Source organism: Massilia sp. MP_M2, from assembly GCF_039123635.1.
In the GTDB taxonomy this organism is placed as follows: domain Bacteria; phylum Pseudomonadota; class Gammaproteobacteria; order Burkholderiales; family Burkholderiaceae_D; genus Telluria.
In genome coordinates this window covers 1-115,343 of the sequence record NZ_JBCHJF010000008.1, presented here as the reverse complement: position 1 = coordinate 115,343, position 115,343 = coordinate 1, and the positions used below count along the sequence as shown (strand labels likewise).

The window sequence follows — 115,343 nt, the reverse complement described above, 5'->3', positions numbered from 1 at the left end:
TGGGCGGCTGTAGCTCAGCTGGATAGAGTACTTGGCTACGAACCAAGGGGTCGTGGGTTCGATTCCTGCCAGCCGCACCAAACCTTTTCAAGATAAGGGCACTTCGCAAGAAGTGCCCTTATTGCTTTTGGGCGCGTGTTTGACACTACGCCCAACATCCTCCCCAACGATGACCACCTTCCATCCCCAACCCGATGAGCATGGTGCGCCGGTGCGTCTTGCGCACCCGTCGACGCCAACGGCCACCTCCGCCTGGCACGACCCGGCCAGCGTCGCCACCGTGATCCCGCTCGGCGCCCTGCCCGCCGCATTGAACGCCGTGCCGTTTGCGCCATGGGTCGATCTTCCGGTCGGCAACGCCGACTGGCAAACGGTCTGTGGCCAGGCCACCATCGACGAGCCACCCTTTGTCGTGCCGGCGGCGTTTGCGCCGGCTGCAGGCGCGGTGATCGTGGAAGACGATGGCCGCGTGTGGGCCGTGGCACCATCGAACCGCTTTGGCGGGTATGACGCCACCTTCCCGAAAGGCCGCGTCGATCCCGACATCAGCCTGCAGGCAACGGCGATCCGCGAAGCGTTCGAAGAGTCCGGCCTGCGCGTGCAGATCGTGCGGCACCTGGTCGATTGCCGGCGCACGCAAACGGTAACGCGCTACTACCTGGCGCGGCGCCTGGGCGGCAATCCTGCGCTGATGGGATGGGAAAGCCAGGCCGTGCACCTGGTACCGATCGCGCTGCTGGAAACGGTGCTGGGCAACCCGCACGATGCGGCGATCATCGACGTCCTGAGACGCGCACTTGCCGGCGAACCGGGCGTGGCGCCGATGCCGGCAACATAATCTCTTGAACCGGGTTTGCCAAGATTACCTCACTCCGCTATAATGCGTGCCTCGGGCGGCTGTAGCTCAGCTGGATAGAGTACTTGGCTACGAACCAAGGGGTCGTGGGTTCGATTCCTGCCAGCCGCACCAAAGTTTCAAAGAAAATGGCTCAGAAGAAATTCTGAGCCATTTTTCTTTTGCGTGTCCGTTTTTCCTGCTTGTAGATTAGCCGACGCATTTTCCTGCATGCGACCACCTTGCAACACGGCAGACTTTGCCAATCAGGTACATGCTGCTATAATGCGTGCTTCGGGCGGCTGTAGCTCAGCTGGATAGAGTACTTGGCTACGAACCAAGGGGTCGTGGGTTCGATTCCTGCCAGCCGCACCAAAGTTTCAAGAGAATGGCTCAGAAGAAATTCTGAGCCATTTTTCTTTGCGCAGTCAGCATTACCTGTTGATGACGCTGATGGCAATGCTAAGCAATTGCTCTGGCAAAATGACCCGCTCTCCATCCAGCGCCCAGCGCCAGCCCAGGTAATTGGGCAGGTAGCGCGACGCAACGCCATGAAAGCGCTGCAACCAGGCCTTGAAACGCGCGTGATAGGCGTTCACGTTCTGCACGTGGATCGCAAGGTTCCCCAGACGCCTCATACGCACACCGGCATGCACATTGACCGTCTCGTGCGCGATGCTGTGCTTGCGTGCAAAGGCGCGGTAGGCAGCATGGCTGTCACTGACCAGCAACGCCTTCCGATCCAGCCTGGGCAGCAAATCACGCTCGAGTTGTGCGGCCGTGAGGGCTCCACGGCCGGTCACGGCATCGATGGTGCGCCCCTCGCGGTCGCGCGCGACCAGGATGCAATCGAGTTCGCTGGAAATGCCCCGTTTGGCGGCGCGGCCGCCGCGGCGGCGCGGTGGCCGATCGAGCGTGCGCGAACCTTTTTGTGATTCGAGCAGACATGTTTCGTCAGCCTCGACGATGCCATTGAGGGCTGCGGGTCGGTCGAGCTTGACCCAATGGAGGAAACGGTGGCGCCAGCGAAAGGCCGTGTTACGGTGTACCCCGATACGATCTGCCGCCTTGCGCACGGGCAGTGAATCGAGCAGCACCTGCGAATACGCGAGCCATTTGGCCTTGAGCCTGAGCCGCGCCAGCGGCGTGCCGGTCAGGTCGTTAAAGGTGCGACCGCAGGCGCAGCAGCGGTAGCGCTGCAAGTCGTTGGCGAACCCGTGCCGGTAGCAGCGCTCGTTGCCGCATCTGGGGCAGCAGCGGCCTGGCGCTCTGACCTCGGTGATGAGCGCAACCACCTGATCGAGCCCGGCTGCAGGATGCAGGGCGTCAAGCACATGCCGACGCTGCGGCCCGTTCAGCGAAGGCAGTTTTGCGAACCAGCCCTTGAAACGTGGCGCTCTCATGGTCGACTCCTGACGCTGGGGACAGGGGTTGGACCACTGGAGTGCTCGTCAGTTCAAGGCTAGTCTCTATTTAACGTTGACTGCGCCTTTTTCTTTGCGTTTCCGATTCTCACGCTGGCCGTCCACGCAAGCGCCCAGAACGAGATCGCCGCCGTCATTCGCCACCCTTCGATGTCAACCAGGCCATCTGAGCACAGGCTTGCCCTGCCCTCCAGATGACCCGGCACTCAGGTACGCAGCTTCTTGATGATGCTGCGGCTGCCCAGGATTTCCTCGATCTGCTCGAAGCGCACCGGCTTGACCATGTGATGGTCGAATCCGGACTCGAACGCCAGCTGGCGGTCTTTCTCCTGGCCCCAGCCCGTGACGGCAATCAGCACGGTCAGGGCGCCGGTTGGCAGCTGGCGGATGCCGCGCGCCAGATCGTAACCGGACATATGCGGCAGGCCGATATCGAGGAAGGCGTAATCAGGGCAGAACCGCGCGGCGGCGGCCAGCGCATCGGGCCCGTTGTGCGTGATGACCACGCTGTGCCCCATGGCCGTGAGCAGCGCGCCGATGCTGTTGACGAAGTCGACGTTGTCGTCGGCCAGCAGGATGCGGTAGCTCTCGGCGCTGATGAATGCCGCCGGCGTCGGCTTGGTGGGCGGCTCCGGTTCAACAACGATCGGCAGGCGCACCACGAAGCGGCTGCCATGGCCGAGGCCTTCGCTGTGCGCGGTGATCGTGCCACCATGCAGTTCGACGAGCTTGCGCGCCAGCGACAGGCCCACGCCCAGGCCGGCATTGCTGCGCTCGAGCGTCGAGTCGACCTGCACGAACATGTCGAACACCGAGTCGAGCATCTCCGGCGCCAGGCCGATGCCGGTGTCGGCCACTTCGAGGATCAGGGTGTTCTCGTCCACTGCGCCCTTGAGCACCACGCGCCCGCCCCGGTTGGTGTACTTGGCCGCATTGTTGAGCAAGTTCGACAGCACCTGGGCCAGCCGCGTCGCGTCGCCGTGCAGGAACACGGGGCGGTCGGGCAGTTCAAGCACCAGCTCGTGACCGTGCAGCTCGATGTACGAGCGCACCACCTCGAGCGCATCGTTGACGACGGCCTTGAGTTCCACGCGGCCCATCTTGATCGTGAACTTGCCGGTATTGATGCGCGAGACGTCGAGCAGGTCGTCGACCAGACGCACCATCTGGCGCAGCTGGCGCTCCATGATGTCGGTGGCGCGCTGCGTGGCCTGGGCATCGCCGCTGCGAATGCGCAGGATATCCAGGCCGGTGCGAATTGGCGCCAGCGGATTGCGCAGTTCGTGCGCCAGCGTCGCGAGGAACTCGTCCTTGCGGCGGTCGGCCAGGATCAGCGCATCCTCGGCCTTCTGGCGCACGTCCATTTCGTGCCCGAGCGTGCGATTCGCCGTCTGCAGCGCGTCCGACCGGCGGCCGATCTCGGCCAGCATGTCGTTGAAGGCCTCGACCAGCACGCCGATCTCGCCCTTCTGGTGGCCCGGCACGCGCAGGCTGAAGTCGCGGCGCAGCATGACCTGGCGCGCGATATCGGTCACCGCTTCGAGCGGCCGCGTGATCGAGGCCTGCAGGCGCGAGGCCACGACGGCGGCAATCACGAGTGCGCCCAGCAGCACGCCCCCCAGGATCGCACCGTAGCTCAGGGCCCGGTCCAGTACGCCGTAACGCGAGCGCAGATAGACGGTGCCGACCCGGTCGCCATTTTCGACAATGTCGCGGTACAGGACGACCTCGCCGCGCTCGATGCGGTAACCGGCCGGCTCGGGCCGCTCGGGCAGGTTGGCCTTGACGCCGGCCCGCACGTAGGTAGCAAAGCGCGTCCCATTGACAGTAAACACCGCGGCGGCGACGATTTGCGGGCGTACCCGCAGCAGGGTCAGGCTCTGTGCGACGTCGGCCGGGTCATTGAACGACACCGCAGGCGCAGTGACGCTGGCGACAATATCGGCCTGGGTCGTGAGGTCGTCGATCCAGTAGCGCTGGAAGGTGCGCAGGTCGAGCAACAGCATGGCGATTCCCGCGCACAGCAACGCCACTGCGGTGGTGGACACCGCCATGAGGATCAATTTGCTGCGCACGGAGCCGGTATCGTGCATTGACATCATGAGGCTCCTTTTTGCACGCGGTTCGCCACCGTCAGCAGGCGCGAACTGAGCTTGACATTCTTCTTTTCCGCCGCATCGAGCGACACGTCAAAACGTACCCGATCGTCGACGATCGTAAAATTGATGATGCTGCCACTGCGCAGGCCGCCGTCGCATTCGGTCACGGTCAGGAGCGCATTGGCCGCGCGCAGCAGGCGCGCGGCGCGCGCGTCATCCTGGCCGGCGACGAACAACACGTGCAGCGGCTGCGCCAGATCCTGCTCGCGCAGCGCGCGCACCGTGATCATGCGACCGGCCACCATACGGCCGGCGGCGATCCGGGTCAGCTCGGCCGCCACGTTGTCGGCGCCGACCACGCCGATGCTCACCGGCGTGGTCGCGTCGGCAAACGAGCCGGCCGGAAAATCAGCATAGCCCAGGAACTTGTACAGGAAAGCTGCCTTGACGCGTCGCTCGAGTGCGGGCGCAGCGTCGGCATCGAGCGCGTGCGCAGGCCGGCCGACGCCGGCCAACAGGGGCAGCATCAAGGCCAGGCACGCCTTGCGGCGCTGCAGACAAGCTGGTTGATTGATAGTCATGAAATCCATTCGCACGTCAAAAACGCAGCGTGGCACTGGCAAACACCGTGCGTTCGCTCAACTGGCGGCTACCTGCCACGACGAATTCGACGTGCCGGGCATGCAACAGATTGCGCCCGGCAAGGGCCAGCTCGAGATCGGGATGCACTTGCCAGGCCATACGCGCGTCGAGCTCATGATAACTTGGCACGGCCACCTGCGGCAGCCGTGCGACATAACGAAGTGAAAAATCCGCCCAGATGCGCTCGCTCAAGTCGTGCGCGCTGCGCAAGGTCCAGGTCAGGTTGGGGTCGTTGCCACCCAGGCCGGACAGCCCTGTGGTGTCGCGACTGGCAGGCTCGCGCCCCATGTCCACGTCTTGCAGAACACCGCCGGCGTGCAGGCGCCAGCCACGCGCGGCCTGCCAGCTGGCCCAGAATTCGATGCCCCGCAAATTGACCTTGCCCAGGCTGCTGATGACGTATGGCAACTGCCCGCCGCGCGCTGCAGGCTCCAGGGAACGCAGCCGCTCGAAGTCGGTATAAAACAGCGTGGCCGAATACGACAGCGTCGGCATGGGTTGGCCGCGGTACCCCAGTTCGGCGACGCGCGCCGTTTCCGCCACCGTGTCGGCACCGCCGGCAATCAGGAACTGGCGCGGTGCGGCCGGATTGATGACGAACAAATCACGGTCGATGCGCGACGGCGCACGCACCGTGCGCGACAGCGCCGCCCACAGCGTCGCTTGATCCTTCGCGTCCCATGCCAGCCGCAGATTCGGCAGCAGCTCGCTGCCCGTATACACATTGTGTTCGACACGTACCCCGGCCACGGCCCGCAGCGTCGGCGTCAAGGCCAGTTCATCCTGGACGAACAGGTGCGACCAGCGCAGGTTGCGGCGCGCCGGTGTGAAACGCAACACGGGGCCGCCGTCGATCTGGTCGCGGCTGTGGCGATAGCCGCCGCCCCACGTGATGCCATGCGCACCCAGGCGCAACAGGTGCTGGGCCTCGAGATCAACCGTGTCGATCTGCTGCATGCCCACGCCCGGCTTGCTGCGCCGCGTGTGATCGAGCCAGGCATGCATGCGCAATTGGCCGGCAGCGGCAAGATCGCGCTGGACCTCTGCCCGCAGATTGGCGCCGGACATCGTCCCGCCCGCCAACAGGAAGATGTTGCGCAGTCGCCCGTCGTACACATCACCGCTGAGCGTTACATCGTGCTGAACGCCTTCCCAGTCGAGACGAAAACCGGCCTGCTCGCGCGCCATGCGATTGTCGGCGCCAGAGGCCGGCGCGCTGCGATCGGCCTCGATCCGGGTTTGCCTGGCATACACGCGCCAGTGCGGGCCGTTCCCGAACTGCCCGCCGTAGCGCACACCGGCGCCGTGCTCATCCGGCCCGGCATACGCCGTGACCACGCCGCCGTGGGTCTCGGCCGCGCTGCGTGTGATGATATTGATCACGCCATTGACCGCATTCGTGCCCCACACCGTGCCGCCCGGCCCGCTGACGACCTCGATGCGGGCGACGTCTTCCAGCCCGACATCCTGCATTTCCCAGATCACACCGGAAAACAGCGGCGAATACACGCTGCGTCCATCAATCATGACGAGTAGTTTGTTGGCCTGGGGCGACAGGAACCCGCGGGCGCTGATCGCGTATTCATGGGTATTGACCCGTGCGACCTGCAGATTCGGTGCCAGGCGCAGCACTTCAGGCAGCGTCGTGGCGCCCGAGCGGGCGATGTCCGCAGCGCTGATCACGAATACCGACGCCGCCGCGCGCGCCAGCGGCTCGCTCTGGCGCGATACGGAGGTCACGGCGATCTCGGATAATTGCTCGAGCGAGTAATCAGCCCACGGCAGCGCGCCCGCATCGTCCTGTCCGCGTGCATCGAGGCAAACCATGGTCGACAACAATGCGGCAACTGCGCAAACGTACAACGAAAAAGGTGGCATAGTTGCCATCGTAGAACATTTTCTCGCTTGCACCAAGTGCGCACACGCGACAGTGCAGTCCTTGACAAGAGTCAGGGATATTGATTAAAACAATGACTGTTATTGGAAATATAAATTGGACTGATTTGACGCAGTGCAGCATGATTGCACTGTCTCCTCTATTCTCTTCCCAGAAAATAGATTTAGCCCGATTCTCACGAAGCGGGCTTTTTTTTGCCCGCGTCGCGTGTGCTATACGGCGCACTTGGGCGACTCCCTTGTCAATTCGTGCTGTCGCTACGCGCCAATGTAGCCTGGGCAAGCGCGCACGCTTGCCCGAGCAGGTGTACCCCGTTTGGTGTAGGATGCCGCCCATCTTTTCGTTTTTACAACAATCCATGCCCGACCTCGACCTTTCCGCCCGGAGCACCGCTTCCTATGACTGGAGCGCTACTGCCCTGGGCGACGCCGCCCGCTGGCCGCTGCCACTGCGGCTGTGCAGCGACCTGTTGCTCAATTCCCCGCTCCCGACCCTGTTGGTATGGGGACCCGAAACGGTCCTGGTCTTCAACGAGGCATATGCCGCGCTGGCCGGCCCCGGCTATGGCCGTGTGCCCGGCGGCTCCGTGCCGCCGGTCATGCCACCACCAATGGCTGCGGCCGGCGCGGCGCTGGCTGCGGCATGGCGCGGTGAAGCCGGCGTGCTGGCCGACACCGCCCTGACCTTCCGTCGCCTCGACGGCGGCGCGGAGAATCGTTTCGACCTGCGCCTGTCTCCGGTGCGCGACGAAACCGGCGCCGTACGCGGCGTGCAGATCGCGCTCGCCCCGGCCACCGTACAGCCGGTGCAAGAGGCGGTAGACGCTGCTGGCCTGCGCATCCTGGTCGTCGAAGACAATATCGACTCGCAATATCTGGTGTGCGAAATGCTCAAGGCGTTCGGCCACGAAGCCGACGGCGTGGCGCATCCGGACGAGGCCCTGACACTGCTGGCACGCCAGCGCTATGACGTCCTGTTTTCCGACGTCAGCCTGCCAGGCATGTCAGGTGTCGAACTGGTGCAGCGCGCCATCAACGACGACCCGGCGCTGTCGATCATCTTCGCGTCCGGCTACGGCGATACGTTGCTGCGTCACCTCGAGTTCCCGTACCAGTCGCTGCAAAAACCGTACGAAATCGACCAGTTGCAAGATGCGCTGGCAAAGGTAGTGCGTCACCCGGGCCGACGCTGACGGACGGGCGCCACGGTCCGCGCTCACAAAGTGTGAGTCGGACCCGCCCGGCTGGTCTACAATGAAACGCATCCTGCCCGGCTTCGGGCGCATGGCATCCCCGGCATGAACCCTTCATCACAACACGTCAGTCGCATCGTGCGCCACCTCCGGAGGCCGGCATGAGCTTTGCCCGCGACGTGTCCGGCCAAGACCTGGTCGCCGCGCAAGAGGCGCTCCAGCGCGCCACCGAGCGCATGGAAAACATGCTCGAAAGCCTGACCGACGGCTTTTGCGCGGTCGACCGCGACTGGCACATCACCTACATCAATGGCCGCGCCCTGCAGATGGTCGAGCCGCTCAACAAGCGCCGTGGCGACCTCGTGGGGGCCAAACTGTGGGACGAGTTCGAGGATTTGCACGGCACGACGGTCGCCCTCGATTGCGTGCGCGCGATGGAGCAGCGCGTTACCGTCAATCGCGAGTTCTATTACCGCCGCCTGAACGCCTGGCTCGACATGCGGGTCTACCCTTCCCCCGAAGGCCTGACCCTGTATTTCCAGGACATCACGGCGCGCAAACTCGACCAGCAGGCGCTGATCGACAACAACAACCGCCTGCAACTGGCAATCGCGGCCGGGCGACTGGGCGACTGGCGCTGGGATGCCGCCACCGATCGCGTCACGTTCGGGCCGCGCGCCGCCGAGATCCTCGGCGTGCCGACCGGCGTCGCGCTGGCATGGCCACGCCTGCGCGAGCGCCTGCAACGCGAAGACCGCAAGGTTGTGCGGCGCGCCGTACTGGCCGCGTTTTCTCAGGGCACCGACCTTGATCTCGAATGCCGCCTGCTCGCGCCGGCCAATCTGCCCGGCGCCGCGGCGTGCTGCGTGGCACTCATTGGCCGCCCCGACTACGCGGCTGCCATCGACGGCGGCGGCGTCCTGGGCATGACGGGCATGGCCCAGGACATCAGCGCGCGGCGCGCGGCCGACGACCATCTGCGCCAGAGCGAAGAAGAATTGCGCGCGCTGGCCAACACCATTCCCCAACTGGCATGGATGGCCGATCCGGACGGCGCCATCGTCTGGTTCAACGAGCGCTGGTACGACTACACGGGTATCACGCCCGCAGAATCGACGGGCTGGGGCTGGAAAAAAGTATACGACCCGGCGGTCTTGCCGGCAGTGCTCGAACACTGGGATGAATCGGTGCGTACCGGTACCGCGTTCGAGATGGAATTTCCGATTCGCGGCGCCGACGGCAATTTCCGCTGGTTCCTGACACGGGTCGAAGCAGTGCACGACCGCGACGGCAACGTCGTGCGCTGGTTCGGCACAAACACCGACGTCGACCAGGTCAAGCGCGCCGAGCAGGCGCTGCGCGACGAATCGCACGTGCTCGAACTTCTCAACAATACTGGCAGCATGCTGGCCTCGACGCGCGATCTGCGCGCTCTCATGCAGGCTGCCACCGATGTCGCCGGCGGTGTCTGCGGCGCCCGTTACGCCGCCTTTGTCCATTACGGGCAAGATGGCGAAGGCACCCTGTTTTCGCTGTACACGCTGTCGGGCGCCACGTCGGCCCAGTTCCAGGACTTCGCCGAACCGGGCGCCAGCGCACTGTTCGGCCCGGGCCTGCGCGCCGGCGGCCTGCAGCGCGTAAGCGACCTGGCGGCCGATCCAGCCCGGGCCAGGGGCGCGCTGCAATTCGGCCTGTCGGGCGGTCACCCGTCGGTGCGCAGCTACCTGACCGTGCCGGTCATGGCGCGCTCGGGCGAGCTGCTCGGCACGATGTTCTTTGGCCACCCTGAACCGCATGTTTTTACCGAGCGCAGCGAGCGCATCGTCAGCGGCATTGCGGCCCAGGCCGCGATTGCGGTCGACAATATCCGCCTGTACGAAGTGGCCAGCCGCGCCGCCGAAGAACGCAAGGTGCTGCTTGAAAACGAACGCGAAGCGCGCGCCGAAGCCGAGCGCACCAGCCAGATGAAAGATGAATTCCTGGCCACGCTGTCGCATGAACTGCGCACACCGCTGTCGGCCATTCTCGGCTGGTCGCAGGTGCTGCGCCGCGGCAGCCGCGATGGCGCCGACCTGCAGCGCGGCCTGTCGACGATCGAGCGCAATGCGCGCGCCCAGGCGCAACTGATCGAAGACTTGCTCGACATGAGCCGCATCACGTCCGGGAAGGTGCTGCTCGATATGCAGACGCTGGCCCCGGGCAGCTTCATCGACGCCGCGATTGAAACGGTGCGCCCGGCAGCCGACGCCAAGGGTATCCACATCGAACGCCGCTATCCCGACGGCATTGCCATCCCTTCCGTTGCGGGCGACCCGGGGCGGCTGCAGCAGGTGGTCTGGAACCTGCTGTCGAACGCGATCAAGTTCACGCCCCGCGATGGGCTGGTCACGATCGAACTGGACTACCACGACGACCAGGTGGCGATCACGATCCGCGATACGGGCGTGGGCATCGCACCCGAATTCATCACGCACGTGTTCGAGCGCTTCCGCCAGGGCGATGCCTCGATGACGCGTAGCCATGGCGGTCTGGGGCTGGGCTTGTCGATCGTGAAACACCTGATCGAGCAGCATGGCGGAACAGTGCGCGTCGAGAGTGCCGGCCTCGGCAAGGGCGCCAGCTTCACGCTCGAGCTGCCGGCGGCGCTGTCGAGCATGCCGCGTGCGTCCCGTTCGGCCGACAGCGCCGCCGGCTCACTGCCGGACGCCGCGTCGGCCATCTTTCCCGCCGCCTCACAGGCAGCGCCCGAGCCAGTAGTGCGCGATATGCGCGGCATGTCGGTGCTGGTCGTGGACGATGACCGCGATGCGCGCGAACTGATTGCCCGCATCCTGTCCGATTGCCATGCCAACGTGCGCCTGGCCGGCAGTGCGCAGGACGCGATGGCGCAGTTGCGCGCGAGCCCGCCCGACCTCTTGATCAGCGATCTCGGGATGCCTGACGTGAACGGCCTCGAGTTTCTCGCCTGGGTCCGCGCCCTGCCGCGCGATGCCGGCGGCCTGATCCCGGCCATTGCGCTGACCGCGTTCGCGCGGTCCGAAGACCGATTACGGGCACTCGAGGCCGGCTTCTCGGCGCATGTGTCCAAACCGGTCGAACAGAGCGAATTGATGGCGGCAATCGGCATGGTCAGCATGCCCTCAGCGATCCCATTGCTCGCCGAAAGCGGCCGCGGCCATAGTCGATGATGTTCCTACCTTCCGACGCGGCGCTGTCCTACAAGAAATTTTATGGTCCTTGCTACACTAAATAGAGGTAAGGTATCGTTCGATTCCACCCCGAAATGGGGCGCCGCCCAGTTTCGATAAAGAGATAAGCATGCCGAGCAGACAAGACATTTTGAACGCCAGAATTCTGGTGGTAGACGATTCGCCCGACAATATCGAGCTGATGGAAGAGATATTGCGCGAAGAAGGCTATACCTGCGTCAGCTCGACCATGCTGCCGGAGCAGGTGTGCCCGCTCCATCGCGAACACAATTACGACATCATCCTGCTCGACCTGCAAATGCCTGGTCTGAATGGTTTTCAGGTCATGAAGGGCCTCAAGGAAATTGAACAGGGTGGCTATCTGCCCGTGCTGGCCTTGACCGCCCAGCCAAGTTTCAAGATTGCCGCTCTTGAAGCGGGCGCCCGCGATTTCATCAGCAAACCATTCGACCTGCTCGAGGTGCACAAGCGCATCCACAACATGCTCGAAGTTCGCCTGCTGTACAAGGAGCTGGCACAGTATTCCAAAGCCCAGCAGGAGCTTGCCCTGCACGACGCCCTGACCGGCTTGCCGAACCGCCGGCTGCTGGAAGACCGCATCGAAACAGCGCTGCAGCATGCAAACCGTACCCACGCCAAGGCCGCGATCATGTATCTCGACCTGGATGGTTTCAAGGCGATCAATGACACCTACGGCCACGCTTACGGTGACGAAATCCTGAAGGCCGTCTCGCAACGACTGCTGGCCAGCTCGCGCAAGGAAGACACGGTTGCCCGCCTGGGTGGTGACGAATTCATGGTCGTACTGGGCGATATTCAAGGTCTGGTCGACGCGCAGGGCCCGGCGGCCAAGCTGGTCGAATCGTTGTCCGAGCCATTCTTCATCAACGATCTGACGCTGCGCCTGTCGACGTCGATCGGCATCAGCATTTATCCCGATGATGCCGAATCGGTCGATGCCCTGATCAATATCGCCGACTACGCACTGTACGAAGCCAAGCGCGCCGGCAAGAACCGTTTCTGCTCACCAGCAGCGAACCGGCAGGCGGCGTCCAAAACCACTGGCGCGCCAATGGCGACGTCCGTTCCCGAGCTGGCAACGCCGCATCGCTGACACGTTACCTTCTTTCACCTGACGACCGACCGGGGCTCTCGCGCAAGCGAGAGTCCCGGTTTTTCTATAGGCTCAGTCAGCATTATCTGTTGATGACTCTGATGGCAACACTAAGCAACTGTTCTGGTGAAATAGCCCTCTGGCCATCCAGCGCCCAGCGCCCAGCGCCAGCCCAGGTAATTGGGCAGGTAGCGCGACGCCACGCCATGAAAGCGCTGCAACCAGGCCTTGAAACGCGCTTGATAAGCGTTCACGTTCTGCACGTGGATCGCGAGGTTCCCCAGACGCCTCATACGCACACCGGCATGCACATTGACCGTTTCGTGCGCGATGCTGTGCTTGCGCGCAAAGACGCGGTAGGCAGCATGGCTGTCACTGACCAGCAATGCCTGCGGATCCAGCCTGGGCAGTAAGTCACGCTCGAGTTGTGCGGCCGTGAGCGCCCCGCGGCCGGTCACGGCATCAATGGTGCGCCCCTCGCGGTCGCGCGCGACCAGGATGCAATCGAGTTCGCTGGAAATGCCCCGTTTGGCGGCGCGGCCGCCGCGACGGCGCGGTGGCCGATCGAGCGTACGCGAACCTTTTTGAGATTCGAGCAGACATGTTTCGTCAGCCTCGACGATGCCATTGAGGGCTGCGGGCCGGTCGAGCTTGACCCAATGCAGGAAGCGGTGGCGCCAGCGAAAGGCCGTGTTGCGGTGTACCCCGATACGATCTGCGGCCTTGCGCACGGGCAGTGAATCGAGCAGCACCTGCGAATAGGCGAGCCATTTGGCCTTGAGCCTGAGCCGCGCCAGCGGCGTGCCGGTCAGGTCGTTAAAGGTGCGACCGCAGGCACAGCAGCGGTAGCGCTGCAAGTCGTTGGCGAACCCGTGCCGGTAGCAGCGCTTGCTGTCGCATCTGGGGCAGCAGCGGCCTGGCTCCCTGACCTCGGTGATGAGCGCGACCACCTGATCGAGCCCGGCTGCAGGGTGCAGGGCGTCAAGCACTTGCCGACGCTGCGGCTGGTTGAGAGAAGGCAGTTTTGCGAACCAACCCTTGAAACGTGGCGCTTTCATGATCGACTCCTGACGCTGGGGACCGGGTTTGGACCACTGGAGTGCGCGTCAGTTCAAAGCCGGTCTCTATTTAACGTTGACTGCGCCAATAAAAACAGGCCACGGAACCTGGATTCCGTGGCCTGCTCAAGCTTGCCCTGCCGCGTGCTTAACGCTTTTCAGCTGGCGGGCAATCGCGAATCGTGCTGGTTTCTTCGATCGAACGCGCGTGCTGGTGATCACGACCTGCGTCGACCATCTCGGGCGGTACTTCGATGCGGGTAATGCCGGCATCAACCGAAATCGGATCGCTTGCCGGGAACGTCATTTCGACTGCGTCATCGAGCAAGGTCTGCTCGGCCTGCTCTTTGCTCGACTGCGTCTCGCTGCCGGCCAGCGCCTTGATCGCAACAGCAAAGTTGACCGCCTGCAGGCTTGCCAGGTCGCCAATCGTCTTCACGCCCAGCGCATCGGCCAGCGCACTGGCCTGCTGCTCGCCGATGCCGCGCAGTGCCGACAATGGCGCGTCGGCCAATTCGCGGAAAGTCTTGCCACGGAACTGCTCATTTACGATCGTATCGATATTCATGGTGTGTCCTCTCTTGTATCACGCTCCCGTCCTCGATGGAACCGGCTAGCTTTCAATATCGCATACCGGCAATAGCACGTATGTGCGGCAGCGAACGTCTTGGTCTTCTGCACAATTGATTTATTTGTAATATGGTATTGAGCTCGCGTCGGATGGATGACCCGTGATCCTGCGCGTGCCGGGCTCACAGGCGTAAAAAAGCCGGCCCCGGGAAGGCCGGCCAGTCGTGCCGCGTTACCTTAGACAGTGGCGAGAATCTCGTCGCGGCGGGCCGCCATCTCAGCGCCCATGGCGTTCAGGTCGAGATCCAGCTTGCGTACTTTGGGGAACATTTCATCCTCTTCTTCTTCGACGTGGTGCGAGACGTATTCGCCCAGCACCTTCACCTTGGCATCGTAGTAGTCGGCATCTGGCTCCATCTCTTGCACCTGTGCAATCAGACCCTTGGCCGACGCGTGTTCGACGAATGCTTCGTCGAGCATGTCTTCCATTTCCTTGGACGTTTTGCGCAGCGCTGGATAGAAGATTTCTTCCTCGATCGTCGTGTGCATGATCAAAGCTTCGCAGATCTCGTTGGCCAGCTTCTTTTTGCTGACGAGCGCGCGCTCGCCCAGTTCTTCGAACTTGTCGAACATGTCTTTCACTTCGTCGTGCTGACTTTTAAGAAGGTCCAGCGCATCCTGCGCACCGCTCGTCTTTTTGGTCGTTGCTTTGGTCATGGAATTTCCCCCGTATTGTTGGTCGAATGATGACGCCTTGGTCACATTGTCAGAGTGAGCTTGACGCGCCATTCACACTGTTCGCGACCTAACACTCGGCTTCAACACGGCGCACCGCACTTGCTGCACCCGATGCGCGCCGGATAAATGACAATTGTTGTATGATTTGGGAAACATTTAATTGAGACCCTGATGACTGAACCGGTCCTACCGCATCCCGACCCGGAGCTGGAACGCCTGGTCGCGGCGCGTACTGCTGAACTCTCCGACATGGTGTCCTGGCTGGCCAACAGCTGGGACCACGAGCGTCGTCAGCTTGCCCGCCAGCTGCACGACAGCCTGGGTTCGTCGATGACGGCCCTGACGATGCACCTTGCCCTGCTCACCCAACGCCTGCCGGCCGAGGACAAGGCGCTGCGTGACCGCGCGGCGCAAATGAAACTCCTGCTCGGTGGCGTCATCGAGACCAACCGCCAGATGCAGCTCGCGCTGTGGAATGACAAGCTCGAGTTTCTCGGGTTGCGCACGGCGCTGTCCGAGCTGGTGCCCGAATTCGGTGCCGAGCACGGCATCAAGGCGCAGGCCAGCCTGCCGGAGGAAGACGGCACCTGGTCGCGCGAGCATGCCGTGCTGCTGCTGCGCTGCGCCGAGGAAGGCTTGCGCAACGCAGCCACCCATGCGCAGGCCACGCGCGTTGACGTGATCCTGGACGACGATGGCGAGATGGCCATGCTGACGGTGCGCGACGATGGCGTCGGCCCTGCCGCTAACGCGCTGGCCGCCAGCGAGCGCCATGGCCTGCGCCTGCTGCGCGAACGCGCCCGTACGCTTGGCGGCAACCTGATCCTCGTGCGCACCGAACACGGCGGCGCGATGCTGCAGATGACGCTGCCGCGCGAATTGCCGGCCTGAGGGCAGCGCCCGAAGCAAGCATCGACGCAACGATACAAGTAAAACGGCGGCCAGTGGCCGCCGTTGTCGTTTCCGTCCCCGCGCCTACCCGGTCAGTGCAGCTTGACCAGCGGCGTGCTGCGCCGGATCAGGAAGCGCGCCACCGCCAGCAGGCCGGTGCGGGTGATGCCCATCACGGCCCGGTGGTGCATCAGGTGCAGGCTGGCGTACATCAGGCGCGCGATGCCGCCCTGCACGAACCAGGTCGCGCCGCGCAGTGAACCCATCAGGCTACCAACGCTGGTGTTCTGGCCGACCGACACGAGCGAGCCGTAATCGCGGTACTCGTAGGGCTTGGTCACGGCCGGCTGGCCCTTGTCCATGCGCAGGAAGGTCGTCACCAGATAATCGGCCTGCTGGTGCGCCGCCTGCGCGCGTGGCGGCACCGGCAAGCCGTTGCCGTCGATGCAGACCGCGCAGTCGCCCAGCGACCAGATCGCCTTGGCGCCCTTGACGCGCAGGTGGGAATCGACATCCAGGCCACCGCCGCGCGCGGTTTGCAGACCGAGCTTGCCGAGCATTTCCGGCGCGCGGATGCCCGCTGCCCACACGCACAGGTCGGCTGGGTACACATTGCCGTTCGCATCGAGGATCTTGTCGCTCTCGATGGCCGTGACGCGGCAATCGCTGACGACGCGGATGCCGCGCTTGTTCAGCAGGCCCAGCGCTGCATTCGACACGCGCTCGGGGAGCGGGGCCAGGATGCGCGGCGCGCCTTCGAGGATCGTGATGCGCACATCGCGCTTGACGTCCATGCGCGCAAAGCCGTAGCGGGCATACGCACCCGACGCTTCGCGCAGTTCGGCGGCCAGCTCGACGCCGGTCGCGCCGCCGCCGATGATGACCACGTCCAGGCCCGTTTCACGGCCCTCTTCGCGCTGCTGCTCGACCGCCAGCATCAGGCGCAGCATGCGCAGGCGGAAGCGTTCCGCGTCTTCGGTGGCATTGAGCGAGATCGAGTGTTCCTGCGCGCCCGGCACACCGAAATAATTCGAGGTGCTGCCCACCGCGATCACGAGCGACGTGTAGACCAGGCGACGCGCCGGCAGCACTTCGTCGTGCTCGGTAGCGGAATACACGGCCCCGATCTCGATCGCCTGGCCGGCTTCGTCCAGCCCGGTCATCGGACCGAGCACGAAATTAAATCCATTGTCGTGCGCGAGCATCGCGTACGACAGACCTTCCTGGTGGATGTCCAGGGTGCCCGCCGCGACTTCATGCAGCGACGGTTTCCAGATGTGGTACAGGCGGCTGTCGACCAGCGTCACCTTCGTCGGGCCGAGTTTACGGCCCAGTTTGCATGCCAGCTCCAGACCGCCAGCGCCGCCACCCACGATCACGATATCGCTACGCAAGCTTGCCTCCTTCTTGATGCCCCGTCCGGCAACAACGCCGGCCCGATGGCCATCTGAGATTTTACTACGGCAACGTGGTGCGCGCTGGCCTGTCCCTACATGTGACGAAAGAGCGCCATGAACGGCTGACTGACCGTCAGCGTCTCGGGCCGGTTGCGAAGGCGAATGATGCCCTTGCCGCTGTCGTCGCGCGTGACGCCCGCGACGGCGCGCAGATTCACGATCGTCGAGCGGTGCACTTGCCGGAACATGGCCGGGTCGAGCGCCGCGAGCAGGTCGCGGATTGGCGTGCGCAGCAGCGATTCGCCTTCGGCCGTCATCACCACCGTGTACTTCGAATCGGACTGGAAATATGCCACGTCGTCGACCAGGATCAGGCGCGTCTCGATGCCGCGGCTGGCCGTCAGCCAGACCAGTGGCTGGGCGCGCGGCGCCGGCGGCGCGACCGTCTGCAGGCGTGCCAGCAGCGCGGCCAGTTGTGTCGTATCCGCCACACCGCGCGCCAGCCGCTCGCGCAGCCGGCCCACGGTCGCAGCCAGCCGTTCGCGCCCGATCGGTTTGAGCAGGTAGTCGACGGCGCCGCGGTCGAACGCGTCGAGCGCATACTGGTCATAGGCCGTCACGAACACGATCTCGGTGCGCAAGCCCGCTGCCAGCACGCTCGAGGCCACCTCCAGGCCCGACAGCCCAGGCATGCGGATGTCGAGGAACGCGACCTCGGGCTGGTGGGTGGCAATCGCATCGAGCGCGCTGCCGCCATCGTCGCAGGCGGCCACGATCTGAAGGCCCGGCCACACCTCGCCCAACTGCTTGATCAACTCTTCCTGCAGCAGCAGTTCGTCTTCGGCAATCACGCAGCGGGTCATGGCTGCACTCCCGGGCGCACGCCCGCGCCCTGCAGCGCCAGCGGCACCGTGATGGTGGCGGCCACGCCGCTCGGGAAGTTGGCGACGATGGCAAAGCTTGCCATGCTGCCGTAGCCGAGGCGCAGGCGCTCGCGCACATTGCGCAGGCCAATGCCCGTGCCGGCCGTCTCGAGCGAGAAACCGCGGCCGTCGTCGGCCACCGTGACGGCCGCTGCATTGTCGATCGCGCGCGCCAGGATCCAGACCGTGCCCCCGCCCGGCTTGGGTTCCAGCCCGTGCTTGATGGCGTTCTCGACCAGCGTCTGCAACATCATCGGCGGAAACACCAGCCGGCGCAGTTCGTCCGGCACATCCACCTGCAGGGCCAGGCGCGGCCCCATCCGGATGGCCAGGATATCAAGGTAGGCGCGCACCCGTTCCAGTTCTTCGCCCAGCGTCGACGGCGCATCCTCGGTGCGCGGCAGCGAGTGGCGCAGGTACTGGATCAGGTTACCCAGCATGGCGTCGGCGCGCGCCGGATCGGTGCGCGTGAGCACCTGGGCGCTGGCCAGCGTGTTGTATAAAAAATGCGGCTCGACCTGGGCGTGCAGCAGGTTCAGGCGCGCCACCGTCAATTCCTTCTCGGTCGCGCTCTCGCGCACGGCCTGCGTTTCAAGGCGGCGCCGCTCGGCGATGCGGCGCGTGATGGCGCGCACGATGGCATCGGCGGTTTCCAGGTTGCTGCCCCCGTCCACCAGGAACCAGTCGATCCAGGCCGGGTCTTCCGGTTCGCAGATCAAGGTCACGCTGCCGGCTGCGTCGCCATTGGGCGTGATCGTGGCGCGGATCTGGTTGCGCCAGGTCGACAGGCGGGCCAGCGCGGCGCCGGCCGATGCATTGCCACCATACGGGTCGGTGCGCTCGACCTTGGCGCGCACCTGCAGGCTGTCGCGGGCACTGTCGACGCCAGTCACGCCCGGCAGTTCGCGGATCGTGGCGTCGATCATGTCGAACGCTTCGCCCGCCTCGAACGGGATCTCGATCTGGCGCCGCTGGCGGTTTGCCAGCGTGGCGGCGTTCACCGTGCCAGCCACCAGGCGTACGCGGCGGATGTGCGAGAACGCGGTCAACAGCACCCAGCCGGCCAATGCAAACCCGCACAGCACCACATACCCCTCGATGTTCAGATCGAAACCGTCCAGCACGGTTTCGCTGATAATAATACTCAGCGCCAGGTACACCGCGCTCCAGGCAACGACCAGGCGGCCATGGTGGAAGAAACTCGACATCATGATGGGTCTTTCAAGTGTTGAAGAATGGTGTCAGCTTAAGCAAGGGATTGCTTGTAAAACAGCATTATGCGACGGAGCCGTGGCTGCGCCGACGAAACCGGCGTGGCCGGCATTGAAAGCGGGCGTCACCGGGCGTTGCCAAGACGCTGCATTACAATTTTGCTGAGGCTCTGGACGCGCCCCGGTCGTACAATCGCGCCTTTCCGCGTTCCGCTTCCCCACAGAAAGGTCATCAAGATGTCATTCCCACGCACCATCGTCGCCATTGCCGCCACCCTTGCCGCAACCGTGGCTGCCTCGTCCGCCCACGCCCAAATCGGTGTTGGCGTCACGGCCAGCCTGGGCACGACCGGCGCCGGCGTACATCTGGTCGTGCCAATGGAACGCACGCTCAATGGCCGCTTCGGCATCAATTACTACAAGCATGACTTCGACCAGCGTTCGGGCAACATCGATTACGACGCCGACGCCAAGCTGCAGACGTTCGACGCGCTGTTCGACTGGTATGCCTTCACCGACACCCAGTTCCGCCTCACCGCCGGCGTGGTCTACAACGGCAATGAAGTAACGGCCAAGGCGCGGCCGAACAGCAACGGTCGATACCTGATCAATGGCCAAAGCTACAATGCGGCAGACGTCGGCACGCTCGACGGCGACATCGACTTCCGCAAGGCTGCCCCGTATGTTGGCATTGGCTGGGGCAATGCCCTCACGCCCAACCAACGCTGGAACGTCAGCGCCGACATCGGCGCCTTCTACCAGGGCAAGGCCCAGGTCGACCTGATCAGCCGCGGCTGCCGCACATCGCAGGCCGTGTGCGCCGTGCTGGCGCGCGACGTTGCCGTCGAAGAAGCGCGCCTGACGAACGAACTGGCCGATCACAAGTTCTTCCCCGTGCTGCGCGCCAGCGTCTCGTACCGCTTCTGACGTTCTCACAACAGCCTTCCCGACCAAAGGCGCTTGCCATCGACTGTTACTTCCCAAGGTGATCATGAACCCGTACACTGCGCTGTATTGACAGCCCATCCGTAGCGAGCCAGCACGGACGCCGTTATCCAGAATTCTTGCAGAACATGATGCGCAGGTTTTTTTCTGCGCTCTTTTTGAAGAGATTGCGCGATATGGCTGACGAAGCGAGCGACGAGCACCCGTGGCTGGTGTCGGTACTGATTCCGGCAAAGGATGAAGCCGGCAATATCGGGCGTCTGGTGGACGAGATCCATCACGCCCTCGCCGGGCATCTGACCCACGAGGTCGTGCTGGTCGACGATGGCAGCAACGACGACACGGGCGCGGTATTCCTGCAGCATTGCCAGCAGTGGGGCCTGCCCGCGCGGCTGATCCGCCATGCACGCAGTGAAGGGCAAAGCACCGCCCTGTGGACCGCAGCACGCCACGCTACCGGGCGTTTTCTCGTCACGATCGATGGCGACTGCCAGAACGACCCGGCCGACATTCCGGCGCTGGTGGCACGGGCTCTGACCCTGAGCGAGACGCACCGGCATTTCTGCATTGCCGGCTTTCGCCACGACCGGCGCGATACGCGCTGGAAAAAGATCCAGTCGCGCATTGCCAACGCCGTGCGCCGCCGCATACTCGACGACGGGGTGCCCGATACCGGCTGTGGTCTCAAGCTGGTACCGCGCGCGACCTGGCTGTGCCTGCCGTATTTCGACCATATGCACCGCTTCGTGCCGGCGCTGGTCAAGCGTCTGGGCGGCGTGATCGCCATCGTGCCGGTGCGTCACCGCCACCGTACCGCCGGCGTGTCCAAATACACTGCCTGGAACCGGCTGTGGGTGGGCATCGTCGACATGTGGGGCGTGAACTGGCTGATCCGTCGCAGCAAGTTGCCGCTGATCGACCGCATGGAAGTGCGGCATTGAAACCTGCACTGGCATTGCTGGTCAAGCCGCTGCTGCTGACGGGCGTACTGACGCTCGGCGTCGTCTCGCTCCATTTCCAGTGGTGGGGCGCGTTCACCGAACTCGATCTGCTGACCCGCTTGTTCGAGCGTCACCCGGCGCTTGCCTGGCCCATTCTTGCGACCGCCGGCATCGTCTACACCGCACTTGGCGGCCCGCGCCAGCTGCTCGCGTTTGCCTGTGGTTGCCTGATCGGTGGTCTGCCTGGTGCATTGCTGAGCACCGCACTGACCGGCTTCGGCGCCCTGCTCGTGATCTGCTGCGTGCGCACGATCGGCATGCACTGGATCGGTACGCGCTATGGCGAGCAGGTCGCCTTCGTCCGCCGCCTGCTTGCCCAGGACACCTGGCTGTGGATCTGCACGGTACGCTTGATGCCGGTTGGCAGCAACCTGGCAACCAATATCGCCGTGGCGCTGGCCCGGCTGAGTATGCCGGCGGTGTTCTGGGGCAGCCTGCTGGGCTACCTGCCGCAAATGCTGCTGTTCAGCTTTGCAGGCGCAGGGCTGGCCTTGCACGACGAGCAGCAGATCTGGCTCAGCCTGCTGACGCTGGCGTTGTCCACGGGGCTTGCGCTGTACCTCTACCACCACGGCTTCAAGCAGCGCCTGCACGAAATCCGGGGACAAACCCATGCCATACCCAGACACCGGCAATCCTAGGCCAGCGGCCAGCTGGTGGCCATGGATCGTTGCGCTGACGATCGTTGCCCTGTTCGCCGGCATCGGACTGCGCGCCCCATGGCCTGCCGACGAGCCGCGCTTTGCCCAGGTTGCCCGTGAAATGGTGGACTCGGGCCAGTGGCTGTTCCCCACGCGTGGCGGCGAATTCTATCCCGACAAGCCGCCGCTCTTCATGTGGCTGATCGCCCTCTTCTACGGGCTCACCGGACAATTGAAGATCGCGTTTCTGCTGCCCAGTGCACTGGCGGGACTGGGTACGCTGTGGCTGGTCTTCGACCTGGGGCGCCGCCTGTGGGGAGAAAACGTTGCGCGCTCGGCGGTACTGGCCCTCGTGTTCACACCGCAGTTCCTGCTGCAGGCCAAGGGCGCGCAAATCGATGCGGTGCTCTGCTTCTGGATCACGCTGGGCTGCTACGGCCTGGTCCGCCACTTTTTGATCGGCCCCGCCTGGGGCTGGTATGCGGCCAGCTGGGTGGCGATGGCACTGGGCATCATGACAAAAGGCGTGGGCTTTCTCCCCGTACTGATGCTGATACCGCTGGCCGTCTGGCGCGCTTGCGCCGACGGGTCCGGCCGCCCTGCCTGGCGCCTGCGCGCATGGTGGGGCCCCGTCCTGATGCTGGGCACGCTCGCGCTGTGGCTGGCGCCGATGTGGCTCGTCACCGAGCGCGTGCACAGCCCTGAATTGCTGGCCTACCGCGACAACATCCTGTTCAGGCAGACCGCCGAGCGTTATGCGCATGCATGGCACCACATCCAGCCGTGGCATTACTACCTGACGACGGCGCTGCCAGGCATGTGGTTTCCGCTGGTCGCGTTGTTCCTGCTGCAGATGCGCAGCATCAAGCGCCTGTGGCCGTCGAGCGCGGCGCTGCGCGTCCTGCTGAGCTGGGTAGCGCTGGTGCTGCTGTTCTTTTCGGCCAGCCCCGGCAAGCGCGAGGTGTACATCCTGCCCGCGCTGCCGATGTTTGCGCTGGCGCTCGCCTGGGTCTGGGAACAGGTACCCCTTCAGGGCCGCCGCGCTGCGGCGCTGCTGTTGCGCGCCGCGCTCCTGCTGATGGGCTTGCTGTTGACGTCGCTGGCGGCCGTTGCACTGCTGGCGCCGGACCGGCTGCCATCCCGGGCCGCTGACTATGCCGAAGCGCTCGCCACACTGGCACCGGGCTTGCTGCTACTCGGGCTGGCGCTGGCCGGCATCGTTTTGCTGCTGCGCACGCGCGCCCTGTTCGAGCAACTCGCCCTGGCCAGCGTCTTGAGCTGGCTGTACATCGGCTTCTGGGTGTGGCCAACCATCGATCCCCATCGCACGCCGCGCGCCGTCCTGCAACAACTCGAACGCCGCCTCGCGCCCGACGCAGAGGTCGGCATGCTCGACTTCAAGGAGCAGTTCCTGTTGTTTGCCGACCGGCCCCTGGTGCATTTCAGCTATCTGGCGCCGCTGGCCGAGCAGGAGCGCAGCGCCTGGCACTGGATGCGCGCCGCCCCTGCGCGCGTGCTGCTGGTCCCCGGTCATCTGGCGCTGCGCTGCTTTGATCTGACGCAGCAACGCATGCTGGGCCAGGCCCATCGCCGTGACTGGGTCCTGCTCGATGCTGCGGCGCTTCGCGCACACTGCGACGGGGCTGCCGGCCGCGCACCCTATCGCTATGTTCCCGTCAACAAGGCCGTCCTGCCGTAGCCGCTCGGCGCCCTGCGCTGCGTGCGGCGGGCGCCAACGACGCGCCTGCGCGCGTGGAACCGGCGTAGGATGGTGATCCGCTATCCCGGAGGCTTCATCATGCAACTGCGCACTCTTTCTGCCACTGTGCTGACACTGGCCTGCCTGATGCTGGGCGGATGCCGCGAACACAATGCGCCGGCCCAGCCGATCGCCCCGGCCGCGCAGCTCGCCTCACCCGCGCCAGCGTCGTCCTGACCCTGCACGCACGAGCGCGCCAATGATGACCGTGGCGGCGCGCCAAGGATCGCCATGCCGGCGCCGGCAGGTTACACTGCGGCCTTTCCATTTTCGTTGCAAGGTTTCCTGCCCATGTCGTTTGCCTCCCTCGGCCTGATCGAGCCGATCGTCCGCACGCTGGACGCCCTCGCCTACCACACGCCCACCGCCGTCCAGGAGCAGGCCATTCCCGCCATCCTGGCTGGCAACGACGTGATGGCCGCTGCCCAGACCGGTACTGGCAAGACCGCCGGCTTCACGCTGCCGATCCTGCAGCGCCTCGTCATGGGCGGCAAGGTCGGCAACAACGCAGCGCGCGCGCTGATCCTGGTGCCAACCCGCGAACTGGCCGAGCAGGTGCACGAAAGCGTGCGCACGTATGCCGGGGGCTTGCCAGTGCGCTCGATGGTGGCCTACGGTGGCGTGAGCATCAATCCGCAGATGATGACGCTGCGCAAGGGTGTGGACGTGCTGGTGGCCACGCCCGGCCGCCTGCTCGACCTGCACCGGCAGAACGCGGTGCACTTCAACGAAGTGAAAATGCTGGTACTGGACGAGGCCGACCGCATGCTCGACCTGGGCTTTGCGCGCGAGCTCGACGGCATCCTGAAACTGCTGCCGAAAAAGCGCCAGACGCTGCTGTTCTCGGCGACGTTCTCGGACCCGATCCGGGCACTGTCGAACCAGATGCTGCGCGAACCGGTGCGCATCGAGGCAACGCCGCGCAACACCACCGTCGCCGCGATCCGCCAATGGGTCATCCCGGTCGACAAGAAACGCAAGGCCGCGCTATTCGTGCACCTGCTCGAACGGCGCGACTGGGCGCAGGTGCTGGCCTTTGCCCGTACCCGCAAGGGTGTCGATGAACTGGTCGCGCTGCTCGAATCGAAGGGCATCCCGGTCGACTCGATCCATGGTGACAAGCCGCAGCCGGCGCGCCTGCGCGCGCTCGATCGTTTCAAGGCCGGCGAGGTGCGCGTGCTGATCGCCACCGACGTCGCCGCGCGCGGCATCGACATCGACGACCTCCCGGCGGTGATCAATGTGGACTTGCCGATCGTGGCCGAGGATTACGTGCACCGCACCGGGCGCACGGGCCGCAAGGGTGCCAGCGGCGAGGCGGTGTCGCTGGTCTGCGCCGACGAGGTCGAGCAACTGGCGGCCATTGAAGTGCTTACGCGCCAGACGCTCGAACGCGTGGAAGAGCCGGGCTATGCGCCGGAGCACCGCGTGCCGCAGACCGACGCCAGGGGCCAAATCGTCAAGAAGCCGAAAAAGCCGAAGAAACCCAAGGGCAATGCGCCGGTGGTCAGCGAGGACGTGCGCTTCCGGCGCTGAGCCGGCCCGGGTCAGGCGCGCTGTGCGCTGGCGCCGGGCCACGCCGGCGCGCCAGCGCCCACTCGCACAGCCCGCCCACGGCGTACAGCAGCACGAAGACCGGCATCACGAGCAGGCCGTACGCATCGGGCCACGACAAAAATGCGATGGCGCGGCCAAGGCCCAGTGCCTGCACCACGACCAGCTGGCCGGCAATCGGCAGCTGCAGGAAGACCAGCTGCGACGCATCGTCGCCAGCGCCGAGCGAAACGATGCCCACGCAGGCCAGGATGAACACGGCGTACGGAGCGCACAACAACAAACCGAGTCGGGACATCAGAAAAGCAGGGACGGGCCCTGTTGACAAGAGGCGGTACGAATCGTCACGACGTGACAGGGCGGCAAACACCCTCACATTACCATCGCAGACCGGCCCAAAATCCTCCGAATGTCACGCAGTGCGAGTAACTGCTAACGTAATGCAAGGCGCATGTTTCGGGTGCCGTCCTCACGGTCGATCGTGACCTCGAAGCCCAGCTTTTTCACCATCGCGACGATGCGCGAATTCTGCGGCAGCGCCTCGCCCACGATCTCGCCGGTGCCGCGCGCGCGGCAATACCGGATCAGCTTTTCCATCATGATGCGGCCCAGTCCCAGCCCTTTCAGGTCCGAGCGCACGGTGACGGCGAATTCGGCGCTCGTGTTGTCGGGATCGGCCACGACACGGGCGACCGCCAGCGTCTCGAACACGCCGGCGGCGTTCTTGCGGGTGGCGATGAAGGCCATCTCGCGGTCGTAGTCGATCTGCGTGAAGCGCGCCAGCTGCGACGGCTGCAGCTCGCGGATGCGCACGAACATCCGGTAGCGCACGTCGTCCGGCGTGAGCGCATCGAAGAACGCCAGGTGCGCCGCCCCGTCTTCGGGTCGGATCGGGCGCAGCAGCAGCGGCGCGCCCTGCCACTCGATTGTCTCTTCCAGTTCGCGCGGATAAGGCCGGATCGCGAGCCGGTCGAGCGTGCTGCCCGAACGATCGGCCAGCGCCAGCCGCATGCGCGCATCGAGCACGATGGCGCCGCGGCTGTCGACCACGAGCGGGTTGATGTCCAGCTCGACGATTTCGGGGATATCGGAGATCAGGCGCGACACCTGGATCAGCACCGCCAGCACGGCGTCGAGATTGGCGGCCGGCCGGTTGCGGTAGCCGGCCAGGAGGCGCGCGACGCGCGTGCGGTCGACCAGGTCGCGCGCCAGCACCAGGTTCAGCGGCGGCAGGCCGACCGAATAATCGCCCTGCACCTCGACCGCCACACCGCCCTGACCGAACACCAGCACCGGCCCGAACACCGGGTCGAGCGCGGCGCCGACGATCAGTTCGTGGCCATGCGTGCGGCGGCACATGGCCTGCACCGAAAAGCCGTCGAAGCGCGCCTGCGGGAACAGCTCGACCAGCCGCGCGCGCATGCGCAGCGCAGCGGCCCGCACGGCATCCTCCGAATCGAGGTCGAGCGTCACGCCGCCAACGTCGGACTTGTGCATCACGTCGGGCGTGAGGATCTTGACGGCGACCGGGAACCCGATCGCGCGCGCCGCCACCACGGCTGCATCGACATCCGTGGCGGCGCGCGTTTCGACCAGCGCCAGGCCGTACGCGCGCAGAATCGCCTTGGTCTCGGGATCGGACAGCAGCAGGCGCTTGGCGGCAATCGCTTCGCGCACCAGCGCGCGCGCGGCGCTGCGATCGGGCGCCATATGGCCCGTCATTGACGGCGGCACCTCCATCAGCAGGTTCTGGTTGCGCCGGTAATTGACCAATTGCAGAAAGCCATTGACCCCGTCTTCGGGCGTGCGGAAGGTGGGCATGCGCGCTTCGGCCGCAATCGCGCGCGCGGCCACGACCGAGGCGCCGCCAAGCCAGCACGACAGGATTGGCCGCGAAGCCGCGCGCGCCAGCGGCGCAATCGCATTGGCCACATCTCGGCTGTCGACGGTCGCCGTGGGCGAATGCACGACCAGGATGGCGTCGACCTGCGGATCGGCCAGCAGCACGTCAAGCGCAGCGCTGTAGCGTTCGGGCGGCGCGCCGCCGAACAGGTTGACCGGGTTGGCACGGGCCGCGTTGCCGGGCTGCGCGCCGCTCCAGCCGGCCGGCAGCACGGCGTCGAGCCGCGCGATCGACTCGGGCGACAGCGTTGCCGCCACGCCGCCGCCGTAGCGCAGCGCATCGCGCGCCAGCACGCCCGGACCGAGGCCGTTACTGACGATGGCCAGGCGCTCGCCATGCAGCACGCGCGCATAGGCCAGCGTCTCGACCGCCGCGAACAGCTGCTCGGTGGTGTGCACGCGCAGCATGCCGGCGCGCCGGATCGCGGCGTCGAACACATCGTCCTCGGTGGCCAGCGCCCCGCTTTCGCTGGCGGCCGGCCGTGCGCCTTCGGTATCGCTGCGCGACTTGAGCACGATCACCGGCTTGCTGCGGGCGGCGGCGCGCGCGGCCGACATGAACTTGCGCGCATAGCGCAGCTGGTCGACATACAGCAGGATCGCGCCGGCATTGCCGTCGCTGGCCAGATGGTCGAGCACGTCGCCCAGGTCGACGTCGGCCGATTCGCCCAGCGAAATAAAGTGCGAAAAGCCGATGCCGCGCGTGCGCGCCCAATCGAGTACGCCCGTCATCAGCGAACCGGACTGCGAGACGAACGCGATCCGCCCGGGCAGCGCGCCGCTGTGGGCCACGCTGGCGTTCAGGCCCAGACCCGGCACCAGGAGGCCCGCGCTGTTCGGGCCAAGTAGGCGCAGCAGGTACGGATGCGCCGCATCGAGCGTGGCCTGGCGCAGGCTGCGCCCGCGCGCATCGCGTCCGCGCGCCAGGCCGCTGGTGAGCACCACGGCGGCGCGCGTGCCCCGTTCGCCCAACTGGCGCACCAGTTGCGGGACGGTGGCAGCGGGCGTGCAGATGACGGCCAGCGCGGGCGCCTCGGGCAGGTCGGCCACACTGGCATAACAGGGCAAGTCGCCCAGCTGCGTGTATTTGGGATTGACGGCAAACAGCTTGCCCTTGAAGCCGCCGCCCTGCAGATTGGCGAGCAGCGTGGCGCCCATGCTGCCCGGGCGCGCGGAGGCGCCGATCAGCGCCACCGAGGCTGGCGCGAACAGGTGTTGCAGGTTACGGACGCTCATGCGCGCGCCAGATCGAAGCGCGGCGCGGTCGGGCGATGCAGGTGGCAGGCAGCATGCGACATGGGTGGGACCTTTGCGTGAGTAGCATCAAGTGACGCCAGCATACCGCCACGGCGCGTTGCAGCGCGCACAAAGTCCCGCGCAGCAGCTACCGGAAGGCGAATACGGCGCCGATGCGCCGCTCGGGCAGTGCGCGCAGCTCGGCCGAACGGATCAGCAATTCGCGCATCAATCCGTCTGCCAGGCCCTGCGTGTGATAGGCCACGACGTCGGCATCGAATGCCACGTCGGCCATGCAGCTGCGCATGCGCTGTGCTTCAGGCAGCTCGCACAGTGCAATCGCAGCGAGCATCTCGTCGGACGCCGATGGCAGCACCGCGTAGAAACGCACGCGGAACTGGCGATCGAGCAGCATGCTGCCGTTCAGGAACCGGTCGACACCGACGTCGAACAGAACCTGCGCGATGACTTCGACCGCCCTGGCCGCGACTTCTTCCTGATTCTTCCTGCGCCGCAGAGCGAGCAGTCGCTCGATCAACACCATGCTTGCCCTTGCTAATGAATTAACGGAGCATCCTATCAGCCGCCCCCTCGGCTCGCAAGGTTTGCGGCCGTCATCATGACAGCAGTGTTGCGCCGATGCCATGCTAAAATCGCCGCGTGAATTCTACTGTCCATGTCTGCCTGCGCCGCGTGCTTGTGTGGCTGCTGCTGCTGGCGATTGCCTTCCAGGGCATCGCTGCGGCAGGCATGCTGGCGTGCACGCATGCGGCCATGCCGCATGGCGGCGTGACGGCGGTGGCGGCCATGTCTGCCCAGCAACAGATCGACGCCGGGGCGGGTCATTGCCACGATGCCGGCCCGCAGGTGAGCACCCATGCCGCCGGCAGCGGGACGGCCATGGACCATGCGCCGACGGCGCATGAAAAGGAACACTGCAGTGCCTGCGCCGCCTGTTGCATCGGCGCCGCCATGGCCGGCGCGCCAACACTTCCTGCTGCGCCGCCGACCTTGTCGACCCGGCTGATCGACGCGCCCACCGGGCGCCCCGAGGCCGTCGATCTGGCCTTGCCAGAACGACCTCCCCGCTTCCCGCTCGCCTGAATCAGCAAGCCGCCGCGCCACGCTGCGCGGCATCCCTGCATTTCACCGAATGAGGCATCATGTCACCCCTTACCCGACCACAGCTGCTGCTGGCCTGCGTGCTGGCTGGCGCCTGCGCCCTGGCGCCGGCCGCCGCGCAGAGCGGCCAACAGAACCGCGCCACTGACCCGGACGCCGCCGTCCCGGCAACCCGCTACCAGCCGGCGCACGTATCAAGCGCCCCAACTCCACAAAAAGCCGTGACCGTCACGCCCGATCGCCTGTGGCACGAACACAACCGCATCGTGGCTGGCCAGAGCGCCCATGGCGCCCATGCTGGGCACGCCGGCCACGCCGGCCACGCAAAGCCGGCGCCCGATCCGCACGCGCACCACGGCGCCCCTGCCCAGCCAGAACACAAGGAGCACCACTGATGGCACCTCCCATATCATGGCGCGCCACAGCGGTGTTGGCATGCGGCCTGTTGCTGGCCGGCTGCACCAGCGTCGCGCCCGAGCGCGCATTCGAGGCCAGCGCTGCTGCGGCGCAGGCGCGCACGGGCGTGGAGGCACGCCTGCTGCGCAGCGATGCCGACCGCCAGGCCTTGCAGGGCGCGATCGACGCGCTGCTGCAGGCGCCGCTGACGCAGGACGCCGCCGTGCGCATTGCCGCACTGAACCACCCCGGCCTGCAGGCTGTCTACTGGGAGGCGGGCATCGCCCAGGCCGACCTGGCCCAGGCCGCGCGCCTGCGCAATCCCGGTTTCGGGTTCGCGCGCATGGACGGCGGCGGCAATCGGGAAACCGAACGCTCGGTGTCGATCGACCTGGCGGGCCTGCTCACCATGCCGTTGCGCCAGCGCATTGCCGCGCGGCGTCTCGATGAAACGACGCTGCGCGTGGCCGCCGCAATCGAGCGCCACGTCAACGATACACGGCGCGCCTGGATCGAGGCCGTGGCTGCGCGTCAGGCCCTGGCCTACGCGCGTCAGGTCGCCGATGCCGCCGACGCATCGAGCTCGCTGATGGCGCGCATGACCCAGGCCGGCAATGCCAGCGCGCTGGACCTGGCGCGCGAGTCGGCCTTCCATGCCGAAGCCGGTGCCGGCGTGTTGCGCGCCGACCGCCTGGCCAACGCCGCGCGCGAACGCCTGACGCGCCAGCTCGGCCTGTGGGGCGCACAAGCGCTCTACGCGCTGCCCGAGCGCTTGCCCGAGCTGCCGGCAGCGCCCACCGAATTGGCCGGCATCGAGCGCACGGCGCTGAGCCAGCGCCTGGACGTGCAGGCCGCGCGCGCCGCTGCCACCGGCACCGCCGCCGACCTGGGCCTGACGCGCACCACGCGCTTTGTCAATGTGCTCGACCTGGGCTACGCCGACAAGCGAGAAACGGGCGAACCGAAGAGCGACGGCTACGAGATCGGCCTGGAACTGCCGCTGTTCGACTGGGGCGGCGCCCGCGTGGCGCGCGCCGAAGCGATCTACATGCAGTCGCTCGGCCAGGTCGCGGCCGTTGCCATCGACGCGCGCAGCCAGGCGCGCGCGGGCTACCTGGGCTACCGCGCCAGCTACGATGTGGCGCGCCACTACCGCGACCACGTGATCCCGCTGCGCAAGCAGATCGCCGATGAGACGCTGCTGCGCTACAACGGCATGCTGGCCAGCCCATTCGAGCTGCTGGCCGACGCGCGCGAACAGGCCGCAGCGGTCCACGCCACCATCGAGGCGCTGAAGGATTTCTGGCTGGCCCAGGTCGACCTGGAAACCGCCATCGGCACGCGCCTGCCGGCGCCCTTGACCACTGATACGAAGGACACCCCACCATGACCAACCGCAGATCGTTCCTGACCGGCGCCGGCGCCGGCGTCACCGTGCTGGGCGCCTCGCTCGTGAGCCGTGCCGGCGCGGCGTCACTGCCGGAAGCCCCGACCCATACCTCGAGCGCCACTGCGGCGCCGCTGGCCCCGACGGGCGGGCGCCCATACAACCCGGTCGTCACGCTCAATGGCTGGACCCTGCCGTGGCGCATGAAGGATGGCGTCAAGGAATTCCACCTGGTGGCCGAACCGGTCGTGCGTGAATTCGCGCCCGGCATGCAGGCCAATCTGTGGGGCTACAACGGCCAGAGTCCGGGCCCGACCATCGAAGTGGTCGAGGGTGATCGGGTGCGCATTTTTGTCACCAACAAGCTGCCAGAACACACCAGCGTGCACTGGCACGGCCAGTTGCTGCCGTGCGGGATGGATGGCGTGACGGGCCTGACCCAGCCCGGCATCCAGCCTGGCAAGACGTTCGTCTACGAATTCGTCGCGCGCCATGCGGGCACCTTCGTGTACCACCCGCACGCCGACGAGATGCAGCAGATGGCGATGGGGATGATGGGCTTCTGGGTCACGCACCCCAAGGATCCGCGCCAGCACGCTGTTGCTCGGGATTACTGCATGCTGCTGTCGTCCTACGACATCGAACCGGGCAGCTATACGCCGCGCACCAACACGATGCTCGACTTTAATCTGTGGACCATCAACAGCCGCGTGTTCCCGGGCCTGGACCCGATGGTCGCGCGCCTGGGCGACAAGGTACGCATCCGCGTGGGCAACCTGACGATGACGAACCACCCGATCCACCTGCACGGGCATCGCTTCGAAGTGGCCGGCACGGATGGCGGCTGGGTGCCAAAGTCGGCCCGCTGGCCCGAGGTGACGACCGACATCGCCGTCGGCCAGATGCGCGCCATCGAGTTCGTGGCCGATGCGCCCGGCGACTGGGCTTTTCACTGCCATAAATCGCACCACACGATGAATGCGATGGGCCATGACGTGCCAACGCTGATCGGCGTCGATCATCGGGGCGTGGCCGAGAAAATCAACAAGCTGGTGCCCGGCTATATGGTCATGGGTGACAAGGGCGGCTCGATGGGCGACATGAAGATGCCGCTGCCGGCCAACACGCTGCCGATGATGAGCGGCGACGGTCCGTTCGGCAACCTGGAAATGGGCGGCATGTTCACGGTGCTCAAGGTGCGCGAAGGCCTGGGACGCGGCGACTATGGCGATCCTGGCTGGTACCGGCATCCGGCCGGCACGGTCGCGCGCGAATGGACCGGCGACGGCGCCGCCACGCTGCCGCCAGCGCCACGCGCGCCGGATGCCCGTCCCGCGCCGGCGCCCGCCGGCCAGGCCATGGACGCGCGCAAACCCGGCCCGAAAGAAATGTCCGGGCACGAGCACCACTAGCCGGCTGCCGGCGCGACGGGCACCTAGGGGGCCTCGGGCACCTCGCGCAGCAGCGCGATGAGCTGCTGGGGCGCGACCGGCTTCGTGAAATGCTCGTCGAAGCCGGCTGCCAGCGAGGCGGCGCGGTCTTCCTGGCGGCCGCGCCCCGTCACGGCCACCAGATAGGGGCGCGGCGCGTCCTGCGCCAGGACGCGCGCCAGTTCCAGGCCGTCCATCTGCGGCATGCCCAGATCGAGCACCGCGATCCGGGCCGGCCGTTCGCGGTGCAGGCGCAGCGCTTGGGCGCCATCATGCGCCACCATCACGGTCGCGCCTTCGGAGCGCAGCAGCCAGGCCAGCGATTCGGCCGCATCCACATTGTCGTCCGCGACCAGGATATGCTTGCCCAGCGCAGCGCCGTCAGGCACAAAGAGAACGTCGCCCGGCGCCATGGCCGGCGCCTCGCAGAGGCGCAGGCGCACGAGGAAGGTCGCGCCGCGTCCGGGTCCGTCGCTGGCGGCCCGGATGGTGCCGCCATGCAGTTCGACGAAGCCCTTTGCCAGCGACAGCCCGATCCCCAGGCCGCCCTGCGCCAGGTGGCTGGCGCTGCCGGCCTGCACGAACGGCTCGAACACCCGCTCGAGCATGTCGGGCGCCAGGCCCACGCCAGTGTCGGACACCCAGGCCAGCGCCTCGTTGTCTTCGCGCCGCAAGCCCAGTTCAAGAGCGCCGCCGGGCGGCGTGTACTTGGCCGCGTTCGTGATCAGGTTGGCGAACACCTGCGTCAGGCGCAGCGGGTCGGCGTCGACCCAAAGCGGCTCGTCGGCCACCCGCAGCGCCACCTGGTGGCGCCCGGCCTCGATCAGCGGCATGCTCGTTTGCAGCGTTTCGCGCAGCAGCTGGCCCAGGTCCACGCGCACGCGGCGCAGTTCGATCTTGCCGCGGCTGATACGCGACACGTCCAGCAGATCGTCCAGCAGGTGCGCCATCTGGTCGGTCTGGCGCGCCACCATGGCCGCGATCCAGTCGATGCGTTCCGGCGCGAGCGCCTTGCTGCGCAGGAGTGAGGCCGCGTTGGCGATCGGCGCGAGCGGGTTGCGCAATTCATGCGCCAGCGTGGCGATATAGACATCCTTGCGCCCGTCGGCTTCGCGCAGGCTTTCCATTGCCGCTTCGCGCTCGGACACGTCCAGCACCAGCGAAAACACGGTCTGGATCTCGCCCGCCTCATCGACCAGCACCGAGTTGTACCATTCGCAGCGCAGCGTGCGCCCATCGCGGGTGCGATTGCGGTTGCCCGACTTGGCGTAGCGCGTGCCAGAGTCGACCAGGCGCGCGATCATCGTGTTGACCTGGTCGGCATCGCCCTCGTGGATCATACCGATGCGGTCGATCCGCTGGCCGATGGCGTCGCCTGCGGACCAGCCGAACAGCTCTTCGGCGCGGCGGTTCCACAGCGTGATGACCAGGTCGCGATTCCATTCGATCACGGCCAGCGGCGTGTTCTCGATCAGGTAGCGGGTCTGGTCGAGTGCCCGCGCCAGCGCCGCGTTGGCCTCGGTGCGTTCGGTGATGTCGTCGATGACGATCACGGCGGACGCCAGTGCGGCCGCGCTGTCGCGCAGCGGCGCGCCGCTGACCGCATACACGCGGCGCGCGCCCGCCTGCACGCTCTCGATCATGGCATCGTGAAACGCCCGGCCGCCGATTGCGCGCGCGACCGGTTCGCAGATCAGCTCCAGCATACCGCCGATGCCATCGGCCCCGAAGTGGCGCGCCATCTGCGTGGCCTGGTCATTGGCCATCACGCAGCGGCCCTGCGCGTCGACGATCAGCACGCCGTCGGGCAACTGGCGCAACACGGTGCCGAGCAGGCTTTGCCACTGGGCGTGGGCGCGCGTTTCGATCATTTCCTGGAACGTTGCGTGCAGACGCGCATGCAGCGCGATATTGTCGATCGCCAGCGCGCCCAGCACGAACAGCGACGTGGACAGCCCGTACAGGCGACCGGCATAGAATCCCAGGTCGAACAGCCCGGCATTGAACACGCAGGACAGGCCCACTTCGAACACCCAGGCCGCCATCGCCACGGTCAGCCAGACATCGAGCACCGTGCGCGGGCGCTTTTGCGCCGTGGCGTACAGCACGTAGACCGACAGGACCAGTATCGCGGCCGAGATGCCATGGTAGAGCGGCAGCGTGCGCGTGCCGTCGATCAGCCTGGGCAGATACGGCGCGCCGGTCGTGCCCAGCAGCACCAGCAGCGAGACGAACAGCGCGGTCAGCAGCGCGCCGATGCGCATGAAGTGCGGTGGCAGCGGCGCGCCCGCCAGGCGTCCGCGCGCGCTGCGCGAGTAGCCGAGCACGAACAGCGGATACAGCGCGTGCCAGGCCGCGTGCAGCCAGGCGGCAGTCTGGGGATTGCCGCCAAGCACCCCCTTGTCGCCAAGCAGGCCGTGGAACGTGAGCATGTGGGCGCCGGCGATCAGCGCCGTGAACAGGTAGCCGAGCGCAAGGATGCCGAGGGCCAGCGAACGCCGCGTATGGACGTGACCAAGCAGCAGGATGCCGGTGACGAAGTTGCTGGCGATCAGTGTCGACAGATAGATCGGCAGGAATTCCGGCGCGTGCGGCAGCGGCACACCGGCCGCCGGCACCAGCACGGCGAACCCCAGCCCCAGCGCCGCCAGCACCAGCACGGCCCGGCGCAGCTGGGCGCTGCCGGGCGGATGCTTGACCAAATCGATCGGTTCTGCGAGCACACCATCTCTCATGAGGATTGCGCTGCCGGGAGCGGTCGGGGATGCACAGGGTTCGGTATTGATCTTTCTACAAAATATAGCTCAAATGAATATCCCTTGGGGGTGTATTTACCGCTTATCGCTCAGGAAACTCGCCGGAATGCGTCACCCGCAGGCCTCAGGCGCCAGCCGTCACGGGATAGCCGGCGCCATCGATGGCCGCCACCAGCGGGGCCAGCGCCAGCGTGCTGTCGATGCGCACCCTGGCGCTGGCCAGATCGATGCTCACGCTGGCGGCCGGGTCGATGGCGTGGACCGCAGCGGTCACCCGGGCAACGCAGTGCTTGCAGGTCATGTCGGCAACAGTCAGTTCATACATGGGGAGGTCTCCTTTGGTTGGGGGCGCTAGCACAGGCGCAGGCGCCCCGGTGGCGGGGGTGGAATGGGGTGTGGCGCGCCAGCGGCGCAGCAGCAATGCGTTGGCCACGACGCTGACTGAACTGAGGGCCATCGCGGCGCCGGCCAGCACCGGATTGAGCAGGCCGAACGCGGCCAGCGGCACGCCGACCAGATTGTAGACAAAGGCCCAGCCGAGGTTCTGGCGAATCTTGCGCCAGGTGCGCTGCGAGACGTCGAGTGCGTCGGCCACCAGCATCGGGTCGCCCCGCATCAGGGTGATGCCGGCGCTGTGCATCGCCACATCGGTCCCGGTCGCCATGGCCATGCCGACATCGGCGGCGGCCAGCGCCGGCGCGTCGTTGATGCCGTCGCCGATCATGGCGACCGTGCGGCCGGCCTGGCGCAGCGCCATGATCACCTGGGCCTTGTCGGCCGGGAGCACGTCGGCGTGCACGCGCGTGATGCCGAGCGCGCGCGCCACGCCCTGCGCGGCGCCGACGCTGTCGCCGGTGAGCAGCACCGGCACGATGCCGCGCGCGACCAGCCGCGCTACGGCGTCCTGCGCGCCGGGCTTGATCCGGTCGCCGAAGGCAAGCAGGCCAAGCACAGTGACGGTGTCGCCGCGCCGCTCGACCAGCCAGGACACGGTGCGCCCGGCCGCTTCATGCGCTTCTGCCCCGGCCGCCGGTGCGCCGAGTTCGTTCATCAGGCGCCGGTTGCCAAGCAGGATGGTCGCGCCGTCGACGTCGGCTTGCACACCGCGTCCCGGCAGCGCGCATGCATCGGTCACGTCCGGCACGGTCAGCGCGCGCCGCGCCGCTTCGTCCAGCACGGCGCGCGCCAGCGGATGGGCGCTGGTTTGCTGGAGCGCGGCGGCCAGCGTCAGCAAGCGTGTTGCGTCCGGGCTTTCCAGCGCCAGCAGCTGCGGGCGGCCCTCGGTCAGGGTGCCGGTCTTGTCGAACACCACCACGTCGACGGCGTGTGCCGTTTCGAGCGCCTCGGCGTCCTTGATCAGGATGCCGTGGCGCGCGGCCACGCCAGTACCGACCATGATCGCCGTCGGCGTGGCCAGGCCCAGCGCGCACGGACAGGCGATCACCATCACCGCCACCGCGTTGAGCAGCGCGCCCTGCCAGTCGCCCGTGCCCACGCCCCAGGCCAGGAGCGTGACCAGCGAAATGGCCAGCACCACCGGCACGAACACGGCGCTGACGCGGTCGACCAGGCGCTGGATCGGCGCCTTGGCCGCCTGTGCGTCTTCGACCATGCGGATAATCTGCGCGAGCGTCGTCGCGCTGCCGACGGCGGTGGCGCGCACCAGCAGCAACCCGTCGGCATTGACAGCACCGCCAACGACAGCGTCGGCCGGGCCCTTGGCCAGCGGCAGGCTCTCGCCGGTCAGCAGCGACTCGTCGACGTGGCTCAGACCCTCGAGCACCACACCATCGGCGGGCACCCGCTCGCCGGGCTTGACCACCATCACGTCGCCCACGCGCAAGGCCGCGAGCGGCACGCGCACCGCAACGCCGTCGCGGCGCACGACGGCGTCGACCGGCTGCAGTTGCTCCAGCGCGCCAAGTGCCTCGATGGTCTGGCGCCGGGCGCGCCCTTCGAGCCATTTGCCAAGCAGCACCAAGGTGATCACGACGGCCGACGATTCGAAATACAAGTGGGACGCCCCATGCCCGCTCTGCGTCAGCAAAAGGTACAGCGACAGGCCATAGGCGGCGCTGGTGCCGATCGCCACGAGCAAATCCATATTGCCGGCGCCGGCGCGCAGCGCGCCCCAGCCGGCGCGGTAGAAGCGCGCCCCGAGCCAGAATTGCACGGGCGTGGCAAGCAGCCACTGCAGCCAGCCCGGCAGCATCGCGTCGATGCCAAATGGCGCGACAAACATCGGCACCACGAGCGGGATGCACAAGAGCGCACCGATGGCGACCGGCCACCACGCGGGGGCGCCGGCCCTGGTGCGAGACGGGGGCGCATCAGCCGTGTCGACGCGCGCCGCGTAACCGGCCGCTTCGACGGCAGCCATCAGCGCTGCCGCCGGCGCGGCGCCGTCGATGCGGGCCTTTTCGGTGGCCAGGTTGACACTGGCGCGCGTGACGCCAGGTACATGTGCCAGGGCTTTTTCGACGCGTGCCACGCAGGAGGCGCAGGTCATGCCATCGATCAGCAGCGTGACCGGTGGCTGTGCAGCAGGGGTAATTTTGGCATCCATCCGACAAGGATAAACCTTCCCACTGCAGGAAGGTCAACACGCGGTGAAAGTTTGCCTGGCGTTAGCTAGCGCGATTGAACAGCAGCGCGACCACCGCAGCAACCGCGGCACCCGCGACATCGAAGCCGGTCCACTGCACGCCGCGCGCGGGTGCGCCATTGTTCGAGGGGACGTCCGCCCTCCGTGCCATGCGCATGCGGTACTCACGCTACATGCACGGCGCATGGCGCCGATACTGTCAGTGCAACTATATTACCTTGACGGCAACAACAGCATGGACACCAACACGCTCGATACGCAGGATACATTCCGTTACAAATGTAACATACCGAACTTTATATACTTCGATACAGTTCACTGGAGCAGCCACGATGCGCCACCTGCCGTCCGCTTTATGCTTGTCGTTTGCATTCGCCGTGGACGCCGCCACGGCGCAGGTGCCGCTGCGTGGCGCGCCGCCCGGCGTCGCCGTCACGACCGCGCTGTCGCCGGCGATGATCGCGCTGCGCGATGCCGAAGGCGACCTTGCCGAGGCCGTCGCCACACGCGACGTTGACGCCGTGCGCGACCTGATCGCCACCGATTACTATCACGTCGAAACCAACGGCCGCGTACGAACCCGCAGCGAATTCATGCAATTGCTGGTGCGCGACGAGTACGAGTTTCGCTCGTACGCCAACGTGAGCATGGAAATCCAATGGCTCGACGGCGGTCGCACGGCCATCGTCCGGGGCCGCCTGCAGGCTGATCTGCAGCCATCCAGCCGGCCGCGCGAGTTTCGCGGGCGCTATGTCCGTGTCTGGCAGCTGCAGACCGACGGCTGGCGTAACACGATGATGCAGAGTACCGAGATCCGGCCAGCGCGCTGACCAAACGGTGACCGGCGCGACACTGGCAATTGCTTTTACTCACCCGGCGCGCCAGCCGATTGCAGATGCTGGTATTCTTAACAAGTCAGGGCGCACGCGGAAAGTCATTTCGGCGGATGCCCCGGGGTGCGCATTGCCCATCCCAGGTTGACCAGCACATGCACGACGCCGGGCCGTGACGAACATGGCCCCGTTGCCTCGCTTCATACCGGAACAGCGTTCCCAACCATCTGAACGGAGAATGATCATGCCATACGCATTGCCACCACTGCCTTACGCCTACGACGCCCTCGAGCCGCATTTCGATGCGCGCACGATGGAAATCCACCACACGAAGCATCACCAGGCTTACATCACCAACGTCAACAACGCGCTGGGCGAAGCCGGCGTCGCCGAGATGCCGGTCGAGCAGCTGATCGCCGACATCGGCAGCCTGCCGCAAGCTGTCCAGGGTGTCGTGCGCAACAATGGCGGCGGTCACGCCAACCATGCGCTGTTCTGGACCGTGCTGACCCCGGAAGGCGGCAAGCCAACGGGCAAGGTCGCGCAGGCGATCGAAGACGACTTGGGCGGCTACGAGAAGTTCAAGGATGCCTTCACCAAGGCAGCGCAAACCCGCTTCGGTAGCGGCTGGGCGTGGCTGACCGTTGGCAAGGACGGCAAGCTGCTGGTCGAAAGCAGCGCCAACCAGGACAGCCCGCTGATGGGCCAGTTCGCCGGCATGTCGGGCGGCACGCCGATCCTGGGCCTGGACGTATGGGAACACGCGTACTACCTGCAATACCAGAACAAGCGTCCTGACTACATCTCGGCCTTCTTCAACATCATCAACTGGGCGGAAGTCGAACGCCGCTACGAAGAAACACTGGCCAAGTAAGCCGGTGCCCGGGCCTGCCACGGCAGGCCCGTCTTCAAGCGCGAGGCCGGCCATCATGCCGGCCTCGCGCCGTTTACGTGAACAACGAAGGATATCCCCATGAAACTGCTGCTGGTTGGATCGAGCGGGCTGGTTGGCAGCCACGTGCTGGCGCTGGCGCTGGCCGACCCGAAGGTCACGTCGGTGGTGGCGCCCACGCGGCGCCCTTTGCCGCCGCACCCGAAACTGCAAGCGCCCGTCGTCGACTTCGATGCCTTGCCACAGGACGCCGCCTGGTGGCAGGCCGACGCCGTCATCTGCACGCTGGGCACGACGATGCGCAGCGCCGGCTCGCAGCATGCGTTCCGGCGCGTCGACCATGATTACCCGCTGGCCGTGGCCATGCTGGCGCGCCAGCATGGCACGCCATGCCACGTGCTGAACTCGGCCACCGGCGCCGATGCCGATGCGCGCATTTTCTACAACCGCGTCAAGGGCGAGCTCGAACGCGACCTGACCGGGCTTGGATTTGCGTCGTTGACCCATGTGCGGCCGGGCCTGATTGGCGGAGCGCGCCAGGAGCGACGCCTGGGTGAGCGCGTGGCCGGCCTGGTGTTGACGCTGCTGGGCCCCGTGCTGCCGCGCCGCTGGCGCATCAATCCTGCCCCGCGCATCGCGCACGCGCTGATCCAGGCCGCGCTGCAGGCGCGCCCCGGTGTGCACATCGTCAGCGCGGCGCAGCTGGTCTGAACTGACTACAACTTCACGTTCAGTGAAATATATGCAGCCCGGCCATTACCCGATGAGAACATCGGCTGCGCCTGGCTGGCTGGCCAGAAGAAGTTGTCATACCACGCGTACGCGTAATTGCGGTCGGCGATGTTCTTGACCTGGACATCGATGCTGGTGCGCGCCGACAGTGCATAGCGCACATTGGCATCGAACAGCACGAAGCCGCAAAACTTGCCCAGCTCGTTGGGCGTGTCGATAAAGTAGCTGCCCTGCGAGCGGCCTTGCAGCCCGAAGCGCCAGGTGTCCGAGTGCTTGTAGTCCAAGCTGACATTGGTGATCTGACGCGGCGTCGAAAACACTTCCTTGCCGGCCAGCGAGACACCATTGGTGCCCGTGGCCTTGCGCACTTCGGCCTTTTGCAGCGAGTGCGACAGCGACAGTTCGAGCTTGTCGGTGACCTTGCCCGCAAGCTGGAAGTCGAGGCCTTCACGGCGCGTCTCGCCCAGCCCGACCGTGGTGCCGGTGGCCGGCATATTGGCCACTTCACCGGAGGCGTCCTGACGCCAGATCGCCAGGCGCAAGTCGCTGCGCGCGCTGGGCTTGAGCTTGACGCCGACTTCCTTGCCGGTATTGACCGACGCGTCAAACGGTGCCTGGCCAGGCACCAGGTAGGCCGGGCCCACCGAGCCCGTCAGGATCTGGAACGTGCGGCCCCAGTTGCCGTACAGGCTGATGTCCGTCGCCGGACTCCAGACCATGCTGAACTTGGGCTGCTTGATCCAGCCGTAATCCTGCAGTCCCGCGCTCGTCCCACCCGGCAGCGGCTGGTTGCCGGTGAAACGGTCGACCCGGTAGCCCGGCACGACCTGAATCGTGTCGGTGGCCTTGATCACCGCCTGCACGTAGGCGCCCACGTTGTTGAACTTGTAGCGGTCGTCGTTCTGGGTGCGGGCCGGCGTCGTGAAGTCGGTCGGGATCGCGAAGTTGTAGCGCAGCCGGCGGTAGCCGTTGTCCTGGCGCTCGGTGTTGACGCCGCCATCGACCGTGACGCGCCCGTTCGCGCGCCATGTCAGCGTGCTCATGAAGCCGAGTTGTTCTTCATCCCACAGACGGCGCTGACGCGGTGCATTGCCTTCGGGATTGCTGGTGAAGGTGACGCGGCGGTCGTCCTTGTAGTCGTTGTAGTACAGCTTGTTGCTCAGGAACGCGTTCGGCGTGATGTGCCAGTCCAGGTGCGCGCTGGCGTGGTGCATGTCGCGGTCGGTCTTGTCGTTGGCATTCTTGCGCGGCGACTGCCGGCGGTCGGCAGCCAGTTGGGCAGCGGTCAGGAAGCCCGGCTCGCCCGATGCGTGTTCGTAGGCGCGCACGACCAGACCGGCCGTGACCGTCTTGTCGTTCGAGGTGAGGAACCACTTGCCCCCGATCGAGTATTTATTCGAGTCACCATTCGCGCGGTAGCTGTCGGTCAGTTGCCTGGCCGCGAAATAGTTTTGCGCAAAACCGTCGGCCTCGCGGCCATATGCTGCCTGCACTTCGCGTGTATTGAAGCTGCCGTAGGTGAACCGGCTGTCGACGTAATTGCCGCCCTGGCGCGTGCCGATATTCAGGTTGCCACCGATATTGTGCAGGCCATAGCGCGGGTCATTCGTGCCGCGCACCACTTCGATATAGTCGACTTCGAGCGGGAAGATCATGTCGATGAAGCGCTGGTTACCACTGTTGACATTGCTTGGGATGCCGTCGATCAGCACCTTGATGCCATTGATATAGCCTTCGCCGTTGAAAGCGCGAAAGCTCGCCTTGCCCGACTCGGCGCCCATCCGTGTTTCGGTCAGCTGCACACCCGGTAACTGGCCCACGAGTTCCCAGCTATTGGTCACGTTCTTGTCTTCGATCTTGTCCGCACCCAGTACATCGACCGACGTCAGCACGCGGCTCGAGCGCAACGCGCCGGCATCGCGCTGGGCGCTCACGCGCACCTCGCCCATGACGATCGAAGGATCGGCGGCGTGGGCCAACGTGGAACCGAGGGTCGCCAGGGCAAGTGCATGGGCGATAGGAAGGCGCTTGAATGTCATCGGAAAGACCTTGTCATGTGCGGCGAAAGCGGCAATGCTCGCCAAGTCAATAATGATAAACCATTATCATTAGAGTTGGCAATATCGTGCCCCGCCGCCTACAATCTTCCCGCTCATCATGCGACCTGAGCCATAACTTGCCATGAGAATTTTCTGGATGAACAATCTGACCGCGCTTTTGATTGCCGGTCTTCTTGGCAGTGATACCCTGGTGCACGGCACCGGGCTTCGGTGCAACGTCAAGGACAATGGATGAACGTCAAACACCTACTGGCGCTGGTGGCGGCGGTCACCTGCAGCAACGTCGCCTTTGCCTGTGAAGGGCCGTTTCCGCTGATCGGTGCGCAACTGCACGTCAGCGAACGCAGTCCCGAGCGCGTGGAAACGAACGTGACCAATCCACTGGAGCGGGCGTTGCGCACCATACCGCGCCTCCTCGGTATCGATAGCGCGACGCGTGAAGGTTCGGTGGGTCTGGCGCTGCGCTTCGAGGGTGGCGCGACATCGACCGATCTCGCACTGGTCAGGGACCGCATCGGGGAGATGCGCTTTGCCGATGGCGTCGACGTGACGTCAACGAACGTCGTCTTCTTGCAGGGCTGCGGGCAGTGGTGGCTGCTGGCCCCACCGTCACCGCGGAAGCTGCCGCCGCAGCGCGAATGACGCCAGGGCTGGCATCATTCGCGTAATCGGCTGCGTTCGCTTCAAATGGCGATCAGCGGTTTGGCACCACGCGCCATACCGTGTTGGCCAGATCGTCGGCAATGATCAGCGCGCCGCGCGGATCCACCGTGACGCCCACCGGACGCCCACGCGTCTTGCCGTTGGCATCCCGAAAGCCGGTGGCGAAGTCGATCGAGGCGCCAGCTGGGCGACCGTTCGCGAACGGCACGAAGGTCACTTTGTAGCCCACCGGGTTGTCGCGGTTCCAGCTGCCGTGTTCGCCAACAAACGCGCCATTGGCGAATTTCGCGCCCATCGCCGGCAGCGAAAAGTGCAGGCCGAGCGCCGCAACGTGCGAACCCAGGCTGTAATCCGGCTTGATCGCGGCTGCCACTTTCTTCGGGTCCGACGGCATCACGCGCGGGTCGACGTTCTGGCCCCAATAGCTGTATGGCCAGCCGTAGAAGCCGCCCTCCTTCACCGACGTCAGGTAATCCGGCACCAGGTCCGGACCCAGTTCGTCGCGCTCGTTCACGACCGACCACAACTGGCCGGTTTCAGGGTGCATCGCCAGCGCCGTCGGGTTGCGCAGGCCCGTTGCGTACGGCTTGTAGGCGCCCGTCGTCACATCGATCTGCCACACCATCGCGCGGTCGACTTCGGCTTCCATGCCACGCTCGGTGATATTGCTGTTCGAACCGATACCGACGTAGACATAGCGACCATCCGGGCTGATGGTCATCGCCTTCGTCCAGTGGTGGTTGATCTGCGAAGGCAGATGCGTGATCATGACCGGCGCGGCGGCGGCCTTGGTCTGGCCAGCCTGGTAATCGAAGCTGACCACCGCATCCTGGTTCGCCACGTACAGTTTGTTGTTGGCGAACGCCAGGCCATACGGCGCGTTCAGGTTCTCGGCAAACACGGTCTGGAGCTCGTACTTGCCGTCACCATCGGCATCGCGCAGCAACGTCAGGCGATTGCCGCCCTTGACCTTGGTATTGCCCTGCGCCTTGATGTAACCGGCAATGACGTCTTTCGGCTTGAGCTTGGCGGCGCTGCCGCCACGGCCTTCCGCCACCAGGATGTCGCCGTTCGGCAGCACCAGCATCTGGCGCGGGATTTTCAGGTCGGTCGCGATGGCCGTGATGCTGTAGCCCTCTGGCACGGTCGGCTTTTGATCGCCCCATGCGGTCGGGTCGGCAATCTTCATGCTCGGAAACATGCCGCGCTCCGGCGCCGGCAGTTTGGGGTCGGGACCGACGACCAGGGTGGTATTGGCTTCGTTACTGCAGGCGCTGGCCAGCAGGGTCATGCTGAACAGGGCGAGTGCGCTCGAGCGATTCATTTCAGTCCTCCCGAACGTGGGTTGAGTCCTGCAACTGCGGTCATGCAAATAAGGATGAAGACGACGACCGACAGGACCAGACCCATCGGCATCAGCGCCCAGGCGTCCTTGGCATGCTGGAAGGCATTGACCAGGCCGCTCACGAAGGTCACGAGCAACATCACGAAATACGTCAGTGGACGACCGGCCTTGGGCCTGGCGCGCAGCAGATTGACCAGCGCGAACACGAGCGCGAGCCCGGCGAACAGCAAGGCGCCGGCGTTGAGCCACGAAGCAAAATTGCTCCACTGGATCTGGTACGTGTTGTAATAGGCGATATCGCTGAGCAATGCGCCGAGGAACAGCGATACGCTGCCGGCAAGCAGGATCGTGTGGAGCACGCCTGGCGCGCGGACATAGCCTGCGCTGGCCGTGGTGACAGTAGACATGGGGTTGACCTTATTGGTAATTTTGATAACGCAGACTATAGCGTCTATGCCAACAGGCTGTCGCCTCGTTGAGCACGCTAGGAATCGCGCTTGGTCCTTGCGCCGTCGCATTGGCTGACCATGCCAGGGGGGAGATACGGGCGCAGCCGCCGGCTTGATGCCGGCGTGACGTATCAACCGTGCATCACCGCGCACATCAACGCGCAGACCAACGCGCAGATTGGCGCGCACATCGACGTCAGGGAGGAAGTTCGCCGGCCGGAACGGCTTGCAGTGAAGTGATCGTCGAGGCCAGTGCAATCCGGTACGTGGCGCACGCACCATCACGCGCCGGACGGTGGTCGATCTCGACCGATAGAAAAGGCCGGCGCGAGGCGCCCGAGCCAGCGAGGGTCTCGGCGTGCATCTGTTCGTTCCCGGCGACGCTCACATAGCGCAGCGGCAACGCGACCGGCCAGTCCGTGCAGGATTGCAGCCGGGCGTTGCGTGTGAATACCTGGAATACCAGCGGCAGCACGGTGCAACGGCCCTGCGCCGTCCACGCTTGCGCGGCATTGCGCCACAGCTCGGCGCCGTCCGGCGTATGACGCAGCAGCAGGGCTTCACGCAGCAGCATTGCCGTCGTCTCGAGGCTGGGAATGAAGCGCAGATCCATGGCCTTGCCCGCCGGATGCGCGTGGCTGACCACGATGGCCAGCATGGGCCGATACCTGGCCATCGCCTTACAGAGCACGCAGGGAAAGGCAACCGGGCAAGTGCTCCTGCAGCGCGGCCACGCAACGCGCGGCCATCCCCTCCTGGTCGGCGATGGTGCTGTCGCTATCCGGGTCGCTGTCTGTATGGCTGACCCTGTCGCTGCCACGGGCGCGGTCGAATTGCGCATACCACAGCACCGCGCCCCCTGTTCCATGGCGCAGGACCAACGACACCCGCAGCAGCGCTGCATCCTGTCGCACCGAGCCCTCGAGCAGGTAAAGGGCCTGGGGACGGTCGACTGGCGGCAACTCGCGACCAGCACTGGCCAGGCTCAGCGAGCGTAGTTCACGGTACAGCCGGAATCCCAGTTCGTCGTTCAAGCCTGCAGTGAAGTGCGTGACCGGCGCCTCGGTGCACAGGCAGATGAGCGGGTTGAACAACAATAGTGGCGCGGCGCTGGGCCCGGTACGACCTGCCCCAGCGCTGTCAGCCAGTGCGATGCGGGCATGGTAACGGCCTTGTGGCACGCTGATGCGCAAGGCGTCGGCAGCGCCTTCGTCCGCATAATACGCCGTCAGGCGCAGACGCAGGCGGCCCGCCTGCACCCGGACGATGGGATCGTCTGCGGGGAGATACGACCCGGGATCACGGCCAAACACGGCCACGCCGATCTCGTGTTCCGGCGGCGAGGCCGCCGTGTCGACGCACATCAGCACGCGCTCGACCAGATAGGCCAGCAAGGCCGTGCAGCGGCGCGCCTTGGCAAATCGCTTGCTCGTGAGCACACGTTGCAAGGCCTCACGGATGGCGTCGTCAGAGCACGGCCGTGGCACATTGCCCACGGCCGGTGCTCCGGTGATGAGTGACAATGCGGGGGAATTCATCGTGCTCTCCTGTAGCGCACGTTGCTCGAACCCGTGCAACACCATCCTACGGCGAGCGCAGCACTGCCGCCTTCCGGTTACCTTCCCGTTCCTGCAGACAAGGCAAGTCATTGATTCAGCTGAATAAAGTGACGTGTGCAACCTGCGCGTCCCCGCCTTTGCGCCCGGCGAAGCGACGCCGGACCAGACGATGGCGGGCAACACAACCAAAAGATTGCCAGGTTTACAAAACCATCTTTCACGTGAGATATTGATGGCCTACTAAGTCGGCGGGACCATCCCGCTTGCCCCGGTCGACCGGAATGCGCTTCACCCACGCTCAGAGAGTGATCTTGAACCACGCATCACTACCGGAATTACGCGCGCTGCGAGAGGGCAACCCGCTGGTCGACGGCGGCCGCTTCCTGCTTGGCGACTGGATGATCGATGTGGCGGCGCACCGGATCGTGCGCGGCGACGACGTGATCGCGCTGGAACCGCGGCCGATGGCCGTGCTGGCCGAACTGTGCCGTCGTTGCGGCGACGTCGTCACTGCCGACGCCCTGCTCGATGCATGCTGGCCCGGCCAGGTGCAGGGTGACAACCAAGTCCACAAGGTCATTGCCGGACTGCGCCGGGCGCTGCAGGACGCGGCCTCCAGTCCCCGCTACATCGAAACAATCCGCAAGCAGGGCTACCGGCTGATCGCCCCGATCCGCGTGCTGTCCGACGAAGGACCGCGCAGCCTGTGCGGCGCATGGCGCGGGGCGTCGCCGTTTCGCGGCCTGGAACCGTTCGGCACGGAACATGCGGCCGTGTATTTCGGCCGTGATGACGCAGTCAGGCAATTGCATCGGCGCCTCGCCGAGCAGCAGGCGCGCGGCCATGGGCTGGTCGTGCTGCTGGGGCCGAGCGGTTCCGGCAAAACGTCGCTGGTGCGGGCCGGCCTCATCCCCGCGATGCTGGCCGGGTCGGCGCCGGGCGATGCGCGCGTGCGGGCCTGCACCGCGACAGTGCTCGATCTGGGCGCGCTCGACGAGACCGGCCCGTGGCAGGCGCTGGCCGGCGCCCTGCTCGATTGGGAAGTCGCCAATGTCGCGCTGCTGTCGGGCCATAGCATCGCCTCGCTGACGGCGCTGCTGCGCGCCGAGCCTGACGAAGTACTACGACTGCTGCGGATCGGCTTGCAGGCGCGGCATGCCGGCAGCCAGGGCTTGCCGCTGCTGGTGCTGGACCGCCTGGAGGGTCTGTTCGGGGCGGCCATGGATGCGGGCCGCCAGGATTTTCTCGACTGTATCGAGGCTCTGGTACGCAGCAGCCTGGCGCTGGTGCTGGCCGTGTGCCGCAACGATTTCTATCCCAGCCTGTCGTGCCACCGCCTGCTCATGCACGACAAGGAGCATGGCGCGCACATGGACCTGGCACCGCCTGACGCCCAGGCGATCATGCAGATGATCCGCCTGCCGGCGCGCGCGGCCAACCTGACCTACGGCAGCGATGCGAGCAGCCTGAACCGGCTCGACGACCGCCTGTGCACCGACGCGATGCAGGCAGGCGACGCCTTGCCGCTGCTGCAATACACCTTGCAGGCGCTGTATCTGGCACGCGCGCCGGGCGACGAACTGACGTGGGCCGCCTACGATGCGCTGGGCGGCCTGGAAGGCGCGATCGGCAGCCGCGCCGAAGCGATCCTGGCCGCCTTGCCGGGCGTCCAGCAAGCGGCGCTGACGCGTCTGCTGCCACGCCTGGTGACCCTGTCGGCCGAGGACGCCTCGCCAAGCAGCCGCTCGGTCACCGGCGCCAGCCTGACCGATGCGCACGAACGCGCATTGGTGGATGCGCTGATCGACGCGCGCCTGCTGGTCGCCGACCGCCTCGGCGGCGGTGAAATCGGCTTTCGCGTCGCGCACGAAGCGCTGCTGCGCCAATGGCCACGGGTGACTGCCTGGATCGCGCAGCACCGGGTCACGCTGACTGCCCGCGCCGAGCTCGGGCCATGGGTGCGGCGCTGGCTGGACAGTGGCCGTGCCAGGGCATGCCTGTTGCCGCGGGTGCCATTGTTGTGGCAAGCGCGGGGCGCGGTGCGCGCTGCACCGCAACTGTTCGGGCCTGACGAGCACGACTTCGTGGCACGCTCCCAGGCCCGCCTCACGGCGCTTGCGCGCTGGCGCGTGGCCGCCCTGGTGGGCACACTGGCGCTGGCAGTGACCGCCGGCCTGGCCGCGGTGCACAACGCGCAACTGGCCGACACCGTGACCGCACGCGAGCGCCAGAGCCGGCGCCTGGCCACCTTCATGCTGGGTGAGCTTGCCGACCAGCTGCGGCCAATCGGCAAGCTCGATCTGCTGGGCAGCATCGCTGAACATGGCTTGCAGGTGCTCAATCCCCAGGATGTCCGGGACGAGCTGCCGGCCGACACCTTGCAGCGCGCCAAAGCGCTCGTCGTGATCGGCGAAGTCAACAGCAGCCGGGGAACGCAACAGCTTGCAATGGCCGGCACGGCGCTGGCACGTGCCCAGGCCCTGCTGACCACCATGGGCCCAGCCCCAGGCCTCGATATTGGCGAGTACTACAAGACGCTGGGCGCCAGTGCATTCTGGCTGGGCCAGATTGCCTATGACGCCGGCCGGCTGGATGAAGCGACCGAGCAGATGACGCGCTATCGCGCCGCCAGCCAGGATTGGCTGAGCGCTGCGCCGGCGCATCCCCAGGCCAGGGCCGAGCTCGGTTATGCGCTCGGCAGCCTGAGTTCGATTGCAATGCGCCGGGGCCGCTGGCATGACGCGCAGCGCGGCTTCGAGGCGTCGCTCGCGCTCAAGCTGGCGGTGCTGGCCGACCATCCGGACGACATCGACGCGCAGGACGCGATTGCCAGCGCGCGCGCCTGGCTGGGCCAGCTGGCGCACCTGAAAGGCGACAGCCTGCGCGCGCTGGCGCTGTACGACACCGCGCGCGGGGTGCAGCAGCAACTGCAACAGGTCCGGCCACGGGAGGCGGTGCGGCTGCGCGACCTGGGCGTCATCGAAAGCCGGCGCGCTGAAGCCTTGCAGGCGCTGGGCCGGTCCTTCGATGCAATCGCTGCCAGGCAGGCCGCCGCCCGCTGGATGCGCCAGGCACTGAGCGCTGGCGCCACCAATGCCTTCTGGCAGGCCGAAAGCCTGCTGGCCGACAGCGCACTGCTGCTGGCGCAGGCGGACGCCGGCGTGGTCATTGATGCTGATCTGGCGACGTTGCAGCGCCGCCTGGCAAGCGATGGCAAGGGCAAAGAGGACGTGCGTGAATGGCGCCAGAGCGTGATACAGACGCGCCTCGCGGTCGCCGGGCAGGCGATGCGGGCACGCGACTGGGGCGCTGCGCGCGCCGCGGCCAGCAGCGCCGCGCAGGACATCGGCAGCCTGATCGTGCAGTACCCGTATCTGTGGCAGGGCCGGGAGCTGCAGGCACGGGGGGCCATGCTGCTGCTGCAGGCCGACGCCGGCACATCCAACGGGACCTACCCGCCCGTGCTGTGCCGGGCGACGCTTAGTGCCTTGCAACCGGCCATCGACACCGGCCAGGCGGGATTCGTGCGCGAAGCCTGGCTCGTGGCACGTGCCTGTGCAGGGGAAGGCGCCATCACCGGCGCTGATGTGCAAACGCTGACGCAAGGCGGCTACCGGCCGCAAGCGCCAGCATTTCTTCACGCAGTATCAACCAGGATCGCACCATGACAACCGCAGCCCCTCTCTCCATCACCGCATCGGTGCCAGGCAGTGCCCCCGTCTTTTTCGTGGTGCCCGTCATCCCCGACGACGGCAGTGTGGAGAACGTGTTCTATTACGCGCAGACGGTGGGCGAGCACTATTGGGAAAAGATGTCCTCCAAGGACCTCGACGCCAGGCACGGCGGGGGCGATGCGAATGGCGTCATGCTGTTCCAGCCGGACATCGAGACCATCCTGCAGCATACCCACCTGACGCTCGATCGGCTCGACCGGAGCGTCACCCTGTACGCGGGCGTGGCCCGCACCTTGTCGGTGGCCGCCGACCCACTGCCGAGCGCCTGCCTGTTCGACGGCAACCGGTTCATGCTCATTCCGGTCGCGCCCCACACCACGCGCGGCGTGATCCTCGTGTTCAGCAAGCAGTCGACCGGCAAATCGCCCACGCCCGTGTTCGAGCTGATCGCCACCACGGATCCCGAAATCAAGAACGGCGTGGGCAAATAGACCCATCAGAGATCACCTGGCCAGGTTCGACGCAGCACCGTGCCAATAGAACTGTGTACGGCTGCGCCAGATGATCAGCAGGGTCACGCTGAGTAGCGCCGTGGCGACCCAGGCAAACGACCCTGCACCGAACTGGCCCAGCAACATGCCGCCGACCACGCTGCCGGCAAAGATCGCGAGATTCCACACGGTTGTCATCATCGACTGCGCGACGTCCTGACCCGGCCCCGACGCATTCGACAGCGATGTCACGAACAAAGTTGCAGCGCCGCCGAACGCCAGCCCCCAGATGGCCACCGCCAGGTACACCGTCGCCTGCACGCCGGGCCACAGGGCCAGCGTACTACACGCCAGCAGGAACAACCCGGTGCTGGCCAGGACCAGCTGGCGCAGCCAGCGGTCGACCAGCGTCCCCACCAGCAGCAGGCTCACCAGCGCAGCACCACCGAACAGTGCGAGCAAAAAGTCCACGCGCGGCGCCAGTCCGGCCAGCGTCACGAGCGGCGCGATATAGGTGTACAAGAGGTTGTGCGTGACGACGTACAGCAGCAGCACGGTCAGCACGGTCCGTACGCCGGGCAGCGCAAACACCTGCGCCACGCTCTGGCGTTGTTGACCGGGAATGGCGCGCAGCGCCGGCAGCCGCAGCACGATCCACAACATCAGCAGCGCGGCCAGCGCACTGAGCATGCCAAACGCGATGCGCCAGCCAACCAGGTTGCCGACGTAGGTGCCAAGCGGGATACCGACAGTCAGCGCCAGCGGCGTGCCCGCCATTGCAATGGCAATCGCCCTGCCCTTGTGCTGCGGCGCGACCATGCGCGCAGCGTAACCAACCAGCATGGCCCAGGCCAGGCCTGCCGCCACGCCGCCCAGAAAGCGGGCGACGAAGATCAGCGGCAGGCTCGTCGACAGTGCGGTGATGGTGTTGGCAATCACGAAGCCCGCCATGGCGGTGAGCAGCAAGGTGCGGCGGCCGACGCCTTGCGTGGCGGCCGCCAGCGGGATCGCAGCCAGCACCGAGCCCAGCGCGTAAATGCTGATCAGCTGCCCCATCACGGACTGCGAACTGTTCAGGCTGGCGGCAAGCTGGGGCAGCAGCCCGGCGGGCAAGACTTCGGTCAGGATGACGACAAAGCTGACCATGGTCAGCGCCAGCAGCGATGTCAGTGGCAGTTTCGGGGGGGTGCTCGGGGTTGCAGGATGAAGGGCGTCGGGGTGAGGCAAAGTGTCAGTTGTCATGTGTGATGCAATCGCGAATGCCGCGGCAGCGACGCATGCGGTAGGCATGCGCCGCTGCGGCGGGCGCGCAAGAGAAATGAAAAGGTGATGCCTGGCGGATCAGCCGGCGAGGTCGACCCGGTTGCCGCTGCGGTCGGACGCGATGATCGCGTCGATCACCGCATGCATCTTGACGGCGTCGGCAAACGTCGGCGCCAATTGCGTGCCGCCCTGCACGTCGCGGGCATACGCCGCATACAGATGGGCCAGCTCGGCCACGCTGCCGCCCAGATCGTGCGGTGGCAGCCAGTCGTACTGCGCCGGCACGGGCAGTGCCTGCAACGGCTGGGCGTCGCCGCGCGCCCCTTCGATCAGATTGACCGACGGGCCAAAGCTGGTCGCATTGGTGATCCGTAAATCGCCTTCGGTGCCCGTCAGGTCGATCTGCACACCCGCGTTATTGCGCTTGCCCGCTTCGAGCTGCACCGACAGCACGGCGCCGTTGGCAAAGGTGCCGGTGATGAGCACCTGATCGGGATTGGTGCGTGGCAGCGTCTCGCCGGTATCGACGATGGTCACTTGCGTGATCTGGTTGGCCGTCAGCGCGCTCAGTGTGCGCGGAAAGCCGAAGTGCCTGAACAGAATGTCGAGAAAATGCCCGCCGAAGACCGGCAGCAAATCCGAGAAGTTCTCGGTCGGCACGGTGTAGGCCAGATAACCCATGCGCCGCGCGCCGAACGCATCGACGCTGACATGCATGCGCACCGAACGCAACTCGCCGATATAACCGTCAGCCAGCAGATCCGACATATAGCGGTAGCCCGGCGACAGGCGGCGCTGCAGGCCGACGATGTGGCGCACACCGGCCGCTTCGGCCAGCGCGGCCAGCTCGGCCGAAACGGCAGTGCTGGTGGTCAGCGGCCATTCCGAATACACGTCCTTGCCAGCAGCAATGGCGGCGCGGATCGCTGCTTCATGCTGCGGTGCCTGGTTCAGCACCAGCACCAGGTCGACCTCAGGGTGCTCGACGAGCGCCTGCAGCGAGGTGATGGGATAGGCAATGCCATGGCGCGCAGCCAGTGCCTGGGCCTTGTCGGCGCTGCGGCTGTACACGGCCGTCAGTTCGAACTCGGGCAACAAGGCCAGCGACGGGATATGGCCATACTCGGCCCAGGTACCGGCGCCGACGATACCGACGCGGATTTTTTTGACGGACACTGCGGGAGTAGATGAAGTGGTCATGCGAGAGACTCCCTTGAAACTGTTGGACCAGCGATTGCGGCATCCAGCATTTTAACGGGGGTGGGGAGATCGTGCTGCGCAGTGGTCTGAAATTGGAAAGTGACTAGCAGCGGGGGTCAGGTCTGACATTCGGACACGATCTCGACAGTCGCGTCGTCTCAACCAGCTGGCACCCGGCCATGCGAATACCGGGCAAGACACCAATGGAATGGCTAAGGCTGAGGTCGTGTCTGAATGTCAGACCTGACCCCGGCTGTGGAGCTGACTGGCTGGCCAAAGAAAAAAGCCACCTTGCGGTGGCTTTTTTCATCGTTCTTGGCGGAGACGGTGGGATTCGAACCCACGATACAGGTATAAGCCGTATGCATCCTTAGCAGGGATGTGCCTTCGGCCACTCGGCCACGTCTCCAATCAGTGCCAACGTTTCCGTCAGCGCTGAGTGCAAGCATCTTAAGGGTTGGTGCTCATTTGGTCAAGAAAACACACCCAAAAAATTGCAAGCAGGCTTAACTTTGTTCGAGATTAAATGACTTGTGCAGGGCGCGTACGGCCAGTTCCATGTACTTTTCGTCGATCAACACCGAAATCTTGATCTCCGACGTCGAGATCATCTGGATGTTGATGCCCTCTTCCGACAGCGTGCGGAACATGTCCGAGGCCACACCGACGTGGCTGCGCATGCCCACGCCCACCGCCGAGACCTTCGAGACCTTGGCGTCGCCGACGATCTTGGCCGCGCCCAGGTTGTCCTTCTGGTCTTCCAGCACCTTCATCGCCTGCACGTAGTCGTTGCGCGAGACCGTGAAGGTGAAGTCGGTCTTGCCATCCACCGACTGGTTCTGGATGATCATGTCAACTTCGATATTGGCTTCGGCGATCGGGCCCAGGATGTGGAACGCGACGCCCGGCTTGTCCGGCACGCCCAGGACGGTGATCTTTGCTTCATCGCGATTGAAGGCGATGCCGGAGATGACGGCTTGTTCCATATTGCTTTCTTCCTCAAACGAAATCAGGGTGCCCGAGCTGGCTTCTTCGGCCAGGGGCATCAGGGGATCGGTCAGCGACGACAGCACGCGCGTCGGCACCTGGTAATTGCCTGCGAACTCGACCGAACGGGTTTGCAGCACTTTCGAGCCCAGCGAGGCCAGCTCGAGCATTTCTTCGAAGGTGATCTTCGACAGGCGGCGCGCCTCGTCGACCACGCGCGGATCGGTCGTGTAGACGCCGTCGACGTCGGTGTAGATCAGGCATTCGTCGGCCTTCAGCGCGGCGGCAATCGCCACGGCCGAGGTGTCCGAACCGCCACGGCCGAGGGTCGAGATATTGCCGTCCTCGTCCATGCCCTGGAAACCCGTGATGATGACGATCTTGCCGTTGGCCAGGTCGCGCATGACGCGGGTGTCGTCGATCGACTGGATGCGCGCTTTCGTGAACGACGAGTCGGTGCGGATGCCCGCCTGCCAGCCCGTGTACGAGACCGCGTCCTTGCCGATGGCCAGCAGCGCCATGGCCAGGAGGCCCACGGACACTTGCTCGCCGGTCGAGGCAATCATGTCCAGCTCGCGTGGATCGGGCTGGTCCATGATCTGCTTGGCCAGACCGATCAGGCGATTGGTTTCGCCCGACATGGCGGACGGCACGACGACGATCTGGTGACCTGCGTCGTGCCACTTGGCCACACGGGCCGCGACATTCTTGATACGGTCCGTCGATCCCATCGACGTCCCGCCGTATTTGTGGACAATTAAAGCCATATCAGGAAGGGTTCCAGCTAGGGTAAGGATCAAAAAGGGACCCTTACTCTAGCATGGTGCAGCGCGGCATCACAAGGCTCGTTGGCGCAAAAGCTATACGAAAAGAAAATAACCTAATTCATTTCGCAACGAAGCCGGTCACGCACGTCAGGCAGCGGTCGTTTCCCAGCGCAATTCGATCCTGCCCTCGCCCGTCTCCAGTACGTGCTCGCAATCCATCCCAATGCCGGCGGCGAACAACAGTTCGCGGCCGCGGCTGACAGTGGGTAGCCGCTCGCGTTCCCAGGCCGGCACGCCGAGCGCCTGGAAATGCGCCTTCAGGCCACGCGTGGGCCGGTTGGCCGCCGTCTTGAGGCGCTCGCCACCCTTGCGAAAATCGATCATCAACGGCAGCGCGCGCAGCCAGGCGGCATCGAAGCCGCGTGCGGCCGCCACGAAGTGCAGCACGCCGCCGTAGGCCGGGAATGCGATGGACGCTTCGCCCTGCCAGCGGAAGCGCTGCCCTTCCTTGATGAAGATGCCGAGATCGTCGGGGTCGCGCATGCCTTCCAGTTCGGGCAAGTGCGGCGTCAAGAACAGCTTGCCGCGATGGCGGCGGATGTGGCAGTCGGGATGCGTGACCTTCAGCTGCGCATCGTCGCGCGCCGAGAACAATTGCCAGACCATTTCGGCCAGCCACGCCGTCGATGGCATCGCCAGTCCACGTACGGCAAACAGGTGGCGCAGACAATTATCGATACGGTCGGCGCTGAGCGCACCGAGTACCGCCAGGTCGACCGCATCGCCATCCAGGCACGCGGCCAGGTCGTGCGCCGCCAGTTCTTCGAGCATGCGCTGGGCCGACGCGACGTGGGCCGCGCCGCGCGCCAGGCGCGCCTGAAAGCCGGGAAAGTTTGCGGCCAGCGCCGGCATCACCTGATGGCGCAGCGCGTTGCGGGCATAGCGCGCATCGAGGTTGGATTCATCCTCGACCCAGCTCAAAGCGTGCGTCGCGGCAAGCGCCTCGAGCGCGGCGCGCGCTTGCGTCAGCAGCGGGCGCGCCATCACGGTGACATCGTCGCCCAGCAGGTTGGGCGAACGGTTAGCCGCTTCCATGCCGGACAAGCCGGCCGGGCCCGAGCCGCGCAGCAATTGCAGCAGCACCGTTTCAGCCTGGTCATCGAGATGGTGGGCGGTCAACAGCAGCGTCGCGCCATGCTCGCGGCACATGGCGCCCAGCGCCGCATAACGGGGGCGGCGTGCGGCCGCTTCCACGCCGGAGCCGTCGACCGGGATCGTCACGCGGCGATAATCAAACGGCACGCCCAGCGCGGCGCAGCTGCGTTCGCAATGCGCGAGCCAGGCGTCGGCGTTCGGACTCAGGCCGTGGTGCACGTGGAAGGCAACTAGCGGGATCCCCTGCTGCGCACACCAGGCGTGGGCCAGGTGCAGCAACACCATCGAGTCGAGGCCGCCGCTGCAGGCAATCGCGATCGAGGTGGGGGTGTAGGTGGTGGACAGGCGCGCGAGCGCCTCGTTGCATGCTGCCGGGACCGATCCGGCTGGACCGGTCCCGCGATTGGTTCTGCTCACTATCGGAACTCGCTGCTTGAAACTCGCTGATTGAAACTCGCTGGTCAGGCTAAACTAGTGCTGCTTACTCTTCGCGCGGCAGCGTTTCCTTGAACTTGCCGTATGCCATCAGCTTGGCGTGACGGGCTTCGAGCAGGTCCTTGGTCTTCATGCCCTGGAACTGGCGCAGCGTGTCGGCCAGTGCGCGTTTGAGCAATTGCGCCATCTGTTTCGGGTCGCGGTGCGCGCCGCCCAGTGGCTCGTTGACGATCTTGTCGACCAGGCCCATTGCCTTCAAGCGGTGCGCGGTCAGGCCCAGTGCGTCGGCGGCATCGGCCGCGCGTTCGGACGTCTTCCACAGGATCGACGCGCAGCCTTCCGGCGAAATCACCGAGTACGTTGCGTATTGCAGGATCAGCACGGCGTCGCCAACGGCAATGGCCAGCGCGCCGCCGGAACCGCCTTCACCGATGATCGTGGCGATCAACGGCACTTTCAGTTCGGCCATCACGTACAGATTGTGACCGATGGCTTCGGACTGGCCGCGTTCTTCGGCTTCGATGCCGGGGAATGCGCCCGGGGTGTCGACGAAGGTAAAGATCGGCAAACCGAATTTTTCAGCCAGCTTCATCAGGCGCATGGCCTTGCGGTAGCCTTCGGGTTTCGGCATGCCGAAGTTGCGCATCGCGCGCTCTTTGGTGTCGCGACCCTTCTGGTGGCCGATGACCATGCAGGGCTGGCCGTTGAAACGGGCCAGGCCGCCGATGATCGACTGGTCGTCGGCAAAGGTGCGGTCGCCGTGCAGTTCATGGAAATCGGTGAAGATCGCGTTCACGTAGTCCATCGTGTACGGACGCTGCGGGTGACGCGAAATCTTTGACACTTGCCACGGAGTCAGCTTGGCATAGATGTCTTTGGTGAGCTGCTGGCTTTTCTTGTCCAGGCGATCGATCTCCTCGGAGATATCGACGGCGGAATCATCTTGTACGAACCGCAGCTCTTCAATCTTGGAATCGAGCTCGGCGATCGGCTGCTCGAAATCGAGGAAAGTTAATTTAGTCATTGTCACTCCGGGGTAATGTCTTGGCCGTGCACTGTGGCTGCGCGGCGGATCAGGGCGCTATTCTACCGTAAGCCGGTGGCGGATCGGGCGGATCGGGGGCTCAGGCCGCAGGGGCGACCGGGTCCAGGCTGCGCCACAAATACCATGTCGCCACCGTGCGCCAGGGTTCCCAGTTGGCCGACACCTCGCGCGCATCGCTGCGCGAAACAGGCTCGCCCGAGAAATAGTTTTGGCTGATGCCCTGGATCAGGCCGGGATCGTCCAGTGGCAGGACGTTCGGTCGCAGCAGATTAAATATCAAAAACATCTCGGCTGTCCAGCGGCTGATACCGCGAATCTGGATCAGCTCGGCGATGACGGCTTCGTCATCCATTTCGGACCACAGGTCGGCGTGCACCCGCTTGGCCTTGAAGTGGTCGGCCAGGTCGAGGATGTATTCGGTCTTGCGCTTGGACAGGCCGCAGCCGGACAGCTGGACTGCGCCCAGCTTGATGATCTGGCTGGGCGCCAGGGTCGGGCAGACGGCCAGCAGCTTGCCCCAGGCCAGGTCGGCCGCTTTCGGCGTGACTTGCTGGCCGACGATCGAACGCGCGAGCGTGATGAACGGGTCGGGCTGGCCGCGCAGATGCAGGTCGCCGAACTGCGGGATCAGCTTGTTCATGATGCGGTCGCGCTGCATCAGTTCGCGCTTGGCTTCGGCCCAGTAGATCGGCACGGCGAGCGCATCGTGCGCCGGCGACGTGCCTGACAATGCAGCCACGCTGCCCGACTTGTCCTTGTTCGCTGGCATTATGTACGGCGCCAGGTCGTACCGTCGGCCTTGTCTTCCAGGACGATGCCCGCCTCCGTCAATTGTTTGCGGATGGCGTCGGCACCGGCGAAGTCGCGCGCTGCCTTGGCGGCCGCGCGGCGTGCAATCGCATCTTGAATCGCTGCCTCGTCCAGCCCGCCCTCGCCCGCATCGGGGCTGCCCGCCTGCAGGAACGCCTGCGGCGACCGTTCGAGCAGGCCGAGCACGGCGGCGAGCGCCTTGAGCTGGCGCGCAGCATTGATCGACCGCGTGCGGTTGACTTCGCCGACCAGGTCGAACAACGCTGCTACCGCCAGCGGCGTATTGAAGTCGTCGTCCATCGCCTCGCGCACGCGCCGGGCGTGGGCTTCGTCCCAGTCGACGGCGACCGGCTCATCGCCAAGCTCGATGCTATTCAACGCCGTGTACAGGCGGGTCAGCGCGGCCTTCGCGTCGTCGATATGGACATCGGAATAATTGAGCGGGCTGCGGTAGTGAGCGCGCAGGATGAAAAAGCGCACGACTTCGGCGTCGTACTTCTTGAGCACGTCGCGGATCGTGAAGAAGTTGCCCAGCGACTTGGACATCTTTTCGTTATCGACGCGCACGAACCCGTTGTGGATCCAGTAATTGACCATCGGCGCACCGAACGCGCCTTCGGACTGGGCGATCTCGTTTTCGTGGTGCGGAAACTGCAGATCGGCGCCGCCGCCATGGATGTCGAAGTGTTCGCCCAGCGTCGCGCACGACATGGCCGAGCATTCGATGTGCCAGCCCGGGCGGCCCTGGCCCCACTGCGAATCCCATTTGGCTTCGGCCGGTTCGGATTCCTTGGCGGCTTTCCAGAGCACGAAGTCGAGCGGATCGCGCTTGCCGGTATTGACGTCGACGCGCTCGCCGGCGCGCAGATCGTCGAGCGACTTGCCCGACAGCTTGCCGTAGCCGTCGAAGCCGCGCACCGCGTAATTGACGTCGCCGTCCGCGGTTTGGTAGGCCAAGCCTTTTTGTTCGAGCTTGCCGATGATCGACAGCATCTGCGGGACGTATTCGGTGGCGCGCGGCACGACGGTCGGCGGCAGGATGCCGAGCGCAGCCGTGTCTTCGTCCATGTATTGGACGAAGCGGCCCGTCAGTGCGCCGATGGTTTCGCCGTTCTCGACGGCGCGCTTGATGATCTTGTCGTCGATGTCGGTGATGTTGCGCACGTACTCGACCTCGTAGCCGGACGCGAGCAGCCAGCGATACACGACGTCGAACGCCATCATCATGCGTGCATGGCCAACGTGGCAGTAATCGTAGACGGTCATGCCGCAAACATACATGCCGACCTTGCCGGCGACCTTCGGGACGAAGACCTGCTTGTCACGCGCCAGCGTGTTGTAAATCTTGAGTTGGCTCATTGAATTTTCGGTTCGCACGAGGATGGCAAACGTTCACCGGCGCCGCAACGACCATCCCGGCGCAGCACTGCATGCGCGCCAGCCGGACGGGTGCGGCGTGGGGTTCGCCTGGGTCCTCGGTGTTATTCTTATTTGATAGAATGGGACGTTCGGATGCAAACGCTTCTCTTGAACGCTTCAAGGAAAGTATAGCATTGATAAAAACCCGGCTGGCCTCATACGGACCAGCTTTATTTTCGGGACAACCCTTGACAGCGCCACGTGCGCGGTCCATCAGAGGAAGCCAGATGTCATCGTCATTCACCCGCCGCTACGCACTCGTGCGCATGGCCGGCGCTACCGCCGCCCTCGCCTGCGGCGTGCTGTTCTCGGGCAGCGCGCTGGCGGCCGACATGCCGCAGTATGCGATCAAGACCAGCATGGGCGAGATCATCGTCGAACTCGATCACGAAAAAGCCCCCAAGACCGTGGCCAACTTCGCGGCCTACGCCAAGTCGGGCGCCTACAACGGCACGATCTTCCATCGCGTGATCGACGGCTTCATGATCCAGGGCGGCGGCATGAACGAAAAATTCGAGGGCCGCAAGACGGTCAAGCCGATCAAGAACGAATCGAACAACGGCCTGTCGAACCAACCGTACACGATCTCGATGGCGCGCGAAGGCAATCCTGACAGCGCCACCTCGCAATGGTTCATCAACGTGGCCGACAATTCGGGCATCGACTTTCCGTTCGTTGGCGGCTCGGGTTACACCGTGTTCGGCAAGGTGGTCAAGGGCCAGGAAACGGTCGACAAGATCAAGGCCGTGGTGGTCGACGACGTGCGCGGGATGCAGAACGTGCCCGTCGTGCCGATCAAGATTACGTCCGTGACGCTGCTCAAGGGCGACAAGCTAGTAAAATAACGGCTCAGCCGCGCCTGCATCCGGCGCGCACGCTTACAAACCACACTACAAGGACACCTCATGACGACTATCCTCATCACCACGAATCAAGGCAATATCACCGCTGAACTGGACGCTGAAAAAGCACCGAAGACCGTCGCCAACTTCATCGACTACGTCAACCAGGGTCACTTCAGCAACACCATCTTCCACCGCGTGATCAAGGACTTCATGATCCAGGGCGGCGGTTTCGAGCCAGGCATGAAGCAAAAGCCTACCCCGGCAACCGTCGAGAACGAAGCCAAGAACGGCCTGAAGAACGACAAGTACACGCTGGCCATGGCCCGCACGTCGGACCCGCATTCGGCATCGGCCCAGTTCTTCATCAACACCAAGAACAACGCCTTCCTCGACTACCCGGGCCAGGACGGCTGGGGTTACGCGGTGTTCGGTAAAGTCACCGAAGGCCAGGACATCGTCGACACGCTGAACAACGTCAAGACCAGCCGCGGGGGCATGCACTCCGATGTGCCGGTCGACCCTGTCATCATCGAGAAAATCGAAGTCCTGTAATGCGCGGCGCGCACCAGCATCTGTCGTTCTCATGAGTGCTCTCATGAGCGCCCCCATGCCGCTGCCTGCGCGCCCGTTCGCGCTGTTCATTTCCGACCTGCATCTGCAGGTCTCGCACCCGCGCACGCTGGACGCGTTTTTACGCTTCCTGGCCGAGCGCGCGGTGCATGCCGAGCAGTTGTACCTGCTCGGCGATATCTTCGAATACTGGGCCGGCGACGACGACGTTGCCGATCCGTTCCACCAGACCATCATCACGGCGATCCGCGCCGTTGCCGACACTGGCGTGGCGGTCTGCTGGATGGCGGGCAACCGCGACTTTCTGGTCGGGGAAGGCTTCGCGCAAGCAGCGCACCTGACCCTGCTGCAAGAGCCCCATGTCATCGAGGCCGGCACGCGCCGCATCGCGCTGGTGCATGGCGACGCGCAGTGCACGCTCGATACCGGGTATATGGCGTTTCGTGCCCAAGTGCGCAACCCGGCCTGGCAGGCGCAGTTCCTCGGCATGCCGCTGGCGCAGCGCAAGGGCATCATCGCCGGGCTGCGTGAAGGTTCGCGCGAAGCCCATACGGGCAAATCCTACGAGACGATGGATGTCACGCCAGATGCGGTCGCCGATGTGTTTGCCGCGCTCGATGCCGACGTCATCATTCACGGGCACACGCACCGGCCTGCCGTGCATGCGCATGGCGACAAGCTGCGCTACGTGCTGCCCGACTGGGAACTCGATGACGTACCCCCCCGCGGTGGCTGGATCGCGCTGCACACAGACGGCAGCCTCGTGCGCCACGACGTCGACGGCACTGCCCTGACATCCTGGTAGGGTGGGCGGCTGTGCCGCCCACGCGTTCAACGTAACGTGGCATGCCCGGGTGTGCGACGTCGGTTCGAACGCGTGGGCGGGAAACCCGCCCACCCTACATCCCCGTTGCATAATCACGCGTCTGCATATTGACGTTTGCGCGACCACTGTTATACTCAACTACAACACCACTTCAACACACCACCATGAGGAGGCAAGCATGCGCATCACCCTGACGCCGCACCGAACCACCACGGAGGCCCCCGATGACCGTCGGCTGGAACGATAAGACCCCGATATACCGCCAGCTCAAGGAGCGCGTCGTCGGCATGATGCTCGACGGCGTCCTCAAGGCTGGCGACGCCCTGCCCTCGGTGCGCCAGATCGCCGCCGACTATCAACTCAATCCAATCACCGTGTCGAAGGCCTATCAGGAGCTGGTCGACGAACATCTGGTGGAAAAACGAAGGGGAATTGGCATGTATGTCACCGAAGGCGCCAGCGAGAAACTGCTGGCCAGCGAGCGCGAACGTTTCATCAGTGAAGAGTGGCCGGCGATGGTCGAACGTATCCGCCGCCTGGGCCTGGACATCAAGCAATTGCTGAACAACGTGGACCATGGAGGTACCGCATGAGCGCCGTCATTTCCGCACGCGGCTTGACCAAGCGCTACGGCAAGCGGGTCGCCGTCGACAGTATCGACATCGAGATCGCCGCCGGCCGCATCGTCGGGCTGATCGGCCCCAACGGTTCCGGCAAGACGACGACGCTCAAGGCGGCCCTTGGGCTGATCCAGTGCGAGGGCGAGCTGTCGGTGCTGGGCCTGGATCCGCGCACCCAGCGCGATGAACTGATGAAAGATGTCTGCTTCATCGCCGACGTCGCCATCCTGCCGCGCTGGCTGCGGGTGAAGGATGCGGTCGACTTCGTGGCAGGCGTGCATCCCCGCTTCGATCGCAGCAAGGCCGAACGCTATCTCGCCAACACCAAGCTGACGCCGACCATGAAGGTCAAGGAAATGTCCAAGGGCATGATCGTGCAACTGCATCTGGCGCTCGTGATGGCGATCGACGCCAGGCTGCTGGTGCTGGATGAACCCACGCTGGGCCTGGACATCATTTACCGCAAGGCGTTTTACCAGAACCTGCTCGAAGACTATTTTGACGAGCACAAGACGATCGTCATCACGACCCACCAGGTCGAGGAAGTCGAGCACATCCTGTCCGACCTGCTGTTCATCCGCGACGGCAAGATCGCGCTGGCCGCCACGATGGAAGAAATCGGCGAGCGCTACGTCGAGGTCATGGTGGGCAGCGACAAGGTGGCAGCGGCCAGAGCGCTGCAACCGATCGATGAGCGCACCGTGTTCGGCAAATCCGTGATGCTGTTCGACGCGCTGCGCGCCGGCGGCCTGTCCCGCACCCAACTGGCTGCACTCGGCGAAGTACGCAACCCGAGCGTGGCCGACCTGTTCGTCGCCACCATGAAAGGAACCTACGCATGACTACGCCAATGAGCACCATGAAATGGCTGATCCGGCGCGAACTGTGGGAACACAAGGGCACCTTCTTCTGGGCGCCGCTGGCCGTGGCCGCCGTGCTCGTGCTGCTGTTCGGTGGCGGCTTCCTGTACGCCATCATCGCCAACCCGTCGTTCCACGTGCAGGTCAGCGGCGAACAAGTCATGACGGTCAACGGCTTGCCGCCAGCGATGCTGGCCAAGCTGGCCGCCGCCGCCGCGTCGAGCTACCTGGTGATCACGGCGCCGCTGTTCTTCGTGCTGCCGGTGGTCGTGTTCTTCTACTGCATGGCGGCGCTGTACGACGACCGGCGCGACCGCAGCATCCTGTTCTGGAAGTCGCTGCCGATGTCCGATGCGCAGACCGTGCTGTCGAAGGCCGCGACGGCGCTGCTGGTCGCGCCGCTGGCGACCATCGCGATCGGGATTGGGGCCTCGTTGATCCTGCTGGTGATCGGCCTGCTGGGCGGCGCCATCAAGGGCATCAACCTGATCGCACCGGTGCTGGCCAATGTCGACTTTTACCTGGCGCCGGTGTATCTGATCAGCTTCCTGCCGCTGTACATCCTGTGGGCGCTGCCGACGGTCGGCTGGCTGCTCTTGGTGTCGAGCTGGGCAAAGTCGCGGGTCTTCCTGTGGGCCGTCGGCGCGCCGCTGGTGGCGCTGGCCATCCTGGCCTGGTTCAATTTCCTGGCCGGGCGCTTTGCCGGGGTGTCGATGAACGTCAAGTGGTTCGGCGAAGAAATCGTGGCGCGCTTGCTGCTGGGCGTGTTCCCCGGAATCTGGTTCGGTGAAGTCAACGGAGAGGCGCTGGCGCAGCAGCAACAGGCCGGTCTGGATGGGCCGCTGCTATTGGGCACGTCGTATGCCACGCTGCTCACCCCGGGGGTCTGGATTGCTGCCGCCGCCGGCTGCGCAATGATCTACGGCGCGATTCGCCTGCGCCGCTGGCGTGACGAGGGGTAAGCGCGATGCGACGTCTTTCCAGCCTGATGCTGGGCATGCTGCTGGGCGTAAGTGTGAGTATGGACGCCAGCGCGGGCGCTGCCGACACGCCACCGGACAGTCCCGAAACCATCCACGTCAACGCGATCCGCAACCCTGAAGTGCGCAAGTACAGCGCGATCGTCGCGGGCCTGGATGCCTTCGAGCGCGGCCACCGCATGGCGCCGGCAGCTGATGTGTTGCGGTTCCGGGTCGAACGGCGCGCCTGGACCGACAAGACGCCCAAGCCGGGTGAGGCGCCACTGGCGCTGCGCCTGGAAGGCAAGGACGGCTTCGTGCTGCCGCTGACCCTGAACGATGCGGTTGAGACGATCGTGCCGCGCAGCAGCGCCGCTTTGGCGGCGGACAGCGAACTGGTGCTCAATCGCAAACGGCGGATGGTCCGCGTGACGCCGCTGGTGCGCTCGCCCGGCCTGCCCGACAACGTGCGGCGCCTTGGCGACCTGCGGCTTGAATGCCAGGTAATGGTCGCGATCGGCAAGGAAGAGCTTGGCCTGATGCGCACGCTGTTCGTCAACAGTGTGCTGCTGACGCCCAACTGGTGCAGCTTCTTCAAAGCCGAGCGCGACGGCTTTCCATTCGAAGCACCAGAGCGCCTCGCACGTGCGACCTTGCGTGAAGGTGATCGCACCAAAGACTTGCCGGTCGAGGGGCGCAGCTTTCGCACCGCGATGAACGATCCGGACTGGAGCGACGAGGCGCTGATCGAGCTGGCGTTCGAGCCGGTTACTGGAACTGCTGGCGAAACGCCTCGAACTGCCCCTTGAGCTCTTCCATCTCGCCGCGCAATGCGGCGACTTCTTCTTCGAGTTGCGTGATGCGGCCGCCCTGCGTCAGGTTGCTCGCGCTGCTTGACGTCTGCTCGCTGCCGGCGACGATCGTGATTTCGCCGCCAAGCAGTTGCCCGTAACGCGATTCCTTGGTGCCCGGCGCGCGCTCGAGTTTGACGACCAGCGGCGGGTATTTGTCGATCAAAAATTGCAGTGCCGTTTCGACATCGGCTACCGTCTTGAATTCGTGCAGACGCCCGCTGCGGGTGCGGATTTCGCCGGCGGTCTGCAGGCCGCGCAGCATCAGGATCGTGAGCACAGCCAGCTTGTCCTGCTCGAGCGTCCACTTGATGCGCATGCGGTGCTCGTACTTGACGACGCGCGCGCCGGCCTGCGAGATGGCGTTGACGAGCTTGCGCTCAGCCAGGCGCTGCAACGTATCGAGCACGACCGCTTCGCTGATCTGCATGACCGGATCGCGGCTCGACAACTGGTTGCAGCCATTGACGATCGCGTTGAGCGACATCGGATAATTATCGGGCGTGAGGCCTTCTTTTTCGGCCAGCACCGCCAGCACGCGCAGCTCGACCGGATCGAGTACGGCCACCATTTCATTCGTCATGCGATTCCTTGTTATGCCAAACGGTTCAGTTGTTCGAAGCGAGTTTACCACCGTCGTTGGCGCAGGATGGCCTGGCGTGCTTTGTCGCCGATTCGGGGGGGTGCGTTACTGGGGGGATTTGGTGCTGCGGCGGGATGAAACTGCCTGGATTGCCGCGAGCGCAGCCATCCAGGCATGAAGAACAATCAGCTTTCGCGGCCGATGCGCTGGCGACGTGCTTCGTACAGGCAAACGCCCGACGCCACCGACACGTTCAGGCTTTCGACCGAACCGAACATCGGGATGCTGACCAGCACATCGCAGGTCTCGCGCGTCAGGCGGCGCATGCCCTCGCCTTCCGAACCCATGACCAGCGCGGCCGGACCCGAGAAGTCGGCTTCGTACAGACCCTTGTCGGCGTCGTCCGTGGTGCCGATCAGGAGAATATCGCGTTCCTTCAGCTCACGCATCGTGCGCGCCAGGTTGGTCACCGTGATGTACGGGACCGTCTCGGCGGCGCCGCTGGCGACCTTGGCGGCGGTGGCGTTCAGGCCGACCGCGCGGTCCTTCGGCACGATGACCGCGTGCGCACCGACACCGTCGGCCACGCGCAGGCAAGCGCCCAGGTTGTGCGGGTCGGTGATGCCGTCCAGGATCAGCAGCAATGGCGGACCTTCGATGGCGTCGAGCAGCTCATCGAGATTGCGCGCCAGCGCGAGCTGGCTGGCAAACGCGATCACGCCCTGGTGACGGCGGGTGCCGGTGATCTTGTCGAGGCGCGCTGCCTCGACGGGCATGACGCGCACGCCGGCTGCCTTGGCGTGGGCGATCAGGTCCTTCATACGGCCGTCGTTGCGCTCGGCATCGACGAAGATTTCTTCCACCGACTGGGCCTCGTGACGCAGTCGCGAGGTCACGGCGTGGAAGCCGAACATCATTTTATTTTTCATTTGCTACTTTTCGAATACTTTCAGGGACTTACTTCTTGCTGGTTTTGGCTGCGGTTTTCGCCGTGGTCGTCGACGTGGCCTTGGCTGCAGTCTTGGCCGGGGCTTTGACAGCCTTCGGCGCGGCCGGCTCAGCGACAGCCTTGGCTGCGGCCTTGCGTGGTGCAGCTGCAGCCTTCTTGGCCGGGGCTTTGACGGCGACAACCTCGGCCGGAGCCTTGGTTGTGCCTGCCTTGGCTGGCGTCTTGACTGCTGGCGTCTTGACTGCTGCTGCCTTGGCCGGGGCCTTGACTGCCGCTGTTTTGACAGGTGCCGTGACAGCGGCGGTCTCGGCCGGAGCCTTGACTGCTGCTGACTTGGCTGGTGCCTTGACGGCCGCCTTTTTCGCTGGCGCCTTGACCGCTGCGGCCTTGGCTGGCACGACCACTGACGCTGCGGCAACCGGTGCTTTTACGGCGGCGGTTTTGGCAGCCGTCTTCACGGCAGCCTTCTTGGCTGGGGCCTTGACCGCTGGTGCTGCCACGGTTGGCGCTGCCACGACTGGTGCCGCGGCCGGTGCTGCGACGGCGGGCGCTTTAACAACCGTTTTTTTTGCTGCAGCTTTCACTGGCTTGGCTTCGGCGACCGGCGCTGGTGCAGGGGCCGGTGCTGCCGCAACCACGTCATTGACGCCGCCCTTGGTTACACGTGGCTTGCGCGCTGGCGCTGACGCAGAGACTGCTTCCGCAGGCTTTGACTGTGCAACCGGCGCTGGCTTTGGCTGTGCAACCGGTGCTGGCTTTGGCTGTGCAACCGGCGCTGGCGCTGCCACTGGTTTCTGCGTCTGCACTGGCGCCGACTTTGGCGCTTGTACTTGCACTGGCATTTGCGCTGGCACTTGCTGCGCCGACGTCATCACCGGCGCTGCCGCTGCTGCTGCAGCGCGCTCGGCCGCCTTGGCCTTCTGACGGGCCTTGCGCGATTTCGGCTTGGCCTGTTGCAGCTCGATGCCGTCCTGAACAAGCGGACGTGCAATCTCGAGCGGCGACTGCTGTGGACGAGCGTTTTCGTTATTCGCACCGTTGGTACCTGGCTTCGGTCCACGCGAACGGCCACCACGCGAGCGCTTGCCATTGCCGCCGTTGCTATTGCCGTTGTTGTTGCCGTTACCGTTACCGTGGTTATTGCCGTTACCACCGCCATTGTGATTGCCACCGCCGTTGTTCTGACGAACTTCATTGGTGCGTGGCTCGTTGCTGCGATTGTCCTTGTTGCGACCGCCCTGATGGCGTTCGCGACCGGCATCGTCGCCCGACGACTCGGCGCCAGGCGCGGACGCCAGCGTCAGGTCGATCTTGCGCGATTCCAGATCGACGCGTGCCACCTTGACGGTGACCTTGTCGGTCAGGCCATAGCTCTGGCCGCTACGCTCGCCGCGCAGCACGTGGCGCGCTTCGTCGTACTGGAAGTAATCGGCGCCCAGTTCGGTCACGTGCACCAGGCCTTCGACGAACAGCTCGTCCAACTGCACGAAGATGCCGAAGGTGGTCACGCCAGCGATGGTGCCGGTGTACTCTTCGCCGATCTTGTCCTGCATAAAGAAGCACTTGAGCCAGTTCTCGACGTCGCGCGAGGCTTCGTCGGCGCGGCGTTCGTTGGCCGAGCAGTGCACGCCCAGGGCGTCCCAGACGGTCAGGTCTTTTTCGTTCTTCGGCGCTTTGCCGTCAGCCTTGTCTTTCGCGGCCTGCTTGCGGGCCGAGTTCGACTGCGTCGTGTTCAGCTTGGCCAGATCGATGCCCTTCGGCTCGTACTTCTTGCCGAGCAGGATCGCCTTGATCGCACGGTGCGTCAGCAGATCGGGGTAGCGACGGATCGGGCTGGTGAAGTGCGCATAGGCCTCGAACGCCAGGCCGAAGTGGCCGACGTTGTCCGGGCTGTAGACGGCCTGCTGCATCGAGCGCAGCATCATCGTCTGCAGCAGTTGCGCATCCGGACGCTCCTTGATCTGCTGCATCACTGCAGCGTAATCGCGCGCGCTCGGCTTGTTGCCGCCGGCCAGATTCAGGCCGACCTGCTTGAGGAAGGTGCGCAGCTGGTTCAGCTTTTCTTCGGTCGGCGTCGCGTGGATGCGGAACGTGCCCGGGTGCTTGTGGCGCAGCAGGAAATCAGCGGCGCACACGTTGGCTGACAGCATGCACTCTTCGATCAGGCGGTGCGCATCGTTGCGGGTGCGTGGGATGATCTTTTCGATCTTGCCCAGTGCGTTGCAGACGATATAGGTTTCGGTGGTCTCGAAGTCGATGGCACCGCGCTCCTGGCGCGCCTTGAGCAGCGCACGGAACACCTGATTCAAATGTTGCAGATGCGGCACGATGCCCGGACGCTTCTGGGCTTGTTCGCCGTTGACGTCAGCCAGGATATCGGCCACTTCGTTGTACGTCATGCGCGCAGCCGAGTGCATCACGGCCGGGTAGAACTGGTACGCGGTGACTTCGCCATCCTGTGATACCACCATGTCGCACACCAGCGTGCAGCGGTCGACTGCCGGGTTCAGCGAGCACAGGCCGTTCGACAGCTTCTCGGGCAGCATCGGGATCACGCGGCGCGGGAAGTAGACGGAGGTCGAGCGTTCGATGGCGTCGGCGTCGAGCGCCTCGTTCGGCTTGACGTAATGGCTCACGTCGGCGATCGCCACCAGCAGGCGGAAGCTCTTCACGCCCTTGATGGTCACCGGTTCGCAGTAGACGGCATCGTCGAAGTCGCGTGCGTCTTCGCCGTCGATCGTCACCAAAGGCACGTCGCGCAGGTCCACGCGGTTGGCCAGGTCGGCGTCGATGACTTCGTTCGGCAGGCGAGCGGCCTGCTTGAGCGCGGCCGGCGAGAAGATATGGGGCACGCCGAACTTGCGCACGGCGATTTCGATTTCCATGCCCGGGTCATCAAGTTCGCCCAGCACTTCGACGATGCGGCCAGTCGGCTTCTGGAAGCGGCCCGGCTGCTCCAGCAGTTCGATGCTGACGATCTGCCCTGCACGGGCATTACCGATCGGGCCGGTGACGATCACGTCCTGGGCGATGCGCTGGTCTTCGGGCGAGACAATCCACGCGCCTTCTTCATTGAGCAGGCGCCCGATGATGTGCGTGTTGGCACGCTGGACGACTTCGACAATCGAGCCTTCGGGACGGCCGCGGCGGTCCATGCCCGTTACGCGCGCCATGACGCGGTCGCCGTGCAGCACTTTCTGCATTTCACGGTCGGACAGGAACAGGTCGGGACCCGGTTCATCGGGAATCACGAAGCCAAAACCGTCGCGATGCGCGCTGACCTTGCCGGCCACGAAGGCGGAATGATCAGCCAGCATATAGGTGCCGCTGCGGTCGGAACGAATCTGGCCGTCACGCTCCATGGCGTTCAAGCGGCGGCCGAGGACTTCCTGCGCTGCGGGCTGAACATCAAGGGCGTGTGCCAGGGCGGCTGCATCGAGCGATTCAGCGGCGTCGCGGAAGACAGCGAGGATTTCCTCGCGGCTTGGAATGGTATGAGTAGGTTGCTTCAAATCGATTCTTTTTTCTTTGGCCAGTAGAGCGCCGCACATCACATAAGGGCGGCAGCGTGGTTAATTGACACCATGACAGGCGTAGTGTAACGGAGGTCTATCCGATTCGCCTAACATGATGTGCGCCAACGACCTGCGCCCGTACAACAGGATGCATGCGCGGGATGCATGCGCGGGATGCGTGCGCAGGCTGCTTGCACGTGAGTCCTTGTCGAGAACTTCACCTTGGGTCTTTGACTATTGAAAATGATCCGCTATAATCTCGCTCTCTTCAGCAACGGCGACAACGCCGGGGCGATGAAAAGCAGTGGTAGCAGAGGGTGTTTGATGCCGTGGTCAGCTATGTTTTACGAATAGTTGATCTGGCGGAAAATGACAAACCCTGCTATTGTAGCAGGGATGTTCTTGCAGTGCCCACGTGGCGGAATTGGTAGACGCGCATGGTTCAGGTCCATGTGCCGCAAGGTGTGGGGGTTCGAGTCCCTCCGTGGGCACCAAATAGTTCATCTGGTTGTAAGGTTGTACCGTAGTTGCAGTGCCCACGTGGCGGAATTGGTAGACGCGCATGGTTCAGGTCCATGTGCCGCAAGGTGTGGGGGTTCGAGTCCCTCCGTGGGCACCAAAAAAATGTAGTGAGTTTGTGGACCCAGCGTCCCGCAAAACGCCGTAGCCTTCGAAACAGGGTTACGGCGTTTTGCGTTGTGCCTCCCGTTTTCTGGCGCAGACTCAGTGCGCCGCCAGATCGTCCAGGATCGGACACGCCGAGCGCGCATCGCCATGGCACGAAGCGGCCAACGTAACGAGCGTGCCGCGCATCGCCGCCATCTCCGCGATCTTTCGGTCCAGTTCGTCGATATGCGTCTGCGCCAGTGCCCGCACGTCGGCACTGGCCCGCCCCTTGTCTTCCCACAGCGCCAGCAGGTTCCTGATCTGGTCGAGCGAAAAGCCCAGTGCACGTCCGCGATGGATGAATTGCAGCACGCGCACGTCGCGCTCGCTGTAGAGGCGGTAGCCGGCGTCCGTGCGGCGTGGCGCAGGCACCAGTCCAATGGATTCGTAATGGCGGATCATCTTGGCCGTGACGCCCGATGCACGGGCGGCGTCGCCGATGGTCATACTCGATGCGGTGGATTGCACGGTGCGCTCCGGTCGTAGGTCATACGGGAGCTTACACCTTCCCACCATGGCAAGGACAAGTGCGCACTTGACTTGCGTGCCGGAACGGTCGAGCATGGGTGTCATGCAGATTCTTCGCTCTGCCGCCCTCGGGGCGGCGCTCGTTGCCGTCGTCTCTTCCAGCCTGGCTGCGCCGGCGCCGTATTACCAATGGCGCAGCAAGCTCACGGGCGCGCTGGCCTGTTCGCCAACGCCGCTGGGTGAAGGCTGGGTGAGGTCGAACGGCCCCTATCGTGACGCACGTTGCGAAAAACCCATCGTTGCTAAATAATGAACCCGGCAGATGTCGTTTGTCTGTCATCGTTCAGCTTTCAAAAACAGCTTACCCACTGAGGAGACACCCCATGTTTACCAGCCCGGAACAGTTTGCCAACGCCACGAAAACCCTGTTCGACCTGCAGATGCAGACCTTCAACGCGCTGGCCGGCAAGACCGTCAAGGGCGTCGAGCAGGTCGTCGCCCTGAACCTGAACGCCGCCAAGAGCACGATGGACAGCACGCTGCAAGCGGGCCGTGACATCGCCCAGGCCGGCAACCCGAAGGCCGCCCTCGAAACGCTCGCGGCGCGCATGCAACCGGCCGCCGGCGTGACCAACGCGGCCGAGTACACGACGCAGTTGAAAGCCATCATCGACGACATGCACAACGAGTTCCGCGGCGCGGCCGATGCGCATACCACCGAAGCGAAGAACACGCTGTCGGCGCTGATCTATGACGTCACCCAGAACGTCAAGCCGGGGTCGGAGAATGCGGTCCAGATCATGAAGGCGGCGATCGACAATGCCTTCAAGGGGTATGAACAGGTGACGGCCGCCACGCGCCAGGCGGTGCAGACGGTCGAAGCGCAGTTTGAACGCGCCAGCACCATCGTCACGCCCGGCGGCGGCAAGCAGGACAAACCCGACTAAGTCCGGGTAAGCTCATCCCCTCGGCAACCCGGCCCCTCAGGGCGCCGGGTGTGTCGCCGGCTGGTCTGCCTGGCCTTCGGTCCCCAGCAAATCTTCCAGCCGCGCCAGCGATGCTTCGTCCTTGATCACCGAACGCAGCCAGGTATGCAATGGCTGCTCTCCCCAGCGCGCCGCTTTTTCTGCCAGATACGCGACGGGGCTGTGCGGCTCCGTGCGGCGGAAAAAATCGGCTACCTGGCGCAGCTGCGCCAGCGCCTGGTCGCGATGCTGGACCGGCCCGTCGATGCGCGCCGGTCGGGCCACGGCGATGGCGCCGCCCTGCACTGCCGTCGAGGACGCACCGCTTGTTACTACGACCGGCAAGCCCGGCGAAATCAGCTCGACGACATCGTGCAGCGCCGTGCGGGCCACGCTGTAACTGGGGCCGTCGTTGCCGAGTTGCGCGTCGACGACCCGTTCCAGCTCGTCCAGCGCGGCGATGCCGGCTTCGCACTCGGCCAGCAGCGCTTGCACGAACGCCGGCTTGCTGCGCGCACGCAGCACCTCGAGTTCGGCCACCGCGTCCGGCCCGCGTGCGCGCGCCACTTCCCACCCTTGCAGCGTCAGCGCCCCGCTTTCGTCCAGCGCGACCCCCTTGGCCAGCGGCGCCACGCGGCTGGCCAGCCAGGCCAGGATGCCGATGCGCCGCTCGACGCCGTCTTCGTCGGCCTGCGGGTGCACGCCGTCCCAATAGCGCTTGCACAGCGCGGCCACCAGGCCCAGGCCATCGGCCAGGCCGTGCATGCCGCCGGTCCTGGTGCTTGCCTCGGCCAGCCAGACGGCCAGTTGCAAGTCCTTGCTGCGCGTTTCGAGCAGGGCGGCGCAGTGTTTGCCGACGAACTTCCAGTCGGCTTCCTTGAGCGCCGTGACCCAGGCCCCCTGCTCCAGCGATGGATCGTCGGCCAGGCGCGCGCGGGCGATGGCGTCGACTTCGGGCGCGAACGCCAGGTCGACCCCGCACGGATTGTCCGGCGTGATTGGGGTGAGCAAAAGGTCGATATCGAGCATGGTGTCTCCGTGGAATCAAGCTTGCGCCGGTTCGATCAGGTACTTGAACTTGCCGGCGCGGGTGGCGCCGACCTTTACGCGCGCGATGGCGCCGCCTTCCATCATCCGCGCCAGCACGCTGTCGGCGATCTCGGGCAGCAGCGTGCCGCCCAGGATGTTGTCGACATTGCGCGCGCCGGAATCGACTTCGGTGCAGCGGCTGAGCACTGCCGCCACCAGCGCGTCGTCGTACTCGAAGAGGGCCTTGTGGTTCTCCAGCACGCGCGCGCCGATGCGCGCGAGCTTCAGACGGATGATATTGGCCAGCACCTCGTCGCCGATCGGGTAGAACGGCACCACCGTCAGGCGCCCCAGAAAGGCTGGCTTGAAATGCTTCATCAGGCTTGGGCGTAGCAGGCCGGCCAATTCGTCGGGCGTTGGCATGCTGGCTGTCGGCTGGTTCAGGCAGGCGGCCATTACCTGGCTGGCGCCGACGTTCGACGTCAGGATGATGATCGTGTTGCGAAAGTCAATTTCGCGGCCTTCGGCGTCGTCCATCACCCCCTTGTCGAAGACCTGAAAGAACAGTTCGAGCACGTCGGGGTGGGCTTTCTCGGCTTCGTCGAGCAGCACGACACTGTACGGATTGCGCCGCACCGCTTCGGTCAGCACGCCGCCCTCGCCATAACCGACATAGCCCGGCGGCGAGCCTTTCAGGCCCGAGACACTGTGCGCTTCCTGGTATTCGCTCATATTGATCGTGATGAGTTTGCGCTCGCCGCCGTACAGGATGTCGGCCAGCGCCAGCGCCGTTTCGGTCTTGCCCACGCCCGAGGTGCCGACGAACAGAAACACGCCCTTCGGCTTGTTCGGATCGTCGAGATTGGCGCGCGCCGTGCGCACGCGCTGGGCCACGACGCCGCTCGCGTGGCGCTGGCCCAGGATGCGCTCATCGAGCATCGACTGCAGATTGACGACGGTACGGATTTCATCCTTGACCATGCGCCCGAGCGGAATGCCGGTCCAGGCGGCGACGATGGCGGCCACCGTGTGCCCGTCGACTTGTACCGGCACCAGCGGCGCGTCGCCCTGCAGAGCGCGCAGGCGTTCGCCAAGCGCGCGCAGTTGTGTGCTGCCGCCCCCCGCTGCGTTCAGCCCTGCGGCCTCGAGTTCCGCGCGCAGTGTGGCGATCTGGCCTGCCAGCGCCTGCTCGTCGGCCCAGCGGGCATGCAGCGCCGCCTGCTCGGCCGCTGCACTGGCGCGCTCTTCGCCCAGCGTCACCAGCACCTGCGCGTGATCGTCCCCGGCGCTGGCGTCGCGGCGCAGGGCGCGCATGCGGGCGTCGAAGCGCTCGATGCGGCATCCGCAATCCTCCAGCAAGGCTGGCGTGGCGCTCTGGCCCAGCGCCACCCTGGCGCAGGCCGTGTCCAGCACACTGATCGCCTTGTCCGGCAACTGGCGCCCGCTGATGTAGCGGTGCGACAGGCGCACCGCCTCGGTGATGGCCTCGTCGTAGATGCGTACACCGAAATGCTGCTCCATCAATGGCGCCATCGCGCGCAGCATCGCACCCGCCGTTTCTTCGTCCGGCTCCTCGACCTTGATCACCTGAAAGCGCCGCGCGAGCGCCGCATCCTTTTCGAAGTATTTCTTGTATTCGCTCCAGGTGGTCGCCGCGATCGTGCGCAGCTCGCCCCGCGCCAGCGCGGGCTTGAGCAGGTTGGCCGCATCGTTCTGGCCGGCCGCGCCGCCGGCGCCGATCATCGTGTGCGCTTCGTCGATGAAGAGGATGATCGCGTGGGCGCTTTGCTTGATCTCCTGTATCACGTTCTTGAGGCGGTTTTCGAATTCGCCCTTCACGCTGGCGCCGGCCTGCAGCAAGCCCATGTCGAGCGTGTGGATCTCGGCGCCCTTGAGCACAGCGGGCACGTCGCCCTGAGCGATGCGCAGCGCCAGCCCTTCGACGACGGCCGTTTTGCCGACGCCCGCTTCGCCGGTCAGGATCGGGTTGTTCTGGCGCCGCCGCATCAGGATGTCGATCGCCTGGCGGATTTCCATGTCGCGCCCGATGACCGGGTCGACCTTGCCATCGCGCGCACGCGCCGTCAGGCACGTCGTGTACTGATCGAGGGCAGGTGTGGGGCGGCTGGCGGACTGCGCCAGCTCGGACGCGGCATCCGGCCCGCCCTCGCTGACCTCGGGCGCGAGCGCGAAATCGGCCTGCTCGCCCGAGCCGCGCGTCAGGCGCTCGAGATCATGCTTGAGGCGATCAAGCGGAAAGCGCGCGAACAGTGGCGACGCACGCTGCGCCAGTTGCGCCAGCGACGGCTCGGTCAGCAGTGCCAGCACCAGATGGCTGCTGCGAATCCTGGGCGGCCCGCCGGCGCCGAGCGAGGCGATCAGCCAGGCATGCTCGAACAACAGCGGCAGGTGGCGTGAAAACACAGGCGTGCGCGCGCTGCCGGTGGCAAAGCGCGCCACTTCGCGACGCAGGTCCGCTTCGAGGCAGCTCAAGCTGATGTCGACGTGGCGCGCGATCGCGGCCAGATCGCTGCCCGGCTGCTCGATCAGGCCCAAAAACAGGTGCTCGACATCGACTTCATACTGCCCCAGCCCGACGCAGATGCTGGCAGCACGCGTGGCCGCCGCGCGGGTGGTGTCGTTGAGCTTCGAGATCAGCGTCTTGAGATTGATGTCCATCGTGACTCCTGGTCAGGTGGGGTCGCGGCCCTTGGCAGGCCGGACGGTACGGTTGACGTCGTAGTGCAGCGACGACGGTTGCAGCACCGCGTTGAAGTTGATTGGCTCGTCCTGGCCGCCCAGCGCCAGCCGGGCGTGAATGACAAACTGCAGGCGGTTGACGTCGCCCGCATCCGGCGCGAACACGGCGCGCACGTCCGACAGACGCGGCTCGTGAAAGGCGAGCGCCTCTTCGATGCTGGCGCAGACGGCGTCGCGATCAAGGCTGCTGGTCAGGCAAAAACCGGCGAAGTCGATCAGGCCGTAATTGAGCAGCGACGCGCGCGCATGCGGGTAGCTGGCAAGGCCGGCGGCATCGAGCGCGATACGGGTATTGAGCAGGGCTTCGAGGTCGCGTGCGATGCTGTCCTTGACACGCTCGACGCTGGCCTGCGCGCCGGGGGCAAGGTCGCGGCGCTCGTTCATCAGGCGGTCGAGCAGGCCCGGCGTGCAGCCTTTCATGGTCTCTCCGAGAGAGTGATACGGCGAACACGCGGCGGCGCGTGGCCGCCGCGTGGAAAGCGGCGGGCGCCGCTCAGACGATCTTGTTGGCCGCCAGGTCCCAGCCGCCCGAGGTGTTGCCGCCGGCGCCGCCGGTCACCTTCTGCTGGGTGTACTTCCACTTGATCTTCGAGAACTTCAGGCCCACTGCTTCGTGGATGATGCTGCCTTCGGCAACGCTCGGCTGGACGCCGCCGATCAGCACGTTTTCAAGCTCGATCTCGAAGTACTTGATGCGCTCGCCCTGGCCATCGGCGCGCATGAATTCCAGCTTGGCCTTGGGGATGGTCTTGCCTGCCGAGCAGGTCTGCAACAGGATGGGCGAAGCCAGGTCGGCGAGCTTGGTCAGCGCGATTTCCTGGTGCTCGCAGCGCTCGGCGGTGTGGCCACCGCCGGTGGATGCCGTGGCCGAGCGGGGCTGGCTCACGCCCCAGTTCACCGAGGTGCACTCGATCCAGTCCTTATGCCGGTCATCCTGCGACTCGCCTTTGATCCCGTCGATCTGCAGGTACACGTCAATTGCCATGTTCTACTCCAAGTGTGATTGAAACGTCGGTTGGACAACAAGTTGTTTACAGCGGTCAGTTCTTGGTCGATTGCGGCAACTCCGCGACCAAACGGAGCGAAACGGACAGCTCGTCGAGCTGGAAATGCGGTCGCAGGAACGACACGGCGCGATACACGCCGGGCCGGCCCGGCACCTCGGAGACCTGCACGCTGGCTTCGCGCAGCGGGAACTGCGCTTTCTGGTCCTGGCTCGCGTTATCGTCGAGCAGGACGTATTGCGTGAGCCAGCGGTTCAGATAATCCTCGACATTGGACGCTGCCGCGAAGCTGCCGATCTTGTCGCGCATCATGGATTTCATGTAATGCGCTATCCGCGACACAGCAAAGATGTATTGAAGTTGCGACGACAGCACGGCATTCGCATTGGCCGACTCGTTGTTGTATTTGCGCGCCTTCTGCGCCGACTGCGCGCCAAAAAAGGCCGCATACGAGGTGTTCTTGCAATGCACGAGCGAGATGAAGCCAAGGTCCGACAGCTCTTTCTCGCGGCGGTCCGTGATCGCCACTTCGGTCGGGCACTTCAGTGCCACCTCGCCCTCATCGGTCTTGAACGTGTGGGTCGGCAGGTTCTCGACCAGCCCCCCGCCCTCGACGCCGCGGATCGCGGCGCACCAGCCGTAATCCTCGAACGCGCGCGTCAGGCGCGCGCCGAACGCATACGCCGCGTTGCACCACAGGTAGCGGGAATGGTCGCTCCCGTCGACATCTTCAACGTAGTTGAAGCCTTCGGTGGTCATGCCGTCGGCCGGGTGGTACGGCAGCCGGCCCAGGAAGCGCGGCAGCGTCAGGCCGACGTAGCGCGCGTCTTCCGATTCCCTGAACGCTTTCCACTTGGCGTATTCGACGGTGTCGAACACCTTGGCCAGGTCGCGCGGCTTGCCCAGTTCGCCAAAGCTTTCGACGCCGAACAGTTCGGGGCTGGAGGACGTGATGAACGGCGCATGGCTGGCAGCGGCCACATGCGACATCTGTTCGAGAAAATACATGTCCTCGGGCTGACGCGTGATCTCGAAGTCGCCGATCAGCGTGCCGTACGGCGCACCGCCGAAGGTGCCGAATTCTTCTTCGTAGATTTTCTTGAACATCGTGCTCTGATCGAATTCCATGGCCGACTGAAAGTCTTTTACCAGCTCGCGCTTGGACGCATTGAGCATGCGGATCTGCAGGTTCGCGCCGGTCGTGCTGTTCCTGACCAGGTATTGCAGGCCCGTCCAGCTGCGCTCGAGCTTCTGGAATTCGGGCGCGTGCATGACGCTGGATAACTGCTCGGAAATCATGCGATCGAGCTCCGCCAGCCGGGCATCGATCGTGGCCGACAGGTTCGATGACATCACCATCGTGCCCTGCATGACCTGGCTGACCAGCTCAGAGATCAGGTCGCGCGCCCGCACATGCTCGCTGCTGGACGTGGCCACGCGGCTCTGTTCGACGATCTGGTCGAGTAGCGATGCATCCAGTTCGGGGGTGCCCGGCTGTGCACCCGTTGATTCGAGGACTGCGGCCATCTCAACCCTCCTTGCCGGTGTCGTCGTGCTGTTTGCGCAGGCTGTCGAGCTTTTCGGTGTTGCCCAACACGTCGGTCAGGATGTCTTCGAGCTTGTCGTTCCCGGCCAGCTTGTTGCGCAGGTCGGCCAGCTTGGTGCGCGCCTCGAGCAGCCTGGCCAGCGGCGCCACCTGGCGCACGACCGATTCGGGCCGGAAGTCGGCCATCTCGCGAAACTGCAGCTGCACGCCGAACTCGCCGCCTTCCGGCGACAGGTGGTTCTGGACCTTGAAGCTGGCCACCGGCGCCACGCCCCCGAGCACCTCGTCGAAATTGCCCGCATCGACGTTGACGAACTTGCGGTCTTTCAGGCGTTTCTTGTCGAGCTGCGGATCGGTCCCGAAATCGCCGACCACGCCAACCACGAACGGCAGCTCCTTGTTTTCGGTTGCGTCGCCGATCTCGACGTCATACGTCATCTGCACGCGCGGTGCACGCACTTTCTGTAACCGTTTTTGTACGCTCTCGTTCTTGGCCATATCGACTCCAGTGGGGGATGGGATGGCCGGCGTGGCCGGCCCCTGGTACGGGCTACCGCGTTATTTCAGGACGTCGAACGGGCTGCCGCCCGCTGGGGCAGGCGCAGGTCGCGACGCCGCCGCCGCCGACTGGCTGGGTGTCTTGCGCACCGGCGCGCGCACGGCTGGTCGCGTACTGACCAGTACTTCTTCGCCCAGACTGGTGCGCAGCAGCCTGGCCAGGTCTTGCGCTTCGCTGCGCACCGAACCCTGCAGATTGTTCTTGCGAGTCAGGTCAGCCAGTGCCTTGCTGGCCACGCGCAGGCCGCTGACGGCCAGGATGCTGTAGGCCAGCGTGTCGTTGGGGTCGCGCGCCAGGGCTTCCTGGGCATGGCTGATCGCCTCGCCGTACTGGCTGGCGTCGAACCGGATCTGCGCCATGCGCACCCACGGTTTCTTGTCGACGGGATGGGCCACGCTGGCCGATTTGAGCAGCAGGATCGCCTTCTCGGGCTGGCGCGCCGCCAGCGCCGCATCCGCCTGCACGTAGATGTTCCCGGACACGGCGGCGCGCGGGGTGTCCGTGCTCGTGCCCGTACCGTCGGTGGCGCACCCGGCCAGGGCGGCAACGCCGATCAGCATGGGTAACAGTCGTTGGCGAATCATGTTCGGCTCCGGTGGGTAGACAAGCCACCATTATTCGCATCGGCACCTCCACGAAGTTGCGCACGGTCAACAGCAAGCGGATTCGGCAAACGAGTGTGGGATCGATGCGCGAACGGGCGACGCCTTGCGCTGGCGCAGCGTCGGCGGGCGGAAAACGGATTCAATCCAACGCTGGCGTTCAAGAAAATGCTCAGGAGAACCGGATGACGACAACCCACCACTGCGCGCTGTTCGCGCTTGCGCTCATGTTCACCGCAGCGCTGTCCGGCTGCGGCAACGCCCCGCACGGTGCATTTGCAAGTGCGGCAATGGGGGCGGTGGGCCTGCGCACATCGCCCGCGCTTCCCGAGTCACAAAAGCCGCCGCGTCGCGTGCCGCTGCGGTTGCATGCAGCCATGCGCCTGAATGTCAACGCGCGTGGCCAGCCGCTGGCGCTCGCGGTGCGCCTGTACAAGCTGCGCCAGAAGGACGCCTTCGAAGAGGCGCCCTACGCGGCCTTCCTCGACCCGCAACAGGAACGCGAGCGGCTCGGCGCCGACCTGGTCGATGTCCGCGAAATCATGCTGGTGCCGGGCCAGCGTTACGAGGTCACCGAAACCGTGGCGCGCGAAGCCGGCCACGTCGGCATCGTGGCGCTGTTCCACAACCCGGCAGCCGGTCATTGGCGCGCGACGGTCAGCAGCGTGGACGCGGAACGTAACGGCGTGACTATCGGTCTGCACGCCTGTGCGATGAGTATGGCCGGTGGGGCCGCCAGTGGCGCGAGTACGCTGGCGTCTGTGCGCTGTCAATAAAAGTCGAAAACTTTCCTGCAAGCTAAGGAAGCACCGATGAGTTCATGGCGCCGGACTTCCATCCCCCAGAATACATCAGCGCTTCCCTAAACATTTTCGGACAACCAGTGAGGCCGACGTGAGCATGCCATCCAAGGTCTTGTGGGACGAAGGATTGTTCCTGCGGCCCCAGCATTTTCAGCAGCAGGAGCGCTACCACGACGCGCGCCTGAACCAGACCGCGTCCGCGCTGCATCCGTATTGCTGGGGCGTGCGCAAGATGACGGTCGACCTGGACGCGCTCAGGAGCGACGTCTTGCGCCTCGAAGCGCTTTCGCTGCTGTTCCCCGAGGGCGAGGTGTACCGGGCGCCCGATGGTGACATGCTGCCACCCCAGGTGCGCCTGGCCGACCTGCCGCCCGATCTGCAGACCGTGACATACCACGCGGCACTGCCGGCGCTGCGCGTGCATGGCGAAAACTGCGCGAGCGGCGCTGCCGACGGCTTGCACGCGCTGGCAGACGATCTGCGTTTTTCCCGCCACGAGCGCGACACGCACGACCTGTACAGCAGCGCCGCCGAAGCCCCGGTCACGTACCTGCGCAAGACACTGCGGCTGCTGGCCGATGGCGAGGCGCTCGAAGCCTACGAGAGCTTTCCGCTGCTGCGCCTGCGCCGCGTGGCCACCGGCGGCTTCGAGCCCGATCCCGGCTTCATTCCGCCGAGCCTGTCGATCGACGCCGTGTCAGGCCCGGGCCTGGGCCTGCACGGCGCGCTGGCGCGGCTGATGGAAAAACTGCTGGCCAAGGTGGCCGCGCTGTACGGCGACCTGCGCGAACCAAGCCGCAACGTGGTCGAGATCCGCGGCGGCGACGTGTCCTCGTTCTGGCTGCTGCACACGGCCAGCGCCGGCTATGCGGCCCTGGCCCATTACCTGCACCACCGCGAGCTGCATCCCGAGCGCCTGTTCGGTGCGCTGCTGCACCTGGCCGGGGGCCTGATGACGTACTCGCGCAGCTACCGGCTGGGCGACCTGCCGTCGTATGTCCACGCCGATCCGGGGCCGCAGTTCGAGCGCCTGGACTGCATCATCCGCGACCTGCTCGACACCGTGATCTCATCGCGCTACTTCACGATCGCCCTGCACCACGATCGCCCGTCGTACTATCACGGCGCGCTCGATTCCAGCCGCGTCACCCCCCAGACGACGCTGTATCTTGCGGTGGCCGCCGACATGCCGGCGCTGCGCCTGGTCGAAACGGTGCCACTGCAATTCAAGCTCGGCGCGCCCGAAGACGTCGAGCGCTGCGTGCTGTCGGCGCTGCCGGGTATCAAGCTGCTGCACGCGCCGCAGGTGCCCGGCGCGATTCCCGTGCGGCCCGACATGGTCTACTTTGTCCTCGACGCGCGCGGGGCGCAGTACGAGGCGATGCTCAAGTCGCAGGCAATATCGGTGTACATACCCACCGGGCTGCGCGAGCTGCGGCTCGAACTGATCGCGGTGTCGGCATGAGCGCGTTCATCGAGCGCCGCGCTGCGCCCAAAGGCGATGCTGGCGAGCGCACCATCCGCACACAGCGCCTCAGCGACATCATGTACGAGGGGTTTTACGCGCTGTTCCTGCTCAAGACCGGGTGCGGGCCGCAGGACAAGGTCGCTTTTGCCGAGAACATGACGAGCTTTCTCGCGGATGTCGACCGCAACGCCAAGGCGCTCGGGATCGCCGCCGACGATATCCTGGCCGCCAAGTACGCGTTCTGCTCGGCGGTCGACGAAATCATCCTGCGCTCGAGCTTCGACGTGCGCGACGCGTGGGAGACGCGGCCCCTGCAGCTGCGCGTGTTCGGCGACCAGCTCGCAGGCGAGCATTTCTTCAACCGGCTCGACGACCTGCGCGCGCGTGGGGCGCAGCAGGTCGAGGCGCTTGAGGTATTCCATATGTGCCTGCTGCTGGGCTTTCAGGGCCGCTACGCGCTCGACGGCAAGGACAAGCTCGACTACCTGGTGGCGCGCCTTGGGGACGAGATCGCCCGCATGCGCGGGCGCACGCGCGGTTTCGCGCCGCACGCCGCGCGGCCGGACCAGGTGGTCAACCGTGTGCGCAGCGACCTGTCGCTGTGGGTGCTGGGTGCGGTGTTTACGGTGGCCGGCCTGGGCGCCTACCTGGGGTTCCGGACGGTGCTGGGCAACGACACCGGCTATGCCCTGGCGCATTACAACGATCTCGTGAAGCTGCCGCCGAAGGCGGCCAACGTGACGATCACGCTGCCCTGATGCGTACCCGCCCGGCCTCGCGCCGGGAGGGTGAACCGCTTACTGGATCACCTTGAATTCGATGCGCCGGTTGCGCGCCTTGCCTTCCGGCGTGCGGTTGTCGGCGAGCGGCCGGTCGGGCCCCTCGCCCGATACCGCGATGGATTCGGCCGCAATGCCCTGGGCCACCACATACGCCTTGACCGCTTCGGCCCGCGCCTGGCTGAGCGACAGGTTGCCGGCGCGCGAGCCGGCATTGTCAGTGTGCCCGATCAGCGCCACCTTCACGCCCTTGATCTTGTGCAGTGCGGCCGTCATCCCGTCCAGCACGGCGATGCCTGCGGGCGTCAGCGTCGCCTTGCCCGATTCGAACTCGATGATGCGCTCGGCCAGCGCCGCGTCGAGCACCCCTTGCTGCGACGCCTGCACCCGCAAGCCGTTGTTGACCGTGTAGGTGGGATTCAGGCTGGCCGCGATGTCGCCCGCGATCTTCCGGCGCTGGTCTTCGCTGGCCACGTCGCCGCGCAGGCTGACGCTGTTGCCGTCGATGTTGAGCTGCCCGCCTTTTACCAGGCGCAGGTTCGGGCCGATCAGCCGTGCGACATACGTGCTCCAGTTGGCCGGCGTCGACACGGTGCCGACCGACAGCTGGTCGATCACGCGCACCGCACCGTAGACGCCGCGCAGGCGTTCGAGCAGCGCCGCCTTGGTCGCTTCGTCGGCGACGGTGCCGGTCACCAGCACCGGCGCTTCGGTCTGGGCATTCGCTGCGCCGTGCTGCAGGCCCGCCAGGCCCGCGAGTCCCAGCATGACGATCAATGTGCGAAGTGTCACGTCAGGCTCCGATGAAGGTTGTCATGAACAGCTCGCGCGCCAGCGCCAGCGGCAAGTCGGACTGGGCCAGCTGGCTGGCCAGCGCGCGCACGTCGGGCTCAAGCTGCAGCTGTTCGTCGATCCAGCCGGTGTGCTGCAACCGCACCTGCAGGTCGGCGCCCACCAGCGGATCGATCATGGCGCGCAGCGTGTCGGCCAGCGCGGCGCAAAAACCCACCACCAGCACCGGCCGTTCGTCCTGGTGCGTGATGAACAGCGCCAGGTCGAACCCGGCCCGCCGCAGAAACGGCGCGATCAGCCCGAGCCAGAATGCCGCCACCGGATAGCGCGCTGCCGGGTAGAGCGGCAGCGGCAGCACGAGACTTTTGTCGAGGGTCCTGGGCTGACTGTGCATCACGGGCTGCAGCAGCAGGCCAAGCGCCAGCATCAACCGCGCGACACCGCAATGGCCCAGCAGCGCGTCGAGCGAACCCACGGTGCCGGCATCGATCCAGTTTGCGTAGGCAAGCGCGTCGCCCAGGCCAATCGCGCTGTCGGCGATCGCCTGCAGCGACGCCGTGGGATCGGCTTCGGCCAGCACCCTCGGGCAGATCGCTTGCAGGAACTCCCACAGCGGCGCAAATGCGACCGGGCAGTTCGCCACGAACGCGGCCGGATCGGCCACCGCCAGCGTGCGCGTGGCCAGGAACGGGAAGCGCCGGCCCGACTGGTCGTGACTGGCCAGCAGATGCCCGGCCACCGCATGGTGGCGCGCCGGGCCGACGAGCGCGAAGCTCACCGGCGCCATGGCGTCGTAGTGAACACGCCAGCGCGCATCGGACGGCAACAAGGTCATCACTTGCGCCAGCCAGGCGTCGAGCATGCCGATCGTGGCCGGGTCGTGCGCCAGCTTGACGAAGTCGGCGCGCGCTGGCAGCTTGCCGAAATAACCGATCCGGTCGGGGCGCATCACTGGCCTCCCGTGCTGGCCAGTGCGGGGGCCGCCGGCGCCGCCGCATCGAAGCGGCCAACGATTGCCGGCGGCAGGCGCATGCCACGAAAACCCTGGCCCTGCGCCTGCCCGCCGCCGCCCGCTTGCGGGCTGCTGACGATCTTCAGATCCACCGCCACCGTCACGTCGCCCGTACCCCAGCGCAGCTCGAACACCCCGCCCTCCTTGCGCGTGCGCCGCGCCGACTCGAACAGGCGCTGCAGACCGAACTGGCCGGGCTGGTTGAACAGTTCCACGGTGCGGCCATCGAACGTGACGGCCGACACGCGCGCGCCCGACAACCCCTGCGGGCCCGGATGCACCATATTGCTCCAGCTGGGTGGGGTGTTGCGGTAGCGCAGCTGCTGGCCATCGATCTCCAGCGTGTATTCGAGCGTGCCGGACGCCGTGAGCGGCAGCACCTGGAACACGGTCTGCGCCGCGGTGCCGGCCGCCACGCCGTTGTTCGACAGCGGCGCGATCCACGCCGGAAACGACGCCACCGCCTGCGGCGCGAGCGAGATGCCGATGTCGGCCCAGGTGCGCGCGGCCAGCACGTCGCCGCGCCGCACCACGAGCGGACCCATGGCCGTCCCCACGAATTTGGCCACCGCGCCGTCAGGCCCGAATACCTGGCCGATCTCGCCTGGTGTGGCCTCGACGCTCGCACCTTGCGCGAACGGATACTTGGCCGCCAGCGTGCGCGTAAACGGTTCGACGACCTGCGCCTGCCAGGTCTTGTTGATCTCGGCCTCAGACGGCAGCACGATCATGGCGAACGTCTGCGTCAGCGGGCGCACGAGCAGTGGCCGCAGCGCGCTTTTCTGGCTGTCGCTCATCCCGGTGAGCATCTGCTCGTCGACGTAGCGCAGCGCCTCGGCCAGTTCCGAGCCGCTGCCTTCGAGCGTCTGCTGCATGAACTGTTTGGCACCCGGCCCCGGGTCGCCCTGGTTCTTCAGCGCGTTCAAGCGCGTCCGCAGGCGCGACAGCGCCTCGAGGTAACCCGTCATCAACGACGCTTCCTTTTCTTTCGCGCCGACCAGGCGCGCGACGCCGGCGAATTCGCGGCCGATCGGGCCCGCACTTTGCGGTCCTCCCAGCAGCTGACCGGGATCGACCGCCTCGGCCAGCGTGCGCGCGTCGGACGATGCCCGGCGCAGGATCTTTTGCTTGATCCACTCGGCAACGCCCCGTTCGGTCTTGCTCGCGGGCTGGCGCAACCCGCCCGGATTGTCCCAGGCAGTCTCTTCATGGATCGTGCGCAGCAGCCTGGCGATGGGCGAGGATTGCGGGTCGCCCAGGCGATTCATCGCCTGCACGCTGGCGTCGAAGCCGCGCAGGTCGGTAATCGCCACGCCCTGCACGAACTTGACCCACTCGCGCGCATAGTCGGCCTTGTACAGGTCGATCAGCGCCTTCTGGATCTGCTCCGGGCTGCCCTCGAGCGTCAGGTCGTCGCGCGCCGTGGTCTTGAGCACCCAGTCAACGGTGTTGAGTTCGCGGTTCGACGCTTCGCGAATCGCGCCCAGCACGAACTTGTCCCACGCCGCGCGCGTGAACGCGCCACTGACCGCATGGCTGCCGGCCACCAGCGCGCTATCCTGTTCGCCGACGATGCGCGCCACCGTCACCGCCGGGAAGCGCGTGGCGGCGCGCGTGCGGATATCGGCATACACGCGTTCGCGTGCCGGAGTGCCGCGCACCACGCGGCGCAGGTGCTCGCGGGTGGTGTCGAGAAGGCCCAGCTTGAGCGTCATCTGCGGCCAGGCCGGGTCGTCGATATTGGCCAGATGGAAGCTGAGCAGGCGCTCGGCGCTGCGGATCATCTGCTCGCGCGGCATCGCGCCGCGGTGTGCTTCCAGCCAGCCGCGCCAGTAGCGGGTCAGCTGGTCGTTCAGGTGTCCCGGCTCGGCGTGGCTTTTATCGCCGAGCATCAGGTAGGTTTTCAGTGCGTTGTAGGCGTCGCCGACGCTGGTGGGCGAGGCGTCCTGGTACGGCTGGCCGGGCCGGGATGCCGGCGTGGCGGCCTGGCGCGACGCATCGAGGCCGGCGGCGTTGCTGTTGACTTCCGTGAGCATCGTCTCGAGCGCGCCCGTGACCGGCTCGACCATCACCGCGCGCACGCCGGCAAAGTATTCGTCGCGCAGCTTGCGCGACAGCTTTCCGCCCTGGTACAGACCGAAGCCCAGCGCCCACGGCTTGTCCTGGCTGTAGCCATCGAGCAGCTCGATGCGGTCTTGCAGGATGTCGAGCGCTTCGAGCCGCGACTGCAGATCGATGCGCCCGGCCTGCAGCTTGCTCACCTTGTCAAGGTCGGCCTGCACATTGGCCACCAGCTGGCGGTTGCCCATGTACGCCCACGACCAGCCGCCCATCGCGCAGCCCAGCAGAATCGTGGCCGCGAAGAACAGGCCCAGCTTCCAGCGCGCCGCTGCTGGATGCGTGTAGCGCCGGACCAGGTCGCGGTCGGCGAAGATCACCTTGCGAAACAGGTCGAGCAAAAAGTAGCCCGACTGCGCGGCTGCCGGCTCGGCCACCACACCTTCACGATTGCCGAGCGCCAGGTCGAAGCGGCTGGCCACGCGCTGGCTCGACAGGTCTTGCACGCTGCCTTCCTGCAGCGCGCTGGTAAAGTAAAACCCGCGAAACACGGGCTTGAACTGGTACGTGTTTTCGTCGAACAGCGTGGCCAGGAAGGCGCGCAGCGGCGTCCTGATCGCCGCGAATTCAAGCGGGAACGTGAACACGCCGGGGCGCATCACGGTGCTGCGGTTGGCGCCCATGCCGGCCAGGCTCATCTCCTTGAGGCCATCGACGAGCGTCTCGAACTGTTCGTCGAAAAAGGCCAGCACGTCCTGCGGCGCGCTGCGGCGGTTGTAACGCAGCGTGGCGCCCCAGATGCGTTCGCGCTCGGCCTGCTCGCTGCCATGGAAAAAGTCCACGAAGCCCGCCACCAGATCGACCTTCGTGAACACGACATACACGGGCGGATGCACGCCAAGTCGCTCGGTCAGTTCCTGCATGCGGGTGCGCAGGTTCTTGGCCAGTTCATGCGATGCCGTGGCCGGGCCAGCCATGAGTTCGGCCACGCTCACGGCGATCAGGATGCCGTTGACCGGTGCGCGCTGGCGATGGCGGCGCAGCAGGTCGAGAAAGCCGAACCATTCGTCGCGGTCGTCTTGCTGCACCGAATAGCGCCCGGCCGTGTCGAGCAGGATGCCGTCGGTGGTAAAGAACCAGTCGCAATTGCGGGTGCCACCCACGCCCTGCAAGGCCTTGTTGCCGGGGATCGGAAACGTCAGTCCCGAGCGGACGATGGCGCTGCTTTTGCCTGCCGCCGGGTTGCCGATGACCATATACCACGGTAGTTCGTACAGCGCCGCTGCGCCGCGCGTCAGGCCCAGCTTCGACGTCTTGATGGTGCTCACTGCATCGAGCAGGTTCTTGCGCAGCACGGCGACGTCGCCCTTGCCGTCGTCGTCCATTGCATCGTCCGCGCCGTGATCACGTCCCTCGCCCTCGGCAATGGCCGACGCCAGCCTGGCACCCTCACGCGCGCGCCAGGCGCGCCGGATCATCCAGCCGACGCCCCAGCAGCCCAGCAAGGCCAGGCCCACGATGGCGGCCCAGACGATGCCGATGTCCAGCGCCACGGCGCCAAGCACCAGCAGCGCCGCGACGGCGGCCACGCCGATCAGGATCAGCATGCGGCTGCTGGTCAGGAAGTTCCAGAATCGCGCCATGGCGGGGCCCAGGTCCGTTGAAAAAGAGTCTCACAGGAAATGCTCGCATGCGCATGGCCGCCGCCGCTTGAGCAGGCGCAACACGCTCGACTTGGCGCAACGCTGGCGCATTGACGGATCAGCGCTGCATCACCCCGCGCAGTCGCAACTCGGTGTGGCCAAAATCCATCATCTTCCAACGCCCGCCCCAGGTCAGGCCGAGCGACTCGGCCACTTGTCCGTAGGCCTGGTAGCCGCGCATCGCCCACGGGTCTTTTTCCGAAATCACCAGCTTGCCGTCGCGCAGGAACGCGCAGTCGCCCGCCAGGCCGTACTGGTGCCAGCTCTGGAACGCGCGCGCATTGGTGACGTTGCTGCCACTGGCCGCCAGCGCATCCTGGCGCGCCGGGCTGCGGTAGCCTTCGAGCAACGCCATCTCGTAGCCGTGCTGCTCGCGCATGATCTTGAATGCCAGCAGCAGACGCGCGCTGAAATCGGGGTGCAGCAAGCCCCAGTTGCGACTCGCGCCCACCAGCATCGGCCGCACCAGTTCGACTTCGGCGGTCGTGAAGACGTCGGGCGGCAACGCCACGGGGGGCGCCAACCGTTCACCGGCCAGCAGCGCCGCTATTTGTTCATCCGGCATGGCAGCGCTGCCTTCATACACCGGCAGCATGGCGGGATTGCTCAGCGCCAGCGCCAGCAGCGGCGGGATCAGGATCAGCGGCGCGACGACCGCGAACAAGACCCGGTGCTGGCGCAAGGCGCGCACCAGGCGCTCGCGCACGGTGCGGGCGGCCGCATCGCGCATGGCATCGGGCGCCCGCCCGCGCGCTTGACGCCATGCGCCAGCGCGCCGTGCCAGCGCGCGCAGGTGGCCGATGCTGCGCGTTGCCAATGCGCGACCTGCCGGGAACACGGCAAGCCAGATCAGGCCAGATGCGCCAGAAACGTACAGAAGCGCGATAAAAATCAGCATCGGTACCTCCAGGATTGTTTCTAATCAGAACTGGAAAAACCCCATCTTAGGAGTGCTGTCATGCATTCATCAGACGAAGATCAAGCAAACCCCACGCAACCGCACCCGCGGCCCGATCTGATGTCGTCGGCGCGGCGCGGCGGCAACGAAGACAGCATTCTCGCCAAGCTCGAACGCGAGCCGTCGCGCCGCGCCGCGCCAGGAGGCACCGGCGTGCGGCTGGCCTGGTATGGCAGCGCCGTCCTCGCCGCGCTCGGGTTGACGGGCGCCCTGGCCTGGCTGGCAGCGGGTCAGGACGGCCCGCACAGGGTCGCGCCGGCGCATGCGGGGATCGCCGCCCGCGCCATCGCGGCCGACGAACCGGCGGCGCCGCTGGCCGCTGCCGTGATCGTCGATGCACCGGTGCTGGCGCCTGCCTTGCCCGTGGTCGCCAGGGTGGACGTACTGCAGTCACCGGCGCCTCCGCTGCGCCTGTTGAAGCCGGCGAATGCGGAGCGGGAACCCGTCAAGTCCACGCGCACGGCCCCTGCACCCGAGCGCAGCGCCGCCAAGACCCTGGCCACGGCGCCGACGCCGCTCCGTGTCCGCGCACCCGCCCCTGCCCCCGCAGCGCGCCAGGCAGCACGGCTGGCACGACATGCCGGCCCGGCGCGCGTTGCCGAGACCACGGACAGCGATGTCGCCCTGATCTCGGCCGTCATCTACCACGCCAATGGCCATGCCCTGCCCGACTCGGAGACGGGGCCCGATCGTTGCACCGACGACGCCTGTCGTCCCCGGCCAACGCGCTAGCGCGGCACCGGACGATCGCGCCGAAACTGCTGGATTCCCTGGTTGCCCGGGCTTATACTGTACATAAGAACAGTAATGCAGGCGGTCATGATCAGGTTGTTGGACAACGAGTTTTATTATCTGGATAACTTTCAGCGCGTTCTCGACTGGATCGGCGAACGCTATGCCGACCTGCTCGACGCGCAGGAGCACGCGTTCCTGGCCGCCTTCCCTGCGCTGCCGCATGCGGCGCGCGCGCTGTTCGTGCGCATGGTCATGCGAAAAGGCACCCTGTTTCGCGCCAGCAAACTGCGCTATGCCGAGATCGGCTGCCCCGTCGAGGCCGCCGGCCACCTGCTCGGCACCGGCTGGATCCAAGCCGATCCCGAACTCTCGCTCGACGAACTATTCGACCTGCTCTCCAAGCCCGAAGTCGCCCAGGCCTTTCCGCACCTGCGCCAGAAGAGCGCGCGCAAGGGCGATCTGCTCGAAACGTTGCGCGCCGACTGCGCCGATCCCCGCCGCTTCTCGGGCTGGTATGGCGACTGCCCCGACGTGGCCTGGCGCATCCTCGTCAAGCCGCTGTGCGACCGCCTGCGCCTGGTTTTCTTCGGCAACCTGCGCCAGGGCTGGACCGACTTCGTACTGTCCGACCTGGGCCTGTTCCGCTACGAGCAGGTCGACATCTCGCCGGCCTCGCGCGGTTTTCGCCAGCGCGCCGACATCGACCACTACATCCTGCTGCACGCGTGCCGCGAGCGCTTTTCTGCTGGCGAAGCCGTCGAGGATGTCGTGCGCGACCTGCCCGAGCATGCGTTCGACAACGACTGGCTGGCCAGCCGGCGCGAAAAGCTCGTGTTCCAGATCGGCCAGCACTACGAAAAGCAGAAAGACTGGGATGGCGCTTTTGCCGCCTACGAGCGCTGCCGCTACCCCGGCGCGCGGGGCCGCGCCATCCGGGTGCTCGAAAAACACGAGCGCTTCGACGATGCCTGGGCGCTGCTGACCAACGCCCAGGCCGCGCCCGAGAACGACGCCGAGCGCCAGCACCTGGCCCGCATCGCGCCGCGCCTGGCGCGCCGCCTGGGCCACGCGCGCCTGGGCCGGTTGCCGAAGACCGACGTGCAGCGCATCGACCTGTGCCTGGCGCCGCCGAACGGCGAGCGCTGGGTCGAAGGCGCGGTGCGCGACCACCTGGCGCAAGACGGTGCGCCCGTGTTCTATGTCGAAAATGCGCTGGCCAATACACTGTTTGGCCTGCTGTGCTGGCGCGCCATCTTCGCCCCCATCCCCGGCGCTTTCTTCCACCCGTTCCACCGCGGGCCGGCTGACCTGTACAGCGCCGACTTCTACGGACGCCGCCTGGCCGAATTTACCGCCTGCTTCGACGAACTCGATTCCGGCGCCTACCGCGACACGATCCGCGCGACCTACCGCGACAAGGCCGGCCTGCAGTCGCCCTTCGTGCACTGGGACGGCATCAGCCTCGAGCTGGTCGAACTGGCCCTGGCCTGCATTCCGGCCGCGCACCTGCGCAAGTGGTGCGAGCGGATCCTGGCCGACGTGCGCGAAAACCGCACGGGTTTTCCCGACCTGATCCAGTTCTTCCCGCTCGAGGGCCGCTACACGATGATCGAAGTAAAGGGTCCCGGCGACCGCCTGCAGGACAACCAGCAGCGCTGGATCGAGTACTGCGCCGCGCATGCAATGCCGGTGGCCGTGTGCTACCTGGTCTGGGATCTGGCGCCCGAGATGGCGCCCGGGATGGCGGCCTGATTTGACCGGCACCACGCAACCCGTCTACACGATCGCCGTGCGCGCGCTGTGCGAGTTCACCGCCAAGGCGGGTGACCTCGACCTGCGCTTCACGCCCTCGCCCAGCGCCCAGGAAGGCATCGCCGGTCACGCCGTCGTCGCCGCGCGCCGCGGCGACGGCTACCGCGCCGAGCTGCCGCTGTCCGGCGAATGGAACGGCTTGCGCGTGCGCGGCCGCGCCGATGGCTACGACGAAAACGAAAACCTGATCGAAGAGATCAAAACGCACCGCGGCCGCCCCGAGTCCATCCCCGACAACCACCGCCATCTGCACTGGGCGCAGGTGCGCGTGTATGGCCACCTGCTGTGCCAGGAGCGCGGCCTGGACTCTGTGAACCTGGCCCTCGTCTATTACGACATCGGCAGCGGCGTCGAAACGGTGCTGCGCGAGCAGCGCGACAGCGCCTGGCTGCAGAGCCATTTTGCGGGCCTGTGCGAACGCTTTTCGAGCTGGGCCGAGCAAGAGAGCGCGCACCGCGCCGCGCGCAAAGACGCGTTGACGCACCTGCGCTTTCCGCACGCCGACTTCCGGCCCGGCCAGCGCCACCTGGCCGAGAGCATCTACCGCGCCAACACCAGCGGGCGCTGCCTGCTGGCGCAAGCCCCGACCGGTATCGGCAAGACGGTCGGCAGCCTGTTCCCGACCCTCAAAGCCATGCCGCAGCAAGGCATCGACAAGGTGTTTTTCCTGGCCGCGAAGACGCCGGGCCGGCGCCTGGCGCTCGATGGCGCGGCCAAATTGTGCGGCGCCAAGGGAACGCAAGCCGCAACCCCGCTGCGCGTGCTCGAACTGACCGCGCGCGACAAGGCCTGCGAGCATCCCGACAAGGCGTGCCATGGCGAGGCCTGCCCGCTGGCGCGCGGCTTCTACGACCGCCTGCCGGCCGCGCGCGCCGCGGCGGCCGAGGTGCTGGTGCTAGACCGCGAGGCGCTGCGCACCGTCGCGCTCGAACACGACGTCTGTCCGTACTACCTGGGCAGCGAGATGACGCGCTGGGTCGACCTGATCGTCGGCGACTACAATTATTATTTCGACGGCGGCGCAATGCTGTACGCGCTGGCCCAGGCCAACGGCTGGAAGGCCAGCGTGCTGGTCGACGAAGCGCACAACCTCGTCAACCGCGCGCGCTCGATGTACAGCGTCGAGATCGACCGCGAACTGCTGCGCGCCGCGCGCGCCGTCGCCCCACCGGCCATCAAGAAAGCGCTCGAACGCGTCGGGCGTGCCTGGACCAACGTCGACAAGGGCGCGCCCGCACCGTATCAACTGCTCGAGTCGATCCCAGCGAAACTGGTCGACGCGCTGCAGGATGCGTCCAGCACCATCAACGAGCACCTGGCCGCGTTCCCCGGCCCGCTCGAGCCCGACCTGCAGCGCTTTCATTTCGATGCGCTGCAATTTGCGCGCCTGGCCGAGTCGTTCGGGCCGCACTCGCTGGTGGACCTGGCGCGCGACGCCGACCGCCCTACCCTGCGCGATTCGACGATCTGCATTCGCAACGTCGTGCCGGCGCCGTTTCTCGGCCCGCGCTTTGCCGCATCGCATTCGAGCACGCTGTTCTCGGGCACGCTTGGCACCTGGCAGTACTGCACCGACACGCTCGGCCTGCCGGCCGACACGGCCTGGGTCGAGGTGGATTCGCCGTTCACCGCCAGCCAGCTCGATGTGCATGTCGCCAAAGGGATCTCGACCCGCTACCAGGCGCGCGCCGCATCGGTCCAGCCGATCGCCGAACTGATCGCCCGCCAGTTCCACGAACGTCCCGGCAACTACCTGGCATTCTTCAGCAGCTTCGACTACATGGACCAGGTGGCGGGCGCCCTGGCCCGGCTCGACCCGGGCGTGACGGCCTGGCGCCAGGAACGCCGCATGAGCGAGACGGCGCGCCAGGGCTTCATCGACCGCTTCGCCATCGGCGGCGCGGGCGTGGGCTTTGCGGTGCTGGGCGGTGCGTTCGGCGAAGGCGTCGACCTGCCGGGCGAACGGCTGATCGGCGCGTTTGTCGCCACGCTCGGCCTGCCGCAGGTGAACCCCGTCAACGAGCAACTGCGCGAGCGGATGCAGACGCTGTTTGGCGCTGGCTACGACTACACCTATCTGTACCCGGGCATCCAGAAAGTGGTGCAGGCGGCCGGCCGCGTGATCCGCACCGAGCAGGATCGCGGCGTGGTGTGGCTGATCGATGACCGCTTTGCCCAGCCGGGCATCCGCGCGCTGATGCCGGCCTGGTGGGAGCTTGGCGCGCATAATTCGCGCTGACTGCCTACGCCAATAGCTCGCGGATGCGCTGGTAGCCGCTGCGGCTGATGGGCAGCTTCACGCTACTACGCAGCACGGCGCAGTGATTGTCCTTGCTGACCGGTTCGATGCGCACGATCGCGCCCAGGTTGACGATGTGCGAACGGTGAATGCGCACGAAGATCGCGGGATCGAGCTGCGCTTCGAGTTCGGCCAGGCTGCCATGCTTGAGATACTGCCTGCCGTCCGCGCAGACTGCCACATAGTCGTCCTGCGCCTCGATGTAGTCGACACTGGCCGTTGGCACCACGTGCACGCGGGCGCCGTCGCGAATCAGGATGCGCTCGAGCGGCGTGTGGCGCGCCGCGGCTTCCTTCACCACCGCCTCGATCTGCGCTGGCTGGGGCGAACGCAGGCGCGCCTGCGCCAGCGCTTCGCCCAGGCGCGCGCGCGAAAACGGTTTGAGCAGATAATCGATCGCATGCACTTCGAACGCGCGCAGCGCGAACCCATCGTAGGCGGTGGCGAAGATGTAGTGCGGCTTGCTGCCGGCCAGCTCGACCACCTCGAAGCCGTCGAGTTTCGGCATCTGGATGTCGAGGAACACGAGCTCGGGGTCGAGCTCCGCGATCGCCTTGACGGCCTCGAAGCCGTTGGCGCATTCGCCGACGATCTCGATGTCGGCGTGCGGCGTCAGGTATTCGCGCAGCACCGCGCGCGCCAGATGTTCATCGTCCACGATCAGAACCCGCATGCCGTCAGTCTCCCATGTCTGCGGGCAGGATCAGCTCCACCCGAAAAATCGCGCCATCGCGTGTCGCATGCACGCTGGCGTCGATGCCATACACAGCGGCGAGGCGCTGGCGCACGTTCGCCAGGCCGACGCCACCACCCTTGCGGGCCAGCCCGCCATCCGGATCGACATCGTTCTCGACCCGCAGCTTCAGTTGCGAGCCGGCGCGCGCCGCCTGCACGCGCACCACGCCGCCCTGCGGCAGCTGCCCGATGCCGTGCTTGACCGCGTTCTCGACCAGCGGCTGCAGGATCATCGGCGGCAGCAGGCAGCGTGCGGCGTCGTCGGCCATCTCGCAGGCGAACGCCAGGCGCGGCCCGAAGCGTACCTGCTCGATCGCCAGAAAGCGCTGCGTCAGTTCGACTTCGTCGGACAGCGCCACCTTGCGGTGGGCCTCGAGTCCCAGCGTATGGCGAAAGAAGCCGGCCAGCTGCAAGGTCATGTCGCGCGCGGCCACGGCATCGATGCTGGTGAGCGCGCTGATCGAATTGAGGCTGTTGAACAAAAAATGCGGGTCGATCTGCGTGCGCAGCATGCGCAGTTCGGCATCCTGCGCCAGCAGCTTCAGTTCGAGTTCGCGCGTTTCCAGCCGGCGCGCACGCTCGAACTCCAGCGCCAGGTAATGCGCGCTGGCCGTCATCCCGTACAGCAGCACACCCACGCCGAACATCGCCGCCGCGATGGGTGCCGAGAGCAGCACACCGCCCATCGATGGGCTCAGCCAGCGCCACAACGCCGCCCAGGCCAGCGCCGCCGCGCACCACAGCAGGGCCGCGCTCGCGGCCGTGACAAAGAACACGACCAGTACCGAGCGCAGCGACTTGGTCGCCAGCGGGTAGGCACGGCACAGGTAATAGCTCGAATAGCCGCACACGCTCGCATACACCAGCATCAGCGGCAGCGCGAACAGCAGGCTGGCCCCGATGCCGGCGCCGGTGGCCGCGTCGAGCAGGCCCGCGAGCATCAGCCCCAGCATCAGCCAGGCCGCCAGATACAGCGCGGCGCTGCGCCCGGCCCAGAACAGCCGACCCATCAGTTGCGGATTTCCACGCCACCCATGATCGCGTAGCCGCGAATGATGAGGCGCTTGCTGCCATCCGGTGGCACGACGGTCTTTTCTTCGAAGCCGCCCAGGATCGGCGTGCCAAGCAGGATCACGGTCCAGTCGGGCGGACACTTGATGGTCACGCCGCCCCAGAAGGCGAACACGTTGATCACCGCTTCACCACGGATCGAGGCGCCGCGCATATCGAGTTCGCACCCGCCCATGACCGCGGTGATTTCACCGCCGCGAAAATCCTGCGTTGCCACGCGGCGCTCGTAGCCGCCCAGGATCGCCGTGATATCGACCACGTCGCCGCTGCCGGTGTTATCGAGCATGCCGGCGCCCTTGCTAGCAGCGCTGCCGTCCGTCATGCCGCGGCTACGCAGCGCCTTGGCCACCAGCATGCCGCCCAGGCCAATCAGAATCAGCGGCCACAGGGTGCGCACGCTGAAGTCGATGATGTCGAGCCGGTCAAGCATCATCAGGATGCCCACCCCGACCAGCGCTGCGCCGAGCAGCGTGCCGCCCTGGCTGCGTGTGTCGCACAGCTTGACCGTGCCGACGATCACGAACAGCATCGGCCAGAACGAAAACGCGCGGTGCATGTCGACCAGGCCGAGATTATCGAGGAGGAACAGCAGGCCCATGCCGATGACCAGCACGCCAAGCACGACCTGGCCCGTCACACCCCTTGGCATGCGTTCATTTTTCATGGCGGCTCACCTTCTGGTTGTTGAGGAAACGGCGCGCGATGAATGGATCGAGCACCAGCTTGATGCCCCACATCAGGATGAACAGCGGCCAGCTGTTACGGAACGTCAGGCCGAATGCATTCTCGAGCACCGCGAACAGCCACAGGCCGGTAAACACCGTCCACAAGCCATTGCCGAATTCCTTCGGGCTCGGGTAGCCGATCGTCTGGCTGATGCCGACGGCGACGAGCAGCAGCGGCGCGTAGTGCCAGTAATCTTCGGCGTTGATGTAGTACAGCCGGTCGAGCAGCACGACGGCGCCGACGACAATGAGCAGCAGGCCCCAGACGATTTGCTTGCGCCAGCGATAGGACTCTTCGGATTGCATGGTGCGGATCTCCCTGTGATCGAATAGGGATCACGATAGCAAGGGTAGGCGCGTTGGGGAAAGTAGTTTTCGGCGAATGACGAGTCCCTACCGGCGAATGGCGAATCAGCGCCGGCCGCACATGAACAGGCGAAAAAAAACCCGCCGTGATGGCGGGTTGGGTGTCCAGCGCAGGCGCGATCAGGTAGCGCTGGCGGCTTCCTGGCGCTTGATCAGGCCTTTTGGCACGTTGCGGTACTTGGCACGGGCTTCGGCCTGACGCACGGCTTCGCGTGCGATATTGGTGCGCTTGATGTCGAGGCGTTCTGCCTTGCCGCGATGTTGAGCGATGTGCTTGCTTCCGATTCGGGTGGTCATGAGGTCTCCTTGGTTGAACTATGCGCCGCGTCCTTGTCAGGACGTCGACGCGAAAACATGTGCAGACGTTACTTTGCGGTCGGGGCGCCCTTGAGGGCTGCAGGGATGAGCATGGCCCAACCGAACTGACGCCGGATTTCATCGGGCGCCGGTGGCGGCGTACGATCACGTGAGCGGCGCGCGAGGTATTCGCGCACCAGGTGCTTTGATGGATGCTTGACATCGAACACGGCAACCTCCGCTTCCTTGCCGACCGATGCAGGCACAAGGCCTGCACCGCTCGTGAAATTGGTGCCGATCCTCGAGGCGACCGGCTAACCTGTTGAGGTGTCGGATGGCTGCGAATTACTTCGCGCGTTCCTCACTCAGACAGGAGCATCTTAAGGGCTGCGTTCGGGATTCACCGTTAGATGCCGCACACTTTGGACGTCAATACGGATGAGCTACAGATGTAGGGTGGCCGGGTCTCCCGTCCACGCGTTCAACGCGACCCCGCATACCACGGAGCGACGTTGGTGTGAACGCGTGGACGGCATAGCCGTCCACCCTACCTCGCGGCATGCTGCAATCAGAACTTGTAACGCAGGTTCAGATAATACTGGCGACCACTGACGTCGAGCTTTTGCTGCTCTTCTTCGCTGTAGCGATATTGCGCGCGTTTGGCGTTGGTCAGGTTGGTCGCGCTGAACGCGAGCTCCAGGTTCTCGGTGAAGTAGTAGTTGGCCGACAGCGCCAGCGTCGTCACCGCATCGGCGTAGGTCGGCGCGGTTGGCATGGCCACGCCGTTGATCACCGTCAGGCCCTGGCTGTTCGCTGTTGGCGCCGGCGCCGTCGTGCTGTTGACGTACTCGCCGCGGTAGTTTGCCACCAGGCGCGCCGACAGCTTGCGGTCTTCATAGTACAGACCCAGGTTGCCGGTCCATTCAGAAGCGCCCACCATCGGGCGGCCATCGTCGACCTTCGTCTTGGCGCGGCTGACGTTCGACGTGAAGCCGAAGTTGGTCTGCCCGAACGGCTGCTCGTACTGCAGCTCGATGCCGTTGATCTTCGCGGCCTGCTGCGAAGCCGTGTTGATGAAGAAGGACTTGACGGTCTGGTCACGCGGATCCTGCAGGTCGATCGTGGCAGCGCCCACGGCGCCCGTCTTTGGATAGCCGTCGATCGACGAATGGAACACGCTGACCGCGACGATCGAGCGCGGTGCGAAGTACCACGACCACGACAGGTCGACGTTGTCGGCCGTTTGCGGTTCGAGGTCGGGATTCGGGCCCGTGACGCGGCAGCCATTGGCGTCGCAACCCGGTGTGCCGAAACCACTGCCCAGCAGGTTGTAGTTCTGGCGCCCGATCGTGCGGCTCACGCCAAAGCGCGCCAGCATGTCGTTGCCCATGTCGTAGCGCACGTTCAGGCTTGGCAGCCAGTTGTCGAAGGTGCGCTTGGTCGGGGTCTTGTAGTACATGATGCCGGCCAGTGGGTTGAACGTCGCGCCATCGAAGAACGGGGTCGCGTCACCGGCATCGGTGATCGCGCCCGGATACGCGGCGCACGTCACGGGCGGCTGGCCCGGCGCGACGCGCTGGCAGGCGCCAGCGGGAATCGGCGTGGCGATATTGGCTTGCACTTCAGTGCGCGTGAAGCGCACGCCAACGTTACCCGACCAGCGATCGCGTTCCAGGTTCGCCATCAGGTAGGCGGCGCTCTGGCGTTCCTGCATGTCGATCTCGGAACTCACGCGGCGCTCAAAGGCGTCGCTCGTGACCTTGGTATTGGCCGCGATATAGTCCTTGATCGCTTCCGGCGTGTACGTGAAACCGGTGTTGTCCCAGCCGGCCGGGCCATCCAGGCCATCGCCGAAGTCGCCCGGGAACGCTTGCCAGCCGGTGGTTGGCGTCGGCGTGTTGGACGTGACGCGGCCCGTGACCGGGTTGAGCGTGATGCCATTGCGGAACGCCGGGCCGCGGCGCGCGCTGGTGCGCTTGTGATCCGAGAAGCGCACGCCGCTTTCCAGCGACTGGAGGATGCCGCGATCGACGCGGTATTCGGCGTCGAATTGCGCGCTCCATTCCTTGTCGACGGTGCGCACGCCCGACGCAGCGCGGTCGACGATGGTGTAGCCGCTGCCGTCGGCATTCAGGCCGGGCTGGTTGCCGCCGGCGTTCTGGTACCCGACGAACGGCGCGTCATGCAGGCCGCCGAGCGCGTAGGAGATGCCGGTGCCGTAGCGGGCCAGCGTCAGGCCCTGATCGAGTTCGGTCGTGCCCACGCCGCGCGTGCTCGAGAGCAGCGTCTTGATCGTGAGGTCGTCGTTGACGCGATACTTGGCGTCCAGGTCGAGGAACGAACTTTCGGCCTTGGCGCCATCGCGGTAGAAGCCTTCCGAGTTGCCGACGTACTGCGGCGTGGTCCCGTTCGGGAACACGATGTCGGCGGCCTTCAGTACCTTGAGCTGGTTGCCATACACGGTGGTTTCGTTGACGATGACCGGATTGCGGATCTGCGCGAACACCTGCTGCCCGTTCGAATTCGTGTTGGCGGCGGTGGCCACGGTGCTGCCCAGCGGCGCGTTCTTCCCGAGCAGCATGGAGTAGATGGCGCTCGATGTCAGGCGGCCGTGGTTGTCGGCATCCATCGACGAATGAAAGCCCGTAAGGGTCACGTCAAGGTCGCGGTTGGGCTTGAACTGCAGCGACAGCATGCCGCCCTTGCGGTCGCGCACCGATTCGACGAACTCCGAACTCATCGAGCCCGGCAGGCGCACGCCGTTCAAATCTGCCGCCGTGTAGCCGGTGCCGGCAAGCGATGCGTCGGTGATGCCTTTCATGGTGCTGGTGTTGATCACGTCCCAGCCGCTGTTGCTGCCGTAGGCGAAACGCGATACCGAATCGCGCCGCACGTAGCGCTTTTCGGCAAACAGCGCAGCCAGCACGCCGAAGGTGCCGGCCTCGTTCTTCCAGTTGACCGAGCCATTCATGTCCGGCGCGTAGCGGCCCGGCAGATCGGCGTAGCTGGCGCCGACGCTGACGACGCCCGAGAAATTTTCCTTGGCCGACAAGGGTTTACGCGTGGAGACATTGATGGTACCGGCCAGACCGCCATCGACGATATTGGCCTGGGATGTCTTGTAGACAACGGCCTGCTGCAGCACGTGCGACGGCATCAGCGACAGGCTGGTCGAGCGCGAGCTCGATCCCTGGTCGGCTACATACCAGTCGGCGCTGCTGACGGCGTGGCCATTGAAGATGATCAGCGACATGTCCGGATTGGTGCCGCGCATCGACACCTTCTCGGCCTCGTCGTAGTCGGTGCGCACGGCCACGCCGGCCAGGCGCTGCAGCGAATCGGCCAGGTTCTTGTCCGGCATCTTGCCGACGTCTTCGGCCGTGATCACCTCGACGTTGGCCGACGCATCGCGCTTGACCGCCAGCGACCGGGCCAGCGAGGCGCGGATGCCCGTCACTTCCACGGTCTGTATCGGCACGGCGGCGGTGGTCTCCTGGTCTTGCGCTTGCGCCTGCGCCAGCACTGGCAACGTGGCAAGGCTCCAGACGGCCATCGATACGGCCGCGGCAAGCGGCTTCTGCTTGAACATCATCTCTCTCCTGGGAAGGGTGCAATTCTTGGTAAAGTAAGGCAAATTTTTAAATGCTTGGGATGAGTATTGATGATGGATTGCCATCATGAATAATCACTTGTGTTCGCTTTCATATAACTGGGAGGAATGTATGTTGGCGACGGGTCGTTCTGGTTATGGGCAACTACGCAGAATTCATTATCCCCAGCGCCCACACCGGATTAGCGTGACACTTTCCCTTCTCTCGAGATGAACGCCATGCGCCTTGCCTGCCTGCTTCTTGCGAGCGCCGTCCTGACCGGCTGCGCCAGTCCCTCCGCCACCACGCCGCCGATCCCGGGTGCGCCACCGCCGCCCACGCCAATGGCAGCCCTGCTGGACAAGCCGGTCTACAAGATGACGCCGTTCGAGGCCGGCCAGTACATCACGCACATGCAGGGCGCGCAGCCCGACCTGCGCAAGCGCATCGCCGCGATCGGCCGCCAGAACATCGGCCAGCCGTATTCGCTGAACCTGCTGGGCGAGTTCCCGTTCGAACTCCACGACAGCCTGCCGATGTACAGTCTCGAACAAAGCGATTGCGTCGTCTTTGCGGAACACACGTATGCGATGGCGCTGTCGCAATCGTGGGATGAGTTCTTCTGGATGCTGCAGCGGATCCGCTATCGCGACGGCGTGATCGGCGTGGCCACGCGCAACCATTACACCGAGCTGGACTGGAACGTGGCCAACCGCTGGCTGCTCACCGATATCACCGCCCACCTGGCCGGCCCGAACGGCCCCGGCTATGACATGCGGGTCGATCGCGCACGCTTCCTGCGCACCCGCCACAACACGGTGCGTGACATCCCCGTCGAGACGAGCCGCCAGAATTACGTGCCGAAAGATGGCGTGGCGGCCATCCTCGATCAGTTGCACGAAGGCGACTTCGTCAACGTGATCTCGACCCGCAACGGCGAATATTGGGCCTCGCACGTGGGCCTGGTGGTGCTGGGGCCGAACGGCGAGCGGCACTTCCTGCATTCGTCGGCGCCGAAGGTGCGCGAAGAGACGTTTGCCTCGTACATGGCCCGCGTGGCCGGGCGCGAAGCGGACAATGCACGCGCCGGCAAGCCCGGCCAGATGCTGGCCGGCTTCAAGTTCCTGCGCCTGAACGAGTCGATCACGGTGCCACCGATGGCGCCGCAACCGCGCCCTGGCCGGCCGGGCGCGTAGTACGCCGCCTCGCGTTCCCGGCTTGCCGGGTTGGGAACGTTACCCTCCTCCGCTTGAATCTTCATTTAAGCAATAGGGAATTAGAAACTTAATTCCTTAATTCTATTTCTATTTTCACCAAGAGGTTTGAATAGGGCTCGATCGCTGTTATCCCTGAGCGCTGTTGAGTGATCTCAATCCCGCCATGCAATGCGGGCTGGATAATCAACTCGCGAATAACGGGCAATCAATTTCAGTATTATTCGGTCGACGCATTGACGCTCGGATAGTGCTTTGATTCGACCTTGGCGTGAATAAAGTTCTTGGATCGCGGCAGGCCATTTTTTCAAGCGAGGAAATGATGACCATGTTCACTGGACGCTTCCGGATGCCCGGCCTGCCCCTTGCCGGCATCATATCGATGCTTCTAAGGCCCATGATTTTCCTCACGAACAGGGCGGACCGGTTTGCATTGCGACTCTGGTTTTTAATCGCCACGATATTTTCCGGGAGCGATTTATATCTGGCAAATCCACATGGTGTCGGCGTTTCTTTTATTCCCAATAATTATTATTTTCTGCCTGCAGAATCTACCACATTCTCATTCTTGTTATCCGCCCCATACGGCGGCGCCATTCAATTATTCGGTTGTAGCTTGATCATTTTTTCCATCACGACCCAGGCAGCGCAGCGGCATCCCGCCGCACGATCACCCCCCTGACGCATTGCCGTTTGCATTCTCACCCGTCATTTTCACCGTCGCTGTTACTGCCACTACATTGTCGAGGAACCCATGCGAGACGAGATCAAATCAGTTCACCTGGAGCAGTTGCTGACGCGGCTACGCGAGCGCCACGCCGTGATCGGCATCATCGGCCTTGGCTATGTGGGGCTGCCGCTCGCGCTGCGTTACGCGGCCGAAGGCTTCCACGTGCTGGGGATCGACATCGACGCCGCCAAGGTCGACCAGCTCAACCGGGGCGAGAGCTATATTGCCCACATCAAGGGGACGACGATCAGTGCCGCGCGCGCCGCGGGACTGGTCGCCAGCAGCGACTTTTCGCGCGTGATCGAGGCCGATGCGCTGATCATCTGCGTCCCCACGCCTCTCACCGCTTACCGCGAGCCCGATTTGTCGTACGTGATCGGCACTGTCGAGTCACTCCTGCCGCATATGCGGCCCGGGCAATTGCTGTCGCTCGAGAGCACGACCTACCCCGGCACCACCGAAGAAGAATTGCGGCCCCGCCTGGAAGCGCGCGGCCTGCGCGTCGGCCACGATGTGTTCCTCGTGTTTTCACCCGAACGCGAAGACCCCGGCAACCCCGACTTCCACACCCGTACTATCCCCAAGATCTGCGGCGGTTCGACCGATGCCTGCCTCGAAGCCGGCTTGGCCCTGTACCGGCAGGCGATCGACACTGTCGTTCCGGTCAGCTCGACCCGGGCGGCCGAGCTGACCAAGCTGCTCGAGAACATTCACCGAGCCGTCAATATCGGCTTGGTCAACGAAATGAAAATCATCGCCGACCGCATGGACATCGATATCCACGAAGTCATCCGGGCCGCCGCCACCAAGCCATTCGGCTTCACCGCGTTTTATCCCGGCCCGGGTCTGGGCGGGCACTGCATCCCGATCGATCCGTTCTACCTGACCTGGAAAGCACGCCAGTTCGGGCTGCACACGCGCTTCATCGAGCTGGCTGGCGAGATCAACAGCGACATGCCGGCCTGGGTCATCACCAAGGTCGCCGATGCCTTGAACAGCCGTGGCCGCGCCGTCATGGGCAGCCGCATCCTGGTACTGGGCATCGCCTATAAAAAAGATGTCGACGACATGCGCGAGTCACCTTCGGTGGCACTGATGGAACTGCTGCGCGCGCGTGGCGCCATGGTCGAGTATTCCGACCCCCATGTGCCGGTGTTCCCGCGCATGCGCGAGCACCACTTCGACTTGTCCAGCGTCGAACTCACCCCGGCCTCGCTCGCCTCGTATGACGTGGTGCTGCTGGCCACCGGTCACAGCGCCGTCGACTATGAACTCGTGCGCCAGTACGCCACCCTCATCGTGGATACGCGGGGGGTGTTCCCGATCCGCTCGCCCAACGTCGTGCAGGCCTGAATCGCGCAACATGCCCAGCACCCGTGGCCACGAATGGCCACGGGTGCTGCGCCTCGGCTGGGCGCCGCAACCATTGGTGAACGAGGACAACGAATGAAATTCACTGACCTGACATCGCAATACGACGCGTCGCGCAGCCTGATCAATAGCCGCATCCAGAGCGTTCTCGACCACGGCCAATACGTCATGGGCCCGGAGGTCGCCGAACTGGAGCAACGCCTGGCCAGCTACACGGGCGCGCGCCATTGCATCACTGTATCGTCCGGCACCACGGCAATGGCGATCGCCCTGATGGCAGTCGGCATTGGGCCAGGCGACGACGTCATCACCTCACCGTTCGCAGCCATCGCCGCGACCGAGGCGATCTTGCTCGCCGGTGCCAAGCCGGTGTTCATCGACATCGAGCGCGCCACCTGCACGCTCGATCCCCGCCTGATCGAACCAGCGATCACGCCGGCAACGCGCGCCATCATCCCTGTCTCTCTGTACGGCCAGCCGTCCGACATGGACGCCATCAGCAGCGTCGCCGCCCGTCACGGCCTGACCGTGATCGAGAACGGCGCGCAAAGTTTTGGCGCGACCTACCACGGCCGCCAGAGCGGCAATCTGTCGCTGATCGGCTGCACCAGCTTTTTCCCGGCCCATCCCCTCGGTTGTTATGGCGATGGCGGCGCACTCTTGACGAACGACGATGCGCTCGCGGGTGCGATGCGCGCCATCCGCATGCATGGCCGCGCGCGTCGCCACGCGCATGTCCGTCTCGGCCCCGGCGCTCGCATGGACACACTCCAATGCGCTATCGTGCTGGCCAAGCTGGAACGCTTCGACCAGGAGATCAAGCAGCGCCGCCTGGTCGCGGCCGCGTACGATGCAATGCTGCAGCAGCATGTGCCGCTTATTGGCTCGCGGTCCGACCGGACCAGCGTCTATGCGCAGTACACAGTGCTGGTCGAGGACCGCGAGCGAGTACGCGCGGTTCTGGCGCAAGCCGGCATCCCGACCGTCGTGCACTACCCGGTGCCGGTGCACCGGCAGCCTGCTTACGCCCACCTGGCGGCCGGCGCGTCTTGTCCCGTCACCGACGCCATGGCTGCGTCCGTGCTGAGCTTGCCAATCGGGCCTTACCTGGCGGCATCCGATGCGCGCCGCGTCGCCCTGAGTTTGCTGGACGCGACCGCAGCGCGGCAACTGCAAAGCGTTGAATCGGTCGAGCTACCGGGGTGATGCAATGGAACGAACGGCCCAACGTGGTCCGCCTGAAAAGTGACAACGTTTGCCATCGATATGACCGCCGATGATGTGGTGACTGGCGCCAGATGGCCTCAGCGCATCTCTTCGACGAGCTTGAGTCCCTCGGCAAAGCGCCAGATACGGCGGATCTCGATCACGTCGAAATTCGCGGCAACATTCGGCGGAAACGCAGCGTAGCGGGCGTTCAGGCGCACGAAGCGGCGCACGGCATCGTCCATGTCGGCGCGGCCGCTCGAACGCACGATGGTGATCTCGTCGATACTGCCGTCGCTGCGCAGCGAAACGCTCACCAGGGGATCGATGCGCACATCGCGCAACGACAGGCGCGCGCCACCGAGCACGGCGTTGCGCTCGAGTTTCTGGCGCACGCTGTCGACATACAAACGCAGCGGCGCATCGCGCTCGCCGCCAGCGGCCACCACGCGGCGGTTGCCGGCCGACGGGTCGCGCGGCAAGCCGGAGGCGTCCACATTCGGGATCGTCACTCCGCGCAGCAACTCGCGTGCGCGGTTGCCAGGCAGGCCAGCCATGGTGCCCGGCCCCGGCTGGGGCCCCAGCCCACTGCCCGGGCCGGCGCCAGCGCCGCCCGCGCGCGTCGCCGCCGGACCGCCGCCGGCGGTTGGCCCCGCAGCCGGTCCGGGGGCTGGCCCGGAAGCCTGCGCCTGCAAACGCTGCGCCGTCGCCTGACGCGCTGCGTCTTCGGCGGCGCCGCGTGCCAGCCGCTCGGCGTCCAGACGCGCCTGCTGGGCAGCTTGCTGGCGTGCCTGCTCGTCGGCCAGCCTGCGCTCTGCCAGCGCTTCAATGCGCTGGCGCTCGACGGCTTGCTGGCGTGCCCGCTCATCGGCCAGCCTGCGCTCGGCCAGTTCGTCGATGCGCTGGCGCTCGGCCGCCTGCTCGCGTGCGCGCTCTTCGGCCTGGCGACGCTGCGCCATTTCCTCGACAAGCTGACGCTCGGCCGCTTGCTGGCGTGCGCGCTCATCGGCCAGACGCCGTTGCGTTAGCGCCTCGATATGCTGCTGCCCGGCCGCTTCCTTCACCGAGGCTTCCTGCGTCGCTGCTGCTTGCGCTGCGCGCTGCGCCGCCAGTTCGCGCGCCGCTCCCGCCTGTTGTTCACGCTGTCGCAGCAGCGCCTCCTGATCGCGCGTCGCCTGCTGCGCTTGCTGCTGCTCGGTCAGCCTGCGCTCCTCGACCGCATCGCGTTGCGCCTGCGCCAGCCGAGCTTGCTCCTGCTCGCGCTGCCAGGCGCGCTCCTGCTGCAATGCCTGCTGCGATGCCTGCTGCGATGCCTGCTCACGCGCCGCCTCTACAGCGCGCCGTGCCACCGCTTCCTGCGCAACACGCTCCGCCTCAGCATCGACGATGGGTTCCGGAGTGACTGGCATCTCGCTGACGGCCACCTCCTCCGGCGGGTTGATCGGCTCGGCAACCGTTGGTGATCGACCGGCATCCACGTCGGGTAGTGGCACCGCGACAGCGAACTCGGACGCCGGGTTCGCTTCCATCACAATTACGGGCGTCGTCACATCGCGCAGGACACGCTTGACCGCGACCGGCGCTGGCCGGTGCCGGCTCACCTTCGGCGTCGGCGTCGGCACAATCGTTGCAGCCGCAGGCGACGGTGGAGGCAGCGGACGCGGCAGATCGACAAGACGCAAGCCGCGCGCAGGCGCGGGCGGCGGAGGGCTAGCCGCCGCGGGCGCCGCAGGTGCTTGCTGAACAGGTGGCCGGGCCGTCGGCGTCGGCAACGCAGCAACCATCGGTGCCGGCTCAGCGACAGGCACCGGCTCCGCCAAAGGCACCGGCGAGGAAGCCGGCGCTGCAGAAGGCACAGTCACCGGGGCGAGCACGACGCTCAATGGTCCGCCACCGCCAGGATCGCTACCCGGCACACCGAACTGCAGCGACAACAGCAAGGCATGCAGCAGCACCGAGATGGCAATCCCGCCAGCCAGGCGCCGATTGCTGCGGGCGTGGCCGGCGCGGCGCGTGCTGGCGGTCGCAGGATGCATGGCGTCGTGTGGAAGGTATTGTCAGGCTGGCATCTTAGCGTTAACGCGCCCGTATGGCGATCACGACGGCTTGCCGGGCATCCGGATACTTGACGTCCCCGGCATGCCGGCGACCAGCGTCGCCAGGCTGGCGCGTGCTTGCCACCATGGCGTGTCTTCCAGTTTCTGGCGGCAGCTCGGGCATTCTTCCAGTGGATTGCAATCGTGTTCGAGCGCCACGTAATTCACGCCGACCACCGTCTTGCCCTGGTAGCTGTCCACCCGACCGGAACCCGTTTTGGCAACCGGCCTGGCCGCGCCGCCAGCGGAGGCAGGGGCAGATGCCGAGGTCGATGCAGATGCAGATGTCGCATCGATCCACTTGGCAAACGGCTCGGTAGCGACACCGTCGGCCACATACCAGCGGCGGCGGGTGGGATTCCAGCGGGCGCCGAGCGCCTTGGCGGCATCCTTTTCGGCGTAGGGGACGGTGAGAAAAACCATGTGTGAACTGCTCCGGATCGATGTGCTTGCGGTTTGCTATTCTACCGCGCCGCGCTGGTCGCCGAACCGTGCCGGCGGCGCCGACGAGCGCCATACTCACGGCTCCTTCTGGCGCCGGGCCCAGGCGGCATCGCTGTCGCGCTGCTCGCGCCGGTCCTTGCGCCATGTATATAACAAATTACCGATAGTGCTCAGCAAGGCGCTGAACATGCCGATCAGCGCGCCGATATCGGTCAGCGTCAGCTCGGTGGCCAGCCCGGCCAGGTTGGCGTCCACCAGGCGCTGCAATGTTTCAATGATCATCGTGTCTCCCCTGTGCTTGCGGCGGAACCTGCACCCGCAAGCCCACGCTTACCCTGCGCCACATCAATGCAATGGATCAAAGTATAGGAAAACTATACCACAGCAGTAAAGAAAAGCTATACCTCAATGTATAGATTTCCTTTACCATACGAACATGGACCTTCAAACAATGATTGCTAACTGGGTGAAAGAAGCGCGCACCGCCGCCGGCTTGTCGGGCACGGCGCTGGGCGCCCGTCTCGCACTCGAACTCGGTACCGAACGCGGCCACACCAAGGCCAATATCTCGCACTGGGAAAATGAAAAGCACAGCCCCAACCTGAAGCAGTTGCTGGCGATTTCCCGGGTCACTGGCTACCGCCTGCCGCCCGACATCCTGGCGCCCTTGGCGGGTGGCCCGGCCACCGCCGGCGGCGCCCTGCCCGGCTTGCCTGGACTAAGCGGTTTCCCCAATGCGCTGCGCGTCGTGGCCGAAGGCGATGACGATGCCTTCGTGCCCATTCCAATGGTCAAGTTGCGCCTGTCAGCCGGCATCACCGGATACCAGGCCGAACCGGAAGCACGCGATGGCGGCACGCTCGGCATGCGCCGCACCTGGCTGGAACGCAACCAATACAGTCCATCGCATCTGATCGCGATCTACGTCAAGGGCGAAAGCATGGAACCGTCGCTGTACGCAGGCGACATCGTCGTCATCAACACGCTCGACACCAAGCCGGTCGCCGGCGCCGTGTTCGCGGTCAATGTCGAGGGCGAAGCCGTCGTCAAGCGCCTGGCACGCGATGCAGCGCAGTGGTGGCTCACGTCCGACAACCCTGACCAGCGCACCTACCACCGCAAACGATGTCAGGGCGACGCGTGCATCGTGATTGGCCGTGTCGTGCGCAAGGAAAGCGATCGCATCTGACCTGCGCCGCCCACCCTCAGGCGAACACGTGCGGCGCCCGTTCCAGAATGCGTCGCAGCGCCGGATGGTGCACCCGGCGCTCGACAGTCACGGCATAGACCTGCTCGACAATAGCGTCGATCACACCCACCGGCTCGAGCCCATATTGCGCGCACAGTGACGCCGCGAGCACGGTTGGGGCCACCATGAAGCCCGCACCGGCACCGGCGAATGCGCCAAGCAGCGCCCCGTCGTCGAATTCGCCAACGACGATCGGGCGCAAGCCCTGCGCCTCGAGCCACGCCATCAGCTGGCTGTGCAGCGCTGCGCCCTGGCCAGGCATCAGGAATGGCGCGCCTTTCAGGCGCTGCGGAAAATCACCGGCCCAGCGCGCGCAAACGTCGGGATGCGCCACGACCGTGACGGTACTCGAGCCAAGCAGGTGACTGTGGCCACGCACGGCCCCGCCGGGCGGCAAGCCCTGGTCCGAGATCAACAGATCGAGGCGGTGCGCGCTCAGGTCTTCCATCAAGTCGCCAAACCGTCCCTCCCGACAAACCAGATGCATGGCGAGCCCCGCATCGCGTGCAGGCTGCAACAGCCGGAAGGCCATCGTCTTGGCAATCACGTCACACAGCCCGACCCGCAAGGTCTCCGTTTCGGTAAACAGGCCGCGCCGCACCGCTTGCTCCAGTTCATTCCCGAGACTGAATATCTGGTCCGCGTAACGCAGGACGGTCTTGCCGGCTTCGGTCAGTACCAGGCCGCGCCCCTTCTTGCGCAGCAGTTCCTCGCCAAACTGGTCTTCAAGCAGCTGTAATTGCGTGCTGATCGCTTGCGCCGAGACGTGCAACTGCTCGGCCGCGCGCACGACGCTGCCGGCCGTAGCGACCGCATGAAAGTACTGCAGGTGCTTGTAGTTCATTCGCCGTTACCACCAAAAATATTGAGAATTGCTAAAGATTATTCGATTTTACTTTAGCATTGCGCAACCGTATATTGGTGACTCAGTTCACATGAAGCGAGGAAGCAATGAGAAATTACCCAACCGACAGTCCCAAGGCCATGAGCCGCCTGCTGGCCCTGGCAATGATCGCCGACGGCCGCCTGGCGCCGCAAGAGCTCAAGACGCTGCACCGCAGCGGTGTACTCGAGGTTCTGGGCGTGAGCGAAGACACGTTCGACGATGCCGCTGGCGAGCTGACCCAGGATTTGCTGGCCTACAGCACCAATCACGCAGCCGGCATGGTCGAAATCGAACCGGCGACGATCGACGCCCTGCTGGAAGAAGTGCAGGATCCCGCGCTGCGCGCGCTGGTGCTCAAAGGAATGCTCGACATCGTGCGGGCTGACCAGATGATCGATCACCGTGAACGTCGCCTGCTGCGCCGTGCTCTGGCGGCCTGGGGTGACGAAAGCGAGCCGTTCCCTGCGGCGGCGTGATGAGTACGCAAATGGTTGCTTACAAAGCGTAACCATGTTGACCGATTGGCGGATATTGCCGGGCCTATAATCAGGGCATCCCATTGCCCGAGGCCTGCCATGTCCGCCTACCCCACGCTGGATTCTCTGGATGACCTGACCCGGTCTGAAATGAACTGGGCCTGGCGCCTCGACCTCGACCCGGTCCGGGACCCCGAACTGGCCCAGTTCTACGGCCGCACCGCCCGCTACAGCACGGTCGATCCGTATGCGGCCAAGGACGATATCTTCGTGTTCCACGCCAACGCCGGGATGGGTTACACGGTGCAAAGCGGCAGCTACCATGATCCGTTCATGCTGCGCATTTACGACGACGCCGGCAATGCAATCGCTGCGGACGATGGCAGCGGCGCCTACGGCTACGATTACGCGACCTTCACGGCAGCCTACACGGGCTGGTACTACATCAACGCGTCGTGGGACCAGGATTATTACGACACCTATGCCAGCGTGAATGTGTACGAGAGCCGCGTGCCCACGACCACCCGGATCACCGGCACGGATGCCCACGATACCTTGTACAGCACGCGCACGAATGACGTCGTCGATGGCGGCGCCGGCATCGATACGTTCGTGCTGGAAGGCCGACGCAACGAATACACCGTCAGCCTGCGCGATGGCGCAATCACCGTCACCGACCTGGTCGGCTACGACGGCGCCGATGTCCTGCGCAGCGTCGAGCGCCTGTCGTTTGACGACGGCGCGTTTATCTCATACGAAACGCAGGGCTTTCCTGCCGAGGCCTACCGCCTGTACCAGGCAGCATTCGATCGCACGCCCGACGTGGGCGGGCTGGGTTACTGGATCGGGCAAATGGGCCAGGGCCAGTCATTGAGGTCGGTGGCGCAGGCATTCGTCGAGTCGCCCGAATTCAAGAGCCAGTACGGCGCCGCGCCCACGGACGCTGCGCTCATCACGGCGCTCTACGCAAACGTGCTCGACCGGACGCCGGATGCCGGCGGCTTTGCGCACTGGCTCGGCGCGTTGGAACGCAAGGCGATTACCAAGGCAGACTTGGTCGTGCAATTTAGCGAAAGCCCGGAAAACCAGGCGCAGGTCGTTGGTTCGTTGCAGGCTGGCTACGAGTTCATTGTGACGTGATGGGGAGACGAAGTCGAGAGCGTTGCCCGCCCTGTGGGAAATGAATGCCTGACCCACAGCTTGCTCCATAAATCTCGCGGCAATTCACTCTTAAAAGTCCAACTGCACTTGGATCGCTGCCTTATCCTCAAGCATTGTTCGCAGCAAGTCTCCCGAAATAAAGCACGATCGACGAGGGGTCTGGGTAGAAGTGTGGTGCGCTCGATCTCAGAAATACAGCCACGCCACCCTCACCGCAACGCGCTTGCATGAGGCGAGTAGCACCTCTTCCAGAACCTGCAGACTCATTCCTCGTAAGCACGGACGCCGGATGGCCCTACGGCCCTAGGGCTATTGCGACCAACGGACAGAAGAATTCGGATCCAAATTAAATGTTTCATGGAAACCTCGGCTTCGTATAGTCACCAACATTTTACCGGGAATATACATGCAATTTAAGCATGCTCGAATCGATAGCATTGACGCAATGCGCGTGCTCGCAATGCTAGCCGTGATCCAAATTCACTCGCCTTGGTACTCCAGGGTCAACGTCACGAGCTTGAACACAGCGACGATAGCCGACCAGTTTGCGCGCTTTGCCGTTCCATTTTTCTTTGTCATATCCGGCTACCTGTGGGCTTCCCGCTCGTCCGCCGTTGGCGACTACTGGCCACGTTCGGTGGCTATTAGCAAGCGCGTCATATTGATATTTTTCTTCTGGTCATTTATATATGCAATCGGACCTTCTTTATATTTAATCAGACAAGAAGGATTAAACAGCTTTCTCGCAAATATTTTGAGCGTTGTCTATCCGTTTGATCCAATCCGATTTCTTAGTGCAGTCCTGGAAGGCACTAAAAATCATCTTTGGTTTCTGCCAGCACTTGCCATCGCAGCACTGATCAGCGGTGCATTGCTTGCGAGAGGTCGCGAGCTCACCTTGTTTGTTTTGGCGACTTTACTTTTCGCTGTGGGCCTGGCTGGGAGTGCCTACGCCGATGCGCCATACGGGTTCACGTCTGACTTCAACTTCAGAAACGGTCCGTTTTTCAGTTTGATCATGTTTGCGAGCGGCTACGCAATTCACCGCTACGGCCAAGGTCTTGCTCTACTTCCCATCGGAATAGGCCTGGCTGCCGGTGGATTTACATTGCAACTTTTCGAAACGACATGGATTCACAGGCAATGGGGTACTCCCCTCTTGCACGACTATATCGTCGGAACATACTTTTTTGGATTGGGCATGAGTATGATTGCACTGTCCAATACACGTTACTTACGCGTAAAAGCGCTTTCATCCGTTGGCCCCCTGATTCTGGGAGTGTACGCATCACATTATTATTTCGTAGAGCACGTACGCTGGCTGGAGCAGACTGTAGAGAATCCTTACCTCCGAGGACCTGCCTACTTAGCAGTCGTCTTTCTACTATCACTTGGCACTTCGTTCATGCTGGCGCAATGGCGCGGAACAAAACAATTTGTCACCTGATGTTGCAGCCGGCGTCAAAGCTTCCGCTGCTCTTTGATGACAGGCTCTTGCTCAAGCATCGTGCATGGCGGGTTGGCCAGGATCAGCGTGGTTGATAACGAACCCCGGCGGAAAGCTTGGTAGGCACGCAGTGCCAGCTCAGGCTCTTGCGCTAGCGTTCAGATCAGCGCGTGTGTGGGCGAGTCCGGGCTTGATCTTGCGTCGCCTTCAGGTAGTGTCGACAGAATGCTGAGTTGAACGTACGGCGGAGAACCGGCGTGGTAAGCGGATCGAAACATGCCAACGGCTGATGCAGGGCTGGCGGATTATTGCGCCAAGCATGCTTTGAACCCGTTAATGACGCCCCTGCGATGCGAAGCCTTCGGCTGAACGCTGTTGAATAATTAGTTCGTTGCATTCTATGCGAGACTTCAATACCAAGCGTGCGGGAGCGCCTACCGCCGTACTGCCATCTGGCATATCCGTCAGCACGACCGACATAGCACCGATACGACAGTTGTTGCCAATTTTTACGCCACCCAATATTTGCGCATACGCGCCGATTTCGACGTCATCACCCAGTACGGGCACAGGACCGTCGACATGACGATTGCCGATAGTGACACCTTGGCGCAAGGTACAATTTGCACCAATCTTCGTGTCAGGGTGAATAAAGATACTGCCGAAGTGCCAAATCCGCAGACCCGGACCAATATCGGCAGATTTTGGAAGGCTGACGCCGGTCGTTGTCTCGATCAGACGAAACGCTAACCAATACAACGTCATTTGGAACTTTTTTCCAAAGCCTTCCGGCTGTCGGTCAAGGTAGCGCCCACGACGATAAAGCCAGACGGCCCAAATTGACTGCTCCTTGAGAAATGGTCGCCGCATACCATACCGGGCCAAATCGCGTTCCCAATCACCCATTCTGCCCCCGATTTCATTATTGATTATTTGTCAGGATTATAACCAAATTTATTCCAAGTGATTAATTAAATTACATCAATCAGAAATGCCTCGTTACTTTGGCCCGGCTGAGTGGCCTTCTTACGACATATCACGCACGCCGGTTACTGGCACAGCAGCGCATAGCTTGAGACGTGGGCGGCGGCTGGGTTCACGACCACAGCGCGCTACCGCCGGGTGCTCTGGGTGGTGGGTTCGATTGCCGCGTCTAGATAGGGAACTTGGTCCGGGAGAGCGGACATGCGTGGCATTGGGGTGTGGTGCATGGTGGCGAGCTCAGTCGCCGCTGCCCCCTGCCATATTGACCTGGAGATCGGTGAACGGCGTTCCGAATCCGGCGGCGTGGGACCTTACAATGCTTGCGCGACAGGTCGGCGCTTTCTGCGCCGTGCTGCCAGCCGTTCGCAACCCGCCAGCAACACTGGCGACGAGCTGAGCACGCCCTGCTGAAACCATCAACAATGGCGACTGATCAAAGCTTTGAAATAATGAGGGGAATCTGGCCCGCCCTGAGGGAATCGAACCCCCGACCCACAGCTTAGAAGTCTGCGGGTGATAGCATTGATTAGACTAGATCAAACTAGACTTTCCGATAAATAATCATAATAATCAGCAGGTTATGAATTACTTAGCTTGACCTTGCTTTGACTGAACTAGATTGATATGCTTCCATTCCGCTTACGGAGCGCTTACGGAGATTTCAAGCTATGGCAAAAGTCAACTTCACAGTGTCACGGGTTACAGGGTTCAAGTGCGAGGAAGGCAAAGACCAATCGTTCCTCTGGGACTCAGACGCCCCCGGCCTCGGTCTACGAGCTACAGCGGGAGGAAAGAAGCAATACATCTTCCAAGCCAAGATCAGAGGGCTGGGAATCGATCCCCGTATCCCAATCGGCGATGCTGCCGCATGGAAGTTACCAGAAGCTCGGGGGTAATCCCCCCACAAAAAGAGCGCGATCAGAAGTAGAATTTTCTACTTAAGACACAGAAAGCTCTGCATGAAGACCTCCCGCTTTACCGACAGC

Annotated in this window: 97 protein-coding genes, 6 tRNA genes and 1 pseudogene; 49 read left to right on the top strand and 55 right to left on the bottom strand. The window is 65.0% G+C overall.

The annotated features are described in order from the left end of the window. Positions 1-3: 3 nt before the first annotated feature. The 4 genes from RCH14_RS17120 to RCH14_RS17105 all read left to right on the top strand — a co-directional run bounded on the left by RCH14_RS17120 (position 4) and on the right by RCH14_RS17105 (position 1,210). Positions 4-80 (top strand) — tRNA-Arg (locus RCH14_RS17120). An 89-nt stretch (positions 81-169) separates the two neighbouring features. Beyond that, a complete protein-coding gene (locus RCH14_RS17115) occupies positions 170-838 on the top strand; it encodes an NUDIX hydrolase (RefSeq protein WP_343027306.1) in 669 nt (222 codons plus the stop codon). Between the two features lie 55 nt (positions 839-893). Beyond that, positions 894-970, top strand: a tRNA-Arg gene (locus tag RCH14_RS17110). 163 nt (positions 971-1,133) lie between these two features. Then, a tRNA-Arg gene (locus tag RCH14_RS17105) sits at positions 1,134-1,210 on the top strand. 59 nt (positions 1,211-1,269) lie between these two features. On the opposite strand, the gene RCH14_RS17100 is transcribed toward RCH14_RS17105, so the two are convergent. The 4 genes from RCH14_RS17100 to RCH14_RS17085 all read right to left on the bottom strand — a co-directional run bounded on the left by RCH14_RS17100 (position 1,270) and on the right by RCH14_RS17085 (position 6,827). Then, the gene (locus RCH14_RS17100) at positions 1,270-2,238 is read right to left on the bottom strand and encodes an IS1595 family transposase (RefSeq protein WP_343027305.1); all 969 of its coding nucleotides are present in this window, start codon (positions 2,236-2,238) and stop codon (positions 1,270-1,272) included. Positions 2,239-2,465: 227 nt separating this feature from the next. Next, complete coding sequence (locus tag RCH14_RS17095; protein WP_343027304.1) at positions 2,466-4,361, bottom strand: ATP-binding protein; 1,896 nt, start codon at positions 4,359-4,361, stop codon at positions 2,466-2,468. Beyond that, complete coding sequence (locus RCH14_RS17090; protein WP_343027303.1) at positions 4,358-4,939, bottom strand: YfiR family protein; 582 nt, start codon at positions 4,937-4,939, stop codon at positions 4,358-4,360. Before RCH14_RS17090 ends, RCH14_RS17095 begins: the two co-directional genes overlap by 4 nt. A 16-nt stretch (positions 4,940-4,955) precedes the next feature. Then, complete coding sequence (locus RCH14_RS17085; protein ID WP_343027448.1) at positions 4,956-6,827, bottom strand: TonB-dependent receptor domain-containing protein; 1,872 nt, start codon at positions 6,825-6,827, stop codon at positions 4,956-4,958. 428 nt (positions 6,828-7,255) lie between these two features. Between RCH14_RS17085 and RCH14_RS17080 the strand changes: the two genes are divergently transcribed. The 3 genes from RCH14_RS17080 to RCH14_RS17070 all read left to right on the top strand — a co-directional run bounded on the left by RCH14_RS17080 (position 7,256) and on the right by RCH14_RS17070 (position 12,412). After that, positions 7,256-8,089 carry a response regulator gene (locus RCH14_RS17080; protein WP_343027302.1) on the top strand — a complete coding sequence of 278 codons (834 nt, stop codon included), beginning with the start codon at positions 7,256-7,258 and terminating at the stop codon, positions 8,087-8,089. Positions 8,090-8,250: 161 nt separating this feature from the next. Then, complete coding sequence (locus RCH14_RS17075) at positions 8,251-11,277, top strand: ATP-binding protein (RefSeq protein ID WP_343027301.1); 3,027 nt, start codon at positions 8,251-8,253, stop codon at positions 11,275-11,277. Positions 11,278-11,407: 130 nt separating this feature from the next. Further along, positions 11,408-12,412, top strand: a complete 1,005-nt coding sequence (locus tag RCH14_RS17070) for a diguanylate cyclase domain-containing protein (RefSeq protein WP_343027300.1) — start codon at positions 11,408-11,410, stop codon at positions 12,410-12,412. Between the two features lie 110 nt (positions 12,413-12,522). Here the strand turns inward: RCH14_RS17070 and RCH14_RS17065 are convergent, their stop codons facing one another. The 3 genes from RCH14_RS17065 to RCH14_RS17055 all read right to left on the bottom strand — a co-directional run bounded on the left by RCH14_RS17065 (position 12,523) and on the right by RCH14_RS17055 (position 14,757). Next, positions 12,523-13,470, bottom strand: a complete 948-nt coding sequence (locus tag RCH14_RS17065) for an IS1595 family transposase (protein WP_343027299.1) — start codon at positions 13,468-13,470, stop codon at positions 12,523-12,525. Between the two features lie 148 nt (positions 13,471-13,618). Continuing rightward, complete coding sequence (locus RCH14_RS17060; RefSeq protein ID WP_343027298.1) at positions 13,619-14,038, bottom strand: hypothetical protein; 420 nt, start codon at positions 14,036-14,038, stop codon at positions 13,619-13,621. A gap of 239 nt (positions 14,039-14,277) precedes the next feature. Continuing rightward, positions 14,278-14,757 (bottom strand): hemerythrin domain-containing protein, encoded by a 480-nt coding sequence (locus RCH14_RS17055; RefSeq protein ID WP_343027297.1) that lies wholly within the window; start codon positions 14,755-14,757, stop codon positions 14,278-14,280. A gap of 192 nt (positions 14,758-14,949) precedes the next feature. On the opposite strand from RCH14_RS17055, the gene RCH14_RS17050 reads away from it, so the two are divergent. After that, entirely contained in the window at positions 14,950-15,669 is a 720-nt protein-coding gene (locus RCH14_RS17050) for a histidine kinase (protein ID WP_343027296.1), read from the top strand. Positions 15,670-15,761: 92 nt separating this feature from the next. Here RCH14_RS17050 and RCH14_RS17045 read toward each other — a convergent pair whose 3' ends face one another. The 3 genes from RCH14_RS17045 to RCH14_RS17035 form a co-directional block, all read right to left on the bottom strand. Next, a complete protein-coding gene (locus tag RCH14_RS17045) occupies positions 15,762-17,063 on the bottom strand; it encodes an NAD(P)/FAD-dependent oxidoreductase (RefSeq protein WP_343027295.1) in 1,302 nt (433 codons plus the stop codon). Positions 17,064-17,158: 95 nt separating this feature from the next. Further along, the gene (locus RCH14_RS17040; RefSeq protein WP_343027294.1) at positions 17,159-17,929 is read right to left on the bottom strand and encodes a LytTR family DNA-binding domain-containing protein; all 771 of its coding nucleotides are present in this window, start codon (positions 17,927-17,929) and stop codon (positions 17,159-17,161) included. Further along, the gene (locus RCH14_RS17035; RefSeq protein ID WP_343027293.1) at positions 17,926-19,200 is read right to left on the bottom strand and encodes a histidine kinase; all 1,275 of its coding nucleotides are present in this window, start codon (positions 19,198-19,200) and stop codon (positions 17,926-17,928) included. Before RCH14_RS17035 ends, RCH14_RS17040 begins: the two co-directional genes overlap by 4 nt. A gap of 237 nt (positions 19,201-19,437) precedes the next feature. Here RCH14_RS17035 and RCH14_RS17030 point away from each other — a divergent pair, with 237 nt between their 5' ends. The 6 genes from RCH14_RS17030 to RCH14_RS17005 all read left to right on the top strand — a co-directional run bounded on the left by RCH14_RS17030 (position 19,438) and on the right by RCH14_RS17005 (position 25,082). Continuing rightward, entirely contained in the window at positions 19,438-20,127 is a 690-nt protein-coding gene (locus tag RCH14_RS17030) for a hypothetical protein (RefSeq protein WP_343027292.1), read from the top strand. A gap of 194 nt (positions 20,128-20,321) precedes the next feature. Continuing rightward, a complete protein-coding gene (locus RCH14_RS17025; RefSeq protein WP_343027291.1) occupies positions 20,322-21,086 on the top strand; it encodes a glycosyltransferase family 2 protein in 765 nt (254 codons plus the stop codon). After that, positions 21,083-21,787, top strand: coding sequence for a VTT domain-containing protein (locus tag RCH14_RS17020; RefSeq protein ID WP_343027290.1), 705 nt, complete (start codon positions 21,083-21,085; stop codon positions 21,785-21,787). The genes RCH14_RS17025 and RCH14_RS17020 overlap by 4 nt, the downstream gene beginning before the upstream one ends. Then, a complete protein-coding gene (locus tag RCH14_RS17015; protein WP_343027289.1) occupies positions 21,759-23,486 on the top strand; it encodes a glycosyltransferase family 39 protein in 1,728 nt (575 codons plus the stop codon). Before RCH14_RS17020 ends, RCH14_RS17015 begins: the two co-directional genes overlap by 29 nt. A gap of 99 nt (positions 23,487-23,585) precedes the next feature. Further along, entirely contained in the window at positions 23,586-23,723 is a 138-nt protein-coding gene (locus RCH14_RS17010; protein WP_343027288.1) for a hypothetical protein, read from the top strand. A 114-nt stretch (positions 23,724-23,837) separates the two neighbouring features. Continuing rightward, positions 23,838-25,082 (top strand): DEAD/DEAH box helicase, encoded by a 1,245-nt coding sequence (locus RCH14_RS17005; protein WP_343027287.1) that lies wholly within the window; start codon positions 23,838-23,840, stop codon positions 25,080-25,082. Here the strand turns inward: RCH14_RS17005 and RCH14_RS17000 are convergent. From RCH14_RS17000 to RCH14_RS16990, 3 genes are all read right to left on the bottom strand, one after another. After that, complete coding sequence (locus RCH14_RS17000; RefSeq protein WP_343027286.1) at positions 25,054-25,398, bottom strand: hypothetical protein; 345 nt, start codon at positions 25,396-25,398, stop codon at positions 25,054-25,056. The genes RCH14_RS17005 and RCH14_RS17000 overlap by 29 nt on opposite strands. Before the next feature lie 134 nt (positions 25,399-25,532). After that, entirely contained in the window at positions 25,533-28,238 is a 2,706-nt protein-coding gene (locus RCH14_RS16995) for a bifunctional acetate--CoA ligase family protein/GNAT family N-acetyltransferase (RefSeq protein WP_343027285.1), read from the bottom strand. Positions 28,239-28,386: 148 nt separating this feature from the next. After that, positions 28,387-28,782 (bottom strand): hypothetical protein, encoded by a 396-nt coding sequence (locus tag RCH14_RS16990; protein ID WP_343027284.1) that lies wholly within the window; start codon positions 28,780-28,782, stop codon positions 28,387-28,389. Between the two features lie 116 nt (positions 28,783-28,898). Between RCH14_RS16990 and RCH14_RS16985 the strand changes: the two genes are divergently transcribed. Genes RCH14_RS16985 through RCH14_RS16970 form a run of 4 tightly spaced genes read left to right on the top strand, consistent with a single transcriptional unit; the run spans position 28,899 to position 32,555 of the window. Next, the gene (locus tag RCH14_RS16985; protein ID WP_343027283.1) at positions 28,899-29,342 is read left to right on the top strand and encodes a DUF2946 family protein; all 444 of its coding nucleotides are present in this window, start codon (positions 28,899-28,901) and stop codon (positions 29,340-29,342) included. A 59-nt stretch (positions 29,343-29,401) separates the two neighbouring features. Further along, the gene (locus RCH14_RS16980) at positions 29,402-29,755 is read left to right on the top strand and encodes a hypothetical protein (RefSeq protein ID WP_343027282.1); all 354 of its coding nucleotides are present in this window, start codon (positions 29,402-29,404) and stop codon (positions 29,753-29,755) included. Beyond that, a complete protein-coding gene (locus RCH14_RS16975; protein ID WP_343027281.1) occupies positions 29,755-31,146 on the top strand; it encodes a TolC family protein in 1,392 nt (463 codons plus the stop codon). The genes RCH14_RS16980 and RCH14_RS16975 overlap by 1 nt, the downstream gene beginning before the upstream one ends. Beyond that, positions 31,143-32,555 carry a copper oxidase gene (locus tag RCH14_RS16970; protein ID WP_343027280.1) on the top strand — a complete coding sequence of 471 codons (1,413 nt, stop codon included), beginning with the start codon at positions 31,143-31,145 and terminating at the stop codon, positions 32,553-32,555. The genes RCH14_RS16975 and RCH14_RS16970 overlap by 4 nt, the downstream gene beginning before the upstream one ends. A 23-nt stretch (positions 32,556-32,578) precedes the next feature. On the opposite strand, the gene RCH14_RS16965 is transcribed toward RCH14_RS16970, so the two are convergent. Continuing rightward, a complete protein-coding gene (locus RCH14_RS16965; RefSeq protein WP_343027279.1) occupies positions 32,579-35,296 on the bottom strand; it encodes an ATP-binding protein in 2,718 nt (905 codons plus the stop codon). 157 nt (positions 35,297-35,453) lie between these two features. Then, positions 35,454-37,895, bottom strand: coding sequence for a heavy metal translocating P-type ATPase (locus tag RCH14_RS16960; RefSeq protein WP_343027278.1), 2,442 nt, complete (start codon positions 37,893-37,895; stop codon positions 35,454-35,456). Positions 37,896-38,293: 398 nt separating this feature from the next. Here RCH14_RS16960 and RCH14_RS16955 point away from each other — a divergent pair, with 398 nt between their 5' ends. The 3 genes from RCH14_RS16955 to RCH14_RS16945 all read left to right on the top strand — a co-directional run bounded on the left by RCH14_RS16955 (position 38,294) and on the right by RCH14_RS16945 (position 40,370). Then, positions 38,294-38,764 carry a nuclear transport factor 2 family protein gene (locus RCH14_RS16955; protein ID WP_343027277.1) on the top strand — a complete coding sequence of 157 codons (471 nt, stop codon included), beginning with the start codon at positions 38,294-38,296 and terminating at the stop codon, positions 38,762-38,764. 247 nt (positions 38,765-39,011) lie between these two features. After that, entirely contained in the window at positions 39,012-39,641 is a 630-nt protein-coding gene (locus RCH14_RS16950; protein WP_343027276.1) for a superoxide dismutase, read from the top strand. Between the two features lie 99 nt (positions 39,642-39,740). Beyond that, entirely contained in the window at positions 39,741-40,370 is a 630-nt protein-coding gene (locus RCH14_RS16945; protein WP_343027275.1) for an NAD-dependent dehydratase, read from the top strand. A 5-nt stretch (positions 40,371-40,375) separates the two neighbouring features. On the opposite strand, the gene RCH14_RS16940 is transcribed toward RCH14_RS16945, so the two are convergent. Further along, positions 40,376-42,430: a TonB-dependent receptor domain-containing protein gene (locus RCH14_RS16940; RefSeq protein ID WP_343027274.1), complete on the bottom strand. Its 2,055-nt coding sequence runs from the start codon at positions 42,428-42,430 to the stop codon at positions 40,376-40,378. 252 nt (positions 42,431-42,682) lie between these two features. Between RCH14_RS16940 and RCH14_RS16935 the strand changes: the two genes are divergently transcribed. After that, positions 42,683-43,093: a hypothetical protein gene (locus RCH14_RS16935; protein WP_343027273.1), complete on the top strand. Its 411-nt coding sequence runs from the start codon at positions 42,683-42,685 to the stop codon at positions 43,091-43,093. A gap of 52 nt (positions 43,094-43,145) precedes the next feature. Here RCH14_RS16935 and RCH14_RS16930 read toward each other — a convergent pair whose 3' ends face one another. From RCH14_RS16930 to RCH14_RS16915, 4 genes are all read right to left on the bottom strand, one after another. Then, positions 43,146-44,438, bottom strand: a complete 1,293-nt coding sequence (locus RCH14_RS16930) for a sorbosone dehydrogenase family protein (RefSeq protein WP_343027272.1) — start codon at positions 44,436-44,438, stop codon at positions 43,146-43,148. Then, entirely contained in the window at positions 44,435-44,866 is a 432-nt protein-coding gene (locus tag RCH14_RS16925) for a DUF2231 domain-containing protein (RefSeq protein WP_343027271.1), read from the bottom strand. The genes RCH14_RS16930 and RCH14_RS16925 overlap by 4 nt, the downstream gene beginning before the upstream one ends. A 238-nt stretch (positions 44,867-45,104) precedes the next feature. Next, positions 45,105-45,566: a hypothetical protein gene (locus RCH14_RS16920; protein WP_343027270.1), complete on the bottom strand. Its 462-nt coding sequence runs from the start codon at positions 45,564-45,566 to the stop codon at positions 45,105-45,107. 22 nt (positions 45,567-45,588) lie between these two features. After that, the gene (locus tag RCH14_RS16915; RefSeq protein WP_343027269.1) at positions 45,589-46,446 is read right to left on the bottom strand and encodes a hypothetical protein; all 858 of its coding nucleotides are present in this window, start codon (positions 46,444-46,446) and stop codon (positions 45,589-45,591) included. 332 nt (positions 46,447-46,778) lie between these two features. On the opposite strand from RCH14_RS16915, the gene RCH14_RS16910 reads away from it, so the two are divergent. Continuing rightward, a complete protein-coding gene (locus tag RCH14_RS16910) occupies positions 46,779-50,135 on the top strand; it encodes a winged helix-turn-helix domain-containing protein (protein WP_343027268.1) in 3,357 nt (1,118 codons plus the stop codon). Then, complete coding sequence (locus tag RCH14_RS16905) at positions 50,132-50,632, top strand: hypothetical protein (protein WP_343027267.1); 501 nt, start codon at positions 50,132-50,134, stop codon at positions 50,630-50,632. Before RCH14_RS16910 ends, RCH14_RS16905 begins: the two co-directional genes overlap by 4 nt. Before the next feature lie 12 nt (positions 50,633-50,644). On the opposite strand, the gene RCH14_RS16900 is transcribed toward RCH14_RS16905, so the two are convergent. The 8 genes from RCH14_RS16900 to cysS all read right to left on the bottom strand — a co-directional run bounded on the left by RCH14_RS16900 (position 50,645) and on the right by cysS (position 59,653). Beyond that, complete coding sequence (locus RCH14_RS16900) at positions 50,645-51,874, bottom strand: MFS transporter (RefSeq protein ID WP_343027266.1); 1,230 nt, start codon at positions 51,872-51,874, stop codon at positions 50,645-50,647. A 99-nt stretch (positions 51,875-51,973) separates the two neighbouring features. Beyond that, entirely contained in the window at positions 51,974-53,095 is a 1,122-nt protein-coding gene (locus RCH14_RS16895) for a Gfo/Idh/MocA family oxidoreductase (RefSeq protein ID WP_343027265.1), read from the bottom strand. A gap of 316 nt (positions 53,096-53,411) precedes the next feature. Next, positions 53,412-53,504, bottom strand: a tRNA-Ser gene (locus tag RCH14_RS16890). A 97-nt stretch (positions 53,505-53,601) separates the two neighbouring features. Further along, entirely contained in the window at positions 53,602-54,849 is a 1,248-nt protein-coding gene (locus RCH14_RS16885) for an aspartate kinase (RefSeq protein ID WP_343027264.1), read from the bottom strand. A 147-nt stretch (positions 54,850-54,996) separates the two neighbouring features. Next, positions 54,997-56,421: a tRNA lysidine(34) synthetase TilS gene (tilS, locus tag RCH14_RS16880; RefSeq protein WP_407070088.1), complete on the bottom strand. Its 1,425-nt coding sequence runs from the start codon at positions 56,419-56,421 to the stop codon at positions 54,997-54,999. A gap of 64 nt (positions 56,422-56,485) precedes the next feature. Continuing rightward, complete coding sequence (locus tag RCH14_RS16875) at positions 56,486-57,463, bottom strand: acetyl-CoA carboxylase carboxyltransferase subunit alpha (RefSeq protein WP_343027263.1); 978 nt, start codon at positions 57,461-57,463, stop codon at positions 56,486-56,488. A 100-nt stretch (positions 57,464-57,563) separates the two neighbouring features. Beyond that, positions 57,564-58,253: a DNA-3-methyladenine glycosylase 2 family protein gene (locus RCH14_RS16870; RefSeq protein ID WP_343027262.1), complete on the bottom strand. Its 690-nt coding sequence runs from the start codon at positions 58,251-58,253 to the stop codon at positions 57,564-57,566. Beyond that, positions 58,253-59,653, bottom strand: a complete 1,401-nt coding sequence (gene cysS / locus RCH14_RS16865) for a cysteine--tRNA ligase (RefSeq protein WP_343027261.1) — start codon at positions 59,651-59,653, stop codon at positions 58,253-58,255. Before cysS ends, RCH14_RS16870 begins: the two co-directional genes overlap by 1 nt. A 287-nt stretch (positions 59,654-59,940) precedes the next feature. Between cysS and RCH14_RS16860 the strand changes: the two genes are divergently transcribed. The 7 genes from RCH14_RS16860 (at position 59,941) to RCH14_RS16830 (ending at position 65,202) form a co-directional block, all read left to right on the top strand. Continuing rightward, positions 59,941-60,558 carry a peptidylprolyl isomerase gene (locus tag RCH14_RS16860; protein ID WP_343027260.1) on the top strand — a complete coding sequence of 206 codons (618 nt, stop codon included), beginning with the start codon at positions 59,941-59,943 and terminating at the stop codon, positions 60,556-60,558. 60 nt (positions 60,559-60,618) lie between these two features. Then, a complete protein-coding gene (locus RCH14_RS16855) occupies positions 60,619-61,110 on the top strand; it encodes a peptidylprolyl isomerase (RefSeq protein WP_343027259.1) in 492 nt (163 codons plus the stop codon). Positions 61,111-61,153: 43 nt separating this feature from the next. Further along, positions 61,154-61,933: a UDP-2,3-diacylglucosamine diphosphatase gene (locus RCH14_RS16850; protein WP_343027258.1), complete on the top strand. Its 780-nt coding sequence runs from the start codon at positions 61,154-61,156 to the stop codon at positions 61,931-61,933. 245 nt (positions 61,934-62,178) lie between these two features. After that, positions 62,179-62,547, top strand: a complete 369-nt coding sequence (locus RCH14_RS16845; RefSeq protein WP_343027257.1) for a GntR family transcriptional regulator — start codon at positions 62,179-62,181, stop codon at positions 62,545-62,547. Next, the gene (locus tag RCH14_RS16840) at positions 62,544-63,416 is read left to right on the top strand and encodes an ABC transporter ATP-binding protein (protein ID WP_343027256.1); all 873 of its coding nucleotides are present in this window, start codon (positions 62,544-62,546) and stop codon (positions 63,414-63,416) included. Before RCH14_RS16845 ends, RCH14_RS16840 begins: the two co-directional genes overlap by 4 nt. Continuing rightward, entirely contained in the window at positions 63,413-64,396 is a 984-nt protein-coding gene (locus tag RCH14_RS16835) for a hypothetical protein (RefSeq protein WP_343027255.1), read from the top strand. Before RCH14_RS16840 ends, RCH14_RS16835 begins: the two co-directional genes overlap by 4 nt. A 5-nt stretch (positions 64,397-64,401) precedes the next feature. After that, complete coding sequence (locus tag RCH14_RS16830) at positions 64,402-65,202, top strand: hypothetical protein (protein WP_343027254.1); 801 nt, start codon at positions 64,402-64,404, stop codon at positions 65,200-65,202. Here the strand turns inward: RCH14_RS16830 and RCH14_RS16825 are convergent. The 3 genes and pseudogenes from RCH14_RS16825 to rnr all read right to left on the bottom strand — a co-directional run. Next, positions 65,162-65,827 (bottom strand): YceH family protein, encoded by a 666-nt coding sequence (locus tag RCH14_RS16825; protein WP_343027253.1) that lies wholly within the window; start codon positions 65,825-65,827, stop codon positions 65,162-65,164. The two genes, RCH14_RS16830 and RCH14_RS16825, sit on opposite strands and share 41 nt — an antisense overlap. A gap of 185 nt (positions 65,828-66,012) precedes the next feature. After that, on the bottom strand, positions 66,013-66,756 hold the full coding sequence (gene rlmB, locus RCH14_RS16820; protein ID WP_343027252.1) for a 23S rRNA (guanosine(2251)-2'-O)-methyltransferase RlmB: 744 nt from the start codon (positions 66,754-66,756) through the stop codon (positions 66,013-66,015). Between the two features lie 1,299 nt (positions 66,757-68,055). Further along, a pseudogene (rnr, locus tag RCH14_RS16815) lies at positions 68,056-70,288 on the bottom strand (ribonuclease R); the annotation flags it as partial. A 412-nt stretch (positions 70,289-70,700) separates the two neighbouring features. Here rnr and RCH14_RS16810 point away from each other — a divergent pair. Continuing rightward, positions 70,701-70,785 (top strand) — tRNA-Leu (locus RCH14_RS16810). A gap of 40 nt (positions 70,786-70,825) precedes the next feature. Continuing rightward, positions 70,826-70,910, top strand: a tRNA-Leu gene (locus RCH14_RS16805). A gap of 104 nt (positions 70,911-71,014) precedes the next feature. Here the strand turns inward: RCH14_RS16805 and cueR are convergent. Further along, entirely contained in the window at positions 71,015-71,404 is a 390-nt protein-coding gene (gene cueR, locus RCH14_RS16800) for a Cu(I)-responsive transcriptional regulator (RefSeq protein WP_343027446.1), read from the bottom strand. 124 nt (positions 71,405-71,528) lie between these two features. Here cueR and RCH14_RS16795 point away from each other — a divergent pair, with 124 nt between their 5' ends. Further along, on the top strand, positions 71,529-71,735 hold the full coding sequence (locus tag RCH14_RS16795) for a hypothetical protein (protein WP_343027251.1): 207 nt from the start codon (positions 71,529-71,531) through the stop codon (positions 71,733-71,735). Between the two features lie 73 nt (positions 71,736-71,808). After that, positions 71,809-72,372, top strand: a complete 564-nt coding sequence (gene phaP / locus RCH14_RS16790) for a TIGR01841 family phasin (RefSeq protein WP_343027250.1) — start codon at positions 71,809-71,811, stop codon at positions 72,370-72,372. A 36-nt stretch (positions 72,373-72,408) separates the two neighbouring features. Here phaP and tssA read toward each other — a convergent pair whose 3' ends face one another. The 7 genes from tssA to RCH14_RS16755 form a co-directional block, all read right to left on the bottom strand. Beyond that, on the bottom strand, positions 72,409-73,419 hold the full coding sequence (gene tssA / locus RCH14_RS16785; RefSeq protein WP_343027249.1) for a type VI secretion system protein TssA: 1,011 nt from the start codon (positions 73,417-73,419) through the stop codon (positions 72,409-72,411). Positions 73,420-73,434: 15 nt separating this feature from the next. Continuing rightward, positions 73,435-76,098, bottom strand: coding sequence for a type VI secretion system ATPase TssH (tssH, locus tag RCH14_RS16780; protein WP_343027248.1), 2,664 nt, complete (start codon positions 76,096-76,098; stop codon positions 73,435-73,437). Positions 76,099-76,110: 12 nt separating this feature from the next. Then, positions 76,111-76,599, bottom strand: a complete 489-nt coding sequence (gene tssE / locus RCH14_RS16775; RefSeq protein WP_343027247.1) for a type VI secretion system baseplate subunit TssE — start codon at positions 76,597-76,599, stop codon at positions 76,111-76,113. Between the two features lie 73 nt (positions 76,600-76,672). Then, positions 76,673-77,164 carry a type VI secretion system tube protein Hcp gene (locus RCH14_RS16770; protein WP_183551309.1) on the bottom strand — a complete coding sequence of 164 codons (492 nt, stop codon included), beginning with the start codon at positions 77,162-77,164 and terminating at the stop codon, positions 76,673-76,675. 55 nt (positions 77,165-77,219) lie between these two features. Next, positions 77,220-78,710 (bottom strand): type VI secretion system contractile sheath large subunit, encoded by a 1,491-nt coding sequence (tssC, locus tag RCH14_RS16765; protein ID WP_343027246.1) that lies wholly within the window; start codon positions 78,708-78,710, stop codon positions 77,220-77,222. A gap of 1 nt (position 78,711) precedes the next feature. Further along, complete coding sequence (tssB, locus tag RCH14_RS16760) at positions 78,712-79,227, bottom strand: type VI secretion system contractile sheath small subunit (RefSeq protein ID WP_343027245.1); 516 nt, start codon at positions 79,225-79,227, stop codon at positions 78,712-78,714. Between the two features lie 60 nt (positions 79,228-79,287). Further along, entirely contained in the window at positions 79,288-79,872 is a 585-nt protein-coding gene (locus tag RCH14_RS16755; protein ID WP_343027244.1) for a hypothetical protein, read from the bottom strand. 203 nt (positions 79,873-80,075) lie between these two features. Here RCH14_RS16755 and tssJ point away from each other — a divergent pair, with 203 nt between their 5' ends. From tssJ to icmH, 3 genes are all read left to right on the top strand, one after another. Continuing rightward, on the top strand, positions 80,076-80,666 hold the full coding sequence (tssJ, locus tag RCH14_RS16750) for a type VI secretion system lipoprotein TssJ (protein ID WP_343027243.1): 591 nt from the start codon (positions 80,076-80,078) through the stop codon (positions 80,664-80,666). Positions 80,667-80,784: 118 nt separating this feature from the next. Beyond that, a complete protein-coding gene (gene tssK / locus RCH14_RS16745) occupies positions 80,785-82,158 on the top strand; it encodes a type VI secretion system baseplate subunit TssK (RefSeq protein WP_343027242.1) in 1,374 nt (457 codons plus the stop codon). Then, complete coding sequence (gene icmH / locus RCH14_RS16740) at positions 82,155-82,919, top strand: type IVB secretion system protein IcmH/DotU (protein ID WP_343027241.1); 765 nt, start codon at positions 82,155-82,157, stop codon at positions 82,917-82,919. Before tssK ends, icmH begins: the two co-directional genes overlap by 4 nt. 39 nt (positions 82,920-82,958) lie before the next feature. On the opposite strand, the gene RCH14_RS16735 is transcribed toward icmH, so the two are convergent. The 4 genes from RCH14_RS16735 to RCH14_RS16720 all read right to left on the bottom strand — a co-directional run bounded on the left by RCH14_RS16735 (position 82,959) and on the right by RCH14_RS16720 (position 89,403). Continuing rightward, on the bottom strand, positions 82,959-83,732 hold the full coding sequence (locus RCH14_RS16735) for an OmpA family protein (RefSeq protein WP_343027240.1): 774 nt from the start codon (positions 83,730-83,732) through the stop codon (positions 82,959-82,961). Between the two features lies 1 nt (position 83,733). Further along, the gene (tagF, locus tag RCH14_RS16730; protein WP_343027239.1) at positions 83,734-84,681 is read right to left on the bottom strand and encodes a type VI secretion system-associated protein TagF; all 948 of its coding nucleotides are present in this window, start codon (positions 84,679-84,681) and stop codon (positions 83,734-83,736) included. After that, positions 84,681-88,445, bottom strand: coding sequence for a type VI secretion system membrane subunit TssM (gene tssM, locus RCH14_RS16725; RefSeq protein WP_343027238.1), 3,765 nt, complete (start codon positions 88,443-88,445; stop codon positions 84,681-84,683). Before tssM ends, tagF begins: the two co-directional genes overlap by 1 nt. Positions 88,446-88,563: 118 nt before the next feature. Next, positions 88,564-89,403: a M15 family metallopeptidase gene (locus RCH14_RS16720; protein ID WP_343027237.1), complete on the bottom strand. Its 840-nt coding sequence runs from the start codon at positions 89,401-89,403 to the stop codon at positions 88,564-88,566. Positions 89,404-89,463: 60 nt separating this feature from the next. On the opposite strand from RCH14_RS16720, the gene RCH14_RS16715 reads away from it, so the two are divergent. From RCH14_RS16715 to RCH14_RS16705, 3 genes are all read left to right on the top strand, one after another. Beyond that, on the top strand, positions 89,464-90,195 hold the full coding sequence (locus RCH14_RS16715; RefSeq protein WP_343027236.1) for a hypothetical protein: 732 nt from the start codon (positions 89,464-89,466) through the stop codon (positions 90,193-90,195). 87 nt (positions 90,196-90,282) lie between these two features. After that, positions 90,283-91,950 carry a VRR-NUC domain-containing protein gene (locus RCH14_RS16710; RefSeq protein WP_343027235.1) on the top strand — a complete coding sequence of 556 codons (1,668 nt, stop codon included), beginning with the start codon at positions 90,283-90,285 and terminating at the stop codon, positions 91,948-91,950. Between the two features lies 1 nt (position 91,951). After that, positions 91,952-94,249, top strand: a complete 2,298-nt coding sequence (locus tag RCH14_RS16705) for an ATP-dependent DNA helicase (protein WP_343027234.1) — start codon at positions 91,952-91,954, stop codon at positions 94,247-94,249. A gap of 4 nt (positions 94,250-94,253) precedes the next feature. Here RCH14_RS16705 and RCH14_RS16700 read toward each other — a convergent pair whose 3' ends face one another. The 7 genes from RCH14_RS16700 to RCH14_RS16670 all read right to left on the bottom strand — a co-directional run bounded on the left by RCH14_RS16700 (position 94,254) and on the right by RCH14_RS16670 (position 101,095). Next, on the bottom strand, positions 94,254-94,982 hold the full coding sequence (locus tag RCH14_RS16700; RefSeq protein ID WP_343027233.1) for a LytTR family DNA-binding domain-containing protein: 729 nt from the start codon (positions 94,980-94,982) through the stop codon (positions 94,254-94,256). Positions 94,983-94,986: 4 nt separating this feature from the next. Beyond that, positions 94,987-96,054: a histidine kinase gene (locus tag RCH14_RS16695; protein ID WP_343027232.1), complete on the bottom strand. Its 1,068-nt coding sequence runs from the start codon at positions 96,052-96,054 to the stop codon at positions 94,987-94,989. After that, positions 96,054-96,779: a LiaI-LiaF-like domain-containing protein gene (locus RCH14_RS16690; RefSeq protein WP_343027231.1), complete on the bottom strand. Its 726-nt coding sequence runs from the start codon at positions 96,777-96,779 to the stop codon at positions 96,054-96,056. Before RCH14_RS16690 ends, RCH14_RS16695 begins: the two co-directional genes overlap by 1 nt. Next, entirely contained in the window at positions 96,769-97,146 is a 378-nt protein-coding gene (locus tag RCH14_RS16685) for a LiaI-LiaF-like domain-containing protein (protein ID WP_343027230.1), read from the bottom strand. Before RCH14_RS16685 ends, RCH14_RS16690 begins: the two co-directional genes overlap by 11 nt. Before the next feature lie 180 nt (positions 97,147-97,326). After that, complete coding sequence (locus RCH14_RS16680) at positions 97,327-97,503, bottom strand: hypothetical protein (RefSeq protein ID WP_343027229.1); 177 nt, start codon at positions 97,501-97,503, stop codon at positions 97,327-97,329. A 68-nt stretch (positions 97,504-97,571) separates the two neighbouring features. Beyond that, entirely contained in the window at positions 97,572-97,769 is a 198-nt protein-coding gene (locus RCH14_RS16675; protein WP_343027228.1) for a hypothetical protein, read from the bottom strand. Between the two features lie 302 nt (positions 97,770-98,071). After that, positions 98,072-101,095 carry a TonB-dependent receptor gene (locus tag RCH14_RS16670; RefSeq protein ID WP_343027227.1) on the bottom strand — a complete coding sequence of 1,008 codons (3,024 nt, stop codon included), beginning with the start codon at positions 101,093-101,095 and terminating at the stop codon, positions 98,072-98,074. A 237-nt stretch (positions 101,096-101,332) separates the two neighbouring features. Between RCH14_RS16670 and RCH14_RS16665 the strand changes: the two genes are divergently transcribed. The 4 genes from RCH14_RS16665 to RCH14_RS16650 all read left to right on the top strand — a co-directional run bounded on the left by RCH14_RS16665 (position 101,333) and on the right by RCH14_RS16650 (position 105,614). Continuing rightward, positions 101,333-102,289 carry an N-acetylmuramoyl-L-alanine amidase-like domain-containing protein gene (locus RCH14_RS16665; protein ID WP_343027226.1) on the top strand — a complete coding sequence of 319 codons (957 nt, stop codon included), beginning with the start codon at positions 101,333-101,335 and terminating at the stop codon, positions 102,287-102,289. Positions 102,290-102,578: 289 nt separating this feature from the next. After that, a complete protein-coding gene (locus RCH14_RS16660; RefSeq protein ID WP_343027225.1) occupies positions 102,579-102,989 on the top strand; it encodes a hypothetical protein in 411 nt (136 codons plus the stop codon). 72 nt (positions 102,990-103,061) lie between these two features. Further along, on the top strand, positions 103,062-104,390 hold the full coding sequence (locus tag RCH14_RS16655; protein ID WP_343027224.1) for a nucleotide sugar dehydrogenase: 1,329 nt from the start codon (positions 103,062-103,064) through the stop codon (positions 104,388-104,390). A gap of 93 nt (positions 104,391-104,483) precedes the next feature. Then, a complete protein-coding gene (locus RCH14_RS16650) occupies positions 104,484-105,614 on the top strand; it encodes a DegT/DnrJ/EryC1/StrS family aminotransferase (RefSeq protein ID WP_343027223.1) in 1,131 nt (376 codons plus the stop codon). A 98-nt stretch (positions 105,615-105,712) separates the two neighbouring features. Here RCH14_RS16650 and RCH14_RS16645 read toward each other — a convergent pair whose 3' ends face one another. From RCH14_RS16645 to RCH14_RS16635, 3 genes are all read right to left on the bottom strand, one after another. Continuing rightward, complete coding sequence (locus tag RCH14_RS16645) at positions 105,713-107,650, bottom strand: energy transducer TonB (RefSeq protein WP_343027222.1); 1,938 nt, start codon at positions 107,648-107,650, stop codon at positions 105,713-105,715. Positions 107,651-107,710: 60 nt separating this feature from the next. Next, positions 107,711-108,133 (bottom strand): DUF5710 domain-containing protein, encoded by a 423-nt coding sequence (locus tag RCH14_RS16640; protein ID WP_343027221.1) that lies wholly within the window; start codon positions 108,131-108,133, stop codon positions 107,711-107,713. Positions 108,134-108,229: 96 nt separating this feature from the next. Then, a complete protein-coding gene (locus RCH14_RS16635) occupies positions 108,230-108,436 on the bottom strand; it encodes a hypothetical protein (RefSeq protein ID WP_343027220.1) in 207 nt (68 codons plus the stop codon). Positions 108,437-108,590: 154 nt separating this feature from the next. Here RCH14_RS16635 and RCH14_RS16630 point away from each other — a divergent pair, with 154 nt between their 5' ends. After that, the gene (locus tag RCH14_RS16630) at positions 108,591-109,343 is read left to right on the top strand and encodes a LexA family transcriptional regulator (protein WP_343027219.1); all 753 of its coding nucleotides are present in this window, start codon (positions 108,591-108,593) and stop codon (positions 109,341-109,343) included. A gap of 16 nt (positions 109,344-109,359) precedes the next feature. On the opposite strand, the gene RCH14_RS16625 is transcribed toward RCH14_RS16630, so the two are convergent. After that, entirely contained in the window at positions 109,360-110,247 is an 888-nt protein-coding gene (locus tag RCH14_RS16625) for a LysR family transcriptional regulator (protein WP_343027218.1), read from the bottom strand. A 107-nt stretch (positions 110,248-110,354) separates the two neighbouring features. Between RCH14_RS16625 and RCH14_RS16620 the strand changes: the two genes are divergently transcribed. The 3 genes from RCH14_RS16620 (at position 110,355) to RCH14_RS16610 (ending at position 113,373) form a co-directional block, all read left to right on the top strand. Next, a complete protein-coding gene (locus tag RCH14_RS16620) occupies positions 110,355-110,765 on the top strand; it encodes a TerB family tellurite resistance protein (protein WP_343027217.1) in 411 nt (136 codons plus the stop codon). Positions 110,766-110,864: 99 nt separating this feature from the next. After that, complete coding sequence (locus tag RCH14_RS16615) at positions 110,865-111,905, top strand: DUF4214 domain-containing protein (RefSeq protein WP_343027216.1); 1,041 nt, start codon at positions 110,865-110,867, stop codon at positions 111,903-111,905. A 427-nt stretch (positions 111,906-112,332) separates the two neighbouring features. After that, positions 112,333-113,373: an acyltransferase family protein gene (locus tag RCH14_RS16610; RefSeq protein WP_343027215.1), complete on the top strand. Its 1,041-nt coding sequence runs from the start codon at positions 112,333-112,335 to the stop codon at positions 113,371-113,373. 333 nt (positions 113,374-113,706) lie between these two features. Here RCH14_RS16610 and RCH14_RS16605 read toward each other — a convergent pair whose 3' ends face one another. Further along, entirely contained in the window at positions 113,707-114,279 is a 573-nt protein-coding gene (locus tag RCH14_RS16605) for a serine acetyltransferase (RefSeq protein WP_343027214.1), read from the bottom strand. Positions 114,280-115,343: the final 1,064 nt, after the last annotated feature.

Bases quoted from the DNA above. Each gene is read 5' to 3' on its own strand.
- RCH14_RS17065 (WP_343027299.1), bottom strand. From the start codon at position 13,470: ATGAAAGCGCCACGTTTCAAGGGTTGGTTCGCAAAACTGCCTTCTCTC.
- RCH14_RS16940 (WP_343027274.1), bottom strand. From the start codon at position 42,430: ATGACATTCAAGCGCCTTCCTATCGCCCATGCACTTGCCCTGGCGACC.
- RCH14_RS16900 (WP_343027266.1), bottom strand. From the start codon at position 51,874: ATGACAACTGACACTTTGCCTCACCCCGACGCCCTTCATCCTGCAACC.
- RCH14_RS16855 (WP_343027259.1), top strand. From the start codon at position 60,619: ATGACGACTATCCTCATCACCACGAATCAAGGCAATATCACCGCTGAA.
- RCH14_RS16640 (WP_343027221.1), bottom strand. From the start codon at position 108,133: ATGGTTTTTCTCACCGTCCCCTACGCCGAAAAGGATGCCGCCAAGGCG.
- RCH14_RS16635 (WP_343027220.1), bottom strand. From the start codon at position 108,436: ATGATCATTGAAACATTGCAGCGCCTGGTGGACGCCAACCTGGCCGGG.
- RCH14_RS17095 (WP_343027304.1), bottom strand. From the start codon at position 4,361: ATGATGTCAATGCACGATACCGGCTCCGTGCGCAGCAAATTGATCCTC.
- RCH14_RS16920 (WP_343027270.1), bottom strand. From the start codon at position 45,566: ATGCTGGCCATCGTGGTCAGCCACGCGCATCCGGCGGGCAAGGCCATG.
- RCH14_RS16680 (WP_343027229.1), bottom strand. From the start codon at position 97,503: ATGACCACCCGAATCGGAAGCAAGCACATCGCTCAACATCGCGGCAAG.
- tssE (WP_343027247.1), bottom strand. From the start codon at position 76,599: ATGAAAGGCTGCACGCCGGGCCTGCTCGACCGCCTGATGAACGAGCGC.
- RCH14_RS16960 (WP_343027278.1), bottom strand. From the start codon at position 37,895: ATGGATGCCAAAATTACCCCTGCTGCACAGCCACCGGTCACGCTGCTG.
- RCH14_RS17080 (WP_343027302.1), top strand. From the start codon at position 7,256: ATGCCCGACCTCGACCTTTCCGCCCGGAGCACCGCTTCCTATGACTGG.
- phaP (WP_343027250.1), top strand. From the start codon at position 71,809: ATGTTTACCAGCCCGGAACAGTTTGCCAACGCCACGAAAACCCTGTTC.
- RCH14_RS16720 (WP_343027237.1), bottom strand. From the start codon at position 89,403: ATGCTGATTTTTATCGCGCTTCTGTACGTTTCTGGCGCATCTGGCCTG.
- tssJ (WP_343027243.1), top strand. From the start codon at position 80,076: ATGACGACAACCCACCACTGCGCGCTGTTCGCGCTTGCGCTCATGTTC.
- RCH14_RS16925 (WP_343027271.1), bottom strand. From the start codon at position 44,866: ATGTCTACTGTCACCACGGCCAGCGCAGGCTATGTCCGCGCGCCAGGC.
- cueR (WP_343027446.1), bottom strand. From the start codon at position 71,404: ATGACCATCGGCGACGCCGCCCGTGCATCGGGCGTCACGGCCAAGATG.
- RCH14_RS17060 (WP_343027298.1), bottom strand. From the start codon at position 14,038: ATGAATATCGATACGATCGTAAATGAGCAGTTCCGTGGCAAGACTTTC.
- RCH14_RS17035 (WP_343027293.1), bottom strand. From the start codon at position 19,200: ATGATGTCGAGTTTCTTCCACCATGGCCGCCTGGTCGTTGCCTGGAGC.
- RCH14_RS16825 (WP_343027253.1), bottom strand. From the start codon at position 65,827: ATGACGAATGAAATGGTGGCCGTACTCGATCCGGTCGAGCTGCGCGTG.
- RCH14_RS17075 (WP_343027301.1), top strand. From the start codon at position 8,251: ATGAGCTTTGCCCGCGACGTGTCCGGCCAAGACCTGGTCGCCGCGCAA.
- RCH14_RS16690 (WP_343027231.1), bottom strand. From the start codon at position 96,779: ATGAAAAATGAACGCATGCCAAGGGGTGTGACGGGCCAGGTCGTGCTT.
- RCH14_RS16840 (WP_343027256.1), top strand. From the start codon at position 62,544: ATGAGCGCCGTCATTTCCGCACGCGGCTTGACCAAGCGCTACGGCAAG.
- RCH14_RS16830 (WP_343027254.1), top strand. From the start codon at position 64,402: ATGCGACGTCTTTCCAGCCTGATGCTGGGCATGCTGCTGGGCGTAAGT.
- RCH14_RS16945 (WP_343027275.1), top strand. From the start codon at position 39,741: ATGAAACTGCTGCTGGTTGGATCGAGCGGGCTGGTTGGCAGCCACGTG.
- RCH14_RS17005 (WP_343027287.1), top strand. From the start codon at position 23,838: ATGTCGTTTGCCTCCCTCGGCCTGATCGAGCCGATCGTCCGCACGCTG.
- RCH14_RS16845 (WP_343027257.1), top strand. From the start codon at position 62,179: ATGACCGTCGGCTGGAACGATAAGACCCCGATATACCGCCAGCTCAAG.
- RCH14_RS16895 (WP_343027265.1), bottom strand. From the start codon at position 53,095: ATGACCACTTCATCTACTCCCGCAGTGTCCGTCAAAAAAATCCGCGTC.
- tssH (WP_343027248.1), bottom strand. From the start codon at position 76,098: ATGGACATCAATCTCAAGACGCTGATCTCGAAGCTCAACGACACCACC.
- RCH14_RS16860 (WP_343027260.1), top strand. From the start codon at position 59,941: ATGTCATCGTCATTCACCCGCCGCTACGCACTCGTGCGCATGGCCGGC.
- RCH14_RS16905 (WP_343027267.1), top strand. From the start codon at position 50,132: ATGACAACCGCAGCCCCTCTCTCCATCACCGCATCGGTGCCAGGCAGT.
- tssB (WP_343027245.1), bottom strand. From the start codon at position 79,227: ATGGCCAAGAACGAGAGCGTACAAAAACGGTTACAGAAAGTGCGTGCA.
- RCH14_RS17100 (WP_343027305.1), bottom strand. From the start codon at position 2,238: ATGAGAGCGCCACGTTTCAAGGGCTGGTTCGCAAAACTGCCTTCGCTG.
- RCH14_RS16715 (WP_343027236.1), top strand. From the start codon at position 89,464: ATGCATTCATCAGACGAAGATCAAGCAAACCCCACGCAACCGCACCCG.
- RCH14_RS17090 (WP_343027303.1), bottom strand. From the start codon at position 4,939: ATGACTATCAATCAACCAGCTTGTCTGCAGCGCCGCAAGGCGTGCCTG.
- RCH14_RS17055 (WP_343027297.1), bottom strand. From the start codon at position 14,757: ATGACCAAAGCAACGACCAAAAAGACGAGCGGTGCGCAGGATGCGCTG.
- RCH14_RS16670 (WP_343027227.1), bottom strand. From the start codon at position 101,095: ATGATGTTCAAGCAGAAGCCGCTTGCCGCGGCCGTATCGATGGCCGTC.
- icmH (WP_343027241.1), top strand. From the start codon at position 82,155: ATGAGCGCGTTCATCGAGCGCCGCGCTGCGCCCAAAGGCGATGCTGGC.
- RCH14_RS16995 (WP_343027285.1), bottom strand. From the start codon at position 28,238: ATGAGCGTCCGTAACCTGCAACACCTGTTCGCGCCAGCCTCGGTGGCG.
- RCH14_RS16990 (WP_343027284.1), bottom strand. From the start codon at position 28,782: ATGGTGTTGATCGAGCGACTGCTCGCTCTGCGGCGCAGGAAGAATCAG.
- RCH14_RS16615 (WP_343027216.1), top strand. From the start codon at position 110,865: ATGTCCGCCTACCCCACGCTGGATTCTCTGGATGACCTGACCCGGTCT.
- RCH14_RS16980 (WP_343027282.1), top strand. From the start codon at position 29,402: ATGTCACCCCTTACCCGACCACAGCTGCTGCTGGCCTGCGTGCTGGCT.
- tssC (WP_343027246.1), bottom strand. From the start codon at position 78,710: ATGGCCGCAGTCCTCGAATCAACGGGTGCACAGCCGGGCACCCCCGAA.
- RCH14_RS16930 (WP_343027272.1), bottom strand. From the start codon at position 44,438: ATGAATCGCTCGAGCGCACTCGCCCTGTTCAGCATGACCCTGCTGGCC.
- RCH14_RS16885 (WP_343027264.1), bottom strand. From the start codon at position 54,849: ATGGCTTTAATTGTCCACAAATACGGCGGGACGTCGATGGGATCGACG.
- RCH14_RS17025 (WP_343027291.1), top strand. From the start codon at position 20,322: ATGGCTGACGAAGCGAGCGACGAGCACCCGTGGCTGGTGTCGGTACTG.
- RCH14_RS16650 (WP_343027223.1), top strand. From the start codon at position 104,484: ATGAAATTCACTGACCTGACATCGCAATACGACGCGTCGCGCAGCCTG.
- RCH14_RS16695 (WP_343027232.1), bottom strand. From the start codon at position 96,054: ATGGGTCGGCTGTTCTGGGCCGGGCGCAGCGCCGCGCTGTATCTGGCG.
- RCH14_RS16625 (WP_343027218.1), bottom strand. From the start codon at position 110,247: ATGAACTACAAGCACCTGCAGTACTTTCATGCGGTCGCTACGGCCGGC.
- RCH14_RS16935 (WP_343027273.1), top strand. From the start codon at position 42,683: ATGAACGTCAAACACCTACTGGCGCTGGTGGCGGCGGTCACCTGCAGC.
- RCH14_RS16655 (WP_343027224.1), top strand. From the start codon at position 103,062: ATGCGAGACGAGATCAAATCAGTTCACCTGGAGCAGTTGCTGACGCGG.
- RCH14_RS16850 (WP_343027258.1), top strand. From the start codon at position 61,154: ATGAGCGCCCCCATGCCGCTGCCTGCGCGCCCGTTCGCGCTGTTCATT.
- RCH14_RS16915 (WP_343027269.1), bottom strand. From the start codon at position 46,446: ATGAATTCCCCCGCATTGTCACTCATCACCGGAGCACCGGCCGTGGGC.
- RCH14_RS16950 (WP_343027276.1), top strand. From the start codon at position 39,012: ATGCCATACGCATTGCCACCACTGCCTTACGCCTACGACGCCCTCGAG.
- RCH14_RS16685 (WP_343027230.1), bottom strand. From the start codon at position 97,146: ATGCAATCCGAAGAGTCCTATCGCTGGCGCAAGCAAATCGTCTGGGGC.
- RCH14_RS17015 (WP_343027289.1), top strand. From the start codon at position 21,759: ATGCCATACCCAGACACCGGCAATCCTAGGCCAGCGGCCAGCTGGTGG.
- rlmB (WP_343027252.1), bottom strand. From the start codon at position 66,756: ATGAAAAATAAAATGATGTTCGGCTTCCACGCCGTGACCTCGCGACTG.
- RCH14_RS16975 (WP_343027281.1), top strand. From the start codon at position 29,755: ATGGCACCTCCCATATCATGGCGCGCCACAGCGGTGTTGGCATGCGGC.
- RCH14_RS16610 (WP_343027215.1), top strand. From the start codon at position 112,333: ATGCAATTTAAGCATGCTCGAATCGATAGCATTGACGCAATGCGCGTG.
- RCH14_RS16870 (WP_343027262.1), bottom strand. From the start codon at position 58,253: ATGCCAGCGAACAAGGACAAGTCGGGCAGCGTGGCTGCATTGTCAGGC.
- RCH14_RS16700 (WP_343027233.1), bottom strand. From the start codon at position 94,982: ATGCGGGTTCTGATCGTGGACGATGAACATCTGGCGCGCGCGGTGCTG.
- cysS (WP_343027261.1), bottom strand. From the start codon at position 59,653: ATGAGCCAACTCAAGATTTACAACACGCTGGCGCGTGACAAGCAGGTC.
- RCH14_RS16770 (WP_183551309.1), bottom strand. From the start codon at position 77,164: ATGGCAATTGACGTGTACCTGCAGATCGACGGGATCAAAGGCGAGTCG.
- RCH14_RS16755 (WP_343027244.1), bottom strand. From the start codon at position 79,872: ATGATTCGCCAACGACTGTTACCCATGCTGATCGGCGTTGCCGCCCTG.
- RCH14_RS17070 (WP_343027300.1), top strand. From the start codon at position 11,408: ATGCCGAGCAGACAAGACATTTTGAACGCCAGAATTCTGGTGGTAGAC.
- RCH14_RS17085 (WP_343027448.1), bottom strand. From the start codon at position 6,827: ATGGTTTGCCTCGATGCACGCGGACAGGACGATGCGGGCGCGCTGCCG.
- RCH14_RS16665 (WP_343027226.1), top strand. From the start codon at position 101,333: ATGCGCCTTGCCTGCCTGCTTCTTGCGAGCGCCGTCCTGACCGGCTGC.
- RCH14_RS17040 (WP_343027294.1), bottom strand. From the start codon at position 17,929: ATGACCCGCTGCGTGATTGCCGAAGACGAACTGCTGCTGCAGGAAGAG.
- RCH14_RS17000 (WP_343027286.1), bottom strand. From the start codon at position 25,398: ATGTCCCGACTCGGTTTGTTGTTGTGCGCTCCGTACGCCGTGTTCATC.
- RCH14_RS16795 (WP_343027251.1), top strand. From the start codon at position 71,529: ATGCAGATTCTTCGCTCTGCCGCCCTCGGGGCGGCGCTCGTTGCCGTC.
- RCH14_RS16645 (WP_343027222.1), bottom strand. From the start codon at position 107,650: ATGCATCCTGCGACCGCCAGCACGCGCCGCGCCGGCCACGCCCGCAGC.
- RCH14_RS16605 (WP_343027214.1), bottom strand. From the start codon at position 114,279: ATGGGTGATTGGGAACGCGATTTGGCCCGGTATGGTATGCGGCGACCA.
- RCH14_RS17010 (WP_343027288.1), top strand. From the start codon at position 23,586: ATGCAACTGCGCACTCTTTCTGCCACTGTGCTGACACTGGCCTGCCTG.
- RCH14_RS16970 (WP_343027280.1), top strand. From the start codon at position 31,143: ATGACCAACCGCAGATCGTTCCTGACCGGCGCCGGCGCCGGCGTCACC.
- RCH14_RS17115 (WP_343027306.1), top strand. From the start codon at position 170: ATGACCACCTTCCATCCCCAACCCGATGAGCATGGTGCGCCGGTGCGT.
- tssM (WP_343027238.1), bottom strand. From the start codon at position 88,445: ATGGCGCGATTCTGGAACTTCCTGACCAGCAGCCGCATGCTGATCCTG.
- RCH14_RS16630 (WP_343027219.1), top strand. From the start codon at position 108,591: ATGGACCTTCAAACAATGATTGCTAACTGGGTGAAAGAAGCGCGCACC.
- RCH14_RS16875 (WP_343027263.1), bottom strand. From the start codon at position 57,463: ATGACTAAATTAACTTTCCTCGATTTCGAGCAGCCGATCGCCGAGCTC.
- tagF (WP_343027239.1), bottom strand. From the start codon at position 84,681: ATGCGCCCCGACCGGATCGGTTATTTCGGCAAGCTGCCAGCGCGCGCC.
- RCH14_RS16710 (WP_343027235.1), top strand. From the start codon at position 90,283: ATGATCAGGTTGTTGGACAACGAGTTTTATTATCTGGATAACTTTCAG.
- RCH14_RS16835 (WP_343027255.1), top strand. From the start codon at position 63,413: ATGACTACGCCAATGAGCACCATGAAATGGCTGATCCGGCGCGAACTG.
- RCH14_RS17050 (WP_343027296.1), top strand. From the start codon at position 14,950: ATGACTGAACCGGTCCTACCGCATCCCGACCCGGAGCTGGAACGCCTG.
- RCH14_RS16620 (WP_343027217.1), top strand. From the start codon at position 110,355: ATGAGAAATTACCCAACCGACAGTCCCAAGGCCATGAGCCGCCTGCTG.
- RCH14_RS17030 (WP_343027292.1), top strand. From the start codon at position 19,438: ATGTCATTCCCACGCACCATCGTCGCCATTGCCGCCACCCTTGCCGCA.
- tssA (WP_343027249.1), bottom strand. From the start codon at position 73,419: ATGCTCGATATCGACCTTTTGCTCACCCCAATCACGCCGGACAATCCG.